Here is a 115,343-nt window from a genome sequence, read left to right on the forward strand (position 1 = left end):
AGCCCGCCTCCTCGTAGTTGCCGGCGGACACGACCACGACGTCGCCGGGGCGGGCGTAGGCGATGGCGGTCTGGAGCATCAGGTTGTCGCGCGGCGCGCACTGGACGGTGAAGGCGGGGCCGCACAGGGACATGGTGTGGTCGACCGGCTTGATGGCCGAGTCCAGCGCCCCGAGGCGGCCCTGCGCCTCATGGATCGTGGCCGAGGAGAAGACGCTCAACTGCTTGACCAGGTCGGGCTCCGGCCGGTCGAACTTGGTGCTGACGCGGATCATGATGGCCTTTCAGGCGGAGGGCTCGGAGGGGGCGTCGGTCAGTGCGGCGCACGCCGTCGCGATGCGCTCGCAGGCCTCGGTGAGGACGTCCGTCGACGTGGCGAAGGAGATACGGAAGTAGCCGGGCGCGCCGTACGCGGCTCCGTGGATCACCGCCACCTGCCGGCTGTCGAGAAGGTGCAGGGCGAAGTCCTCGTCGTTCTCGATGCGGGTGCCGGTGGGCGTGAACTGCCCTATCGCCGCCTGGCAGTTGACCAGGAGGTAGAAGCCGCCGTCCGGGATCGTGCAGCTGAGCTGGGGCACGTCGTTGATGAGCTTCACGGTCTCGTCGCGGCGGGCGCGGTAGACGCGCACGGTGTCCTGGACGAAGTCCTGCGGTCCGGTGAGCGCGGCGGCAGCGGCGGCCTGGCTCACGGAAGAGGGGCACGAAGAGGTCTGCGACTGAAGGGTGTTGATCGCGGTGACCAGGTCCGCCGGACCGACCCCGTACCCGATGCGCCACCCCGTCATCGCGTACGTCTTGGAGACACCGTTGGTGAGGAACACCCGGTCGGCCAGGCCCGGTTCGACGGCCGCGAGGGACGGGGCCTCCTCGTCGCCGTACCAGATCGCGTCGTAGATCTCGTCGGTGAGGACGCCGACGTGCGGGTGGGCCAGCAACACCTGGGCGAGAGCGTGGAGTTCGGCGGTGGTGTAGGCGGATCCGGTGGGGTTGCCCGGGGTGTTGAGGACGACCCAGCGGGTGCGTTCGGTGAGGGCCGAACTCAGCCGCTCCGGGGTCAGCTTGAAACCTTCCGCCTCCGGGCAGTCGACGATGACCGGCGTGCCGTCGTTGGCGCGGACCATGTCCGGGTACGACACCCAGTACGGCGCGGGGACGATCACCTCGTCGCCCTCGTCCAGCGTGGCCATCAGGGCGAGGAAGATGACCTGCTTGGCGCCCCCGCCGACGGTGATCTGACTGTCCGTGAACTCCAGGCCGTGACGCTCGCGGAGTTTGCCGGAGATCGCCGCGCGCAGTACCGAAGTGCCGTTCACCGGCGTGTACTTGGTCTCGCCCGCATCTATGGCCCGGATCGCGGCGGCCTTGACGTGGTCGGGGGTGTCGAAGTCGGGCTCGCCCACGGTGAGGTCGAGGATGGTGAGACCCTGGCTCTTCAGCTCGCGGACGCGCTGGGCCGCCGCCGTGCTCGGGGAGGGCTTGATACGGCGGAGCCGTTCTGCCGTCTTCATGTGATCAGCCCTCCCTGCGCTCGAAGTTGAGGCCGCCGGGCACCTGGAAGGTGGGCAGGATCTCGATGTGACCGATGTTCACGTGCCGGGGCGCGTCGACGGCGAACTCGATGGCGTCGGCGATGTCCTCGGGCTTGAGGGACTCGTAGCCGTCGTAGAACTCGCGCTGGGCGGCCTCCATGTCGCCGAGGAGGCGGCCGAAGATCTCCGTCTCCACGCGGCCGGGGCAGATCTCGCTGACGCGGACGCGGCGGCCGTAGCCGTCGACGCGGAGCTGGCGGGAGAGGGTGTGCACGGCGGCCTTGGTGGCGTGGTAGATCGTGTTGCCGCCGAAGTTGTAGACGCCGGCGATGGAGCTGATGTTGACGATGTGGCCGAGGTCGCGCTCGACCATGCCGGGCATGAGCAGGCGGACCAGGTGCAGGACGGCCTGGATGTTGACGGCGATCTGCTCGTCGACGGCGAACTCGTCGGCGGTGAGGATGTTGCCGGTGCGGGAGACGCCCGCGTTGTTGACGAGGACGTCGATCTCCAGGCCGTCGAGGACGGCGGTGAGCGCCTCGGTGTCGGTGATGTCGACGGCGTGGGGGATGCAACCGGTCTCGTCGGCAAGGGTGTTGAGCCGGTCGGCGTTGCGGGCCACGGCGTGGACCTCCAGGCCGCGCTTGGCGAGCCGTTCGACGACCACGGCTCCGATGCCGGTCGACGCTCCGGTGACGAGGGCCGTCCTGTAGTCGGAGATGGGCATGCTGAGGTGCTCCTTGTTGTGCGGGGTGCGGGGTGGGGGTGCGCGGGCGTGCGGGTGCCGGGATGCCTGGGGCTGTCAGGCGTCGCGCAGGGGCAGGTGGGCGCGGTCCTTCACCTTGGACACGGCGAGGAGCGTGCCCAGGGCCGTGATCACGGCGTAGAAGGCCGGCATGTTGACGTTGCCCGTGCGGTCGATGAGGTAGGTCATCAGGAGCGGGGCGGTGCCGCCGAAGAGGGCGGAGGAGACGTTGTAGCCGAGGCCGTAGGCGGAGTAGCGCACCCGGGTCGGGAAGAGTTCGACGAGCAGGATGTGGATGACGCCTGTGTGGCCGGCGAACACCACCGCCATGATGCAGGCGCCGATCACGGCGAGCGCCACGTTGCCGGTGCCGATCAGCAGGTAACAGGGGATGCCGACGATCGCCATCGCGACGGCGGCTCCGGCGAGGACCTTCTTGCGGCCGACGCGGTCGGAGAGACGGCCCATGTAGGGGATGGCGAAACAGATCGCGACCAGGCTGGAGGCGGTGACGAGGAGGCCCTGCACCTTGCTGAAGTTCAGCTCGCTGCTCATGAAGGTGGGCATGTAGCTGAACAGGACGTAGTAACCGGAGCCGTTCATCAGGGGGATGAACAGGGCCAGCAGCATCGCGCGGCGGTGCTCGGCGGACGCGAAGGCCTCCTTGAGCGGGTTCTTGGAGAGGCCGTCCTCTTCTTTCAGGCGCGTGAAGTTCGGGGTGTCGCTGATGCGCTTGCGGATGTAGATGCCGGCGATGCCGAGCGGGACGGCGAGCAGGAACGGGATGCGCCAGCCCCAGGACTCCATGCGCGCGGAGCCGAGTCCGCTGGTCATCGCGGCGGCGACCAGGGTGCCGGTGAGCAGGGCGAGGAACGAGGCGATCTGCGCGTAGCTGGTGTAGAGCCCGCGCTTGCCCTCCGGGGCGTGCTCGGCGAGGAAGCTCATCGCGCCGGAGGCCTCACCGCCGACGGAGAAGCCCTGCGCCACGCGGAGCAGGATCAGCAGGGCGGGGGCGGCTACGCCGATACTCGCGTAGGTGGGCAGTACGCCGATGGCCGCGGTGGCGGCGCTGATGAGGAGGATGACGAAGACCAGCATGCGCTGGCGTCCGATGCGGTCGCCGAGGTGGCCGCAGATGACGGCGCCGAGGGGGCGGAAGAAGAAGGAGACGGCGTAGCCGAGGAAGACGAACTGGACGGCGGTCGCGTTGTCCGTGTTGGGGAAGAAGACGGCGGCGAGCGATCCGGCCATGAAGCCGAAGATGCCGTTGTCGTAGAGCTCGGCGAAGATGCCGACGCAGCCCGCGAGGGTGACCTTGCGGGCGGTTCTGGGATCGACCGTGTTGGGGACTGGCTGAGCGGCCACGGTACTCATGGCGTCTCCTGTCTGGGCAGCAGGCGTGGGATGAGGGGCGTTACGGGGCTCCGTGCGGGGTGCTTCCAGCGGGTGAGCGGGGAGCGGGTGCGGGTGGGTTTTGTGTGCGGGTGAGTTATGTGCGGGTGGGGGGAGCGGATGTGGGTTTCGTGCGGGCCGGTGGGGGCTGGTCGCGCAGTTCCCCGCGCCCCTTCAGAGCGGGCCCGTGTTGAAGAGGGGCGGGTGGTCAAGCCCCCGCGGGTGCTAGTTCCCCGCGCCCCTTCAGAGCGGGCCTGTGTTGAAGAGGGGCGGGTGGTCAAGCCCCCGCGGGTGCGCGGATGCGCAGTGCCTCGAAGGCTGTGCGGACCCTGGTTCTCAGGGCGTCGATCGCGTGGCGTTGTGCGCGGTGGGCGGTGACCGCCTGGTCGAGGGTGCGGTGGCGGAAGCGGATGGTCTGGCCGGGGCGCACCTGCCCCAGGGCGGACAGACCGGTGGCGGTGACGACGGCGAGGACGGGGTAGCCGGCCGTGACACCGCGACCGCGGTGGAGTACGAGGAGTTCGTCCCCGGCGGGAACTTCTACGGCCCCGATGGGGACGCCCCGGGAGAGCACCTCGCCCTTGGTGACGCGGCGGGGTACTGCGCCCTGGAGGCGCAGGCCGATGTGGTTGCTTCGCGGGGTGACCGTGAAGGGGGCGTCGAACAGGCGCCGGCCCGTGTCGCCGAACTCGGCCCGGTCGGGGCCGTCGGTGACGTCGATGGTCCAGCTGGTGGGGAACGGGGGGACGGGTGCGTTCAGGCGGAACAGCGGGATGCGCGAGAACGGGTGGTCGATGGGCGGGCAGGCCGTGCGCAGGGCGAGTTCGTCGCCGGCGCTCAGGGGCGGGCCGAAGCCCAGGATGGTGTCGGGGGCGCAGCTGCCCTGGAGGTGGTCGGCCTCGAACGAGCCGAGTACCGCGAGGTAGACGCGCAGTCCGCGGCGGATGCCGGTGACGCGGATGGTCTCGCCGGCGCGTACCGGGACGGGTTCCCACTGCGGTCGTACGACACCTTCGACGGTGACGTCCGCGGGGGCGCCCGTCACGGCGATGAGGATGTCGCCGGAGGGGATGCACGCGAAGTCGAGGGCGGTGATCTCCAGCAGCGGGGCGCGGTCGTCGTTGCCGCACAGGACGTTGGCGACGCGCGCCGAGTGCTGGTCGGCGGCACCGTTGGCGGGCAGTCCGTAACGGGAGCGGCCGACGCGGCCGAGGTCCTGCACGGTGACGATGCCGGCGGTGCGGACGGTGAGGGTGTCAGCCATGCCCCACCACCGAGTCCGCCAAGTCCCCCAGGGCCAAGTCGGCGTATTCGTCCCACTGTTGGGGTTCGATGGGCCGGAAGCGGAAGGTGTCTCCGGGCCGGTACGCGGTGATCGGGTCGCTGTGCAGATCGAGGACGCGCACCGGGGTGCGGCCCAGGAGCGGCCAGCCGCCGGGTGAGGGCATCGGGCAGATGACCGCCTGCCGTCCGGCGACGGCGACCGAACCGGCGTCGACGCGGGTGCGGGGCGAGGCGAGGCGAGGCACCGGCTTCGGGAACGGCGGGCCGTCCGTCATCGGGGCGCCGGCGGGTGCGCCGAGGCAGCGGACGGTGAGGTCGGTTCCGGAGTGCAGGGCGATGATCTCGCCCTCGGACAGGCCGAGTTGGGCGGCCACCTCCGGCAGGTCCGGTCCGTACTCGCCGCCGTAGACGACGGGGACGACGAAGCGGCGCGGGGGCGCTGTCGGCGCGGGGTGCGGGCCGAGGCGGGCCGCCTCGTGGGCCAGGACGTGGCGGACGGTGGCGTGGTCGGTGGCGGTGCAGTCGAACTCGACGAGCAGGGCGTCGTAGGTGGGCACCACGTCGTGGACGCCGGTGAGTCGGACGGCGTTCAGGGCGTCGGCGAGGGCGTGGACGAGCCGCCAGGCGGGTTCGGCGTCCAGGCCTACGGCCTTGGCGACGAGGGCGGAGTCGCCGCAGTCCGCGATGGTGACGTTGCCGTTCATGTCAGCTGTCCCTGCCGCTGAGGACTTTGTCGAGGGAGGTGATCTCGATGTCTGCGGTGAGGAGTTGCTCGCGGATGCGACCGGCCAGGGCGATCGCGCCGGGGCTGTCGCCGTGCAACAGGACGGTGTCGCAGGCGACTTGGACGTCCGTGCCGTCGACGCTGCGGATGACGCCCTCGGTGACCATGCGCAGGGTGCGGCGGGCGACCTCGTCCGGGTCGTGGATCACCGCGCCGGGCTCGGAGCGCGGGACGAGGGTTCCGTCGGCGCGGTAGGCGCGGTCGGCGATGCCCACGATGCCGACCCGCAGGCCGCGGGCGCGGGCCGCGTCGGCCAGCTCGCCGTCCTGCGCGAGGACGATCAGTGACTCGTCCAGGGCGGCCACGGCGTCCACGACGGCGCGGGCGTAGTCGGCGCGTACGGCGACCAGGTTGCCGAGGCGGCCGTGCGGGGCGACGTGGTGGACCCGGGTGCCGTGGGCGACGGCGAAGGCCTGGAGGGCGCCGATCTGGTAGAGCACGTCGGTGCGGACCTCCTCCGGGGTGAGGTCCATCGCGCGGCGGCCGAAGCCGACCAGGTCGGGGAAGCTGGGGTGGGCGCCCACGGCGACCTGCTTCTCCACGCAGGTCCGCACGGTCGCGTCCATGATGCGAGGATCGCCCGCGTGGAATCCGCAGGCCACGTTGGCGGAGGTCAGCATCTCCAGAAGGGCCGCGTCGTCGCCCATTGTGTAGGCGCCGAATCCCTCGCCGAGATCGGCGACGAGATCAACCATGGGGGTCATGACGTCCTCCGGGAGAGAATGCGGTAATGGGGAACTCCGGGAAAGGGAATTCTGCGGGGAGATTAATTGAGGGACGGGGATGCCCTGGATGTTCCGCACAACTTATTCGGCCCGTCGCGTGATCGCCAATATCCGTTCGGTCTGGCGTTATCGCGAACGGCTATGACTCCCCTCACACCCTCCACTCGCCGGGGCTGTGCTTCGGGGTGATCCCTCCCTACGATGAGGCTTCGCTCCACCTGGAAGGCCCCGCGCATGGACACCAGACGTCTCTACTCGTTCATCAAGATCATCGACGCGGGGAGCATCACGCGCGCGGCCGACATCCTGCACATCGCCCAGCCGGCGCTGAGCCAGCAACTGTCGGCCCTGGAGGCGCAGTTCGGGCAGCAACTGCTGATCCGCAGCAAACGCGGGGTGGCCCCGACCGAGGCGGGCCGGGCGCTGTACCGGCACGCCCAGCTCATCCTGCGGCAGGTGGACCTCGCGCAGGCGGCTGTGGACGTCTCCGGCCGGGCCCCCGCGGGCAGCGTGTCGGTGGGCCTCGCGCCGTACAGCCTGGGCGCGGCCCTCGCGCTGCCGCTGCTCAAGAGCGTGCGCGAGCGCTACCCGGACATCCTGCTGCACATCAACGAGAACTTCGGTGGGGTGATCAGCGAGGCGATCATGACCGGCCGGATGGACATGGCGTTCATCTACGGCGCCGGGCCGCTGCGGGGTGTGCAGTTCGAGCCGGTCCGTACCGAGGACCTCTTCCTGATCGAGGCGCCAGGTGACGCGGCACCGCAGGGGAAGGGCGAGGTGCGCCTGGAGGAGCTGGCGAGCCTGCCGCTGCTGCTGCCCAGCCGGATCCACACGATCCGGCAGGTGGTGGACGCGGCCTTCCAGCAGGCGTCGCTGCGGCTGAACGTGGTGGGCGAGGTGGAGTCGGCGCTGACCCTCGTCAACGCGGTGGACGCGGGCCTCGGTGCGACGGTCCTGCCGTGGTCGGCCGCGCGGGCCATTCTCGATGTCCGTGCCCTGTCCGTGCGGCGGATCGTGGAACCGGTCATCCAGGTCAAACTGTCCGTGGTCACGTCGGACAATCAGCCGCTCTCGGAGCCGGCCCTGGCGGTGCACGATCTCTTCCTGGAGCTGATCGCCGGCGACAAGAATAACGACGACCAATAGCGTCACAAGAATCCGTTATTTGTTTCCGGTGACCGCCGCGGCTAGCTTTCTTCGAAACCTCCTCGAAATTATTCGCCCGGTCGGCAATACGCGGCTCGTCACTGGAGAAGCACATGAAGAAGCGTGTCCTCGCCACCCGTGAAAACCTGCCCGGCCAAGGTCTGGAACGCCTCTCCGCGAGCGCGGAACTGGTCGCCTGGCCCGGTGCCGGCAAGCCCGGACCGGCCGACCTCGCGGCTCTCGCCCCCGGGGCGAGCGGCGTACTGGCCCTCGGCAACGACCCGGTGGACGCCGCCCTGATGGACGCGGCGGGCCCCTCTCTGCGTGTCGTCGCCCTCGCCAGCATGGGTTTCGACAACGTCGACCGGGCCGCCGCCGCAGAACGCGGCATCGTCGTCACGCACACGCCCCGCGTGCTCGCGGAGACCACCGCCGACCTCACCTTCGCGCTGATCCTCGCCGCCCGCCGCAGGCTCGGCGCGGCCGGGGCGAGCCTCTCGGAGGGCTCCTGGGAACTGTTCCGGATGCACGACTACCTCGGCCTTGACGTCCACGGCGCCACCCTCGGCCTGATCGGCTACGGCCAGATCGGCCGCGCGGTGGCCCGCCGGGCGCACGGTTTCGGCATGCGGGTGATCCACCACGACCCGTACGCCCCCGACGACGACCTCTCGACCTCGGTCGGCCTGGCCGCCCTGCTGGCCGACGCGGACGTGGTGTCGCTGCACGTACCGCTCACCGAGGAGACCCGCCATCTGATCTCGGCCCGCGAGCTGGCCGCGATGAAGCCCACGGCCACGCTGGTCAGCACCTCGCGCGGCGGGGTCGTGGACGAGGAGGCCCTGCTCGACGCCGTCCGCGAGGGACGGCTGCACTCCGCCGGGCTCGACGTCTTCGAACGCGAGCCGATGGGACGGGAGTTGTCCCCGCTGGTCGCCGAGCCGAACGTGATCACGCTCCCCCACATCGGATCGGCCACCGAGGCGACCCGGGCCGCGATGGTCGACCTGGCGGTGGACAACATCCTCGACGTCCTGGCCGAACGGCCCGCCCGTACACCCCTTCCGGGCAGTGCGGCGGTGGCGGGCGCGCCGGTCGGCGGCTGAGCCCCCCGCTCACCCCGCCTGCGTGCTGGTGAGGCCCGCCCACTGCAGCAGGAACCGCAGCGCCTCCCGCGAGGGCGAGTCCGGTGGCGCGGTGTAGGCGACGAGCAGTTGCTCGGGGTGGGTGTCGACGGTGAACTGCTGGACGTCGAGGGTGAGTTCACCGGCGACCGGATGGAGGTAGGTCTTGGTGAGCTGCCGCGGTCCGCGCACCTGGTGGCCGGCCCACCAGGTGCGGAAGTCCGGGTCGCGGACGCCGAGTTCGGCGACCAGGGCGGTCAGCGCGGGGTCGTGCGGGGTGCGGCCCGCCTCCATGCGCAGGACGGCGACGCACTCGCGGGCGGCCCGGGGCCAGTCGGCGTACAGGGCGCGGAAGGGGGCGTCGAGGAAGGTGAGCCGGATCAGGTTGCGCTCGGCCTGGGGCAGGGCGCCGAAGTCGGTGAGGAGTGCCGAGGCCGCGCGGTTCCAGGCGAGTACGTCCATGCCCCGGTGCAGCACCATCGCCGGGACGTCGTACATCGTGTCCAGCAACTGCCGTAGCCGTGGGGCGACTTCGGGCCGTCCGGCCGGTCGGGCGACCGCGCCGGGGGCGACCTCGGCCAGGGTGAGGAGGTAGGCGCGCTCGTCCGGTGCGAGGTGCAGCGCGTCGGCGAGCGCGTCCAGGACGGCGCGGGAGCCCCGGCGGGTGCGGCCCTGTTCCAGGCGGACGACGTAGTCGACGCTCACGTGCGCGAGATGGGCCAGTTCCTCCCTGCGCAGCCCGGGTACGCGGCGCAGCCGGCCGTCGTCGGGGAAGCCCGCCTCGTGCGGGTCGCGTTCCGCGCGGCGGGCGCGCAGGAAGTCGCCCAGTTCGTTGCCGGAGAGGGACGCGTCGGGGTCTGTCATGCCTCCAGTGTCGTCGGGGCCGCGCGTGCGTGCCTGGTACAGAACCGCATAGGCAGAGCCGTCCCTGGTGGCGCGGGGTGGGGTGGCGTGACGGTGGGGGCATGGCCGTACACCGGCTCCCCCACCTCCGACTGGAGTGCATCCCATGCGTACCGACGTCACCTTCCTCAGCGCGGGCCTGAAGCTCGCCGGTCACCTCTACACCCCGGACGAAGAGACGCCGGGGGTGCCGTGTCCCGCGATCGTGGTCGGGCATCCCGGCACCGGGGTGAAGGAACAAGCCTCCGGCCTGTATGCCCGCCTGCTGGCCGAGCGCGGGTTCGTCACGCTCGCCTTCGACGCCGCCTACCAGGGCGAGAGCGAGGGCGAGCCGCGCGATCTGGAGGATCCGGGGCAGCGGGTCGAGGACCTCAAGGCCGCCGTTTCCTTCCTCGGCACCCTCGACGAGGTGGACCCCGGCCGCATCGGGGTGCTGGGCATCTGCGCCTCCGGCGGTTACGCCCTGGCGGCGACCGCGACCGACCCGCGCATCCGGGCCGTGGGCACGGTCAGCGCCGTAGACATGTCACGGCAGTTCCGGCTCGGCGCGGACGGCGCGCAGGACGTGGCCGTCGTGGAGGGCATGCTGGCCGCCGCCTCCGCGGCCCGCACCGCGGAGGCCCGTGGTGCGGACGTCCAGCGTTTCCCGGTCTTCCCCACCACCGAGGAGGAGGCCCGCGCGGGCGGCCCGCACGTCTACGAGGGCTGGGAGTACTACTGCACTCCGCGCGCCCAGCACCCCCGCTCGGCCAAGGCGCTGACCTGGACCAGCGTGGATCGCATCGCCGCCTCCGACACGTTCGCATCCGTCGCCCTGATCGCTCCGCGTCCCCTGCTGCTGATCGTCGGGCGTGCGGCCGTGACGTCCTGGATGAGCGTGGAAGCGTTCGAAAAGGCTTCCGGAACAAAGGAGTTGGCGTGGATCGAGGGCGCTTCGCACGTCGACCTCTATGACAAGGACGAGTACGTCACGCCCGCCGTCGAGAAGCTGGACGGCTTCTTCGCCGCCCACCTGGCGGTGTGATCCAGCCGACAGGGAAAACTGCACAAGTAACTTGGCAAAGTTACTTGTGCAGTTTTACCTTGGGACCATGAACACGAACCCCGCACCGCGGCAGTCCGTCGCGACCGCGCAGCGGCTCAACGACGCGATGACCCGGCTGCGCGCACGGCTGCGCGTGGAATCGGGTCAGCACACGACCGGACTGACCCTCACGCAGCTCGGCGTGCTGGCGAGTGTCGTGCGGGAGGGACCGGTCACCGCGGCGCGACTCGCGACGCTGGAGCGCGTCAGCGCCCAGTCCATCGCGCAGAGCCTGGCGGTGCTCAAGGCCGCCGGGCTGGTCCGCAGCGAGCCGGACGCGCAGGACGGCCGCAAGAAGCTGATGAGCGCCGACCCGTCCGCGACCGAACTGGTCGACAAGCTGCTCGCGGGCCGTGCCTCCTTCCTGGCCCGGGCCATCGACCGGCTCCTCGCCCCGGAGGAGCGCAAGGACCTGGACAAGGCCATCGAGCTGCTGGAGCGCCTGGCCGGGGCCGAGCTGGACGACGGCCGCATATGAGGGCCGACGCCGCCAAAGCCGTCGCCGCGGCACGCGATCTCGCGCGCAAGCCGTTCGCCTGGACCTTCACGACCCCGCTCTACGTGGGCGCGAGCCTGAACCCGGTCAACAGTTCCATCATCGCGACCGCACTGGTGCCGATCGCCACCGAGCTGCATGTCCCGGTCGGCAGCACCGCCGTGCTGGTCTCCTCGCTGTATCTGGCCAGCGCCATAGCGCAGCCCACCGCCGGCAAGCTGGCGGAGGTGCTCGGGGCGCGCCGGATCTTCCTGGCCGGGATCGTCCTGGTGCTGCTCGGCGGTGTCGTCGGCGGTCTCGGCCAGAACCTGGCGACGCTGACCGTCGCGCGTGTCCTGGTCGGCGTCGGCACGTCGGCCGCGTTCCCCTGCGCGATGGTGCTGATCCGGCGCCGCGCCCAGGACGCCGGTCTCGACGCGCCGCCGGGCGGGGTGCTCGGCGGTATCGCGATCGCGGGCATGGCCACCGCCGCCGTCGGTCCGCCGATCGGCGGGCTGCTGGTCGGCGCGGGCGGCTGGCGCTGGGCGTTCCTGATCAACATCCCGGTCACCGCGATGGCGATGGTGATGGCGGTGCGCTGGCTGCCCAAGGACCCGGTGCTCGACCGCGCGGACCGGCGGTTCCACAGGGTCGCCGACCGGATCGACCTGCCCGGCATCCTCGGCTTCGCCGTGACGATGAGCGCGCTGGTCATCTTCCTGATGGGCCTCCCCCGGCTCGACTGGCCCGCCCTCGCCGTCTTCGCGCTGGCCACCGTACCCACCGTCCGATGGGAGCTGCGCAGGACCGCGCCGTTCTTCGACTTCCGCGGCCTCGCCGCCAACGGCGCCCTCACCCGCACCTATCTGCGCCAGGGGCTCACCCTGCTCGGCACCTACTCGGTGATGTACGGCATGACGCAGTGGATGGAGGCCGCGCACGGGCTGTCCACGGTGACGGCGGGACTTCTGCTGCTGCCGATGGGCGCCGTCTCCGCGCTGCTCTCGCGCCCGCTGGCCCGCCGCAATCTGGTGCGCGGCCCGCTGATCGTCTCGGCGGTGACCATGCTGATCGGCTCGGCCGGGATCATGCTGCTCACCTCGGACAGCCCGGCCATCGCGCTCGTGCTGGTGTCCCTTATCTTCGGCGTCACCTCGGCCGCCACGACCGTGGGCAACCAGACCGCCCTGTACCTCGCCGCGCCGCCCGACCAGATCGGCACCGCCTCCGGGCTGTTCCGCACCTTCGGCTACCTCGGCACCATCACGTCCGCCGTGATCGGCGGGATCGTCTTCCGCGACGGCGCGAGCGACCACGGCCTGCACATCCTCGGCCTCGTCCTGGTCGGGGCGGGCGTCGTGGTCCTCCTGCTGACCGTCCTGGACCGGCGCCTGATGGGCCGCGGCACGACCACCTGACCGACCGACCCCCTATGAATAACCCCACCAAGGAGAACCCCTCGTGAGCACCACCCCCCTCCCCACGATCGACCCCGAGCGCACCGCCCTGCTGGTCATGGACTTCCAGAACGGGATCGTCCCCGCCGTACCCGACTCCGACGCCCTCGTCGAGCGGGTCAGGGACTCCATCGCCGACGTCCGCGCGGCCGGCGGCACCATCGGTTACGTCCGCGTCGCCTTCACCGAGGACGACTGGGCGGCCGTCCCCGAGCACAACCCGTCCTTCAGCGCGGTCGCCGGGGCCAAGATGCTGCACCACGAGGACGCCTCGACCCAGATCGACGAGCGCCTCACCCCCGAGGACGGCGACGTCGTCGTCCGCAAGATCCGCTACGGCTCCGGCTCCACCACCGATCTCCACCAGCAGTTGGACGAGCGGGGCATCGACACCCTGGTGCTCGCCGGGATCAGCACCAGCGGTGTCGTCCTGTCCACCGTCATGGACGCCGCCGACCGCGACTACCGCGTCCTCGTCCTGTCCGACGGCGTCGCCGACCCCGACGCCGAGACCCACCGGGTGCTGGTCGAGAAGGTGTTCCCGTCCCGGTCCCAGGTCATCGACACGGCGGCGCTACGAGGGCTGCTGCGCTCCGCCTGACGGGGTCCCCGGGAAGACCACCCGGAGCTTCTGCACCCGCCCGTCGCGCCGGAACATCAGCCAGGCGAGGCTGGGCGGGCAGGGGTTCGAGATGCCGGCGGGGTTGACGGCCTCCATCTCCCAGATGGCGATGTCGCGGCTGGCCACGACATGGCGCAGGTGCTGGGTCACGCCCTTGGTCCTGGTCTCCCGCATGGCCGGGAAGGGATGGACACGGCCGCCCTCCTTGTTGAGGACGCCGACCAGTTCGGTCTCCGCCGGCCACAACTCCAGGATCTCGCCCGGCAGTTGACCGCGCATGGCGCCGTCCAGCGTGACCTCGGCCTCCTGCCGGCTGTCCTCGGTGATCGCGGCGGCGTCCTCGTGGCCCTGCGTCCGGGTGGACAGCAGCACCTTGGCCATCTTCGCCCTGGCCTGGTTGAGCCGGCTGCGCACGGTGCCGACCGGCACCTCGCAGGCCTCGGCGATCTCCTGGTACGAGGTGATCCCGCTGAAGTGCCGCAGCATCAGCACCAGCCGCTGCTGCTGCGGCAGTTCCTCCACCGCGTCCCAGATCCAGTCCCGCATCGCGTGCTGCTCGATCAGCCGCTCGGGGTGCGACGGCCCGTCGTCACGCGACCGCAACTGCTCCAGCCCGTCGAGACCGGGCAACTCCCGGTTGGCCCTGAGCCGCATCCGGGCGGAGTTCCGTACGATCGCCCGCAGCCACGCCCCCACGGCCGCGGGCTCCCGTACGTCACCGATGCGCCGCAGCGCCGTTAGGGCGGCATCCTGTACGGCGTCCTCGGCGTCGGGGCCGTAGCCCAGCAGGCTCAACGCCACGGCCCGCATGGGCGCCTGATGGCGTGTCAGCAGAAGCCCCAGGGCGCCGGAGTCGCCCGCCTGGGCCCTGCGGGTGAGTTCCTCGTCCGTGGGGAGGTTGAGGGGCACCATGAATCCGAAGCCTCCATGACGACGCATCGCGAACGGTGTGCTGCCAGGGACCTCGTGCATCGGGTCGAGGGGCCCTTGCCGAGGAAGATACGCCGGAGCGGCTCCTCGGCAAGGGCGTTCTCAGTCTTCGGACCGGGTGCCGGGCTCGGGCAGCCAGCTGCCGTGGAAGCCGGACGGGACCGGGTACGGCAGTTCCACGACCGCCTGCACGGAGAGGTCCGCGGCGTCGAGGACGAGGAGTTCGCCCGCCGCGCCGTCGTCGTCCGAGAGGAGCGACAGGAGCCAGCCCTCGTCCTCGGCGGTGCCGTCGGCCGCCGGGACGAAGACGGCCTCGCCGGAGTAGCGGCTGCCGGGCGTCTTGTGGACGTCATCGGTCTGGCGCGCGAGGTCGTGCTTGGCGATGCCGTCGCCGTTGACCGTGTAGAGGTAGCGGTTCGGGCGTCCGGTGAGGGTCTCGTTGTGGGTGGGGAACTCGGCCTCGCGGTCGTCGAGTTGGGACTCGAAGACCCGGCCGGCCGCCGGGTCCAGGATCCACCGGTACAGCACGGAGGGCGCCTGGGTGTGCCCCGGTTCCCGCACCCCGACCTGCCCGTTCGGGACGCCGGGGACGCGCTGGCCGGTGGGCCCGCCGATGTCGCCCCAGACCTTCCGGAACCCGGCGTCGTCGTAGCGCACCGCGTCCAGCACCACACGCCCCTGCGCGTCCTCGTAGGCGTTGCCCACGTGGAAGACGTAGCAGGGGTCGACGTCGAACCAGCGCACCTCGGTGACGCCTGGCTCGCGCGACATGATCCCGATCCGGGCGCCGTACGCCTCGGCCCACCGGTAGGGCATGCCGCCGCGCCCGGCCAGGCCGGCGTCGAAGACCACGGGCAGGTCCATCCAGACGATGTGGTGCTCGGTGATGGCGAAGTCGTGCATCATCGTCGGGCCCGGGACATCGATCGGCCGGCTGTCGAGCAGCTCACCCTCCGGGGTGACCCGGTGGTAGGTGAGGTAGGGCGGCGCGAAACCGGTCCCGAACAGGTGGAGTTCACCGGTGACCGGGTCCTCCTTGGGGTGCGCGGTCATCGCGGTGGTGAGCTTCCCGCCGAAGTCGTACGGTCCGATGGTGTCCAGCTCCGGTGTGACCCAGTAGGGCAGGCCGACCTCGCACAGCGCGAGCACGGTGTCGGCGTGCCGGATCACGTGAGTGTTGGCCGGTGTCGCGGCCAGGTCGATGCTGAAGTCCTCGCGGACGAACGGGTGGCCCTCCAACTCCCGTGTGCGGACCCACCTGTTGCGGTACCACTCGGCGCGGCCGTCGCGCAGCCGGATGCCGTGCAGCATGCCGGGGCCGGTGAACCAGTGGCCCTTGTCCTCGCCGGGCAGCGGGTTGGGGCCGTTGCGCAGATAGCGGCCGTCCAGCTCGGGCGGCAGGGTGCCGCGCACGGTGAGCCGCGCGGCGGTGTGCTCCTCGGGGACCGGGGCGAAGCGGCCCCGGAGATACAGCGGAACGGTTGTCTCGTCGGTCATGGGGCTTTCCTTGTCGAGCCGTGCACCCGAACCGCCTTGGTTCGGGCGGGAGTTGGCCGCGGCGGCGGACACCCGCCGGGCGTCCGCCGCCGCGGTTGCGACGGCCGCGCTGAGCACCGCGGCCGCCACGACTGCCTGCGGAGAGGCCTTACGCGGTGGTGCCGGTGGCCGCCTTCCCGATGAACGCGGCGACCTCGGCGGGCTTGGACACGTATACGGCGTGGCTGCCGCCGGTCTCGGCGACCGTGGCACCGGCCCGCTCGGCCATGGCGCGCTGGGCGGGCGGCGGGATCATGCGGTCGTCGGTGGCGACCAGGTAGAAGCTCGGCCTGGTACGCCACGCGGGCTGGGTGACCGCACCGCCCAACGCGTCCAGTCCCCACGGCACTTGGGAGTCGGCGAGGAACTCGGCGTCGGCGGCGGGCAGGTCACCGGCGAAGGACGGGGCGAACTTCTCCCGGTCGAGGAAGAGGAACCCGTCGACGGGCGGCAGGATCGGCGGCACGGGAGCGCCGGGCGGCGGGTCGGCGATGAGGGTGTTCACGGACTCGCCCTTGTCGGGCGCGAAGGCCGCGACGTAGACGAGCGCCGACACGTTCTCGTGGTTCCCGGCCTCGGAGATCACGGCGCCGCCGTAGGAGTGTCCGACGAGTACCGTCGGGCCGTCCTGGGCGTCGAGGACCCGTTTGGTCACGGCGACGTCGCCTTCGAGGGACAGCGTGGGGTTCTGGACGACGCTCACGCGGTAGCCGTCGGCGCGGAGTGCGTCGTAGACGCCCCGCCAGCCGGATCCGTCGACGAATCCGCCGTGCACGAGGACGATGTTCCGCGCTTTGGCGGCTTCCTGTGTGGTGCTCACGATGCGCCAACTCCTTAGTGGGGGTGAGTACTTGGTGCCGAGAGGTCGTGAAGTCGTGAAGTCACCGGACGGGGACGGTGGTTGGCCGTCCGGCCGGTCTACGGGACGGCCCGCACCGGCGGTTGGGCCTGCGCCAGGGCCATGAACCTGGCCTGGACGCGAGCGGGATAGACCTTCGTGAAGACGGCGGGGGCGACCAGGCCGACGACATGGGCGGTGATGCCCACCCAGGCCGGGGCGTCCACCGCGTTGGAGATGGCCAGGCTGACCGCGATGAAGGTGAAGCCGGCTCCCCAGGCGCTGGTGATGAGGTTGTTGACCTGGACGAACTCCGGCATGTCCCAGTACTCGCGGGGGGTCTGGCGCTTGGCGATCCCCAGCGTGAAGGGGCTGCGGAGCAGCAGGCTGCCCCAGGCGGTGCCGCCCAGCCAGACGAAGGAGATGACGTCGGTCTGGCCAGACAGGGAGGAGTCCGGCTTCGCGACGGAGACGGCGCCGATCACCACGAAGTAGGCGAGGGTGCTGATCTCCAGGACCAGGGCGTCGAAGCCGACCCCGCGGCGACGGTCGTTCAGCATCATCAGCAGTCCCGTGACGAGACCGCCGAGCGCGCCCCAGCGCCAGTCGAAGGACGAGAGGACGCCGGCGACGATCCAGGGGGCGAATCCGGGCAGATAAGCCAACATTGATTGTTCCTCGGTGGAATGGAGTGGACGCCGACTAGATGCGCGGCGGCCCTCGAAGTTCGAACCTCGCTTTGTGACGCTCGTCACGTGACCGTCGGCGCTAACCGGATAATTCTATCCACTTAATGTAGGCTGGTGAGCAGGACCTGTCGAGAGGAGTTCTCATGCCACGCAAGGACCGGCTGCCACTGGCAGCGGCCGTCCTGCTGCTGAACGCGGTGCAGTGGGTGGTCTCCGAGGCGGTCGCCGCGGCGGCCTGGACCTCACCGCCGTACAGCTACGCCACGAACTACATCAGCGACCTGGGCGTCCCCGACTGCGGCACGCACTACCAGGGCCGCACCATCTGCTCGCCGGACCACACGCTGATGAACACATCGTTCATCGTCCAGGGAATCCTGTTCGCGACCGGCGTGGTCCTGCTCGCGGCCACCCTGCTCACCGGCCGCGCGCGCCGCGTCGTCGTCGCCCTCGCCGCCGCGCACGCGGTGGGCTTCGTCCTCGTCGGCCTGTTCCACGGCTCGCCGGACGGCCCGGCCTACAGCCTGGCGCTGCACGTCGGGGGCGCGTCGGTCGCCATCCTGTGCGCGAACACCATCGCGATCCTCGCGGGCTCCCTGCGGAGCCTCCAACTGCCGCGCGCCTACCGCGTGTTCTGCATCGGGGTCGGCGCCCTGGGGCTGCTGAGCGAGGCGTTCGTGGGCGCCTCCACGAGCACGGCCGGGATCTTCGAGCGGGGCGGTGTCTACTCGTGGCTGCTGTGGAGCGTCGTCACCGGCGTCTCCCTCCTGGTCGGGCACGTGCGCCGGCCCGTCGGGGCGAGGATGCCGGAGAATGTCCCGGCGTGAGCCCCGAAACACAACGCCCGCTGCGCGCGGACGCGGAACGCAACCGCCGCCTGATCATGACGACGGCCGACCGCCTGTTCGCCGAGCGGGGTGCCACCGTCCCCCTCAACGAGATCGCCCGCGAGGCAGGCCTCGGCGTCGGCACGGTGTACCGGCGCTTCCCGGACCTCCAGGCACTGGTCGACGCCCTGTTCACCGAGCGGTTCACGGTGTTCCTGCACCTCGCGGCCACGGCCACGGAGCAGCCGGACCCGGCCGGGGCGCTACGGCACTATCTGCTGGAGGCGGCGCGGATGCGGGCCGAGGACCGCGCCCTCGAAGTCGTCCTGGCCAACGCCGACTTCACCAAGGAGACGACCGCCCGGACACGTGACCAGCTCGGCCGTCTCGTGGACGGCCTGGTGGCACGGGCGGTGGCGGCGGGCGCGGTCCGCGAGGACTTCGCCAGCGCCGATGTGTACGCCTTCCTGTACATGATCGGCGCCGTCGCCGACCGCACGAACGACGTGGCCCCGGACGCCTGGCGCCGCTACGCGGAGGCCCTGATGGTGGGCTTCGGCCTGGAACCGTCACCGGCACCGCACCCGACCGCCATGACCGACGACCAGCTCCTCGACAGCTGGCCGAAGCCTTCGGGTGGGAAGGACTAGGGCACCGGGTCACCCTTCAGAAGGACAGGTGCGCGGTGGTCTTCGCCCCGCGGCCCCCCTCGGTGAACCTCTCCGTACCCCGGCTACGTGTCCGGTGCAGTGCCCGCGGCGATCCCGTGGGCCCACCGATCGTCGACGGACAGGAACGGATGGACTCGATGATGAGATCTAGGACCGCGACACGACTCCCGCTCGACCGTCCCACCCGCTCGCTCACCAGCCGAGGACGCGCGCTGGGTGTGGCGCTGGCGCTCGGCGCGTTGCTTGCGTCGGGAGCGACAATGACCTTCGCCGCTCCGGCAGTTGCCGCGACGGGTGACATCAAGTGCCCGTCCACTGACTGCCTGCGCATCGCACCGGCGGCCGGTTCCCCGGTCGCCATCGCCCCCGACAACGCAGGCGCGGTGTACCTGGCGTACTCGGGCGGCGACCTGCTCAAGCTGGACCTGGCCACCGGAGCACTCGACGCGGTCACGACCGGTCTGGGCAACCTCCGCGGAGTGGCCGTCGCCGACGGCAACGCGTACATCACCAGCTTCGACGGCACGCTTCAGCAGGTCACCCTCGCCACCGGCAGCCACCGCACCCTGGCCGCCGGCCTGCCCGCGCTCTTCGGGGTGTCCCGCTTCGGCACCACCACCTACGCCACCGACACCAACGGCGAACTCATCGCCGTCCCGGACGGCGGAACAGCACGCGTGGTGGCCACGGGCCTCGGCTTCTCCTACGGCCTCGCCTTCGACAAGGCGGGCCTCGCCTACACGGCGGACATGGGCCAGGGCCGCATCCTCCAGACGAACGTGACCACCGGCACGACCCGAGTACTGGCCGGCGAGAGCTACGAACCCACGTCGATCTCGGTCGGCGGCGACGGCCTCGTCTACTTCCAGGTCGGCGACGAGGTGAAGCGCGTGAACCCCACCACCGGGGCCCAGTCCCACGTCACCAACCTCCTCGGGATCAACGCCTTCAGCTTCTCCCTGGCGGCGTCGGGCGACGCGTACACCGCCGACGACGGCCTGTGGCGGATCAACGGGCTTACGTCGCGATGAGGGGGTAGGCAGGTCGTGATCGGGGGAGGGTGCTCGGGAGGTCTCCGCCCGTACACCCTCCCCCAGACGCAAAACCGCAGGTCAGGAACCCTTCCCCACCGGCTCAAGAATCGCCACGCACTCCACATGATGCGTCATAGGAAAGGTGTCGGCTTCAGCGGGATCCGGAAAGTTGCAGGTCAGAGCCCATTTTGCGGCCCGCTGTACCGTCTGCGGGCGCCCGGAGCGTCAAACGAGCGTCATGGCCAACAGCCCATCCCCTCTTCTGCGCAGACAGGCCATGCTGCCCCAACTCGTTCACGGCGGTCCTCCCGAATGGCCCGGCCGACCTGGACACGGGACGGCTCAGCACCGGCCCCGGAAGCGTCCGGGCGCCGCGCCCTTCCCCTCCAGCTCGCCCTTGCCACCGAAGAGGGCCGGCTGTGCCCAGCCATGCAGGCAGCTCTGTTCGGCTTGGCCGGCAGCGCCCGCGCCGGGATGATGCTGATCAACGGGCCTACCAGCAGCCACGCCACGACCGTCATACGGACGGTGCGCCTGTTGCGGGCAGGCCCCGCGGCGAAGGCGGCCGTGGTTCTCAGGCGAGGACGACTGGCTTGCCGCTCAGCACCACACCGGCTTGGCGTAGCTCATTGATCGCGGTGCCGGGGTCGTGTCGGCGGCAACGCCGGCGGTGTAGTCGAGCAGGACCCAAAGGGTCCAGCTGCGGGCCGAGCCCCTTGCCCAGAGGCGAGGACCTGGCACAGCCCATGCGGTTGTCCGCCGTCCGGTGCATCGGGTCGATCGGCCGGCCTTGGAACCAAGCGGTCGTCAGCCGGACAGCCCGCAGAGTCGACTGCGACTGGACCGCAAGCGCAGAGCTCGCTCGCTCGCTGGGGGCCTGGGTAGCCGAACCCGAACCCTATGGGGCGGGCTGGCCGGCCGGAATTTACCGGGCGTTACGGTAAACGACTACCTGGCCTTGCGCATTGGTGCGGTCGGTGTCCATGCCACTCTCGGCTACGTGCATGCGGTCGAAGGCACCGAGATCACCGCTCAGGAGTGGTCCTCGCCCCTCGTGAAAGCAGCGGTCGAAGCAGGTCTGCTCTCCGTCGTGCGAACGAGAAGAGGCGGCGGCCTCGTGGCCGTGGCTCTTCATGCTGAGCGGGTACACGTCGGATCCCAGGCGAGATCCATGAGCGGAGTGATCGCGCCGCAAGCGTCAATTGCCGCACGTCCGGTCGAGACGTCATTCGGTGGCTGGGGCAGGTCGGTACGGAACCCGGTGAGGGCGATGACTCATCGCCGAAGTCCCTTGCAGCCACCAACTCGCAGCATGCGTCGATTTCGGATACGGGCCCCCCTTGCCCGGCGGGATGTCAGGGTATTCGCCGATTCACCAGATGGTGTAGATCAGTCGCCGTTTGACCGCGTCGCCGTTCCTCTCCGCTGATGCTCGGAGAGCGCCTGTTGCTATCCGCGGAGCGTCGTCCGTGACCTTTGGGATGCCCGGCCGCACGCACCATCCGAACAACAGAGACGAGCCATCGTGCACTTGACTCCGCATGAGCAGGAGCGCTTGCTGATCCACGTCGCGGCCGACGTGGCCGGCAAGCGCCGCGACCGGGGGTTGCGTTTGAACTACCCCGAAACGATGGCCCTGCTGACCGCTCACGTCTTCGAGGCGGCACGCGACGGTAAGACGGTCAGCGACATCATGGACTCGGGCCGACAGGTACTCACCCGTGACGACGTGATGGACGGCGTCCCGGAGATGATCAAGAACGTCCAGGTGGAGGCGACCTTCCCCGACGGCACCAAACTGGTCACCATCCACGACCCCATCCCCGAGGCCACGGAGGAACCCGAGGTCTACCCGGGCAAGGTCGAGCACCCCAAGCCACCCCGCAAGCCAGGCTCCCCGATCGACTGCGGCGACAGCGGCAACCCGTCCGTACGCTCCGACGAGGACGACGACACAATCTCCCGGTACGACGCGATCTACTTCAACGTGCATCTCGACGGGGACACGCAGGGCGTCAGCCTGCAGACGGACGCCACCACGCTGCCGGGGCCGGGCAAGACGAAGATCAAGGTGAAGAACGAGTCGGACCGTCCCATTCAAGTCGGCTCCCACTATCACTTCGCCGAGGTCAACCCGGGTCTGAAGGTCGTCGGCGTCGAGGTCCCCGCCAGTCAGACAGTCCCCCAGGACCGCAGTCTCTGGAACTGCGACGCGGCGAGGGGCCGGCGGCTCAACATCGCCGCGGGCACGTCCGTGCGTTTCGAACCCGGCGACGAGTGCTGCGTGGAACTCGTGCAGATCCAGGGTGATGTCACGGCCGACGGCGGCAACACCAGCGACCTCACCAGGATCCAGGGACTGCGCGAAGGGATCGTCCGATGAGCAATACACAGGAACGAAGCCGCCTCCAGGCACCGAAGCCTGAAAAGGGCCGATCGAAGCCGAGCAACGAGCTGACGCGGACGGATTACACCGCACTGTACGGGCCGACGACGCGGGACAGGGTCCGGCTAGCCGACACCGACCTCACGTTGGAGATCGAGGCCGACTGGAGCGGCGGCCCTTCGTACAGCGGCAACGAGATGCTCTTCGGCGGCGGCAAGGTGATCCGCGAGTCGATGGGGATGTCGCACCTCGCCAGGGACGGGAGGAACAGCAAAGGCGACGCCACGGACCACAGGCCCGTGGACACCGTCATCACCGGCGCACTGATCCTCGACTGGTGGGGCGTGGTCAAGGCCGACATCGGCATCCGCGACGGCAGGATCGCGGCCCTCGGCAAGGCGTACAACCCCGAGACGATGGATCCGATTCCGAGCAACCGGTTCGAGATGCCGAACCGTACGACCAAGGGCAACGCGGTGCCGGTTCCGGTGACGCCGGTGAGTTTCGTGGTCGGGCCGAGCACCGAGGTCATCTCCGGCAACGGGCGGATCCTCACCGCGGGTGGCGTGGACACCCATGTCCACTTCATCTGCCCCGAGGAGATCCACGAGGCTCTGGCGTCGGGCGTGACCACGCTGATCGGCGGCGGCACGGGACCGGCCGAGGGAAGTACGGCCACCACCGTGACACCGGGCGCATGGCACATCAGGCGGCTCTTCGAGTCGCTGGATGAGTTCCCGGTCAACATCGGCCTGCTCGGCAAGGGCAGCACGATGAACAAGCACGAACTCAACGCGCAGGTGGACGCCGGCGTCTGCGGCTTCAAGGTCCACGAGGACTGGGGCGCCACGCCTGCGGTGATCGACCGGGCCCTGGACATCTGCGAAGAGCGCGGCGTCCAGCTTGCCCTGCACGCCGACTCACTGAACGAGTCAGGGTTCCTGGAGAGCACACGGGCAGCGTTCACCGGCGACGCCAGGGACGCAGAGGGGAGGTTCACGGCGAAGAAGGCACGCTCCATCCACATCTTCCATGTCGAGGGCGCCGGCGGCGGTCACGCGCCCGACATGATCGAGCTGGTCAAGGATCCGAACGTCCTGCCCGCCTCGACCAACCCGACGCGTCCCCTGACGGTCAACACCGTCAAGGAGCACGTCGACATGATGATCGTGTGCCATCACCTCAACCCGGAGATCCCGGCAGACATGGCCTTCGCCGACTCCCGGATCCGGCCGTCCACCATGGCCGCGGAGGACCTCCTCCACGACATGGGCGCCATCTCGATGATGTCCTCCGACGCCCAGGCGATGGGCCGCATCGGGGAGATGGTCATGCGTACCTGGCAGACCGCCCACGTCATGAAGAGCCGCTACGGGGCACTGAAGGAAGACCTCGAAGCCGCGAAGGTCCGCACGGTCACCGACGACAGAGACCACTCCTTCAACGACCAGCAACTACAGCCCAACGACAACTTCCGCGCCCGCCGGTACGTCGCCAAGTACACGATCAACCCGGCGATCACCCACGGCATCGACCGCCACGCCGGCTCCGTGGAGACCGGGAAGCTCGCCGACCTGGTGCTGTGGGAGCCGAAGTTCTTCGGCGTCAAACCGCACATGCTCCTTAAGGGCGGCCAGCTCGCGTACGCGCAGGTCGGCGACGCCAACGCGTCGATCACCACGCCGCAGCCCTACCTGCCGCGCCCGGTCTGGGGCTCCACCGGCCGCTCCCCTGGACGCAACTCGGTGATCTTCGTGGCTCCGGGCGTAGCCGGCAACTTGAATGGAGACGGCACCAGCAGTAATCCGGGTCTCGGTCTCGACAAGGGCTTCGTGGACATCACAAGCACCCGGCACGTCACGAAGGCCGACATGAAATTGAACGACACAGTTCCCGACAGCCTCGAAGTCGACCACAACAGTTTCGAGGTCACCATCGGCGGTGCGACGACGAGTGACGCCCGCACCGAACTCAACGGGGCAACCGTGCCACGCTCCTACGTCACCGAAGTCCCCCTGGCACAGCGTTACTTCCTTTTCTGAACGGCCACCTGCCCGGCCCCTCTGGCCGGTGGCCCGGGCGGGCTCGATGTGCCGCCCGGGCCACCGGCTCACCATCCGACCCTGCGAAAGGTCAGCCGCTCACCCATGAGCCGCGCAGCCCTGCTCCTCCTGGCCGACGGCCGCTTCCCGGCCGGCGGGCACGCCCACTCCGGCGGCGTCGAAGCCGCCGTCGCCCACGGAGCCGTACACGACACCCACAGTTTGGAGGCGTTCTGTCGAGGACGTCTGCACACCACCGGTCTGACGGCAGCCGGGCTGGCCGCCGCAGCCGCCGCCGGAGTCGACCCGCTGCTGCTGGACGACGCCGCTGACGCGCGCACTCCCGTCCCAGCGCTGCGTGCCGTCGCCCGTCGGCTCGGCCGGCAGATAATGCGCGCGGCCCGTGCCACCTTCCCGTCCGAAGAGCTGGAACTGCTGGCCGCCGCGCGTCCCCAGGGCGCCCACCAGCCCATCGTGCTGGGCCTGGCCGCCCGGGCCGCCGGGCTCACCCCGCTCGACGCCGCCTATGCCGCCGCGTACGAGAACGCCGGCGGCCCGGCCACCGCGGCAGTGCGCCTGCTCAGCCTCGACCCGCTCGACGCCTCAGGGCTGCTGGCCCGCCTCAGCTCCGACACCGACGCCGTCGCCACAGCTGCCGCCCAGGCCGCAGACCGCGTCACGGCCGAGGGCATTGACGCCCTGCCGTCGGCGTCCTCGCCGCTGCTGGACATCACCGGTGAACAGCACGCCGCCTGGACCGTCCGGCTCTTCGCCTCCTGAAACCGCTTCTTCCCACCTGGAGTTCTTGTGCACCTCGATCACCCCGGGACCATGCCGCAGCGCCACACCCACAGCGCCGAGCCGCTCCGCGCGGACGGAAGCCGCCGCGCGCTGCGCGTCGGCCTGGGCGGCCCGGTCGGCTCCGGCAAGACCGCGACCGTCGCCGCGCTCTGCCGCACCCTGCGCGACCGCTGGCCCATCGCCGTCGTCACCAACGACATCTACACCCGCGAGGACGCCGAGTACCTGCGGCGCGAAGCCGTCCTGCCGCCCGAGCGCATCACCGCCGTCGAGACCGGCGCCTGCCCCCACACCGCGATCCGCGACGACATCTCCGCCAACCTGGAAGCCGTCGAACACCTCGAAGCGACCCTCCACCCCCTCGACCTCGTGCTCATCGAGTCCGGTGGCGACAACCTGACCGCCACCTTCTCCAAGGGCCTCGTCGACGTGCAGATCTTCGTCATCGACGTGGCCAGCGGCGACGACATCCCCCGCAAGGGCGGCCCCGGCATCACCACCGCCGACCTCCTCGTCATCAACAAGACCGACCTCGCCCCGCACGTCGGCGCCGACCTGGACACCATGGCCATCGACGCGAAACGACAGCGCGGCGACCTGCCCGTCATCTTCACCAGCCTCACCTGCGACGACGGCATCCGCGAGGTCGCCGACTGGGTCACCGGCCACCTCACCCAGTGGCGCGCCGGGGCAACCGCATGAACCCCTTCTCCCAACTTGCCACCGCCCGAACCATCTCCGGCCCCGACACCCCCTCACTCGGTGCCCAGGAGCCCGCCGGACACCCGGACGGCGTACGCGCCACGGCCCGGATCCGCGCCGCGTACAACGGACGCGTCACCACTCTCCCGCAACTGCACAGCGACGGCCCCTTCCACCTGCGGCGCCTGCGCACCGCCGGAAACTCCGCCAAGGTAGGGATCATCGGAGCGATGAGCGCCCCATTGGGCGGCGACCGGCTCACCCTCGACATCACCGCCGAGGACCGGGCCGAACTGGAGGTCACCACAGCCGCCGCCACACTCGCCCTGCGTGGTCCCACCAGCTCAGCGGCCACCTACGACGTCCGGCTCACCGTAGGGGAGCACGCCAGCCTGCGCTGGCTGCCGCAGCCGCTGATCAGTGCCACCGGCAGCAACCTGCACCAGACGTACACCGTCGAACTCGCCGCCACCGCACGACTGACACTGCGAGAAGAGCAACTCCTGGGTCGGGCCGGCGAAGAACCAGGCCACCTCGTCAGCCGGATCCTTGTCCACCGCGCCGGACGCCCGCTACTCGACCAGCACACGGCATACGGGGCCCCCGAACCCGGCTGGGACGGCCCGGCCGTCCTCAACGGACACCGCGCCGTCGGCCAACTCCTCATCGTGGCCCCACGCCTCGACCACCGACAAGACCCGATACTGCTCGGCGAAGGCACCAAGGACGGGTGTGCCGTCCTGGCACCGCTGGCAGGCGGTCCGGCACTGCTCGCCACCGCCATCGCACCCACCACCTCCACACTGCGGAAACTGCTCGACGAGGCATACGCACACGCGCTCGCCCACTAATGCGGACAGGCCGCCCATGCGTTCGCAGAAGTGCGGACGAAGGGGACCGACGGCTGGTGGACGCAGGCAAGGCGGAGGTGGCCGGGGTCGGTGTGCCCTTGCGGCCTGCCTGTGGCCTGGTGGGGGTTGAAGAAGGTGGCGGCCGGCCAGTTCGGCCGAGTTCGCCATGAGCGTGTGGGCGCTGATCCCGGGTTCAGTGGAGGCTTCGAGGAGCAGGGCGGCGCCCATGTCGCCTCCGGTCAGGGAGGCGAGGCCGGTGCGTAGTGCTGCGGGGTCGGGCAGTGTCCACCGGCTGAGCCGGCTGAGGGTTTCTCCGCACGCGATGAGGACCCTTCGGTAGCGGCCTGCACAGATGAAGGCGTCGGCTACCTCCAGGGCGTTCAGGACGCTGTTGCAGGCGTTGGAAACGCCGAAGACCGGGCAGGCGTCCCGTTTTGACGGCGACAGGTCGATCTCGCCCGGTGCGAGGGCTGCTTGCTCCAGCGCGCGGTCGACGGCTTGGGAAGCGAGGTCGGTAGGCAGGGCGCCTTCCGTGGCGACGACGCGCTCTGTAAGCCCGTAAAGCCTGCGCAGCAAGCCGGCCGGGACCCGCAGGCCGGGGTTGTGTTCACGCAGTCGGCCTTCGACGGCAGATCAGCTCTCGCGGCGCCTTCGGGCAGGTGGACGGCGACCTGCGTGATGCGGCTGTAGCCGCTCATGGCGTCCTGTCCTGCCCGCCGGAACCCTCGGGGTATCTGGGCAGCCAACGATTGACCATTCCGGCGTAGCCGCCTCCTGGCCTCCTGCCGTGGCGATCCCCTTGCGACCGGGCTGGCCGGCCGCAGCACCGCCGCCGGACCGACGCCCCCGTTCGCGTCTGTGACCACCACGCAGCCCCGATCCTGCTGCTGCCAGGCCCGGTCAATCATCGCCACAGCCACTCACTTCCCAGAATCCGCCATCGGCTCGCGCCCCTGTGCGCGACCGCACGGCGACCAACGACCAGACACGAGCGCAGTTGTGGTTCCCGGCATCGGAGTCGCTACGGTGAGGCCAGAGGATCCGTTCATGGCCACTCGCCGCCGCTTACCGACCAGGTGGTGGAGTATGCGTGCGGGCAGGTGTCCGATTTGGGAGCGACCGCTGCTCTGGGGCAGCGCGGACGGCGCTGTCTTCCATCGGGTGACAGGCCGGGGAATCGGCGTTGGTGCGGTGGCGGACCCGCGAGGCTCGGGGCATGCGTATCGCGGTGCTGGATGTGGACGGGACTTTGATCGCCGGCACGCTGGCCGGCCCACTGCCGGGAATGCTGGCCGAGGCGGGGCTCGTTCCCCGGGACCGGCTGGCGCGGCTGCGCCGTGCGCAGGCGGATTCGGATGCGGAGGATGTGCAGGCGGCGGCGCGGTTGCACGAGTTGTTCGCCGCGATGCTGACCGATGTGCCGTGCCGGGCGGTGTCGGCGGTGATGGCCGATCTGTGGCAGCGGCAACGCGAGCGGCTGTTCGACTTCACCAGGCCGCTGATCACGGCGTTGAAGGAGGCCGGCTGTGTGCCGGTGCTGATCTCGGGCGGCCCGCAGGAGATGGTGGCCCATCTTGCCCGTGAGCTGGGCGTGCCCCTCTTCCGCGGCACCCGGTTCGAGACGGCTGACGGGCTGTACACCGGACGCGTGGCCGCCACGGTCTGCGGCAGGAAGGACGCGGCCGCTCAGGATCTGGTGGGCGAGGAGCGCATCGACTGGCCGGGTTCACTGGCGGTGGGCAACTCGCTGGGGGACGTATCGTCGCTGAGCCAGGTCGGCCGACCAGTGGTCTTCGAGCCGACGCCCGCGCTCAGGCTGCTGGCCCGCCACCGCTCCTGGCCCGTGTGTGACCGCACCAGCCTGCTCACCCACCTGCCCGTGCCCCCGCCGCGCCCGGCCCGCGATCTGCCGTCGACTCGCCCCACAGCGCCGGCGACGTCGGTGGCCAGTGTCGTCCGGCGGCTGACCGAGCGGCTGCTGGACCAGGTAGGCGGACAGGGAGCCGTCACGGGCGAATGCCGCAGCCGGGTCACCGAGTCGGCCCTGATGCTGACCCTGCTGCGCCGGGCGAAGGCCCTGCCCGGGGTGCAGAGCCGGCTGCACACCTATCTGTCGCGCAGCCGCACGACCGCCGACGTCTTCGACACGGCGGTCATCGACGCCACCCTGCACGGCATCGCGCCGGCGGACCGGCACCGGCTGATCGAGGAGACCTTTGCCGGCGCCGCCCAGCACTCCTCCGACCGAAAGAAGCTCGCCCTGGAGGCGATCCTCGCCGTCGTGGGACCCGAACCCTTCCACGTCGACGCCCCCTCCCACGCGTTCGAGCACCACAACGAGGCCACCTGGACCCGCCTGCGGCAGATCGCCCTCCACCACCTGCACGTGCCCGACCCCGTCGCCCCGGAACTCACCACCCGCCTGCTGAAGATGACCGAACGCGGCCAGGCCCGCGGGATCATCGAAGGAAACGTGTTCGCGCACCTGTTCGCGCTGCTGTCGCTGCAGCGGACGGCACCCGGCCACCGGGTCATCGACGACGGCATCACCGCGCTGGCCAAAGCCGTCCGCGACGACGGCGGCATGCCCTTCATCACCAGCGAGGAGATCTTCTCCACCGCCACCGCCGGCCTCGCCCTGGTCCGCGCCGGCGCCGACCGGCACGTGCTGTACGCGATGGGCGACTACCTGACAGCCCAGCAGGCCGGCAACGGCGGCTTCGCCTATGCCCAGGACGTCGTCCAGACCGACACCGACAGCACCGCCCACGTCCTGGCCTTCCTGCACACCCTCGATCCCGAGCGATACCAGGCCCCTCTTCACGCCGCCCGGCAGAACCTGACCACGCACCTGGGTGAGGACGGCGGGGTACCCACCTACCGGCCCGGCCAGCCCTCCGAGCCGACCATGACCGCCAACACCATCACCGCCCTGCAGCCCTACCACTTCGCCCACGCCCACCTGCTGGAACGCGCAACCCGCTACCTCCTCGACACGCAGAAACCCGACGGCACGTTCGAACGCAGCTGGAGCCTGAGCGAAGCCAACGCCATGCTCCGCGCCCTGAACGCCCTCACCCTCGCCCACCAGCACAACCCCGCAGGCCACCGTGGGCGCCTTGCGCCGGCCATCGACTCCATCCACCAGCGCCTGCTCGTCACCCCCAACCCGGACGGCGGCTGGGGCCGGACCCCCGGCGAAGCCAGCGACCCGATGAGCACCGCCTACACCCTCACCGCGCTTGCCCCCACCCACCGCACCCACCCCACCGTTCAGGCGGGCCTGCACTACCTGCTCAGCCGGCAAAACCCCGACGGCGGCTACACCTCCGTCTCCGACCAGGCAGCCCCCCGCCCCCTGCGCTACACCATCCCCGTCCTCACCGACATCTTCGTCCTCCTCGCCCTCACCCACTACGCCTGAGCCGGCACAACGGGGCCTGGACCGACACCAGGGAGAGCGACAACACGGCTCTCCGACAGTCCGCTCCTGAGGGTGGCCATCGGGGAGGGACAGGCACCCCCTTTTCCGCCGTTCCGCCTGGCCTCCAGATTGCAGAGGAACCGTTTCCGCCGCTTTTGCACCACGTGGCAGTCCCGTGCGGTGACACTGGCCCACTGCACAAACGCGTCAACGTGGAATGACGTGTCTGCCTCCCCGTCGCCTACCGCCGCGCGGCGGCCCGCGCTGTCCTGGGGCGGTGCCGAGGGCTTGAACGCCCCATCACGGTCAGCGGGGATTGGTGCCCCGGTGGCCCAGGCGGGACAGGATCTCCAGTAGGTGAAGGGACACACGTGTCGAACGAGCTCAAGTACGGCGACCGGATCCATCTGCAGAACGGCTACAACAACTGGCAGGGCGGCTACCTCGACACCAACAACCACGCCACCACCGACCAGAAGAACGCCGGCGGCAAGTACGACGTGTGCACCAACGGCTGCTACAACCGCAGCAACTCCACCGTCGCCGGCTGGAAGATCCACAAGGCCCCGGCCTGACCAGCCCGACGCCCCGCCCGGGCTGCCACGCACGGGAGGGGCGTCGATGCCGCGGGGACGGAGTGCCCCTGGACCTGGTGCCCCTCGGCGCCGAGCTGCGGGGGCACAGGGATCCGCAAGGGCTGCACCTACGCACCGTACTGGTCGACGTCGAGGCACCGCTCCCTGGACTCCTTCTGCGACTCCCTGCTGGCCCAGGTCCGCCCAAGCGACACCGACGCCGTCGCCGTGATCGCCCTGCGCACACCCCCTGTCGCACAGGAGTAATGACGCGTAGTGCCGCGCGCACATATCGCGGACGAGGGGTGAGCCGCCACCGGCAACCCTGCTCACACCGCTGATGGGACAGTCCTCGGGCCAAGCAGGGTCCCGCAGGACCATCCGCACCGTGATCACCCTGCATGGGCTCTCGTCCTGCGGGACCACGGGGAGCGGGAAGGGCGGTGGGTATGCAGAACGAGCAGGGCCAGGGCGCCGGTCGCTGCGGACCAGGTGAGGGAGAGCAGGCCGTGGGACCAGGGAATGTGCGGGGTCAGGGCTGAGCTCAGCGCCAGCTGGTTCACGCCGTACAGAGGGAGCGCGGACACGCCCGCCACATCCATGAGCGTGTTGAAGACGGGATTCTGCAGGCCGGTGTCGACCAGGCTGAGCATGATGATCAGGAAGAAGCCCTCCAGCTCGCCGCGCACCAGAGAACCGAGCAGCAGGCCGATGCCGCCGTAGGCAAGACCAGCGCCCGCAAGCGCCAGCGCCAGGGGTGCTGCGTGGCGTACGGGCAGAGAGACCCACAGAAGGATCGTGGTGTAGAGGGCCAGCAGGGCGGCGGTGAGGGCGACGGCAGCAAGTTTGGCCAGCAGTATCGGCAGCCGGGGGTACCCGGCCAGCAGCAGACGGCGGTCCGTCTCCCGCGATTGGAAGGTCTCGGTGAAGGTGATGAAGCCGGCGACCATGGTGATGGCGCCCAGCGCGCTGGCCACCTGGCCCACCTGGCTGGCCGGAGCGGAGACGGGGCCGCTGATGGCGTCCAGCCAGATACGCACCACTTGGTCGGAGGTGCACAAGCGCGCCACGAAAATCCAGATGGGGATGAACGCGACCGCCAGAACCAGGGCCAGCCGGTTGCGCAGGTGGCCCCGAAGAGTGCAGCACAGCAGTTCGATGAATGCCATCCAGGAGAGCCTCAACGGTCGGTCTCCTCGAAGTGCAGACGCCCTTGGCGCAGATGAGCGATCGCATCGAAGTGGTGCAGGTCGTGCAGCAGGTGCGAAACCACGATGATCGACCGGCCCTGATCACGCAGATCGGCGGCCAGCGCCCAGAACCGCTGATGAGTGTCCCAGTCGAAACCCTGGTAGGGCTCGTCCAAAACCAGCAACTGCGGATCGTGCATGAGAGCGATCAGCAGGTTCAGCTTCTGTCGCGTTCCACCACTGAGCTCGCCGACCTGCCGTCGTCGGCAACCGGTCAGCGCAAGCAGCTCCATCAGCTCGCCGGCGCGCTCCAGCGTCGGCAACCGATAGGCCATCTGGAACAACCGCAGATGCTGTCCGACGGTGAACGCATCGTTGAGCACCGCCTGTTGTGGGCAGTACCCCACCGCCCCGGCCCGTGTCACCGTTCCGCGATCGGGCACAAGGTGCCCCACGGCGATCTGCAGCAGAGTGCTCTTGCCCGCACCGTTCTCGCCGACGACTCCCACCAGCATCCCGGCAGACACGTCAAGATCCACATCGCGCAGGACCTGCCTGCCGCCGTACGCCTTGCAGACTCCACTGATCCGCAGCCGTGGCCGGTGGCGCGTCGTTGTTGCCTGCACATGAGCCCCTCGAAAGAACGGACAGGTGTAGCGAGCCGACCCGGAGCCCACCGCAGAGGCCGAGGCCGCGCGGGCTCATGTCCCCTGGCCTGCCCGGCTCATGACCCCTCAGCCGCGCCCCACCCGGACGGTCCGGCCCTCGACGGACCGATCCACCGCGCGAGGCGGCGCGCTGCTGCCCGGTGTCCAACGAGTCCATACCGCTGGTGTAACGGCAGCCACCCGCTGTTCCGTTGAGCAGCCGACAACACCACTCCACAGGCTTTGCGCCTCCCCGTCGAGCGTGACCCGCTCCGCGGTCCGCCGTTGTAGGAGGCGATGCCCTCGACACCACAGCAAAACCTCAGCGCTCCCACGGTCGTGATCGGAGCCGGCCCCCACGGCCTGGCGGCCGCCGCGGTACTGAACCGCTCCGGAGAGCCGGCCGTGATCCTGGAACGGTCGGACCGCGTGGGAGCGAGCTGGGCGCAGCGCTATGACCATCTGCGCCTGCATACCACTCCCAGCACGTCGAAACTCCCCGGCCTGTCGGTGCCGCGCCAGGCGGGCCGGTGGGTGAGCCGGGACGACTACGTGCGCTACCTGGAGGGCTACGTCGTCCATCATCGGCTCGACGTCCGGGTGGCCACCCCGGTGCAGCGCATCGAGCGGGCCGAGCCGGGTTCGAAAGCACAGTGGCTGGTCCATACCCCCGACGGTCCGGTGCCCACTGGCGCGGTCGTGGTGGCCACCGGCCGCTGCCACACCCCGAACGTCCCCGACTGGCCCGGACGTTCGACCTTCACCGGCACGCTGCTCCACTCGGCCCACTACCGCTCTCCGGCCCCCTACCGCGGGCGGGACGTCCTGGTGGTCGGCGCCGGTAACAGCGGTACCGAGATCGCGAGCGTCCTCGCCGGGGCGGGAGCCGAACGGGTACGGATCGCGGTCCGTACCCCACCCAACATCCTGCCCCGCTCCAGCGCCCGATGGCACGCGGCCGGCCGGCTGACGGAGGCCATCCCGCTCGCGTGGCGCGACCACGCCTCCCTGCTCATGCAACGTCTCGCGGTGCCCGACCTGACCTCACGGGGACTGCCGCGGCCCCGCACGGGCCTGTACACCCGCAATGCCCGCGAAGGGGTCAACCCGGTGCTCGACCACGGCTTCGTGGACGCCGTCCGGTCCGGGCGGGTCGAGCCGGCCGCAGCCGTCCAGGCGTTCGACGGCCCCGACGTGTTACTGGCCGACGGCACCCGACTGCAACCCGACACAGTCATCGCCGCCACCGGGTACCAGCCCAACCTGCACAACCTGGTCGGGTCCCTGGGCGTACTCGACGAGGACGGGCAACCCCTCGTCGTAGGGGCACAGACCCATCCCGAAGCCTCGCGCCTGTACTTCGCCGGATACACCAATCCCCTCACGGGTGTCCTTCGACAGGCGGGCATCGAAGCGCGCGCCATCGCGCAGGCGTTACGGCGCGAGACGGTGCGGGCCGCCCTTCCCTCGCCCCGCGTTGGCGACCACACGGCCGACACACTCCACAGAGGGCACGCTTCGAGTTGACGGGGCCTCGAAAGCTCGGCCCTTCAGCGGCGTGGCTCGCAGGACGAGTGGATGGCGTCGCGCCTACGGCGACACAGTCCCTGTCCTCCTAGGCCGTCGGCAGGGGGCGGAACAGCAGGTGCGGTGACCCATAAGGCTCCGCCAGGACCTGGCTGCCTCCTTCTCGTCAGCTGACGGCGACGGGCCGCCGCCATGGAGGCGGCCGGTGGATCGCAACCCATGCCCTGCAGCGGGTGACGACCTGCCTCACCCTCGTACCGTTCAATGACGCTCAGATACACGCCCCCTCTTCCCACGCACGGCTGGAGCAGACCCACCCACCTGACGCTCCGTCGGAAACAGTGTCAAATGAGCGTCAGGACGGTACCTCATACGCCCCCATGGACGAGGAGAACGCGTCCATCACCTCGCGAAACGCCCCCACGAAGCCGCAGGTCAAACCCACTCCCCGGCACCAGGACACGTTCCACGCCGTGTATTTCGGGGAACACGTCGAGCGCACCCGGACGCGCCTGAGCAACCTAGGAAAACTGCAGGTCAGCGATCCTTTCCGACTGGCTCCAGAGTCGCCACACACTCCACATGATGAGTCATAGGAAACAGATCGAACGCCCGCAACGTCCGCACCCGATACCCCCCGTCCCGGAAATACCCCAAGTCCCGTGCCAGCGCCGCCGGATCGCACGCCACGTACGCGATCTTCCGCGCCCCCAGTGACGACAGGTGCTCCACGGTCTTCTTGCCGGCCCCGGAGCGCGGCGGGTCGAGGACGATCAGGTCGACCTCCGTGATCCCCGTACGCGGAAGCACACTCTCGACCTTGCCCTGCTCGATCCGCACCCGCTCGAACCCGGCGAGATTGTGCCGCGCGTCCTCGACGGCCCGCTTGCCGGACTCGATGCCGAGGACCGCGCCCTTGTCGCCGAGGCGGTCGGCGAGGGCGCCCGCGAAGAGGCCGACGCCGCAGTACAGGTCGAGGGCCATGTCGCCCTTGCGCGGGAGCAGGCCCTGCATGACCGCCTTGACGAGGGTGTCCGCGGCCATCGGGTGGACCTGCCAGAAACCGCCGCTGCCGACACGGTACGTACGGCCGTCGGCCCGCTCGCGCACGAACGCGCGGCCGTGGACGCGGTGGATGCCGCCGTCGTGCTCCTCGACGCGCATCACCGAGACGGGGCGGTCCAGTTCGACCAGGGGGAGGCGGGCGCCGGGGCGCGGTTCCAGGATGACCATGCGGTCCTGGGAACCCGTCGCCGCGATCGCGTCGACCGAGGCCATGCCGGACCAGTCGCGCTCCTCGATGCCCAGCTCGCTGACGCCCGGCGCCGCGATCATGCAGTGCTCGATGGGCTCGACCTCGTGCGAACGGTGCTTGCGCAGACCGGCGTTGCCGTCGACGTCCACCGCGTACTGGACGCGTGTGCGCCACTGCGGGACCTGGCCGGCGGGCAGCTTGTCGCCCTCGGCCGGCATCACCGTGCCGTCCCAGCCGGCCTCCTCGGGCGTGAGGCCCGCGAGCCGCTGAAGCTGCTCGGCGATGACCTCGCCCTTGAGGCGGCGCTGGGCACCCGGCTTGGCGTGCTGCCAGTCGCAGCCGCCGCAGCGGCCGGGTCCTGCGTAGGGACAGGGCGCCTCGACGCGGTCCTTGGACTCCTCCAGGATCGTCACGGCGTCGGCCCGCAGGAACCGCGCGCCCTCCTCGCCGTCGGTGACCCGCGCGATCACGCGCTCACCGGGCAGCGTGTGCCGGACGAACAGCACCTGGCCCTCGGCGGTACGGGCGATGCAGTGCCCGCCATGGGCGACGGGGCCGACCTCGACCTCGTACTCCTCCCCCACCAGCGATTTCTTCGGTTCTGCCTGCATGGCGGGGTGACTCCACAACGTCAAAGGGGGAACGGCCGGACAACAGCCCACCAGTCTACGTGGGCCCTGCCCGACCGCTCACCACAAAGCGGACCGTCGAAACCGTCGACCGTGACCGTCGGCCCTCAGCCCTTGGTGTCCGAGGACTCCTTGTGCCGCTCCTCAGCCGGCCCTCGCCGCACCGCACCCGGCGCACTCCACTCCTGCCGCTTCCGCGCCCGGATCTTCGCCGCCTCGGAGGACTCCAGCTGGTACGGCACCGACGTCACCATCACGCCCGGCGTGAACAGCAGCCGGCCCTTCAGCCTGAGCGCGCTCTGGTTGTGCAACAGGTGCTCGTACCAGTGGCCTACGACGTACTCGGGGATGATCACGGACACCGCGTCGCGCGGCGACTCCTTCCGCAGCCCCTTCACGTACTCGATGATCGGCCGGGTGATCTCGCGGTACGGCGAGTCGAGCACCTTCAGCGGTACGTCGATCCCGCGCCGTTCCCACTCCTCGCGCAGTGCCTTGGTCTCGGCCGGGTCCACGTTGACGCTGAGCGCCTCCAGGGTGTCCGAGCGCATCAGCTTGGCGTAGGCCAGGGCCCGCAGCGCCGGGCGGTGGATCTTGGAGATCAGGACGACCGAGTGCACGCGGGACGGGCGGAGGCTGTCGTCACTGGGACCCTCGGGGGCCGCGATCTCCTCGGCGACCCGGTCGTAGTGCTTACGGATCGCGGTCATCGTGGCGTAGAAGATGCACATGCCGAGCAGCGCCACCCAGGCGCCGTGGGTGAACTTCGTGACCAGGACGACGACCAGCACCAGGCCGGTGAAGAACGCGCCGAACGCGTTGATCGCGCGCGAGCGGACCATGTGGCGGCGCTTGGCCTGGTCCTTCTCGGTGGCGAGGTGGCGGTTCCAGTGCCGGACCATGCCGGTCTGGCTGAGGGTGAAGGAGACGAACACGCCCACGATGTAGAGCTGGATCAGGCGGGTCGAGTCGGCGCCGTAGATCGCGATCAGCAGGGTGGCGGTGCCGGCGAGCAGCACGATGCCGTTGGAGAAGGCCAGGCGGTCGCCGCGGGTGTGCAGCTGGCGCGGGAGGTAGCGGTCCTGGGCGAGGATCGAGCCGAGGAGGGGGAAGCCGTTGTAGGCGGTGTTGGCGGCCAGGAACAGGACCAGCGCGGTGGCCGCGGCCAGGACGACGAACAGGAAGCTGCCCTTGCCGAACACGGCCTCGGCGACCTGGGAGATCACCGGGTTCTGGACATAGCCGGAGCCGATGGCGACGCCGTTGTGGATCAGGTCGGTGGCCGGGTTCTCGGCCATGCGGACCTTGGTGGTCATGGCCAGCGCGATGATCCCGCAGAACATCGTGACGGCCAGCAGGCCCATCGCCGCGAGGGTGGTCGCCGCGTTCTTCGACTTGGGCTTGCGGAAGGCCGGGACGCCGTTGGAGATCGCCTCGACGCCGGTGAGGGCGGCACAGCCGGAGGAGAAGGCGCGCAGCAGGAGGAAGACCAGCGCGAAGCCCGCCAGGCCCTGGTGCTCGGCCTTGATGTGGTAGTCGGCGGTCGGCGCCCGCATGGTGTCGCCGAGGACGAGTCCGCGGAAGGCGCCCCACGCGATCATGATGAAGACGCCCGCGACGAAGACGTACGTCGGGATCGCGAACAGCGAGCCGGACTCCTTCACCCCGCGCAGGTTCATCAGGGTGAGCAGCACCACGACAACGACCGCGCAGATCACCTTGTGCTCGACCACGAACGGGACCGCCGAGCCGAGGTTCTCGATGCCGGAGGCGATCGAGACGGCGACGGTGAGGACGTAGTCGACGAGCAGGGCGCTGGCGACGGTGAGGCCGGCCTTGGGGCCGAGGTTGGTGGTGGCCACCTCGTAGTCGCCGCCGCCGCTGGGGTAGGCGTGGACGTTCTGCCGGTAGGAGGCGACCACCGTGAACATCAGCACCACGACCGCGAGCGCGATCCAGGGGCTGAAGTGGTACGCCGACACGCCCGCGATGGAGAGGACCAGCAGCACCTCGCCGGGCGCGTAGGCCACGGAGGACAGCGGGTCGGAAGCGAAGACGGGGAGTGCGATGCGCTTCGGCAGGAGCGTTTCGCCCAACCGGTCGCTGCGCAGCGCGCGCCCGATGAGGATGCGCTTGGGCACGTCGGTCAGTTTGGACACAACAGAGGATCGTAGGCCTTCGAACAGGCGATCCTCTACTCGCCACCTGCCTGAGCCCTGTCATCTGCCTCACGGGTGAAATCGGGGACGAGTGGAGTTGCGGATTCCGTCGGGAGTGGCGACTCCGTGTCTATATGACAAAACCCCGCTCCCGCCCGCCCCTTGGAGGTTCCATGCCCTCGACCGCAGAGCTGATCGGCGCCCTCGCCGCCCTGGTCGGCCTCGGAATCCTCACCCTGGCCAGTGTGCGCAGCATCGGGCGCCGCTGACGCACAGGGGTGCCCCGGAAGGGCCGGACGTGTGTACTTTGGCCTCGGTCTGAGACCCTGATGGGGCTGAGCATTGATTTCAGGACACCGGAAGGACGGTCGTGCACATCGTCATCATGGGCTGCGGCAGAGTGGGTTCCGCTCTCGCCCAGACCCTGGAGCAACAGGGGCACACGGTCGCCGTGATCGACCAGGACCCCACCGCCTTCCGTCGGCTGGGCCCGGGATTCGGCGGCCGCCGGGTCACCGGGGTCGGCTTCGACCAGGACACGCTGCGTGAAGCGGGCATCGAGGAGGCGGGCGCGTTCGCGGCCGTCTCCAGCGGTGACAACTCGAACATCATCTCCGCGCGGGTGGCCCGCGAGATGTTCGGCGTCGAGAATGTCGCGGCCCGTATCTACGACCCCCGCCGTGCCGAGGTCTACCAGCGCCTGGGCATCCCCACCGTCGCCACGGTCCGCTGGACCGCCGACCAGATGCTGCGCCGGCTGCTGCCCTCGGGCGCGGAGCCGCTGTGGCGGGACCCCACCGGCGGTGTCCAGCTCGCCGAGGTGCACGCCTCGGCCGCCTGGGTCGGCCAGCGGATCAGCAAGTTGCAGGAGGAGACGGGCGTCCGCGTGGCGTTCCTCACCCGTCTCGGCGAGGCGATGCTGCCCTCTTCGCAGACCGTGTTGCAGGAGGGCGACCTCGTGCACGTGATGATGCGTACGGACGAGGTCGACAAGGTCGAGGCGGCGTTCGCCAAGGGTCCCGAAGAGGAGGGCGGTCACTGATGAGGGTCGCCATTGCCGGAGCCGGCGCGGTCGGACGTTCGATCGCCGGCGAGCTGTTGGAGAACGGTCACGAGATCCTTCTCATCGACAAGACCCCGACCGCGATCTCGGTCGAGCGGGTCCCTCAGGCGGAGTGGCTGCTGGCCGACGCCTGCGAGATCACGTCCCTGGACGAGGCGGCGCTCCAGCGCTGCAACGTGGTGATCGCCGCGACGGGAGACGACAAGGTCAACCTCGTCGTCTCCCTCCTCGCGAAGACGGAGTACGGCGTCCCGCGCGTCGTCGCCCGCGTCAACAACCCCAAGAACGAATGGCTCTTCAACGAGTCCTGGGGCGTCGACGTGGCCGTCTCCACCCCCCGCCTGATGTCGGCCCTGGTCGAGGAAGCGGTCTCGGTCGGCGACCTGGTCCGCCTCCTCCGCTTCAGCCACGGCGACGCGAACCTGGTGGAGCTGACGTTGCCGGAGGAATCGGCCCTGGCCGGCACCCAGGTCGGCGACGTGGAGTGGCCCGAGGACACCTCTCTGGTCACGATCATCCGAGGCACCCGCGTCCTGACCCCGTCCCGGGAGGACTCCCTGGAGGCCGGCGACGAGCTGTTGTTCGTGGCGGCTCAGGCGCGCGAGGAGCAGCTGGAGGACCTGCTGTCGGTGCGCCGGGAGGACGCGGCGAGCTAGCCCGGTTCTACGGCGAAGAGGGCGCTCTGAGATCTCAGGGCGCCCTCTTCGCCGTAGCGGAAACTACGCGTCCCGCCGGTGCCGGCCCTCCGCCGTAGCAGCCGCCGCCTTGCGTTCCTTCTCGGCCTGTTCCTCCGCCTCCATCTCCGCGAACACGTCGATGGGCGCGGGCGCCTTCGCGAGGAAGACCCAGGTGAGCCAGACGGCGAGGAGGAAGGGCGGGATCTTCAACGCGACCAGGACCCAGCCGAGTTGGGCGGTGTTGGCCCACCAGTAGAGCGGGAAGAGGATCGCGCACTTGGCGAGCAGGATCAGGCCCCAGGCCCAACTGGCCTTGGCGTAGGCCTTCTTGCGGCCGGGGTTGCGGGTGCGCCAGGAGAGGTTCTCCTTGAAGACCGGGCCGAGGATCAGGCCGATCAGCGGGACGCCCGCGAGGGTCGTGATGATGTACGCCAGCGCCAGACCCAGTGTGTAGAGCATGCCGGGGAGGTAGAAGTTCTTGGCGTTGCCCGTCATCATCGCGAAGACGACACCGAAGGCCACGCCGAAGACACCGCTGAAGGCATGCTTGACGGTGTCGCGCGTCACCAGGCGGACCACGACCAGGACCAGGGACACGGCGAGGGCGGCGATCGCCGACCAGTGCAGGTCCTTGTTGATCGTGAAGATGGTGACGAAGAGGAGACCGGGCAGGACCGTTTCGATCATGCCGCGCAGCCCGCCGAACGCCTCGAAGAGGGCCGCCTCGGTCACCGCCCGGACATCCTGCTCGCTGTCTTCGGCGTCCACGGTCTCTGTGGTCGGCTTGTCGAGCGACGTCACCGGCTACTCCCGTCCGAGGGGTCTCAGTTCGTATTTCGGGTTGAAGAGCACCCGGCGGCCTCTGCTCATGGAGATCCGGCCGGACGCGATCAGCTTGCGCCCCGGTTCTATGCCCACGATGGAACGCCTGCCGAGCCACACCACGTCCAGGGCGGCGGAGCCGTCGAACAGCTCGGCCTCCAGGGCCGGGACTCCCGCCCGGGGGCGCAGCGTGACCGTGCGCAAGGTACCAGTAACCGTCACGATCTGTCGGTCGTGACAGTCGCCGATCCGGACACAACCCTCGGTCTCGGAGTCCTCACGCAGCTCCTCGGACTCCAGGTCCTCCTGAGAGGAGGACAGCCGGTCGAGCATGCGCCGGAACCGGCCGGCCGGCTTTTCGGAACGGGAGACAGCGCTCATATCTGAAGCGTACCGGGGTCCACCGACAGCAACGTACCCGCGTCGTCAGCGCTCGAACCGGTAGCCCATCCCGGGCTCCGTGATGAAGTGCTTCGGGTGCGCGGGGTCTGTCTCCAGCTTGCGCCGCAGCTGTGCCATGTAGACGCGGAGGTAGTTCGTCTCGGTCCCGTAGGACGGCCCCCACACCTCCTGCAACAGCTGTTTCTGGCTGACCAGCCGCCCGGTGTTGCGCACCAGCACCTCCAGCAGATGCCACTCCGTGGGGGTCAGCCGTACGTCCTTCCCGTCCCGCTGGACCTTCTTCGCGGCCAGGTCGACGGTGAACTCCTCGGTCTCCACCAGGACGTCGTCCTCGCCGCCCCCGGTGGGCTCGGCCCGGCGCACGGCGGCCCGCAGCCGGGCCAGCAGCTCGTCCATGCCGAAGGGCTTGGTGACGTAGTCGTCGGCGCCCGCGTCCAGCGCCTCCACCTTCTCGTCCGAGGAGTGCCGGGCGGACAGCACCAGGATCGGCACCCGGGTCCAGCCCCGCAGCCCCTTGATCACCTCGACGCCGTCCATGTCGGGCAGCCCCAGGTCGAGGACGACCACGTCGGGGTGGCGGGAGGCGGCGAGGTCGAGCGCGGTCTTCCCGTCGGCCGCCGCGTCGACCTCGTACTTCCGCGCCTTGAGGTTGATCACGAGGGCCCGCACGATCTGCGGCTCATCCTCGACCACGAGGACCCTGGTCATGAGACCTGCCTTTCCGGTTGTACGTCTTTCACGTCACGCACGTCTGCTACGGCACTGTCCTCCGGCGCGAGCTCCAGTGGCCTGGCCGCGCGGAGCGTGAGGACCATGGTGAGGCCGCCGCCGGGCGTGTCCTCGGCGTTCAGGGTGCCGTTCATGGCCTCGGTGAAGCCACGCGCCACGGCGAGGCCGAGCCCCACTCCGGCACCGCGCGGGGCGTCGCCGTAGCGCTGGAAGGGCTCGAAGATGCGTTCCTTGGCCTCGTCCGGGACTCCGGGGCCCCGGTCGACCACCCGTACCTCCACCCGGTCTGCGATGGCGCTGGCGGAGACCAGGACGGGTCTGTCCGGCGGGCTGTACTTGACCGCGTTCTCGACGAGGTTGGCGACCGCCCGCTCCAGGAGCCCCGGGTCCACGGCGACCATGGGCAGCGTCTCCGGGATGTCGAGTTCCGCGCTGCCCTCGGGGACCCCGACCAGCGCCATGGGCACCACCTCGTCGAGGTCGATCTCCCGGACGATCGGCGTGACCGTGCCGGTCTGCAGGCGGGACATGTCGAGGAGGTTGCCCACGAGGTGGTCGAGCCGGTCGGCGCCGTCCTCGATGCCCTCCAGCAGCTCGGCCCGGTCCTCCTCGGACCACGCCACGTCGTCGGAGCGCAGGGAGGAGACGGCCGCCTTGATGCCGGCCAGCGGGGTCCGCAGATCGTGGCTCACGGCCGCCAGGAGGGCCGTACGGATGCGGTTGCCCTCGGCGAGCGCGCGGGCCCGGTCGGCCTCCTCGCGCAGGCGTCTGCGGTCCAGTACGACGGCTGCCTGCGCGGCGAAGGCGGCGAGCACCCGGCGGTCGGAGGCGGGCAGCACCCGGCCGGTCAGCGCGAGGGCCATGTGGTCGCCGACCGGCATGTCCACATCGCCGTCCTCGGGCCGCTCCAGCGGCACCCCGACGCCGACCCGGCCCGCGCAGGTCCAGGGGTCGACGTCGCTCTTGCGTTCCAGCAGCGCAACGGACTCCATGCCGAAGGTCTCCCGGACCCGCTCCAGGAGCGCTTCGAGGCTGGTCTCGCCGCGCAGCACGCTGCCCGCGAGGAAGGACAGGATCTCGGACTCGGCGCGCAGTCTGGCGGCCTGCTGGGTGCGCCGTGCGGCGAGGTCGACGACGGAGGCCACGGACACGGCGACCCCGACGAAGATCGCGATGGCGACGATGTTCTTGGGGTCGGCGACGGTCAGCCGGTGCAGCGGGGGCGTGTAGTAGTAGTTCAGCAGGAACGACCCGAGGGCCGCCGAGACCAGCGCCGGCAGCAGCCCGCCGAGCAGCGCCGCCGCGACGGTCAGGGACAGGAAGAGCAGCATGTCGTTGGCGAGCCCGAGATGGATCGCGTTGAGCAGCAGCGCGAGGCCCACCGGCCCGACGACACCGACCACCCACCCCGAGACGATCCGGGCCCGGCCGAGCCGCGCACCCCGGGCCACCGGCAGTCCGCGCCCCTTGGCGACCTCTCCGTGGGTGACGATGTGGACGTCCAGGTCGGGACCGGACTCGCAGGCGACCGTGGCGCCGACGCCGGGCCCGAAGACGTACTGCCAGGTCTTGCGGCGCGAGGAGCCCAGGACGATCTGGGTGGCGTTGACCCCGCGCGCGAAGTCGAGCAGCGCGGCCGGGATGTCGTCGCCGACGACGTGGTGGAAGGTGCCGCCGAGGTCCTCGATCAGGGTGCGCTGCTGGGCCAGTTCCTTCGGGGAGGCGGAGGTCAGGCCGTCGCTGCGGGAGATGTAGACGGCCAGCACCTCGCCGCCGGCCCCCTTCTCGGCGAGCCGCGCGGCCCGCCGTATCAGCGTCCGCCCTTCCGGCCCGCCGGTCAGTCCTACGACGATCCGCTCACGGGAGCCCCAGATCGCCGAGACCTGGTGCTCGCTGCGGTACTCCTGGAGGTACTCGTCGACCCGGTCGGCCACCCACAGCAGGGCCAGCTCCCGCAGGGCGGTGAGGTTGCCGGGGCGGAAGTAGTTGGAGAGGGCCGCGTCGACCTTGTCGGGCTGGTAGATGTTGCCGTGTGCCATCCGCCGCCGCAGCGCCTGTGGCGACATATCGACAAGCTCTATCTGGTCGGCCCGGCGGACGACCTCGTCCGGCACGGTCTCCTGCTGGCGCACCCCGGTGATCGACTCGACGACGTCACCGAGGGACTCCAGGTGCTGGATGTTGACGGTCGACACCACGTCGATGCCGGCCGCGAGCAGCTCCTCGATGTCCTGCCAGCGCTTGGCGTTGCGCGATCCCGGGATGTTGGTGTGGGCGAGTTCGTCCACCAGGGCGACGGCGGGGGCCCGGCGCAGTACGGCGTCGACGTCCATCTCGGTGAAGACGGTGCCCCGGTAGGCCGGCTCCGCGCGCGGGACCTGTTCCAGGCCGTGCAGCATCACCTCGGTGCGGGCCCGGCCGTGGTGCTCCACGAAGGCGACCACGCAGTCGGTGCCCCGCTCCACCCTGCGGTGGGCCTCGGACAGCATGGCGTACGTCTTGCCGACGCCCGGTGCCGCACCGAGGTAGATCCGAAGCTTGCCGCGTCCCATGGCCTCATTGTCTTCCCGTCACACCCGTGTACGCAGCGTCGACTTTACGGCCAATAAGTCCGACAAAAGGGGTGGCGAGCCTGGTCCGGGACGTCTTTGACACAACCCTGATGCCCGCACGGCACCGTACGGGCATCAGGGTTCCGGGCTGTTCAGTTGGGGTTGTCGCCGTGGGTGAGGGTCTCCCAGGCCACGAAGAGGTTGTTGCTGCCGGCCGGGCGGTTGTTGAGGGTGAGCGTCTGGGTGTTCCTCATGGCGATACCCAGGCGGTTGTGCAGCGCGTTGTAGCCGACCTCGGTGACCGGTCCGAGCCCGAGGGTCAGCGACCCGCCGCACAGCCAGCTCGGGACGGCCTCCCCCAGCTGGTACTTGGACTGGAACCCGAGCGCCTGCCGCAGCCGCTCGCCGACGTCGGTGCCGTAGAGATCGGTGCCCTGGATCCGGCTGGTCTCGGCGACGTGCGAGATCGAGGAGAGGCCGTACCCGGTGTGCGTGAAGTCGCGGCACGTCTCCTGGGTGAGCCCGGTGACGAAGGTCGACTGGCCCTGCCAGTAGGCGACGATCTTCGCGGTGGTGTTGAGGTTCTGGCTCGGCACGGTCTTCGGTACGGAACCGTCCGAGGCGAGGTAGATGTACGCGGCCGTGCGCGTCCGGAAGATCGCCATGGCCTTGTCGTACGACGTCCTGTCCTCCAGGAAGACGGAGATGCCGATCGCCGCGTCCATCATCGTCAGCTCCCAGTTCCCGTTGGAATTGGAGCCGTTGATGATCTCGGGCAGGTAGACGTTGCGGAGCATGGTCGCGAAGCGGGCCGAGTTGGTCCAGGTCCCGGTGTACGTGTACTTGATGATCTCGGCGGCCTTGGGCCAGGAGGAGCCGGCCCAGCCGGTCTGCAGGGGCGCGTTGCTGTTGGTGTGGCTGGTGATCGTGGCCGACCAGGCGTCCATGATCTCGATGGCCTTCTGGGCGTAGCGCGCGTCCTTGGTGATGTACCAGGCGAGCGCGTCGGTGTAGGCCGCTATCGCGTCCTCGCGTTCGTCGGTGCAGCCGTAGTTGGGGTTGGAGTACGAGCCGCACTCGACGACGGCTCTGGGCTTCGGGGTCCGGCTCAGACTGGCGTAGGAGCTCGCCATCATCTGGTCGTAGGCGCCCTTCCAGGGCTGGGCGCCGGCGAGGACCTCGGTGCGGGCGAAGTCCAGCTGGCTTTTGGAGACGTCGACTCCGGGATGGACGAAGGTGGCGGGGGCCGCCTCGGCGGTGGGGCCGGGCTGTGCGAAGAAGCCCAGGACGAGTGCGGTGACGACGGAGAGCAGGGCAGCGCGGCGCACGGTGACTCCGTTCTCGTATATGAACAAAGAGCACCCTGATGAACGTGGGCGTTGAGCCGAGACCATAGGTACAGACCAATACGCCGTCAAGAGTGCGCGCACGACGAAGGGCCGCACCCCCGGAGGGGTACGACCCTTTCGTGTCTGTCTGTTCCGGTCAGCGGACCTCGGTGATCTCCGGTCCGCGCTGCAACTGGCCCATGCCGCCGGAGAAGCGGGAACCCGCCTCCTCCTGCTGGACGCCCTCGGGAACCATCTGGGCGTCGTTCGGCAGCTTCAGGACGATCGGGTCGCGGGGCGCCATCGGGCCCTCGCCGCGCACGATCACCGTGTCCCGGAAGATCTGCTCCAGCAGACCGGCCGCCTGCGGCTGCACCGCGCCCTGCCCGGAGATCACCCCGCGCAGGAACCAGCGCGAACCGTCCACACCGACGAACCGCACCACCTGGAAACCGCCCGTGCCGTCCGGCAGCTGCACCGGAACCTGCGCGCGCAGCTCCCAGCCCAGCGGGCCTTCGACCTCGTCGACGATGCCGCCCTGCTGGGTGATGCCGCTGGCGATCTCCTCGCGGACCTCACCCCAGATGCCCTCGCGCTTGGGGGCGGCGAAGGCCTGCAACTGGATGGCACTGTCCTTGAGGACCACGGTGGCGGCGACGATCGCGTCACCCGCGACCTCGACCCGCAGCTCCATGCCGTCGACTCCCGGCACGAACAGACCGCCCAGGTCCACCCGGCCCTCGGCGGGGTCGCCGACCTCCGAGTCGTCCCAGGGTCCGTCGGGGCGGGGCTCCGGTTCGAGCCTCACGCGCTCCACCGCGTCCGCCTCAGTGTCGACGTCGTCGACGACCTGCTCGGCCTCGCTCGCCGCGTCCTCGGCGGCAGTGCCCTTCTTGCGACGTCCGAACACGTCACTGTCCTTCCCGGTCGGATACGACCGAAGCGTATCGATTCCCACCCGTGGTGCCGCCCACGGCGGCATGACCGCCGGTGGACCCGAAGCCCCCCTCGGCCCGCGCCGAATCGGGAAGTTCCGCGACCTCCTGGAAGCGGACCCTCTCGATCTGCTGGACGACCAGCTGGGCGATCCGGTCGAAGCGCTCGAACCGTACTGACTCGTACGGGTCGAGATTCACCACGATCACCTTGATCTCCCCACGGTACCCGGCATCAACCGTCCCCGGGGCATTCACTAGGGCGACACCGCAGCGGGCGGCGAGCCCCGAACGGGGGTGCACGAAGGCCGCGTACCCCTCGGGGAGAGCGATAGACACCCCCGTGGGCAGTACGGCCCGTTCACCCGGCTTCAGTTCCCGGCCCTCGGTGGTCCGCAGATCCGCGCCCGCGTCACCCGGATGCTCGTACGACGGAAGCGGTACGTCGGGGTCGACGCGCCGGATCAGTACGTCCAGGGGACTACGGCCACTGCTCACGGGTTCACCTCGAAGGCACGGGTACGCCGGACCTGGTCCGGGTCGTCCATGGCGGCCCGGATCTCCTGCGGGCGGCCGTTTTCGATGAAGTGGTCGACCTTCACCTCGATGAAGAGGGCGTCGGCGCGCACGGCGACCGGCCCGTCGGGAGCGCCGATGCGTCCCGTGGCGGTCGAGTAGATCTTCCGGCCGGCCACGGCCGTCACCTCGGCCTCCAGGTACAGCACGGTGTCCACGGGCACGGGCCGCACGAAGTCGGTCTCCAGCCGGCCGGTCACCGCGATCGTCCGCAGCAGCCAGTTCAGCGAGCCGAGGGTCTCGTCCAGCGCGCTGGCGAGGGCTCCGCCGTGCGCGAGGCCCGGGGCGCCCTGGTGGGCGGCCCGCACGGTGAACTCGGCGGTGATGGTCACGCCCTCGCCGGCCCGTGCCGCCAGATGCAGCCCGTGCGGCTGGTCGCCGCCACACCCGAAACACTGTTCGTAGTGGGCACCCAGCAACTCACCGGGCGCGGGCGCGTCAGGGTGCCGCACCGGTTTCACGGCGTCGTACGGAGGCCTAAGAGCTGGAGAAGTACCACTCACAGCCGCAGACCTTACCCGCGCGTCGGTGGGTTCCCGACACCGTGCCAAGCTTGGCTTCATGCAGCTTTCCGCCTCCCCCTACGACGAGCGCCTCACCGCCCCCCGTTCGTGGTGGTTCATCTCGTTCCTGGTGGGCGTCTCCTTCGCCCTGATCCTGCTGCCCTTCGGCACCCTGCCGCTGCTCGGCGGCCTGGTCGGCGGCACCGCGTTCGCCGCGGTCACGGCCAGCTCCTACGGCTCGCTCCGCATCCGGATCGTGGGCGACTCGCTGATCGCCGGCGAGGCGAAGATCCCGGTGACGGCCCTGGGCGAGGCGGAGATCCTGGACCCGGAGGAGGCGCGCGCCTGGCGCACCCACAAGGCCGACACCCGCGCCTTCCTGCTGCTGCGCTCCTACATCCCCACGGCACTGCGCGTGGAGGTCACCGACCCGGCCGACCCGACGCCGTACCTGTACCTGTCGACGCGCGAGCCGGAGCGGCTGGCGGAGGCCCTGAAGGCGGCGCAGGCGGCAGCCGCCTAGGGCCGGCCCCTAGCGACCGAGTTCCTTGGGGATCTCGCCCATCCTGAGCGGGTCCGGCGGGGTCTCCAGGGGCGGGAGTTCGGGCAGCGCGTCCCAGGGCACCTGGGCCTTGCGCAGGTCCTTGCGGATGCGCTCGGCGAGCTTCTTGGTGTCCCGGCGGTTCATGGCCGCCCCGACGGCGGCGCCGACCATGAAGGGCATCAGATTCGGCAGGTCGCGGACCATGCGTTTCATGATCTGCTGGCGCAGTTCGCGCTTCATGTGGCCGTTCAGCGCGGCGCTCATGGTCGACGGTTTGGTCACGTCGATACCGCGCTCCCCGGACCAGGAGTTCAGATACGCGGTGCTGCGCTGCCTCAGGTCGCCGGGCGGACGGACGCCGTAGACCTCGTACAGCTCGGCGATCAGCTTCAGCTCGATCGCGGCGACGCCGGTGATCTCGGCGGCCAGTTCGGTGGGCATCGCGGGCGGTACCGGCAGCATCGCCGCGGCACCGATGCCCGCGCCGACGGTCGACGTCGCGTTCGCCGCGCCCGCCACCAGTTTGTCGGCGAGCTGCTCGGGCCCGAGGCCCGGGAACTGCCGCCGGAGCGCCTCAAGGTCCCGTACGGGGATCCGCGGGGCGATGTCGATGATTCGGTCGGCGAGGTACGCCAGGCCCGCCTTGGCCCGGCTGCCGCCCTTACGGACGCCTTCCCTGGTCTTGTCCCGGATCACCGCCGCCCGTCGTCTGGCGACGGGGGCGGCTGCGGGAACGTCCGACGGCACCGGAAGGTCAGCCCGGTCGCCCGCCGGTTCGAGCGAGGCTGATCCCTGTTCGGATGAGCCCCGCTCGTCGTCACGCGCGCCATGAGGGCCGTCGGCCGGCCCTTCGTCCGCCCCCGGCTTGAGGGAGCGGCGCTTCCAGGGTGGGGTCGAGCCAGTCACGGCCGACCCCTCCTCAGTCGCAGTCGCGGCAGATCGGCTGGCCGTTCTTCTCGCGGGCCAGCTGGCTGCGGTGGTGCACCAGGAAGCAGCTCATGCAAGTGAACTCGTCCTGCTGCTTGGGCAGCACCCGGACGGCCAGCTCCTCGTTCGAGAGGTCCGCTCCGGGCAGTTCGAGGCCCTCGGCCGCCTCAAACTCGTCGACGTCCACTGCGGAAGTCGACTTGTCGTTCCTACGCGCCTTGAGCTCTTCAAGGCTGTCCGAGTCGACGTCGTCGTCGGTCTTGCGTGGGGTGTCGTAATCCGTTGCCATGTCGCGCTCTCCCCCTCTGGGTGTCTGCGGTGTCTCCAGCGCACGTAACGCGTGAGAGGCCGGACTTGTGCCCGACCTGAGGCGGAGATTTTGCCTCACATCAAGGTCTGTTACTCAATCGACACCCAACCGGACCCCTCAAGAGTGATCGGCTTGGATGGCGAAGGGGACCGTACACGGTCCCAATGCCGCTCTTCAAAGGCACCTCACCGTGTACTTCCCGTGATCAAGACCCCTGAAAACCCGGATTTTCCCGGCTTTCCGACAGGGTGCATGATCACGGAGAGTAGATGCCCCGAAAATCGTGCTTGTGATCGATCACACACAAGAGTGCCGGAGAAGCGGCCAGAAAATTCCGCGCAAAGCGAACATCCTCGTGTGTCGGCGACATGATCTCAGATGGGCAGGGCGACTCGCATCACGAGCCCACCCCCCTCACGCGGCTGGGCCGAGATATGGCCACCGTGTGCGCGCGCCACGGACCGCGCGATCGACAGACCGAGGCCCACACCCTTGTCGCTGCCCGTTCGCTCCGTACGCAGCCGTCTGAAGGGCTCGAAGAGGTTGTCGATCTCGTACGCCGGGACCACCGGACCCGTGTTCGAGACGATCAGCACCGCATGGCCGTGCTGCACCTCGGTGGTGACCTCGACCCAGCCGTCCTCGGGCACGTTGTACCGCACCGCGTTCTGCACCAGGTTCAGGGCGATCCGCTCCAGGAGCACACCATTGCCCTGGACGATGGAGGGCTTCCGCTCGCCGCGGATGACCACGCCCTTGGCGGCCGCCTCGCCGTGCACCTGGTCGACGGCCTGCTCAGCGACCTCGGCGAGGTCCACGGGCTTGCGCTCGACGATCTGGTTGTCGCTGCGGGCCAGCAGCAGCAGACCCTCGACGAGCTGCTCGCTGCGCTCGTTGGTGGCCAGCAGCGTCTTGCCGAGCTGCTGGAGCTCGACGGGGGCGCCGGGATCGGACAAGTGCACTTCCAGGAGCGTGCGGTTGATCGCCAGCGGGGTGCGCAGCTCGTGCGACGCGTTCCCCACGAAGCGCTGCTGGGCGGTGAAGGCCCGCTGCAGCCGGTCCAGCATCTCGTCGAAGGTGTCCGCGAGTTCCTTGAGCTCGTCGTCCGGGCCGTCCAGTTCGATCCGGCGGGACAGGTCCGAGCCGGCCACCGCGCGGGCGGTCCGGGTGATCCGGCCCAGCGGGGACAGCACCCGGCCCGCCATCGCGTACCCGAAGGCGAAGGCGATGATCGCGAGGCCGAGCAGGGCCAGCAGCGAGCGGCTGAGCAGGTCGTCCAGGGCGTGCTGGCGCTGTTCGTTGACGCACTGGTCCATCGCGTTGTTGAGCGTGGTCGCCGACGGCTCGGACGGGAAGTTGCAGGTGCTGCTGCCGACCGAGCCGGAGATGACCTTGAAGGGCAGCTCACTGCCCACGTTCAGCGCGTGCGCCGCGAGCAGGTAGATGATCGACAGCAGCAGGATGCCGGCGATCAGGAACATGCCGCCGTACAGCAGCGTGAGCCGTATGCGGATGGTGGGACGCAGCCAGGGGAACGGCGGTTCGGGCCTTCTGGGGTCCCACGTGGGCTTCGGGGGCGCCTGGGGCGGCGCGGGGGTCGTCGCCACTGTGGATCAGATCCGGTAGCCGGAGCCGGGGACGGTGACGATGACCGGGGGCTCACCCAGCTTGCGGCGCAGGGTCATCACCGTGACGCGCACGACGTTGGTGAACGGGTCCGTGTTCTCGTCCCAGGCCTTCTCCAGGAGCTGTTCCGCGGAGACGACGGCGCCCTCGCTGCGCAGCAGCACCTCCAGGACGGCGAACTCCTTGGGCGCCAGCTGGACTTCCTTGCCGTCGCGGAACACCTCGCGGCGGTTCGGGTCGAGCTTGATGCCGGCGCGCTCCAGGACGGGCGGCAGCGGCACACTCGTACGGCGGCCGAGGGCACGCACGCGTGCCGTCAGCTCGCTGAACGCGAAGGGCTTGGGCAGATAGTCGTCGGCGCCGATCTCCAGGCCCTCGACGCGGTCGCTGACGTCGCCGGACGCCGTGAGCATCAGCACGCGGGTGGGCATGCCGAGCTCGACGATCTTGCGGCAGACGTCGTCGCCGTGCACGAGCGGGAGGTCGCGGTCGAGGACGACCACGTCGTAGTCGTTGACGCCGATGCGCTCCAGGGCGGCCGCCCCGTCGTACACGACGTCGACGGCCATGGCCTCCCGGCGCAGTCCGGTGGCCACCGCATCGGCGAGCAGCTGCTCGTCCTCGACGACGAGTACGCGCACGTCGCTTGTCCTTCCTCTGTCCACCCGCGTAGCGCGTCTCGGCGCACGCGGGCAGGGTCTTCGTGGCTGTGTGACCTCCATCCTGCCCTTTTCGGCCATAAGTCGGCTGTAAGGCGGCGGGGCGCGAGATGAAGGTCAGGTGTGAGGCCCGGGAATGCGGGATTTTCTCGATGGGTTGAGGTTTCCACCGGAGGGAGTGCGGGGAGGACGGCTTTACACCCCGCGATCACGCTCTGCATGTGGCAAGCCACCTTGTGGTACGTCCAACGCTTCCGCAGAGCGGGCGTGGGTGTCCGGCACCGTCGCCGCCCAGCCAGGGCAGCGCTGGGCACCCGCATCCGCAGACGTGATCGCCCCTTCCGAACGGCACACCCCCGTGCCACCCGACCCACGACCCAGGACGAGGGGGCGCAGCATGGACGCATTCACCGCAGGACTTCTGCAGCGCATAAGGGCGACCGAGACCGACCTGACGCGGGCTCGCGACGAGGGCGACGACTTCCTCGTCGAGGTGGAACAGGCCGAGTTGGACGACCTGCGCCGCCTGGCCGCCGACCACGGTGTGGAGGTCAGCGCGACGAGCGTCTGATCAGCGCAAACAGCAGAAAGGCGGGCCCCCGGCGAATCCAGCGCCGGGGGCCTGCTGCTTTTCGCTCTTTCGCCTTCGGGGCAGCTGGGCCGGGGTTGGGAAGGCGCCGTCGCGCGCGCCTCTTTTGCTCGGTCGCCTGCGGGGCGCCTTGAGCCGGTGTCGAGAGGCCCACCGTGCTCGGCGCTGCGCGCCTCCGCGCGCTGGGCCTCTCGACACCGGCGCGCCCCTTCGGCTCCCTCGGGGCCGGCGCGTGGGGACAGTGCGGCTTGGTGGGCCCTTGCCGTTGGCCTCTGCCTTCGCCGTTGGCCTCTGCCTTCGCCGCTGGTTCGGCCCGGGGGGCTTCAGTCGTGCCAGGCGCCGAAGTCCTCCAGGAGGCGTTGGAGGGGTTCGAAGACTCCCGGGGTGCCCGCGATCGCCAGATCCCGTGCGGGGCGTTCTCCGGGGCGTCCACCCGTCAGGGCGCCCGCCTCTCGGGCGATCAGGTCACCCGCTGCGAGGTCCCACGGGTTCAACCCGCGCTCGTAGAATCCGTCCAGCCGGCCCGCGGCCACGTCGCAAAGGTCGACCGCCGCCGAGCCACCCCGCCGGATGTCCCGCAGCAGTGGGATCAACTTCTGCGCCACAGCGGCCTGGTGGACCCGGACCGCGGTGACGTAGTTGAAGCCGGTCGACACCAACGCCTGCTCCAGGGGCGGCGCGGGCCTGCACGCGAGCCTGCGTTCGCCCTCCCACGCGCCCGTGGCCCACGCCCCGCCGCCGAGCACCGCGTGGAACGTCTCGCCGCGCATCGGGACCGCGACGACCCCGGCGACGGTCTCGCCGTCCAGCTCGGCCGCGATGGATACGGACCAAGTGGGCAGTCCGTAGAGGTAGTTGACCGTGCCGTCGAGCGGGTCGATGACCCAGCGGACGCCGCTGGTGCCCGTGACGGAGGCGCCCTCCTCGCCCAGGAAGCCGTCGTCGGGGCGCTGTTCGGCGATGAGGTCGGTGATCAGCTTCTCGGCCGCGATGTCCATCTCGGTGACGACGTCGATCGGGCTGGACTTGGTGGCGGCGACCGCGAGGTCGGCCGGGCGGCCGTCCCGCAGCAGCGCGCCGGCCTTGTGGGCGGCTTCCTGGGCGAGTGCCAGCAGTTCCTGGTGCAGGGGGTCGGTCACGGCGCTCCTCATGCGTAGGGGCTGTCGGCGCCCGCGGCGGCGGGACGCGGGGCGCGGGCCGGGCAACAGCCCACAGGGCAGAGGTTGTGGCCGGCGCCGAGGGCGCCCAGGGCGCAGGGCGTGACCTGCCCGCCGTTCTCCACGGCGGCGCGTTCCAGGGCGAGTTCGCGGACGGCGGCGGCGAAGCGCGGGTCGGCGCCGACGGTGGCCGAGCGGCGGACCGGTAGACCCAGTTCCTCGGCCTTGGCCTTGGCCTCCGTATCGAGGTCGTAGAGGACCTCCATGTGGTCGGAGACGAAGCCGATGGGGGCCATGACGACTGCGGGGACGCCTGCCGCGTGGCGCTCCTCCAGGTGATCGCAGATGTCGGGCTCCAGCCACGGGATCTGCGGGGCTCCGGAGCGGGACTGGTAGACGAGCTGCCAGGGGTGGTCGACGCCGGTGCGCTCGCGGACCGCGTCGGCGATCAGCCGGGCCACGTCCAGGTGCTGCGCTACGTACGCCCCGCCGTCGCCGTGGTCCTCGACCGGGCCGGAGCTGTCGGCCGCGGCGGTCGGGATGGAGTGGGTCGAGAAGGCGAGGTGGGCCCCGTCACGGACGTCCTCGGGGAGGTCGGCGAGGGATTCGAGCACCCCGTCGATCATCGGCTCCAGGAAGCCGGGGTGGTTGAAGTAGTGGCGCAGTTTGTCGACCTTCGGCACCTCCAACCCCTCAGCCTCCAAGGTCGCCAGGGAGTCGGCGAGGTTCTCGCGGTACTGGCGGCAGCCCGAGTACGAGGCGTAGGCGCTGGTGGCCAGGACGAGGATGCGGCGGCGGCCGTCGGCGACCATCTCGCGCAGGGTGTCCGTGAGGTACGGGGCCCAGTTGCGGTTGCCCCAGTAGACCGGCAGGTCCAGACCGTGGTCCGCGAAATCCTTGTGGAGGGCGTCCAGGAGGGCGCGGTTCTGGTCGTTGATGGGGCTGATCCCGCCGAACAGGAAGTAGTGCCGGCCCACTTCCTTGAGGCGTTCCTTGGGGATGCCTCGCCCGCGTGTCACGTTCTCCAGGAACGGAACCACCTCGTCCGGGCCTTCGGGGCCGCCGAACGAGAGCAGGAGCAGGGCGTCGTAGGGAGTGGCATCGAGCGCGTCTGGCATGTGTCCGATCCTGCCACCCGCCACTGACAGCCGGGAAACGGAGGGGTGCCGGGCCGCGAGCCCGGGGCTTTCGGGGAGGTGAGTCCGGGGGCAGCACGGGCGGGTGCATCGGGCCGGACCTGCTCGTAAGCTGTATCAGCCGCATTCGCACCTTACTGAGCCGTCATCTCCTCATTACCGAGCCGCCCCGCGCCCTTTCCGACCGGAGTCACCCGTGCCCAGCCCCTATCGCGCCCTCTTCGCCGCCCCCGGCTCCAAGGGCTTCTCCGCCGCGGGGTTCCTCGGCCGGATGCCCCTGTCGATGATGGGCATCGGCGTGGTCACGATGGTTTCCCAGATCAACGGGCGCTACGGGCTCGCGGGCGCGCTGTCGGCCACCATCGCGCTGGCCGCCGCCGCGATCGGGCCGCGGATCTCGCGGTGGGTCGACCAATACGGGCAGCGGCGGGTGCTGCGTCCGGCGACGCTCGTCGCGCTGGCCGCGGCGGCCGGGCTGCTGCTGGCCGCCCGCTTCGGGTGGCCGGACTGGGTGCTGTTCGTGTGTGCCGCCGGTATCGGCTCGGTGCCGAGTCTGGGCGCGATGGTCCGCGCGCGCTGGGCGGCCGTCTACCGAGGCACCCCGCAGCTGCACACGGCGTACTCCTTCGAGTCCGTGGTGGACGAGGTGTGCTTCATCTTCGGGCCGATCATCTCCATCGGGCTGTCCACGGTGTGGTTCCCGGAGGCGGGTCCCCTGCTGGCCGCCTGCTTCCTGGCGGTCGGCGTCTTCTGGCTGACCGCGCAGCGCGCCACCGAGCCCGCGCCGCACCCGCGTGTGCGGGGCGCCGAGGGCGGCGGCTCGGCGCTGCGGGCGGCCGGTCTCCAGGTGCTGGTGGCCACCTTCGTGGCGACCGGGGCGATCTTCGGGGCGGTCGACGTGGTCACCGTGGCGTTCGCCGACGAGCGGGGTCACAAGGGCGGCGCCAGTGTGGTGCTCGCCCTGTACGCGGCGGGGTCCTGCGTGGCCGGAGTCGTGTTCGGGCTGCGGCGCTTCCGGGGAGCGCCCGAACGCCGGTGGCTGCTGGGCATATGCACGATGGCCGTGAGTATGATCCCCCTCCTACTGGTCGGAAACTTGCCGCTTCTGGCCGTGGCGCTGTTCCTTGCGGGACTGTCCATCGCACCCACGATGATCACGACGATGTCCCTCATAGAAGAGCACGTACCTCGCGCGAAGCTCACCGAAGGCATGACCTGGGTGAGTACCGGCCTGGCGGTCGGGGTCGCGCTCGGCTCCTCGGTCGCCGGCTGGGTGATCGACGCAGCCGACGCGCGGGCCGGGTACGGGGTTCCGGTGGTCGCCGGAGCCGTCGCGGTCGCGGTCGGTTTCCTCGGGTACCGCCGGCTCAGCAGACCGGCACCGGGTCGGGGAGGCACCGTTGTTGGGCACCACAGCGAGCGCGAAGAACGGCACGTGGCGTAACTGGGGCGGGACGGTCGCGTCCCGGCCCGCGCGGGAGGTCACGCCCGCCTCCGTCGAGGAACTGGCCGCGGCCATCCGCAGGGCCGGTGAGGACGGTCTGACGGTGAAGGCCGTCGGCAGCGGGCACTCCTTCACATCGATCGCCGCCACGGACGGTGTGTTGATCCGGCCTCAACTGTTGACCGGCATCCGCAACATTGATCGCGATGCATTGACGGTCACGGTCGAGGCGGGCACCCCGCTCAAGAGACTCAACATGGCTCTCGCGCGCGAGGGTCTGTCGCTCACGAACATGGGCGACATCATGGAGCAGACGGTCTCCGGGGCGACCAGTACCGGCACCCACGGCACCGGACGCGAATCGGCCTCCATAGCCGCCCAGATCAGGGGACTTGAGCTGGTGACGGCGGACGGCTCGGTGCTCACCTGTTCCGAGAAGGAGAATCCGGACGTCTTCGCGGCGGCCCGGATCGGTCTCGGCGCCCTGGGCGTCGTCACCGCGATCACCTTCGCCGTGGAGCCCGTCTTCCTGCTCACGGCCCGCGAGGAGCCGATGACCTTCGACGAGGTCACCGGACGCTTCGACGAACTCTGGGCAGAGAACGAGCACTTCGAGTTCTACTGGTTCCCGCACACCGGCAGCACCAACACCAAGCGCAACAACCGCAGCGCGGGCCCGGAGCAGCCGGTGGGCAAGGTGGCCGGGTGGATCGAGGACGAGTTCGTCTCCAACGGCCTCTGGCAGGTGGCCAACTGGGTCGGCCGCGCGGCGCCCGCGAGCATTCCGGCCATCGCGCAGATCTCCACCCGGGCCTGGTCCACGCGGACGTACACGGACATCCCCTACAAGGTCTTCACTTCACCCCGCCGGGTGCGGTTCGTCGAGATGGAGTACGCCGTCCCGCGCGCGGCTCTGGTGGACACGCTGCGGGAGCTCAAGGCGATGGTCGACCGTTCCGACTTCAGGGTCAGCTACCCGGTAGAGGTGCGCACCGCTCCCGCGGACGACATCGCCCTGTCCACCGCCTCCGGCCGGGACAGCGCCTACATCGCCGTACACATGTACAAAGGCACGCCGTATCAGGCGTACTTCACCGCCGCCGAGCGCATCCTCACCGCGCACGAGGGCCGGCCGCACTGGGGCAAGGTGCACACCCGGGACGCCGAGTACTTCGCCGGGGTCTATCCGCGCTTCGGCGAGTTCACGGCGCTGCGGGACCGGCTTGATCCTGAACGGCGGTTCCAGAACGACTACTTGCGGAGAGTGCTGGGGCAGTAGCCGACGAACCGTCAGGCGAGTCGGGCGGGGAATCGGCCGGACCCTGTTCCCCGCGACGTGCGGCACGCTTGGACAGTTCCGTTTCGGGCTATTGCGTGAAGTACGCCACTTTCAAGATCGCCCGAACCCCGCTCCGGACCGCCAAGTCCCGCCCCCCACAAGAAGTTGGGTGGCGTGCCAATCCACGCACGTGGTCCAAATGGAGTACTGTTGCGAGCCCTGGGTGCGGTCTCCTGCCAGGGCGTCCGCGGCCTTTTGGACCGCCCAGAGGGGGCCAGTTGCACAGGGTGACGTAGTTGGTCACTTAGCGTTGCGAATAGGTAACCGTGCCATAACGGCGAGTCCGGGCCCGTGCCCGACACGCCGGGCAACTCGGCAAGGTTGTGGCAGGCTGCACCCGGGCAGGCCACACTCGACTAGCGGAAGCAGCGACGCACGTGACGTCGGCAGGCACCACCCGGGAGGTCCCCATGCCCGAACTGCGTGTCGTGGCCGTCTCTAACGACGGCACACGGCTGGTGCTGAAGGCTGCGGACAGCACGGAGTACACGCTTCCGATTGATGAGCGTCTGCGCGCCGCCGTACGCGGCGACCGTCCCCGCCTCGGCCAGATCGAGATCGAGGTGGAGAGCCATCTCCGCCCCCGAGACATCCAGGCACGTATACGTGCCGGCGCCTCCGCGGAGGAAGTCGCGCAACTCGCCGGCATCCCCGTGGACCGGGTGCGCCGCTTCGAGGGTCCCGTGCTCGCCGAGCGTGCCTTCATGGCCGAGCGTGCCCGGAAGACCCCTGTCCGCCGCCCCGGTGAGAACGCCGGACCCCAGCTCGGCGAGGCCGTGCAGGAACGGCTGACGCTGCGCGGTGCCGAGAAGGACACCGTGCAGTGGGACTCCTGGCGCCGCGACGACGGCACCTGGGAGGTCCTGCTGGTCTACCGGGTCGCGGGCGAACCGCACTCGGCGAGCTGGACGTACGACCCGCCCCGGCGGCTCGTCCAGGCCGTCGACGACGAGGCGCGCTCGCTGATCGGCGAGTCCGACGACCTCTCCGCCACCCCCGAGCCCAGCTTCCCGTTCGTCCCGCGGATCGCCCGGCTGCCCCGCGACCGCCCGCTGGACCGTGCCCTGGAGCGCCCGGAGCGTCCCGCGCTGCCGTCGCCCGAGCCGGTCGAGGAGAGCGAGCGCGACTCGCTGACCAGCCTCCTGGAGGCGGTACCGAGCTTCCGTGGCGACATGGTGGTCCCCGAGCGCCCCTCGGAGACCCCGGAGGAGCCCGTCGAGGAACCGGAGGCGGAGGAGCCCCCGGCACCCGCCGCCTCGGCCGGTTCGGCCTACGCGGACGTCCTCATGCCCCGCTCGGTCGGCGCCCACCGTGACCGGCTCATCGGCTCCACCGACCGCCAGGCCGAGGCGGACGGCGTTCGCCCGGGCCGCAGAGCGGCGGTCCCGAGCTGGGACGAGATCGTCTTCGGCACACGAAGGAAGAAGCAGGAGTAGTCAGCCGTACGAGCGGTTCGCCGTAAGGGAGTTCGGCTACGACAGGGAGGGCCCGCGCCGGTTTCGGCGCGGGCCCTCCCTGTCCCTCTACGGCCGCTACTGCGGGTCGGGGCCGACGGCGACCGGGCGCTCCGGGTCCGCGGACCACTCCGACCAGGAGCCGGCGTAGAGTCCGGCCGGAATGCCCGCCACCGCCAGGGCCAGCACCTCGTGGGCGCCCGAGACACCGGAGCCGCAGTAGACGCCGACTCCCGTCCCCTCCGTGGCGCCCAACGACTTGAAGCGGGCCGCCAGTTCCTCCGCCGGGAGGAAGCGGCCGTCGGTGCCCACGTTCTCGTTGGTCGGCGCGGACACGGCGCCGGGGATGTGGCCGCCGACCCGGTCGATCGGCTCCACCTCTCCCCGGTAACGCTCCCCCGCGCGGGCGTCGAACAGGACCCCGCTGCGGGCCAGCGCGGCGGCACCGTCCGCGTCCAGGAGCTGCACGGCCCCCGGCTCCGGCGTGAAGTCGCCCTCGGCCGGCGTCAGCACATCCGTCTCCAGAGGACCCTCCCAAGAGGGAAGGCCGCCGTCGAGGACCCGCACGTCCGGGTGACCCGCCCAGCGCAGCAGCCACCACGCGCGGGCCGCCGCCCAGCCCTGGCCGCCGTCGTACACGACGACCGCGCGGTCGGCCGATACACCCGCGCGGCGCATCGCGGCGCCGAAGCGCGCGGTGTCGGGAAGGGGGTGCCGACCGCGGGCGCCGGGGGCCGAGGCCAGTTCCTGGTCGAGGTCTACGTAGACAGCGCCCGGGATGTGCCCGGCCGCGTACTCGGCACGTCCGTCGAAGGGCGGTTCACCTGCGGTCTTCGCGACGCTGAGCTGCCAGCGGATGTCGAGGAGGACCGGCGGGTTCGTCCCGGCCAGATCGCTCGCCAGTTCGGATGCGGAGATGATGGCGTTCATGGCCACCATCCTCGCGCAAGGGGTGGCCGACACGTCCAGGTCCGACTACTCTGCCCGCCGGACAGCCTCGATCACGAGGCGTACGGGATCGAGCACATGGTGTACAACCGATGGACACCCCACGGCAATCAACGGGAAACGGACGAGGGGCCACAGACCGGGCATCCTCCGTACGTGAGCCGCCCGCCGACGGCGCGGCCGGGGCGCGCGGCGCCGCAGGGGGTGCGAGCATCGGCTCGGGGCGTGACGCGGCTGCGGCACGCGGATCCGCAGTGCGGAAGAAACGGCCACCGCGAGGGGCCGAGGAGAAGGTGACGATGACCGAGGCACGGGGGTCGGCCGGCCTGAACGGCGACACGCACACTCGGCGTACGCAGGGCACACCCTGCTGGGTGAGTCTGATGGTGCACGGCATGACCACGACTCAGGAGTTCTACGGAGAGCTGTTCGGTTGGGAATTCCAACCCGGTCCCCACCAGCTCGGCCCCTACGTGCGGGCCCTGCTCGACGGTCAGGAGGTGGCCGGCATCGGCCAGCTGCCGTCGGACCGGCATCTGCCCATCGCCTGGACGCCGTATCTCGCCTCGGACGACGTGGACCAGACGGCCGAGACGGTACGGATGTGCGGCGGCACCGTCGGAGTGGGCCCCCTGGACGCGGCCGAGGCCGGCCGTCTGGCCATCGGCTCCGACCCGTCGGGGGCGGTGTTCGGCATCTGGCAGGTCGCGGAACACCTCGGTACGTCCATCACGGGCGTCCCCGGCACACCCGCCTGGAACGAGCTGCTGACCTTCGAGACCGCGAGCGTCGCCAAGTTCTACGAGGCGGCGTTCGGCTACGAGGAGGTCCCGGTCGACGCCGCCGACCTCGACTACGTCACGCTGCACCTGGACGGCACCCCGGTCGCCGGCATCCACGGCGTCGGCACCGCCCTCCCCCGCGACCGGGGCCCGCACTGGATGACGTACTTCGAGGTGGCCGACACGGACGAAGCCCTACGCCGCGTCACGGACCTCGGCGGCCACACCCTCGAACCACCCCACGACAGCCCCCACGGCCGCGTGGCCACGGTGGCGGACCCCGAGGGAGCGATGTTCTCGGTGATCCAGGGGCCGCACTAGCCCTTCGGGTCGCTTGCGGGGCACCGCTGTCGACTTGCCTGCTCTCAGTTCCGGCGCCGGTGTCCGACAGCACGAGGGAGGAGACACGTTGAGCCGCTGGCCGTACGACCACCCGCCGCCCGGGGACCGTCGCGTATCCGTGCGGTTCGAACGCAGGAACACGGGCACTGCCGTCTACGACGACTCCCCGTCCAACCGGACGACGGCGATCGACAAAGACGGGCAGCAGCTCTCCGCATCGTTGAACAATTCAACGGCCGGTACGCCGTTCCTGGCACCATCACGATCAGTGCCGGGAAGACAGCCCTCGGGTTCGTCACCTTCCAGGTGACGACGTCGGCGAGTGGCAGGTGCACTGAGCCGGAAGTCGTGAACCCTAGGCCGACGTCATCGGCAGTACATCCGGCGACAGCGCCGCCGCCCGTGCCGTAGCCGACGTCATGCGGCGGCGGTGATGGCGGCGGCACAGGACCTCGTAGCCGATGGCCTCCGCCTGGTTGACGTCGCCGACGACCACCTGGGCGCCCTCGACGACCATCTCGCCGCCTATCGTGCGGGCGTTGTGGGTGGCGCGGGCGCCACACCAGCAGAGGGCCTCTACCTGGAGGACCTCGACGCGGTCGGCGAGTTCGACCAAGCGCTGGGAGCCGGGGAAGAGCTTGGAGCGGAAGTCGGTCGTGATGCCGAAGGCGTAGACGTCGAGGCCCAGGTCGTCGACCACGCGCGCGAGTTGGTCGATCTGCACGGGCGCCAGGAACTGTGCCTCGTCGGCGATGACGTAGTCCGCGCGGCCGCCCTGGGAGAGGTGGTCGACGAGATACGCGTACAGGTCCTGCTCGTCCTCGACCTCCACCGCGTCGGTGACCAGGCCGAGGCGTGAGGAAAGTTTTCCCTCGCCCGCGCGGTCGTCCCGCGTGAAGATCACCCCTGCCAGGCCGCGCGCCGAGCGGTTGTGCTCGATCTGGAGCGCCAGGGTCGACTTCCCGCAGTCCATCGTTCCGGAGAAGAACACCAGCTCGGGCATGGGAAGTTGAGCACCTTTCGGCGAAGAGGAGGACGATGGGGCTTCAGGAGCGTACTTCGAGCAGGGGGACCAGCTGTTCGGCAGGGGTCATGGAACCGTGGTTGCCGACCATCGCCGACTCCTTCGGCTCCCGCTCGGACGCGATGACCAGGACGTCGTCCCGGGCCGCCACGATCACGTCGCCGAGACGGTCGTAGACGCGCTCGTCGACCGTCGGGCCGAACCAGCCCGCCTCGATCGCCTCGTCCCGCGACGCCACCCAGAACTGTTCGCCGAGCACCTCGCGCCAGCAGGTCAGTACGTCGCTCTCGGCGCCCCGGACCGCGTAGACATGGCGTGCGCGGCCCTCGCCGCCGAGGAGGGCGACCCCGGCGCGCAACTCCCAGTCCGCGTCGAAGTCGATGCGGTGCTCCTCGTCGAAGGGAACGTCGATCATGCCGTGGTCGGCGGTGACGTACAGCGCGCTGCGCGGCGGCAGTTGCTCGGCGAGGCGCTGGACGAGCCGGTCGACGTACATGAGTTGACCGCGCCAGGTGTCGGAGGCGACGCCGTAGCGGTGGCCGGCGCCGTCGAGTTCGGCGTAGTACGTGTACACCAGGGAGCGGTCCCCGGCGGCCAGTTGCTCGGCCGCGAGGTCCATGCGTTCCTCGCCGGTCAGCCGCCCGAGGAACGTTCCGCCACTGAGCGCGACCTTCGTCAGCGGGGTGTTCTGGAAGGTCGGGGACGACACCTGGGCGGCGTGCACGCCCGCGTCCTGGGCCAGTTGGAAGATCGTGGGGTACGGCTGCCAGGACTTCGGCTCGCTCCACGGCTGCCAGCGCAGCTGGTTCATCAGCGCGCCGGTGCCCGGGTTGCGCACGGTGTAGCCGGGCAGGCCGTGCGCGCCCGGCGGCAGGCCGGTGCCGACGGAGGCGAGGGAGGTCGCGGTGGTCGCCGGGTAGCCGGCGGTCAGCGGGCGTCCCGTGCCGCCGCGCGAGCTGCCGAGGAGCGCGTGCAGGTACGGCGCCTCGTCGGCGTGGTCCTTGATCTGCTCCCAGCCGAGGCCGTCGACCAGGAAGACGCAGTTGCGGTCGGCCGCGGTCAGTTCCGGGATCGCCGCGGTCGTACCGGGTACGCCCATGCCGGCGGCCAGGGTGGGCAGCAGGTCGGCGAGGGAGCCGGAGCCGTACTCGGGGACGGGTGCGGACTCGACGGCGAGGGGTTCGGGGTGGTCCCAGGTTGCGGGCTGCGCCATCAGCGGGGAACGTCCGCGGTCGCCTCGGAGAGCGACTGCGCGAAGGCGAGGGTCTGCTGCACCGTCTCCGGGCCGTCCCCGGCCTCGCTGACGCGCAGGCTCAGGTCGTCCGCCGTCGAGTTGCCCGTGTAGCCGTGGTCGGCCTCGCAGTTGGGATCGCCGCAGGCGGCCGGCTCCAGATCGATCCGGGAGACGGCACCCCAGCCGATGGTCAGCACGACCTCGCGGGGCGGTGTGCCCGGCTTGTACGACTCCGGGTTGGCGACCACGCGGCTGAGCACCACCGACGAGATCCGGCCGATCTTCACGGACTCCGTGGACGTCGTGGCGTAGGGCGTCGGGGAAGTGCTGTCGGCGGCCTGCTCGTCGGTGTGGCTGACGATGAAGCGGTTGCCGGTGAGGACGAGCACGGTCACGTGCCGGCGTACCTCGTTCTGGTCGAACGTGGTCTCCTGGTGGACCAGGAACGACCGGATCGGCTCGCCGCCCACGGCGGCCTCCACCGCCTCGGCCACGAGGGCCGGGTAGTAGCCGCTGCGCTCGATCGCCGCACGCAGCCCCTGGGTCGTCGTACTGGTCTTGGCCATGACGTCCATCCTACGGTGGCCCACTGACTGCGAGGCACCGCCGAGCACGGTCTTGTCACTGCCGTCTCAGTACACGGGATCAGTACCCGGAAGCGGCCTTCCACGCGCGGGGAGGTCCGTTAGTACACGGGAAGAGTCCTCGGGCCGAGGTCGTCGCGGACCGGCGGTGGCGCCAGGCGGACGGAGGCGCCGAGCACGCTCAGGCCGAGCGCGGCAACGACCACCGGCTCCAGGGTCACCGCGACCACCTCGGGATGGTCGTCGACCAGCCGCGACACCCGCAGCAGCAGCTCCTCCAGGGCGGGCGTGTCGACAGGGGTCGAACCGCGCCAGCCGAACAGGAGAGGTGCCGTCCGGATCGACCGGACCAGCGAGCCGGCCTCCCGGTCCGTGACCGGAATCAGCCGGTGCGCGGTGTCCCCGAGCAGCTGCGAGGCGGCTCCGGCGAGCCCGAACGACAGCACGGCCCCCGCCGCCGGATCGATGACGGCCCGTACGACGGTGTCGACCCCGCGCGGCGCCATCCGCTGCACCACCGGCCGCAGCTCCTCCGGCCGGCCGAACAGTTCGCCCAACTCGGCGTACGCCCGCCGCAGTTGCTCCTCGTCCGCCAGATCCAGGCGTACGCCGCCCAGGTCGGCGCGGTGTCGCAGGTGCGGGGCGGTGGCCTTGAGGGCGACCGGATAGCCGAGGGTGCGGGTGGCCTCGGCGGCGGCATCGGGGGTGGGTGCGGGCAGCGCGCGGTGCACGTCGACGCCGTACATGCCGAGCAGTTCGCAGGTCTCGTCGACGCCGAGTGTGAGGCCTTGCCCGCGCGCGAGCAGCCCGCCGATCAACCCGGCGGCCCCTTTCTCGTCGATGTCCTCGTACTCGGGGACCCGGCCGGGGTCGACGGCCTCGCGCCGCCACTGGGCGTACTTCACGGCTTCGGCGAGGGCGCGGACCGCGCGTTCGGCGGCGGGGTAGGCGGGGATGAGGCCGACGCCTTCGGAGGCCTGTACCGCGCTGGGCGGTCGCTCCTCGGAGCGCTGCGAGTCCTCCCGCCTCGAAACGGCCCGCGGTGCCGTACTGGTCGCGGCCGACAGCGCCGCCGCGAGCCCCCCGAGCTCCACATGCACCACCAGCACGGGCTTCCCGGGGACGGTCTCCGCCGCCGACCGCAACGCCTCGGCCAGCGCCGCGTCCTCCGCCGGCCCTTCCCCGACCGCCGGTATCGCGGTCACCACGACCGCGTCGCACGCCTCGTCGGCCAGCGCGTCCGACAGCGCCCGGTGGAAGTCCGCCGCGGTGGCCGCCGTGGTCAGATCCAGCGGGGCGAGCGGCCGCAGGCCCTCGGAGAGGCACGCGTCGTACGTCAGCAGTCCCAGTGACTCGGAGTTCCCGACGATCGCCACCCGCGCCCCGCCGGGCAGCGGCTGGCGGGCGAGCAGCAGCCCGGTGTCGACGAGTTCGGTGATCGTCTCGACGCGGATCACGCCGGCCTGCCGCAGCAGCGCGGACACCGTGGCGTGCGGCAGGCGTGTCACGCGTACGGCGTGCCCCTGGGGGGCGGATCCGGCGCCCTGGACCACGACCAGCGGTTTCGCCGCCGCGGTGCGCCGGGCGAGGCGGGTGAACTTGCGGGGGTTGCCGATGGACTCCAGGTACATGAGGGCGACGTCGGTGTCGGGATCGTCGTACCAGTACTGAAGGACGTCGTTGCCGGACACGTCCGCGCGGTTGCCGGACGACACGAACGTGGAGACGCCCGTGACTCCGGTGACGCCGCCGCCGCGCCGGTGCAGCCGGGAGAGGAGGGCGATGCCGATGGCGCCGGACTGGGCGAACAGCCCGATGCGTCCGGGGCGCGGCATCTCGGGGGCCAGGGACGCGTTCAGCCGCACGTCTGCGGCGGTGTTGATGACCCCGAAGGCGTTCGGCCCGATGATCCGCATGCCGTACGTGCGCGCGTGCCGGACGAGTTCGCGCTGGCGCTCGCGCCCCTCGGGGCCGCTCTCGGCATAACCGGCGGTGACCACGACGAGCCCCTGCACCCCGTGTTCACCGCATTCGGTGACGACCTGGGGGACGTGTGCGACCGGGACGGCGACGACCGCGAGGTCGACGGGGCCTTCGATGTCGCGCACCGAGCGGTAGGCCGGCACCCCGTCGAGTTCCTTCTGCCCTTCGGGGAAGGCCTTGTTCACGGCGTACAGGCCGCCGGTGAATCCGGCGTCCCTGATGTTGTCGAGAACGCTGCGGCCGACCCCTCCGGGGGTACGTCCGACGCCGACGACGGCGACCGAGCCGGGCACCAGCAGCCGTCGTACGGACCGTGCTTCGGCGCGCTGCTCCCGCGCGCGCTGCACGGCGAGGGACCTGTCAGTGGGTTCGAGATCAAACTCCAGGCGTACGACGCCGTCCTCGAAGCTGCGCTTCTGGGTGTAGCCGGCGTCCGTGAACACCTTGATCATCTTGTTGTTGGCGGGCAGCACCTCGGCGGCGAAGCGGCGGATGCCTCGCTCGCGCGCGACGGCCGCGATGTGTTCGAGGAGGGCGGAGGCGACGCCCCTGCCCTGGTGCGCGTCCTGCACCAGGAAGGCGACCTCGGCCTCGTCGGCGGGGGCGGACGCGGGACGCCCGTCGGCACTAATGCGGTCATAGCGTACGGTGGCGATGAACTCGCCGCCGACCGTGGCCGCGAGTCCCACCCGGTCCACAAAGTCGTGGTGCGTGAAGCGGTGGACATCCTTGGCGGACAGGCGAGGGTACGGCGCGAAGAAGCGGTAGTACTTCGACTCGTCGGAGACCTGCTCGTAGAAGCTGACCAGGCGATCGGCGTCGTCGACGGTGATGGGCCTGACGCGCGCGGTACCTCCGTCGCGCAGCACGACGTCGGCTTCCCAGTGGGCGGGGTACTCGTGCCGGTCCGACGAGGTCTGCATGGGCCCCAGCGTACGGCTCGCGTCCGACAACGGCGCGAGGCAGTCTGTGGGGGAAAGCAGCCAGGGGAAGTGGGGCCGAGGCCGCGGTCCGACACCCTCCTCCGGACGGTCCGCGGGGCCGCTCCGGGCTCGCTTCGCGTGTGGGAAACTGGTCTAGACAACCCTGAGACTCTGAAGGGCAGCATCACATGGCTGAGCGCCGCGTCAACGTCGGCTGGGCGGAGGGCCTTCACGCCCGCCCCGCCTCCATCTTCGTCCGGGCCACCACGGCCGCAGGTATCCCCGTGACGATCGCCAAGGCCGACGGCAACCCCGTCAACGCGGCCTCCATGCTCGCGGTCCTGGGCCTGGGCGCCCAGGGCGGCGAGGAGATCGTCCTCGCGTCGGACGCCGAGGGCGCGGACGCGGCCCTCGACCGGCTGGCGAAGCTGGTCGCGGAGGGTCTCGAGGAACTCCCCGAGACCGTCTGAACAAGCCCCTCTGTGCGCCTGAACCGGCGCCGCTCTCGCGGAGGTGGTTGCGCACCGCCGGGGTTCCTCAATTGATGGTTGCGGTGCTTTCGCCGTAAAAACGATGTACCGCACCCACGAAGGGCTCGCCCGAATTACCGGGCGAGCCCTTCGCAATTCCATTTGCGGGCAGCAGAAATAATCCCCCGCGAATTATCCCCTCTTTGTATACGGCGCCCGTGTTAATGCCGGAGACCCGACATGTTTACGGGAGGTTGCGAAGTCCTCACGCGGTCCGTGCCGTTCGCGCCGCCGGGAAAGCGCAGCCGGTGCGCGGTGCCCGCGCGCTCGGTGTGCAGGGCGGTGATCGCCCGCGCGCGCTCGGCGTCGCCGCGCGCCACGGCGTCCACGATGGCCCCGTGCTCCGCCCAGGACTCCACGGGGTTGGCCGGCGCCTCCACCACGTACATCCAGGCGATCTTGTGCCGCAGCTGGGTCAGCATCGAGGTCAGCGCGGGGCTCCCGGAGGCCTGGGCCAGCGTCTCGTGGAACCAGCTGCCCAGGGAGCGCAGATCCTCGCTGTTGCCCCTCCTGGCGCGCTCCTGGCCCAGCCTGACGAGGCCGCGCAGCACCTTGAGGTGGGCCTCGGTACGCCGCTGGGCGGCGCGCGAGGCACCGAGCGGCTCCAGCAGCATCCGCATCTCCAGCAGGTCGGCGGCCTCCTGCTCGGTCGGTTCCGCGACGCACGCGCCCGCGTGCCGCCGGGTCACCACGAACCCCTCCGCCTCCAGCGTGCGCAGGGCCTCCCGCACGGGGACGCGCGAGACGCCGTACCGGCGCGCGAGGAGTTCCTCCGTGAGCCGGCCGCCGCGCTCGTAGACACCGGCGACGATGTCGTCCCGGATCGCCGTGCATACCGAGTGCGCCGGAATACGCATGTCCGACCTCCGCCTTAATCCCCGTGAAACGTCGACGATTGACGTGTGTTCCGTGACTCTATTGCAATCAGCGGGAATTTCCGATGGCGGACCGGAATCCATGGATATTTTTTGGACAGGAGGGGTCCGGAAACGCCGAAAGCCCCGGCCTGCGGGCCGGGGCTCCGGGAAGTGGGGTGGTGCGTCGTCAGACGTTGACGTCGTGCTTGCGGAGGTAGGCGACGGGGTCGACGTCCGAGCCGTACTCGGCGGTCGTGCGGGCCTCGAAGTGGAGGTGCGGTCCGGTGACGTTGCCGGTCGCCCCGGAGAGGCCGATCTGCTGACCCGGGGTGACCTTCTGGCCGACGGAGACGCCGATGGACGACAGGTGGCCGTACATGGTGTACATGCCGTCGGCCATCTTGATCACGACCTGGTTGCCGTACGAGCCGCCCCAGCCGGCCTCGACGACGGTGCCGGAGCCCACCGCGTGGACGCTGGTGCCGGTCGAGGCGTGGAAGTCGATGCCCGTGTGGGCGCCGGAGGACCACAGGGAGCCACCGGTCTTGTAGCCGGTGGACACATAGGAGTTGGCGACCGGCGCGACGAAGGTGTTGAGCCTCTTGCGCTCGGCCTCACGGGCGGCGCGCGCCTGGGCCTCACGGGCCGCCTCGGCCTGGGCGGCGGCCTTGGCGCGGGCGGTCTCCTCGGCGAGCGTCTCGGCGGCGGCCCGCCGCTGGGCGACGGCCTGGGCGTCGATCTTCTCGGCCACGGAGTCGCCGATGGCGACGACGGGCGTGAGGCCGGTCTGTTCGGGGGCGGGCTCGGCGGCGAACGCGGGGGCGCTGGCCAGGGTGCCGACGACTCCGGTGGTGGCGAACGCGGCGACGCTCGCGGCGCGAACGGTGGTGCGGTGGGTCCGGCTCGGGCGACGGTGCTTCCCGGTGGCGCGGGTGAACGCCATGAAGTGGCTGGTCCTTTCCTTCCTTCTCGCCTACCGGGTTAGCTGACGGGTTCGGAGCAGGAAGGTCTCCTACGGACTCCCCCGCCACGCGCGCGGGCGTCCGATTCACCCCAGGGACTCATGTGGGTCCCCGGCTCCCCTGGCTCGCGCCGTACGGGGACTCGGCGATGACTGTCCGGTGCCGCGAGTGCGGCGCGGTGCCTGACGGACAGCCGGACCGACGCTAAGGGGGGCCACTTTCAATCCCCAAACGGATCACGGTTTTTGTAGCGCATGCCACAGGGCAGACAGGCAACCTCTCCCCCAATTCGGACAATAGGGAGCCCTGATGGCGGTTCAGTCATCAGGGCTCCCCCACGCGCGCGTGCCGCTGTTCCGACTACTCCGCCGGAACGACGGTCACTTCGCCGATACCGAGGGCCTCGACGGGCTCCTTGATCTGCTCCGCGTCGCCGACGAGGATCGTCACCAGACGGTCCACCGGGAAGGCGTTGACAACCGCCGCGGTGGCCTCCACGGTGCCGGTCGCGGCGAGCTGCTGGTACAGCGTCGCCTGGTACTCGTCGGGCAGGTGTTGCTCGACCTGGTCGGCCAGCGTGCTCGCCACGGCCGCGGCGGTCTCGTACTTGAGCGGCGCCACCCCGACGAGGTTCTGTACGGCGATGTCCCGCTCGGCGTCGGTGAGTCCGCCCTCGGCGAGCTTGCGGAGCACCGTCCACAGGTCGTCCAGGGCGGGACCCGTGTTCGGGGTGTCCACGGAGCCGCTGATGGCGAGCATCGAGGCGCCCGTGCCGTCGGGTGCCGAACGCAGCACCTGGCCGAAGGCCCGCACACCGTAGGTGTAGCCCTTCTCCTCGCGCAGGACGCGGTCCAGGCGGGAGGTGAGGGTGCCGCCGAGGCAGTACGTGCCGAGCACCTGCGCCGGCCACACGCGGTCGTGCCGGTCGGCTCCGACGCGGCCGATGAGCAGCTGCGTCTGGACGGCGCCGGGCCGGTGCACGATCACGACCCGCCCGGTGTCGTCGGCGGTCACCGGCGGCACGGGGCGCGGCTGGCCGGCGGGGCCGGTCCACGAGCCCAGGGTGTCGGCGAGCAGCGCGTCCAGGTCGATGCCGGTGAGGTCGCCGACGACCACGACGGTGGCGGTCGCGGGGCGGACGTGCCGGTCGTAGAAGGCGCGTACGGCCCCGGAGTCGATCTTCTGGACGGTCTCCTCGGTACCCTGGCGCGGGCGCGACATGCGCGAGCTCGCCGGGAACAGCTCCTTGGAGAGCTCCTTGGCCGCGCGGCGGGACGGGTTGGCCGTCTCGTGCGGGATCTCGTCGAGGCGGTTGCGGACCAGCCGCTCGACCTCGCTGTCCGCGAAGGCGGGCGCCCTGAGGGCGTCCGACAGCAGGCCGAGGCCCTTGACCAGGCGCGAGGCCGGGACCTCCAGGCTCAGGCGCAGTCCGGGGTGGTCGGCGTGCGCATCGAGAGTGGCGCCGGAGCGCTCCAGCTCGGCGGCGAACTCCTCGGCGGAGTGCTTGTCGGTGCCCTCGGAGAAGGCACGCGCGGTGATCGTGGCGACGCCGTCCAGGCCTGCCGGTTCGGCTTCCAGGGGTGCGTCGAGAAGCACCTCGACGGCGACGACCTGCTGGCCGGGCCGGTGGCAGCGCAGGACCGTCAGGCCGTTGCCGAGCGTCCCGCGCTCGGGCGCCGGGAAGGCCCACGGCCTGGCCTCGCCCGCCTGGGGCTGCGGGTGGAATTCCATCGTGGCGAGCTCGGTCACTTGGCCGCCTCCTCGTTCTCGTCGCCGGCCTCGGCCGCTGCTACTTCGTCGGCGTCATTGTCGGCATCCTCGTCCGCGATCGGCTCGTAAACGAGCACCGCGCGGTTGTCGGGCCGCAGGCGCGTCTTGGCGACCTCCTGGACCTCCTCCGCCGTCACGTCCAGGACGCGCTGTACGGCGGTCAGGGCGAGCTGCGGGTCGCCGAACAGGACGGCGTAGCGGCACAGTTCGTCCGCGCGGCCCGCGACCGTGCCGAGCCGGTCCAGCCACTCGCGCTCCAACTGGGCCTGGGCGCGCTCCATTTCCTCGGCCGTGGGGCCCTCCGCGGCGAACCGGGCGAGCTCCTCGTCGATGGCTGCCTCGATGACGGGCACCTCGACGTCACCGGACGTCTTGACGTCCAGCCACCCCAGGGAGGGCGCTCCGGCCAGCCGCAGCAGACCGAAGCCGGCCGCGACGGCCGTACGGTCGCGCCGTACAAGGCGGTTGTAGAGGAGCGAGGACTCGCCGCCGCCGAGGATGGTGAGGGCCAGGTCGGCCGCGTCGGACGCGCGCGTGCCGTCCTCCGGGAGCCGGTAGGCGCACATCAGGGCGCGGGCCGGGACCTCCTCCTCGACGATCTCGCGCAGTTCGCCGCCCATCGTGTCGGGCAGTGAGCCGTCACGGGGTGTGGGCTTGCCGTCGTGCGAGGCGATGGACCCGAAGTACCTCTCGATCCAGGCGAGCGTCTGCTCGGGGTCGATGTCGCCGACCACGGACAGGACCGCGTTGTTGGGCGCGTAGTAGGTGCGGAAGAACGCGCGGGCGTCCTCCAGGGTGGCCGCGTCCAGGTCCGCCATCGAGCCGATGGGCGTGTGGTGGTAGGGGTGGCCCTCCGGGTAGGCGAGCGCGGTCAGCTTCTCGAACGCCGTCCCGTAGGGCACGTTGTCGTAGCGCTGGCGGCGCTCGTTCTTGACGACGTCCCGCTGGTTCTCCATCGACTCCTCGTCGAGGGCGGCGAGCAGGGAGCCCATGCGGTCGGCCTCCAGCCAGAGGGCGAGCTCCAACTGGTGGGTGGGCATGGTCTCGAAGTAGTTGGTGCGCTCGAAGCTGGTGGTGCCGTTGAGCGAACCGCCCGCGCCCTGCACCAGTTCGAAGTGTCCGTTGCCCTTCACCTGTCCGGAGCCCTGGAACATCAGGTGCTCGAAGAGGTGAGCCAGGCCGGTACGCCCCTTGACCTCGTGGCGGGAACCGACGTCGTACCAGAGGCACACCGCCGCGACCGGGGTCAGGTGGTCCTCGGAGAGCACCACGCGCAGACCGTTGGCCAAACGGTGTTCGGTCGCTGTCAGACCGCCGGACCCTGCCTCGGCGGTGGCCGTGTGACCCATGGGCATGTACGTCCCTTCGATCGCGGATTCTCTGGCTGGAACCGCAGAAATCCTGCTCGTCCCGCCACTGTATGCAAGCGTGCGGACCGTCGGCGAAGTTCCCGGCGGACGTACGCCGAGAGCGAGATCGCGTAGCCTGCGGGCAGTCGCACACGTGGACCCACGCGGCAGCCGTCGGTGACGGAGCCGAGCGGCCAACGCCGGGTCCTGGTCCGCGTTGTCAGTGCCGCGGTCCACAATGGTTCACGTCAAGACCCCGTTCACGCTTCAGCAAGAGTGAGCCGAAGGGGAGCGACCCCCAGGCGAGCGACCAGAAAAGAGGAGCCGGCAGCGATGGCCCGCCGCAGCACGAAGACCCCGCCGCCCGACGACTCGTTCGAGGAGCGGATCCTCGACATCGACGTCGTCGACGAGATGCAGGGCTCCTACCTTGAGTACGCGTACTCGGTCATCTACTCCCGCGCCCTGCCGGACGCCCGGGACGGCCTGAAGCCGGTCCACCGCCGGATCGTCTACCAGATGGACGAGATGGGCCTGCGCCCCGACCGCGGCTATGTGAAGTGCGCGCGTGTCGTCGGCGACGTCATGGGCAAGCTGCACCCGCACGGCGACGCGTCGATCTACGACGCCCTGGTGCGCATGGCGCAGCCCTTCTCCATGCGCGTCCCCCTGGCCGACGGCCACGGCAACTTCGGCTCGCTGGGCAACGACGACCCGCCCGCCGCCATGCGGTACACCGAGTGCCGGCCGTCCGAGGCCGCGAACCTGATGACCGAGTCGATCGACGAGGACACGGTCGACTTCGCCCCGAACTACGACGGCCAGGAGCGGGAGCCGGTGGCCCTGCCCGCAGCCTTCCCGAACCTGCTGGTGAACGGCTCGTCGGGCATCGCCGTCGGCATGGCCACCAACATGCCGCCGCACAACCTGGGCGAAGTCATCGCGGCGGCCCGCCATCTGATCCGCTATCCGAACGCGGACCTCGACACCCTGATGCGGCACGTTCCAGGCCCCGATCTGCCCACGGGCGGCCGGATCGTCGGCCTGAGCGGCATCCGGGACGCCTACGAGACGGGCCGCGGCACCTTCAAGATCCGCGCCACCGTGGCCGTGGACAACGTGACGGCGCGCCGCAAGGGCCTCGTCGTCACCGAACTGCCCTTCTCCGTGGGCCCGGAGAAGGTGATCGCCAAGATCAAGGACCTGGTCGGCGCGAAGAAGCTGCAGGGCATCGCCGACGTCAAGGACCTCACCGACCGCGCGCACGGCCTGCGCCTGGTCATCGAGATCAAGAACGGCTTCGTCCCTGAAGCGGTCCTGGAGCAGCTCTACAAGCTGACGCCGATGGAGGAGTCCTTCGGCATCAACAACGTCGCCCTGGTGGACGGCCAGCCCCTCACGCTGGGCCTCAAGGAACTCCTGGAGGTCTATCTCGACCACCGCTTCGACGTCGTACGGCGGCGCAGCGAGTTCCGCCGCACCAAGCGGCGCGACCGCCTCCACCTCGTGGAGGGTCTGCTCACCGCGCTCGTCGACATCGACGAGGTCATCCGGATCATCCGCTCCAGCGACAACTCCGCGCAGGCGAAGCAGAGTCTGATGGAGCGCTTCTCGCTGTCGGACATCCAGACGCAGTACATCCTGGACACGCCGCTGCGCCGGCTCACCCGGTTCGACCGGATCGAGCTGGAGTCGGAGATGGAGCGCCTCACCGCGGAGATCGCCGAGCTGTCCCGCATCCTGGAGTCGGACACCGAGCTGCGCAAGCTGGTCTCGACCGAACTGGCCGCGGTGGCCAAGAAGTTCGGCACCGACCGGCGTACGGTCCTGCTGGAGTCGGCGGGCGCCCCCGACGCCACGGTGCCGCTCCAGGTGGCCGACGACCCGTGCCGGGTACTGCTCTCCTCGACGGGACTGCTGGCCCGCACGGCGAACGGCGAGCCCTTCCCGGAGGACGCCGAGGCCCGGCGCGTCAAGCACGACGTGATCGTCTCGGCGGTCCCGGCCACGGCACGTGGCGAGCTGGGCGCTGTCACCTCGGCCGGCCGCCTCCTGCGGATCAACGTCGTAGACCTCCCGCAACTCCCGGAGACGGCCGCCGCGCCGAACCTCTCCGGCGGCGCGCCGGTCTCGGAGTTCGTCTCCCTGGACGAGGGCGAGACGGTCATCTGCCTGACGACCCTCGACGAGTCCTCCCCGGGTCTGGCCATCGGCACGGAGCAGGGCGTCGTCAAGCGCGTGGTCCCCGACTACCCCACGAACAAGGAGGAGTTGGAGGTCATCACGCTCAAGGACGGCGACCGGATCGTCGGCGCGATCGAGCTGCGCACCGGCGAGGAGGACCTGGTCTTCATCACGGACGACGCCCAACTCCTGCGCTACCAGGCCTCCCAGGTCCGCCCCCAGGGCCGCCCGGCCGGCGGCATGGCGGGCATCAAGCTCACCGACGGCGCGAAGGTCATCTCGTTCACGGCCGTCGATCCGGCTGTGGACGCGGTCGTCTTCACGGTCGCGGGCTCGCGCGGCACGCTCGACGACTCCGTCCAGACGACGGCCAAGCTGACCCCGATCGACCAGTACCCCCGCAAGGGCCGCGCCACCGGCGGCGTCCGCTGCCAGCGCTTCCTGAAGGGCGAGGACTGCCTGTCCCTGGCCTGGGCGGGCGCCGTACCGGCCAGGGCCGCACAACGGGACGGCACCCCGGCCGAACTCCCGGAGATGGACCCGCGCCGCGACGGCTCGGGCGTGTCCCTGCCGAAGACGGTGTCGGTGGTGGCGGGCCCGGTGTAGCCCGCGCCCGCCCGGCCTACGGCTCCGGGTCCGGGAGGGGGTGCGGGTCCAACTCCGGTTCGGATTCCGGCTCCTGGTCCGGTTCTTGTACGTACCGCAGGACGCCCCACATGCCGTGCTCGTCGGCGTGTGGGGCGTCGCCGTCCTCGCACGCCTCCAACTCCTTGCCGAGCGCGGCCAGATCGAGACCGGTGCCGATCAGCACGAGCTGCGTGAGCCGGGCGTCCCCGCTCGCCCAGGGCTCGGGATAGAACCGCAGGAAGCGTCCTACGGCGTGCACGGCATACCGGTTGCGGGGATCGTGGGCGCCGAAGTCGACGTACCCCTTGATCCGGTAGAGCCCCTCGGGCCTGCTGTCCAGGAACGCCATCAGCCCGCGCGGGTCCATGGGCGCGTCGGAGGCGAAGGAGAGGCTGTCGTAGGCGGCGTGCAGATGGTCTGCATGCTCGTGCTCGTCGCCGGTGTGCTCGTGCAGGTCGTCGAAGGTCAGCTGCCCTACGCGCTCCTCGCTGGGCCGGCAGTCGAAGAGGAACTCCGGGTCGATACGGCCGTAGGTGGCGGGCACGACGGCGGCCCGGTCGGTGAGGGAACTGACGAGTCCGAGGACGCGCGGGGCGTCGACCGCCCGGTCGAGCTTGTTGACGACGACCAGGTCGGCGAGGGCAAGGTGCCGGTCGATCTCGGGGTGCTTGGCGCGGGTGTCGTCGAACTCGGCGGCGTCGACGACCTCGACGAGTCCGCCGTAGACGATCCCCGGGTGTTCGCTGGCGAGCAGCATGCGCACCAGTTCCTCCGGTTCGGCGAGTCCGCTGGCCTCGATGACGATGACGTCGACACCGGTGGAGGGGCGGGCGAGCCGCTCCAGGTAGACGTCGAGTTCGCCGGCGTCGACGGCACAGCACAGGCACCCGTTGCTGAGCGAGACGGTCGAGTCGCCGAGGGCCCCGGCCACGGCGAGCGCGTCGATCTCGATCGCCCCGAAGTCGTTGACGATGGCGCCGATACGGCTGCCTCCGCTGCGGTGCAGGAGGTGGTTGAGCAGGGTCGTCTTGCCGGAGCCGAGGAAACCGGCGAGTACGACGACGGGGATCTGCGGGGGACTTGAAACCGGCGCCCCGCTTTCGCTCGGGCTCGGGTGTGCGCTCGGGTTCTGCGGGCTCAACGTGCGACCTCTTTCACGCCGACGCGTGCACCGGATCGCGGTCGGGTGCACGTACGGAGGTTGAATGCCGCCCCAGGATACGAGCCGGAAGAATCGCCGCGAAGTGAACGATTGTTAGCACTCCTTGCGGGGCACACGTTGGGGAAGGCGCCGGTTCGTGCGACCCTCGCTTCCCTCCGTGCGCCTCCTCTCCGCCTCCCTGCCGATCAGAGCCGCTCGGCACTCTGGGAGACGGCAAGCGCCGCCCATCGCTCGCCGGTCCCCATCAGTCGACCCGCACCCCGACGACCGGCGGACGGCCGCCTGATTCGGGGGTTATTGACATGGCCACACGGAACGTGGGGATACGAGGGCTCGGCTCAGCCGTCAGGGCATGGGTCGCGGCCGTCGCCGCGCCCCTTGCCGGGCCGGTCTCACGCCGTCGGCACAAAGCGGCCCTCGCCGAACAGCACCGACTCCACTTCGCCCTGCTGTGCAAAGCCATGGACGACCCGGCCCTGGCCAGCGTCCTCGACACGTACGAGACCCCGGTGCCACCCGAAAAGCAACGGCAGTACCTCTTCGCGAACGCGCTCTACGTGAACGCCCTGTACTACCACCGAATCGGCGCCCTGACCCTGGCAGAACTGCACGGCCACTTCCGGGTCATGTGCCAGAACCCGGTCTTCCGCGAGTACTGGGCAGCCACCGGGCACCACCGGAAGAGCCTGCCCGACTCCTCCGAAGAAGCCGGCCTCGGCCAAGTCATGGACGAACTGATCCAGGAACTCGACGACTCAGACACCGACGAGTGGTGGGTCGTCGGAGAGACACCGGGCGATTCACCCTGACCTCAGGCGGGCCCAATGCCCGGAAAGCACTCCGTCAAGAGCAGACGGCAGACTTCACCTGATTGCTTGCCCGTATCCGGCCCACCGCGAGTAGCGGAATGGTCTACCTTGTCGTCTGGCCCCCTCCGGGCACTCCGACGAACACCCTTCACGCTCGGAGACCTGCGGTTCCGGCGCCACACCTGCCCGGGGTGCTGCACCGCTCGGAGCCCCCATCCCTCCGAGCCACAAGGAGCCGCACTCGGAGAACACTCCGAGTAAGATTGGTAACCCTACGTGAGAATCGTGCGACGTGTCGGGGCTTCGCCTCGCGAGCGAGGCAGCGCCAGTGGCCAGACTTGCCCCGACATCTTCGAGCTCAGTGACGGCGACTTTGCCGTCATCGGGCGCGAAGCGACTGCGGAACTCGACTCCGAGCTCCCTCCTGACGCCGCACGTGCCGACTACGAGCGCATCGTGGTCATCAGTCGCGAGACCCTGCTTCGCGCGAAACGGGACATCCCTGACGCCTGACACCTCCGACCATCAAGGCACGTCTCTACTACCGTTCACCCACAGGACTTGCACATGGAGAACCCGGCACCCTGCGGTGCCGGGCCTCCGGCCACAGTCCGCACAGCCCTCTTCTTTCATCTGAGCCCAACCCGTCAACTCCCCCCATCCCGCCGGGGTTCACGAGCCGCGTCCCTCACGTGAGGACACAGCCGTGACCTCAGCGGCGCGGGACGTCATCCCGCACGCCCAGGGCCTTTCGGCCGGGAGGGAGCCGGTCTTGAAGCGCAAGCTGACGGACCGGTGGCGGATCCACGTACGGCAGCACGTCTCATCGGAGCGCGTGAGCGCGACCTGCGAGGTCTTCCTCGTGATCGCGTGGTTCATCCAGCACTGCCCGTGGGTCTGAAGCGCGTAGGCCCCGGCTGAGCAATCGGCCGGGGCCCACGTCCACCACCAGGGCCTCGTCCTCAAGGTCCTAGCCGACGCGAGGACGGGGCCTTCGTGTGTCTCTGCATGGATACACGCGGGACGCGACAGGAAGCAACACGGGCCACCGCCACAGAAGACCGGTTCACTCACCTGACCGGCACATTTGACGCTTCCATAGCAGTACGCAGGCCCCTTGCCCCAGCACTCCAAGGGAACCCAGCAGCGAACGCGGGCCGGCCACCCGGACGGGACTCCAACCTTGTCTCAGGTCATCGCAGGCACCGCCACCGGCGCCCCCACCCCCACATACCGCGCGACCGGCCGAATGATCTTCGAGTCCTCCGCCTGCTCCACCAGGTTCGCGCTCCACCCCACCACCCGCGCGGCGGCGAACGTAGGTGTGAACATCTCCCGCGGCAGCCCGCAGAGTTCCATCACCAGCCCCGCGTAGAACTCGACGTTCGTGTGGAGTTCGCGGCCCGGCTTGAGTTCGGCGAGGATCGCCTCCACCTGGCGTTCGACCTCGACCGCGAACTCGACCCGGGGCCCGCCGAACTGCTGGGCGACCTCGCGCAGCATCCGGGAGCGCGGGTCCTCCGTGCGGTAGATCGCGTGGCCGAAGCCCATGATGCGGTCGCCGGCGAGGACGCGTTCACGGATCCAGGGGTCGATACGGTCCGGGGTGCCGATCGCGTCCAGGGTGTCCAGGGCGCGGCTTGGAGCGCCGCCGTGCAACGGGCCCGACAGCGCCCCCACGGCCCCGACGAGGCAAGCCGCCACATCCGCCCCCGTGGACGCGATGACCCGCGCGGTGAAGGTTGACGCGTTGAATCCGTGGTCAATGGTTGAGATCAAGTATTGCTCGATCGCCCTGGCCTGCTGCTTGTCCGGCTCCGAACCCGTCAACATGTAGAGGTAGTTGGCCGCGTAGGAGAGGTCCTCGCGCGGCTCTACGGGGTCGAGGCCCCGGCTCAGCCGGTACAGCGCGGTCAGCAGCGTCGGTACGGCGGCGGAGGCCACGAGGGTGTCCGCGCGCCGCGCGTCGGCGTCGATGTCGTACACCGGCCGGAAACCCTTCGCGGCGCCGAGCAGCGACAGCGCCGTTCGCATGCCGGACAGCGGTCCGGACGTCCCACTCGCCGCCGCCACGGCGGGCAGTGCGGCCCGCACCTCGTCGGGCAGCCGGCGCAGCGCCGCGGTCTCGGCGGCGAAGGCGGCGCCCTGTTCGGCGTCCGGCAGTTCGCCGTGGGCCAGGAGATGCCAGACGTCCTCGAAGCCGCGGGTCTGCGCGAGCTCTACGGCGGAGTACTGGCGGTAGTGGTAGAAGCCCTCGGTCCCCCGGACGTCACCGATTCGGGTGTCGGTGACGACGACGCCCGCGAGTCCCCGCGGAACCTCGATACGAGTGGCTGCGGCCCTGTTGATGGACATGTTTCCTCCCTGGACTCGATTCAAATGTCCATGGTTGACTCAATCTCTGTCAATATTGATTTAATCAATGCATCTTAGGGATGGATACCGTGACCTCCATGCGCGATCAAGAAACCGCTCCCGGTCACCCCGAGCGACGGCTGAGCACCAAGGAGACCGCCGAGTTGCTCGGCGTGAAGCCCGAGACCGTGTACGCGTACGTGAGTCGCGGGCAACTGGGCAGCAGGCGCGAGCCCGGTGGCCGGGGCAGCACCTTCGACGCCAAGGAGGTGGAGGCTCTCGCCCGGCGCAACAGACGGGAGAGCAGCGGGAGTTCGGGCTCCGGGGGCGAGTTGTCCGTACGGACCCGGATCACGCTCATCGAGAAGGACCGGTACTTCTTCAGGGGTGTCGACGCGACCGAGCTGGCCGCGCGCCACTCCTACGAAGAGATCGCCGAGTGGCTGTGGACGGGGGAGTTGCGTCCCGGGATCACGTTCACCGCGCCCAGGGCGAGCGTCGCCGTCGCCCGCCGCGCCGTGGACGCGCTGCCCGAACACACCGGCCCCACCGACCGGTTGCGGGTCGCGGCCATCGCGGCGGCGACGGCGGACCCGCTGCGCTTCGACCTGTCCGAGGACGCCGTGCTCGGCACGGCACGCACCCTCATCCCCACCCTCGTCGCCGCCCTGCCACCGGTGCGACGCGCTCATCGCGACGAGGGTCCGCTCGCCCTCCGGCTGTGGGCACGGCTGAGTGGCCAGACTGCTGACGAGGCGTCACTACGGGCTCTGGACACGGCACTTGGCCTGCTCGTCGACCACGACCTGGCCGCGTCCACCCTCGCGGTGCGGGTCGCCGCCTCGGCCCGCGCGCACGCCTACGCGGCCGTCTCCTCCGGCCTGGGCGTCCTCGAAGGACCGCTGCACGGCGCAGCCAGCGGTCTGGCGCACCGGATGCTGCTCGACGTGCTCGACCAGGGCAGCGCCGCCCCGGTGGTCGCCGACGAACTCCGGGCCGGCCGCCGCATCCCCGGGCTCGGCCACCGGCTCTACCCGGGCGAAGACCCACGCGCGCGTGCCCTGTTCGCCCTCCTGAAGGACGTTCCCGGCGCCGGGCCCGCGCTCGCCGCGGCCCGTGACATCGTCGCCACCACGGCCCGCCACACCCCGCTGCACGCCAACGTCGACCTGGCACTCGCCGTGCTCACCGTCTCCTCCGGGATGCCCTCCACGGCGGGCGAGACGATCTTCGCGGTCGCACGTACGGCGGGCTGGATCGCGCACGCCCTGGAGGAGTACGGCGAGCGCCCGCTCCGCATGCGGCCCAGCGGTCACTACGTCGGCCAGAAACCGCCCCAACCACTACCGGAGTAGGACACCAACGCGGCCGGAAGTCGCCCCGGGCCAAGTCAGGTTAGGCTCACCTCTGTGAGTACGTGCGCGACCGTCTCTCGGGACCTCGACGAGCCCATTTCCGGAACCGCGGCCACGGCGACGACGTGGCTGCTGCTGGAACAGCCCGGTCCTTGGGGTGCCAAAGCGCTCACTATGAGCCACCTGGACCCCGTGCTGGGCCGCGCCCTGGAAGCGGCGGCCGTGAACACGGGCGTACGGATCGCGCTCATCCGGCGTCCCGGGCGGCATGCGGACCCCGCGCCGTCACGGGTACGGCAGGTGTACGCGGCCCACGCCGTTCCCGGAAACGCGTGGCTGCAGAGCGCCACGACGACCGACCCGCGACAGCTGCTCGGCCTCGACTTCGCGGCCCTCGGCGCGGGCGACCCGCACTCGTTCGGCGCGGCGCTCGGCGGGCGGGTCCACACCGGCGATCCGCTCGCGCTCGTCTGCACCAACGGCAAGCGCGACCGCTGCTGCGCGCTCCTGGGCCGTCCGCTCGCCGCCGAACTGGCGGCCTCCGGGGTCGAGGGTGCCTGGGAGGTCACCCATCTCGGCGGCCACCGTTTCTCGCCCACGGTGCTCGTCCTGCCGTACGGCTATGCGTACGGTCGCGTCGGCGCCCACACCGTCAAGGAGATCCTCCAGGGCGTCCAGGAGGGCCGTGTGGTCGTCGAGGGCTGCCGGGGCGGTTCGGCCTGGGAGCGGCCCGGACAGGCGGCGGAGCTGGCCGTGCGGACGGCGGCGCGCGAGTACGCGACGGACGCGCTGAGTGTCGTACGGACGGACGGCGGCGCGCCCCGCTGGGAGGTGACGGTCGCGCACACCGACGGCCGCCACTGGCGCGTGATCGTCGCCCAGGGCGCTTCCCTGCCGCCCCGGCCGCAGAGTTGTGGGGCGTCGGTCCTCGGCGCGCCGGCACGAATGGACGTGGTGGCGGTGCGTGAGCTGACGACAGCCATGGCGGGCTGACTCGCAGGACGCCGGACCACCTGACGGGCTCCCATGGGAAACCGCCCTCTCCTGGAGGCCGCTTTCCCCAAGAATTGGTCAAGAGATCCACGCCACACCCCTGGGGCGGGCCCCGTCCCGGCACGTACCGTCGTGGGTATGAGCCCCACCCCTCTCGCACGCCGTCGTCGCCTCGGGCTGCCGCGGCGGGCGTTCTCGCAGGTGCTGCTGATGCAGCTGGCGATCGCCGCGGGAGTCGCGGTCCTGGCGACCGGGCTGTTCCTCGCGCCGCTGAGCAAGCAGCTGGACCAGGAGGCGATGAACCGCGCCCTGGCCATCGCCCAGACCACCGCGCAGCAGCCGCAGATCATCAAGGACCTCCAGAACACCCCTCCGCGCGCGGACGGGCCCGTGCAGAAGGAGGCCGAGCGGATCCGGAAGGCCACCAAGGCCGAGTACGTGGTGGTGATGGACTGGCGGGGCGTGCGCTGGTCGCACACGACTCCGAGCGAGATCGGCCGGTTCGTCTCGACCTCTCCCGGCCAGCCCCTGGCCGGTCAGGAGGTCAAGGAGATCGACAAGGGCACCCTGGGCCGCTCGGCCCGCGGCAAGGTGCCCATGCGCGACGCCGACGGCACGGTCATCGGAGCCGTCTCCGTGGGCATCAAGTACGACAGCGTCCGCGCACAGTTGATCAGCGCGATCCCCGGGCTGCTGGCGTACGCCGGGGGCGCGCTCGCCGTCGGCGCGCTGGCGGCCTGGCTGGTCTCCCGGAGGGTCCAGCGGCAGACCCGGGACCTTGCCTTCTCGGACATCTCGGCGCTGCTCTCGGAGCGCGAGGCGATGCTGCACGGCATCCGGGAGGGCGTCGTCGCCCTGGACCGCGCGGGCCGCATACGGCTCCTTAACGACGAGGCGCGGCGGCTGCTGGGCATCGGCGACGAGGCGGTCGGCCGGTCCCTGGACGAGGCGCTCGGCGAGGGCCGTACGACCGACGTCCTGGCCGGCCGGGTGACCGGCACCGACCTGCTCGCCGTCCGGGGCCAGCGGGTCCTGGTCACCAACCGGATGCCCACCGACGACGGGGGCGCCGTCGCCACCCTGCGCGACCGCACCGAACTGGAGCAGCTCGGCCGGGAGTTGGACTCGACCCACGGCCTGATCGACGCCCTGCGCGCCCAGGACCACGAGCATGCCAACCGGATGCACACCCTCCTGGGACTGCTCGAACTGGAGATGTACGACGACGCCGTCGACTTCGTCGGCGAGGTGGTCGGCGATCACCGGGCTACCGCCGAACAGGTCACCGAGAAGATCCAGGACCCCCTGCTCGCCGCCCTGTTGGTGGGCAAGGCGACCGTCGCGGCCGAGCGGGGCGTCGCCCTGTGGATCTCCGACCGGACCTGGCTGCCGGACCGGCTGATCGACCCACGGGGGTTGGTCACGGTGGTCGGCAACCTGGTGGACAACGCACTCGACGCCGTCGGAGGCACACCGCACGCGCGCGTGGAGGTCGAATTGCGGACGGAAGGGCGGACGGCGGTGCTCCGGGTGCGGGACACGGGGCCTGGAATCCCGGAGGAACAACGGGAGTTGATCTTCACGGAGGGGTGGTCCACGAAGAAGCCTCCGGCCCACGGCAAACGCGGAATCGGCCTCTCCCTGGTGCGTCGGCTCGCCGAACGGCAGGGCGGCAGCGCGGTGGTGACGGAGGCGTTCGGCGGGGGCGCGGAGTTCGTGGTCGTGCTGCCCGAGGCACTGACCGAACCGGACCTGGAACCCGCGCTCACTGCCCCCGGAGAGACCGTCGCCGAAGAGGACTCACGATGATCGAGGTTCTGGTCGTCGACGACGACACCCGGGTCGCACGAGTCAACGCCGCCTACGTCGAGAAGGTGCCGGGTTTCCACGTGGCCGGCGAGGCCCACAACGCGGCCGATGCGCTGCGCCAGTTGGAGACGTTGCCCCGCCTGGACCTGGTCCTGCTGGACCACTACCTGCCCGACGAGACGGGCTTGGCGGTCGTCCAGGAGATGCGCAGGCGCGGCCACCAGACCGACGTGATCATGGTGACGGCTGCCCGGGACGTGACGACCGTACAGGCGGCGATGCGGCAGGGCGCGCTGCAGTACCTGGTGAAGCCGTTCGCCTTCGCGGGCCTGCGGGCCAAGCTGGAGGCGTACGCCGAACTGCGCCGCACCCTCGACGGCGGCGGCGAGGCCGAACAGGCCGAGGTGGACCGCATCTTCGGCGCCCTGTCCACGCCGTCGGAGCCGGGGCTGCCCAAAGGGCACTCCCCCACCACCGCGGAACTCGTGCGCCAGTCCCTGATGAACGCCGAAGGCCCGCTGTCCGCCCAGGAGATCGCCGACCGTACCGGGCTGAGCCGGCAGACCGCCCAGCGCTATCTGAAGCTCCTGGAGCGCACCGGACGGGCCAGGCTGACGCTCAAATACGGCGACGCGGGCCGCCCGGAACACCGTTACGTGTGGGCGACCCGCGCCTGAGGCACGGCCGGTCAGCCTGTCGCGCTCTTCACGAACTCGGTCGTGTACGTCTTGTCGAGGTCCACGTCGGCGTTCTTGATGGTGGGGTTGAACGCCTTGAGCACCTTCTCGACGGTCTCGGGGCCGTTGGCCGGCATCACGCCGTCCTTGGTGAACATCGGCAGCGTGCTCTTGATCGCGGTGGCGTAGAGGGTCTTGTTGCCCTGGGAGTAGTCGGCGGGCATCTTGTCGGCGATCTCGGTGGCGCTGTGCGTGGACATCCACTTGAGCGTCTTGACGAATGCATTGACCATCTTCTGCACAGTGGACTTGTGGCTGTTCACCCAGTCCGTCTGCATGTACAGACTTGACGAGGGGTACGGCCCGCCGAGCGCGGCTTGCGACCCCTCGGGTGTCCGCATGTCGACGAGGACCTTGCCCGCCTTCTTGTCGAGGATCGTGGCGACGGTCGGGTCGGTCGTCATACCGGCGTCGATGGAACCCTGTTGGAGCGCGGCGACGAAGGTCGGTCCCGCGCCCACCGCGACCGGGGTGAACTCGCTGACATTGATGCCGTTCTTCACGGCGAGGTACTTGGTGAGGAAGTCGGTGGAGGAGCCGAGGCCGGTCACGCCGAGCTTCTTGCCCTTGAAGTCCTTCGGCGACTTGACCTTCCCCGCCGCCTTGGTGGACACGACCTCCACCTCGCCGGGCGCCTGCGAGAACTGCACCACGGACTCGACCGACTTGCCCTTCACCTGGAGGTCGAGCGTGTGGTCGTAGAAGCCGACGGCCCCCTGGACCTGCCCGGAGACGAGCGCGGTCTCGGCCTGGACGCCGGCCGGTTCGCTCAGCAGTTCCACGTCCAGGCCCTCGGCGTCGAAGTAGCCGAGCCGCTGGGTGAGCATCGCGGGCAGGTAGATGACCTTGTCCAGGCCACCGACCATGATCTTGACCTTCACGCCCTTGCCGTCGCCCTTGCTGGTGGAGGCGGTGGACGCCGCGTCGTTGGCGCAGGCGGTGAGCGAGGAGAGGGCGAGCAGGCCCGAGGCGGCCAGGGCGGTGTATCTGGCGGTCTTGCGCATGGCGGTTCACGTCCTTGTGAGGGTGCGGTTCGGAGAGGAAGGGAGGCTCTTCAACGGGCGTGCCACGAGGGCCCGTTCAGCTGTCGGAGCCCGACGGCTTCCAGCGGAAGATGCGGTTCTCGGCGAAGGTGAGGAGTCCCTCCGCGACGAGCGCGACGACCGCGAGGATCACCATCGCGGCGTACACACCGGCCGCGTTGAAGGTGCCCTGGGACTGCGCGACGAGCAGGCCGATGCCCTTGGTCGCGCCGATGTACTCCCCGACGATCGCGCCGATGAGGGCGAAGCCGAAGCTGACGTGGAGGCTGGTGAAGATCCAGGAGGTGGCGGACGGGATGACCACCTGGAGAGTCACCTTGCGGTCGCTCGCGCCCAGGATGCGGGCGTTGGCGACCAGGTTGCGGTCGACCTCGCGGGTGCCCTGGAAGGCGTTGAAGAACACCGGGAAGAAGACGAGCACCACGGCGGAGGCGACCTTGGAGGCCGGTCCGAGTCCGAACCAGATCATGAAGATGGGCGCGAGGACGATCCTCGGTATGGAGTTGAGCACCTTGATGTATGGACCAAGTACATCGGCGAGGAAGGCGATCCGTCCCAACGCGATACCGAACACGACACCGGCGATCACACCGATGATCCAGCCGAGCAGCGCCTCCTGGAGCGTGTACCAGATCTGCTCCCCCAGGGAGCCGAGCGCGGTCCCGTGCATCACCCAGGTCCAGATCTGGTCCCAGATCTTCGACGGCATCGAAAAGTTGAACGGATCGATGACCTTGGCCCGGGAGAGTGCCTCCCACAGGCCGAGAACGGCGACCAGGAGCAGCGCTCTCGCCGCTCCGACACCGAGCTTGCGTTTACGGGCGGCACGCGCGCGTGAATGGGCGCGGTCGGTCTTGCCGCCGGGCTCGGCCGCGGTCGGCACGACCCGGTCCTCGGGCATGACCTCAGGCGACATTGGCCGCACCCCTCTCGCGCGTGATGCGGACCTCTTCGCCCAGGGACTCCCAGATCTCGCGGTAGATCTCGATGAACCGCGGCTCCAGGCGCACGGATTCGACCTTGCGGGGCCGCGGCAGGTCGATGTCGAAGACCTGCTTGACGGTGGCCGGGCCGGCGGTCATCACGACGACCTTGTCGGCCAGCGCGATGGACTCCTCCAGGTCGTGGGTGACGAAGACGACCGAGGCGCCGGTGCCCTCCCACAGCTCCAGGAGTTCGTCCGACATCAGCGCCCTGGTCTGCACGTCGAGCGCCGAGAACGGCTCGTCCATCAGCAGGATCTCGGGGTCGTTCACGAAGGTCGCGGCGAGCGCGACACGCTTGCGCATACCGCCGGAGAGCTGGTGCGGATAGCGGTCCTCGAAGGCGGAGAGCCCGACCCGGGCCAGCCACTCGCGCGCCTTCGCCCTGGCCTCCGCCTTCGGAACGCCGCGGAAGCGCGGACCCGCCATGACGTTGGAGAGGACCGTGCGCCAGGGGAAGGTGGCGTCCTGCTGGAAGACGAAACCGACCTTGTCGCCGACGCCGGAGACGGGCTCCCCGGCCACCAGCACATCGCCCTCGGAGGGCTCTTCGAGTCCGCTGACGAGGGTCAGCGTGGTCGACTTGCCGCAGCCCGTGGGACCGACGACCGCCACGAACTCGCCACGTCCTACGGTGAGATCAAGCCCCCGTACGGCCGTGTGCAGACCCCCCGACGGGGTCCTGAAGGTCTTGCTCGCGCCCCGCAGCTCGATGGCGGGGCTGGTGTCTGCGCTCATGGCCGGGACCGTAGATGTGGCCCGGACCACAACAGGAGTCTTCTGGGCGCAAGCCGTTCTTTTGCTCGCAAGAGCCTGTTGTGCTCGTTTTGCTCGCGCTACAACTGCGGAGCCGAAACACGGGCTTAACGCTCGCCTGGCCTTGAGGAAAGAGGCCCAATGATTGACGTCATGGTCGTGGACGACGACTTCCGCGTCGCCGAGATCAACGCGAAGTACGTGGGAAAGGTTCCCGGTTTCCGGGTCGCCGCCCGCGCACACAGCGCTGCGCAGGCACTGGCCACCGTGGAACGCGGAGCCATCGACCTCGTACTGCTCGACCATTACCTGCCCGACCAGACGGGTCTCGAACTCGTCCACCGCATGCGGCAACAGGGCCACACGACCGACGTCATCATGATCACGGCGGCCAGCGATGTGACGACCGTGCAGCGGGCGATGCGCCTGGGCGCCCTGCACTACCTGGTCAAGCCGTTCACTTTCGCCGCCCTGCGCACCCGCCTGGACTCGTACGCCGCCCTGCGCCGCACCGTCGACCGCGTCGGCGGGCGCGGCATCGCCGGCCAGGAGCAGGTCGACCGCATCTTCGGCGCCCTGCGCACGACCACCGCACCGGCCTCCCCCGGTCTGCCGAGCGGCCACTCGGAACCGACCACGGACCTGATCTGCGGCGTCCTGCACCGCGCCGGCCACCCGCTCTCGGCCCACGAGGTCGCCGCCGAGACCGGCCTGAGCCGCTCCACGGCGCAGCGCTACCTCCGCCACCTGGAACAGGCCGGCCGCCTCCGCCTCTCCCTCAAGTACGGCGACACGGGCCGCCCCGAACACCGTTACGCCTGGGTGGCGCCGTAGCCGCGTGGGGTCGGCAGCGGCTTCCGTACGACGGCGGTGGGCGCCCCCGTTACACGGCCCCCGCCCCCGTCAGTGCCCGTACCTCGGTCTCCGCGTGTTTGGCCTCGTCCGGGATCTCCGGCGAGGTGACCGTGCCGAGCCAGCCGGCCAGGAAGCCCAGCGGGATCGAGACGAGGCCGGGGTTCTGGAGCGGGAAGAACTGGAAGTCGACGCCCGGGAACAGTGAATCGGGGCTGCCCGACACGACCGGCGAGAGCAGCACGAGGGCCAGCGCGGGGATCAGTCCGCCGTATACGGCCCAGACGGCGCCGCGGGTGGTGAAGTCCCGCCAGAACAGGGAGTACAGCAGCACCGGGAGGTTCGCGGAGGCGGCCACGGCGAAGGCGAGGCCCACCAGGAAGGCGACGTTGAGGTCCCTGGCGAGCAGGCCCAGCGCGATCGCGATCACACCGATGCCGACCGCCGCCGTCCGAGCCACCGCCACCTCGCTGTACGGCTTGGCACGGCGGCGTCGCAGCGACGCGTAGAGGTCGTGGGCCACGGATGCCGAGGAGGCCAGCGTGATCCCGGCGACCACCGCGAGGATCGTGGCGAAGGCCACGGCGGCGACGATCGCGAACAGGACTGTGCCGCCCGTGGAGTTGGCGCCGCCGCCCAGGTCGAGCGCCAGCAGCGGGACCGCGGTGTTCCCCGCCGCGTTCGACTTCTTGAGGGCTTCCGGTCCGACGACGGCGGCCGCGGCGAAGCCGAGCACGATCGTCATCAGGTAGAAGCCGCCGACGAGCCCGATCGACCAGACCACCGAACGGCGCGCCGCCCGCGCGGTCGGCACCGTGTAGAAGCGGGACAGGATGTGCGGCAGTCCGGCCGTCCCCAGCACGAGTGCCAGCCCCAGGCTCATGAAGTCGAAGCGCGCGGTCCAGTCCCCGCCGTACTTGAGCCCCGGCGCCAGAAACGACAGGCCGTGGCCGCTGCGGTCGGCCGCGGTGAGCAGCAGCTGGTCGATGTTGCCGTGGAAGCGCAGCAGCACCAGCACCGTCAGCGCGACGGTGGTGCTCAACAACAGGATCGCCTTGACGATCTGGATCCAGGTGGTGGCCCGCATCCCTCCCAACGACACGTAGATCACCATGAGCGCGCCGACGCCGATGACGGTCCACGCCCGCGCGGCCGGGCTCGTCCCGCCCAGCAGCAATGACACCAGACTGCCCGCGCCCACCATCTGTGCCACCAGATACAGAACGGACACGGTGACCGAGGAAGTTCCCGCCGCGATCCGCACGGGCCGCTCGCTCATCCGCGCGGCGACCACGTCGGCGAGCGTGAACCGCCCGCAGTTGCGCACCAGTTCGGCGACCAGGAACAGCACCACGAGCCAGGCAACGAGGAAGCCCACCACGTACAGCATGCCGTCGTAGCCGTACAGCGCGATGAGCCCGGTGACGCCGAGGAAGGAGGCGGCCGACATGTAGTCGCCCGCGATGGCAAAACCATTCTCCATGGGGGAGAAGAGCCGCCCGCCCGCGTAGAACTCCTCCGCGGAACCGTGCCGGTTGCGGCTCACCCAGGTCGTGATCCCCAGGGTGACGGCGACGAACCCGCTGAACAGCAGCAACGCCAGCGTCTGATGGTTGCCGGTCACAGAACACCGCCTCGCACACCACGCGTCAGTTCCTGGGTGTCCCACCGCAGTTCGAGCGCGGCCCGGTCCCTGCGCAGCCGCGCATGGCGGGCGTACGCCCAGGTCAGCAGGAACGTGGTGAGGAACTGCCCGAGCCCCGCGACCATCCCCACGTTCACGGCACCCGCCACGGGCCGGGCCATCAGTCCGGGCGCGGTCGTCGCGGCCACCACGTACGCCACGTACCAGGCGAGGAAGACGATCATGCCCGGCACCACGAACCTCAGATACCGGCTGCGCACCTCCTGGAAGGCCGCACTGCGCTGCACGTCGAGATACACGTCCCCGGCCCGCAGCGCCGGTCCTCCGTCCTCCCTGCGCGCGGCCGGCACCTCGGGAGCGGGCACCCCCGTGCCGTCCAACTCGCCCCAGCCGGACGCGAGTGCGTCGTACCACGGGTCGTGGTATCTCACCTTTCCGGGTGCCTCGGCGGGGGTCAGGTCATGACCTTCGTGGTTCTCGGCCGGACCCTCGTGATCACTCGCGCCACCGCGGGGACGACCGTTGCTTGACTGCATGCCCAAGGATGGACAGAACGGGAAGATCCCCGACCCTTCTTCTCCTGGGTCTTCACCCCATCAGGTGACTCAACCCGCTGGTGGCCGCACCAGTCCCTTCCCGTAGGCGTAACGCACCGCCTGCGCACGGTCCTTGAGCCCCGTCTTGCCGAACAGATTGTTGATGTGGGTCTTCACGGTCGCCGTGGAGACATGCAGTTTGCGGGCGATCTCCTGGTTGGTCAGGCCCTCGGCGATCAGCACCAGCACCTCGGTCTCCCGCACGGTGAGCCCGTCCGGCGGCTCGGCGGGACCCGGCGAGGGCTGCGGCCCGGGGTCCGACAGGCGCTCCAGCAGCCGCCGTTGGATGCTGGGCGACAGGCCCGCGTCCCCGGAAAACACGCTCTCCACGGCCCGTACGATCTCGTCGCCGCCCGCATCCTTGGTGAGATAGCCGCGTGCCCCCGCGCGCAGCGCCGGGAAGAGTGACGCGTCGTCCGCGAAGGTCGTGAGCACCACGACCTGCGTTCCGGGATGCTCCGCACGGATCCGCCGGGTCGCCTCGACACCGTCGCAGCGGGGCATGCGCAGATCCATCAGGACCACGTCCGGGGCGAGTTCGGCAACGAGCCGCACCGCCTCGTCCCCGTCGCCCGCGGCGCCGACGACCTCGATCCCGGGCAGCAGCCCCAGCAGCATCACGATGCCTTCCCGTACGACGGTCTGGTCGTCCGCGACCACGACCCGCGCGGGCTTCTTCACGGCCTCCTCCGTCATGCGGGCACCTTCAGCGTCACCACGAATCCCTCCTCCTCCGGCTCGGCGCGCAGTGAACCGCCCAGCAGCTCGGCGCGTTCCCGCATGCCCAGCAGACCGTACCCACCTCCCGCACCGGTCAGTTCACCGGGCGAACCGCCCGAGTCCCGTACGTCCAGCCTCACTTCGTGCTCGCCGTACTCCAGCCGGAGCAGCACCTTGGCGCCCGGGGCATGCTTGCGGACGTTCGTCAGGGCCTCCTGGGCGACCCTACGCACGGCCTGCGAGGCCTCGGCCGAGAGCTGCCGCCGGTCACCCGTAACGGTGACCTTCGCACCGGCGGTCGTAGCGACGATCTCGGTCAGGAAGTCCTCCAGCGGGGTCATCTCGCCCCGCAGCGCGGACAGGGCCTGCCGGGTCTCGGCGAGGCCGTCGCGGGCCATTCCCCGTGCCGCCACGACCCGTTCGAGAATTGTCTCCAGGTCGGCGCCCCGCTCGATCAGCAGCCTGGCCGCCTCCAAGTGCACGAGCTGGGCCGAGAGGCTGTGTGCCAGCACGTCATGGATCTCCCGGGCTATACGGGCCCGCTCCGCCAGCGCGGCGGACTCCGCCTCTGCCGCGCGGGCCATGCGCTCCTGGGTGAGCAGCCGCTGGGCGTTGCCCCGGGCCTCGGCGTCGAGGCGGAGCGTGTAGCCGGCGAGGGCCAGTCCGGCCGTCGTGACCGCGGTGGTCAGCCATACGTCGTTGTTGACCGCGGCGAAGGTCGCGAGGGACACCGACGTCACGGGCACGGCGACCGCGATGGGCAGCCGCTCCAGCGAGCTGACCGCGCAGCCGCACCAGACGACGAGGGCCGGGACCGTGAAGCCGACAGCCTGTCCCGCGATGGCGATCCCGAGGAGCGCAGCGATGAGGGCCACCGACGGCCAGAGTCGGTGGGCGAGGGTGGTGCGCCAGAAGGCCCAGGCGATGGCGGCGATCACGAGGATTCCGCCGATGCCTCCGGCGAGGGCCCAGCCGTGGATGTGGTCGCCGGTGAAGGCGCCCCAGAGCAGCATGCCGATCACCAGCAGTCGGACGGTCCAGGCGAGCAGGCGCCGGGGCCGTGAGACGCCTGCTCGGCTCAGCGCCTCCCGCGAGGGCCACCGCGTCCACGCGTTCTCCGTCACGCGCGCTCCTTCCGGGCGGGCGGCGCCATGCCGAATCCGTACGCCGCAGCGGATCCGGCCGTCCCGGTGAAGGACTGGGCCCGCCATACCAGGACGCCGGAGCGGACCAGCAGCGTGGCCGCGAGACCGAGCATCAGGGCGGAGCTGTTCTGGTGTACACCGATCAGCGCGCCCAGGGCGATGAGGCCGACGCGCAGGGCTATGCCGACGATCCAGACGCCCCCGCTCGCCTTGGTGCTCTTGCTCCACACGGAACCGTCCGTCTCGACCCACAGGCGTGTGGTCCAGGCCCAGCCGGCTCCGGTGGCCAGCCCGATGAGCAGTTCGACGCCGAGCAGGAGGGCCGATTCGGTGTGGTGGTGAGCGTCGAGTATGCCGGGCTCGCGGAGGGCGACGACCGCGAGGATGGCGGGGAGGAGCCACCAGCGCCGGTCGGTCCCGATCTGGCGAGCGCTGAACTGTCGCACGATCACCAGGGCGGCGACGGCCACCAGCACCAGCGCGTTGACGAGCCCGGACATCAGTGCCTCCGTGAGCGGAAGGGGATGTCGGCGGCGAGCGCTGCCGACGCTTTCGAAGCTACGGAAATTCACAGGTCGGCAGATCGGCGCCAGGGTGGATCGTGGGTGGATCCGCCGACCGCACCGACCTCCACCCACGGGTGGAGCAGACCGACGGCGCCGGGCATCGGCCGGTGCCTCGGTTCCAGGCCCGGGTGGGGCTCGGAACGGGACCGGAGCCGATGCCCGGCGCCGTCGGTCACACGTCGGCGGTCACGCGTCGATGCGCGACCGGTCCAGTGTCGCGGCCGAGCTGGAGATGAACTCCTTGCGCGGTGCCACGTCGTTGCCCATCAGCAGATCGAAGACCTGCTCGGCCGCGTCCAGGTCGGAAAGGTTGATCCGGCGCAGGGTGCGGTGGCGGGGGTCCATCGTGGTCTCGGCCAGCTGGTCGGCGTCCATCTCGCCGAGACCCTTGTAGCGCTGGATGGAGTCCTTGTACCGGACGCCCTTGCTCTGGAACTCCAGGAGCTTCTCGCGCAGCTCGCGGTCCGAGTACGTGTAGACGTACTTGTCCTGACCCTTCTTGGGCTGGACGAGCTCGACGCGGTGCAGCGGCGGCACCGCGGCGAACACCCGGCCGGCCTCGACCATGGGCCGCATGTAGCGCTGGAACAGGGTCAGGAGCAGACAGCGGATGTGGGAGCCGTCCACGTCGGCGTCGGTCATCATGATGATCTTGCCGTAGCGGGCCGCGTCGATGTCGAAGGTGCGGCCCGATCCCGCTCCTATGACCTGGATGATGGCGCCGCACTCGACGTTCTTCAGCATGTCGGTGACGGACGACTTCTGGACGTTGAGGATCTTGCCGCGGATCGGCAGCAGCGCCTGGAACTCGGAGTTCCGGGCGAGCTTGGCGGTACCGAGCGCGGAGTCTCCCTCGACGATGAACAGCTCGCTGCGCTCGACGTCGTCGCTGCGGCAGTCGGCGAGCTTGGCGGGCAGCGAGGAGGACTCCAGGGCCGTCTTGCGGCGCTGCGCGTCCTTGTGCTGCCGGGCCGCGATACGCGTACGGGCCGCCGCGACGGCCTTCTCCATGACCACCCGGGCCTGGGCCGCCGCGTCGCGCTTCGTCGAGGTCAGGAAGTCCTTGAACTCCTTGGTGACCACGTTGGTGACGATGCGGCGGGCCGCCGACGTACCGAGCACCTCCTTGGTCTGCCCCTCGAACTGGGGTTCGGCGAGCCGGACGGTGACGACCGCGGTGAGGCCCTCCAGGGCGTCGTCCTTGACGACGTCGTCCTCGGCGACGCGCAGCAGCTTCTTGGCGCGGGCCACCTCGTTCATCGTCTTGACGATGGCCTGCTCGAAGCCCGCGACGTGGGTGCCGCCCTTGGGGGTGGCGATGATGTTGACGAACGACTTGAGGTTCGTGTCGTAACCGGTCCCCCAGCGCAGCGCGATGTCGACACCGAGTTCGCGCGTGACCTCGGTGGGCGTCATCTGGCCGTGGTCGTCCAGGACGGGCACCGTCTCCTTGAAGGTGCCCTGGCCCGACAGACGGAGGACGTCACAGACCGGCTTGTCGCTCGCCAGGTACTCGCAGAACTCGCTGATGCCGCCGTCGAAGCGGAAGGACTCCTCGCCCTTGCTGCCGCCCTCGCCGAGGCCGTACTCGTCGCGGACGACGATGGTCAGCCCGGGCACCAGGAACGCGGTCTGGCGGGCCCGCTGGTGCAGGTTCTCCAGGGAGAGCTTGGCGTCCTTGAGGAAGATCTGGCGGTCGGCCCAGTAGCGCACGCGCGTGCCGGTGCGGGTCTTGGGGATCCGCTTGGTCTTGCGTAGACCACCGGGCTCGAACGCGGCGTCGGGGCCGGCCGCCGTGAAGGAGCCGGGCACACCGCGCCGGAAGCTGATGGCATGGACGCTGGCATTGCGGTCGACCTCGACGTCGAGCCGCGCGGACAGTGCGTTCACCACGGAGGCACCCACGCCGTGCAGACCACCGGAGGCGGCGTACGAGCCGCCGCCGAACTTGCCGCCGGCGTGCAGCTTGGTCATGACGACCTCGACACCGGAGAGGCCGGTCTTGGGCTCGACGTCGACCGGGATGCCCCGGCCGTTGTCCCGCACCTCCACGGAGGCGTCGTCGTGCAGGATCACCTCGATGTGGTCGCAGTAGCCTCCGAGGGCCTCGTCCACGGAGTTGTCGATGATCTCCCACAGACAGTGCATCAGGCCACGACTGTCGGTCGACCCGATGTACATTCCCGGGCGCTTGCGTACGGCCTCTAGCCCCTCAAGGACGAGCAGGTGCCGCGCGGTGTAGTTGGAACCGTCCCGGTCTGCTCCTGCCAGCAGCGCTGTCGACGGCACGGACATTTCGGCGGTCACGCGGTTCGCTCCTCGCTGAATTTCAGATGAGGCCCTTTTGGGTAAGGGCCCGGCTTCGGTTGCCGCTCAGAGGGTACCGAGGCCTGGTAGAGCCGTTGTAACGCCACCCTCGTCTCCTCCTCACACTAGTCCAGGGTCGTATACCTGTTCGATCCCTCGATGGAGTGAAGTACATATCACGTTCCCTTCGGGGCATGAACCATTTAGGCTCCGGGCACGTCCTCATGAACAACCGGCAACCCAGCCGGGAGGACCGACCCCGACCCACAGCGCGAACCCGTACAGACACATAGACACGCAATACGGCACATTCGCCGCCAACCGGCAGCAGACAGCCGCCCCGGAAGAATTTTTCGAGGAAAAGCCCAGAGCGGGAACGTTTTCGGGCTGGTTGGATGTTGACCCTGGTACGACAGCTCGTCGAGCTAGAGAAGAGGCGACGTGACTACTGTTCTGACCCCCGCGAGCCCGCTGACGGCCGCCGATCGCTGCGACCGCTGCGGCGCCCAGGCATACCTGCGCGTCGTCCTGCTCAGCGGCGGAGAACTGCTCTTCTGCGCCCACCACGGCCGCAAGTTCGAGCCGGAACTCAAGAAGATCGCCGCTGAGATACAGGACGAGTCGGAGCGACTGACCGCCGCTCCCGCAGCAAGCACTCCTGAAGAAGAGCGCTGACACTTCGCGTCCACGACGAGCCAGCACCGGCACAGGCCGGCGACGGGCGGCCCCGCTCCTGAACCACAGGAGCGGGGCCGCCCGTCCTCGTATCCACGGATGCCCCTCAGCGGCCGTCAGGCGCCCTTGTGCGGGCCCGGCGCGCCGCGGTGGCGGCCGAGCGTCCGCAGGACGTCGGACACCCGGGTGTAGACGCCGGGGCTCCCGGCCCGCCCGCAGCCGTTGCCCCACGACACCAGCCCGATCAGCCGGCCCTGGGCGACCAGCGGCCCCCCGCTGTCCCCCTGACAGGCGTCATGGCCCCCCTGGGGCTCCCCGGCACACAGCATGGCCTCAGGGAGGTAGGTGCCGTCCGCTCTGCCCGGATACGCCTCCGCGCAGCGGGCGTCGGGCAGTACGTGGACGCGCGCGGCGTGCAGGCTGCCCGCGTAGTCGCCGCCGCCGCTGAGATCGCCCCAGCCGTAGACCGTGGCGGCCGTACCCGGCCGGTAGGCCGTGTCGCCCGTGGCCGCCATCCCGATCACCGAACTCTGAGGCAGCGGTGCGGCGAGGGTGAGCACGGCGAAGTCACCGGCGTTGCTGACGGTGTCGTAGTCCGGGTTGACCCACACCTCCCGTACGGCGATCGCCTGGCCGCTGCCCGCAAGCAGGTCCGTACGGCCCGCGAGGACCTTGAGGTCGCCCGCGCGGTTGGGTGGCGCACCCAGGACGTCGTCGCCCATGCAGTGGGCCGCGGTCAGCACGGTGGTCCGGGCGACGGCGACACCGCCGCAGAACTGTCCCGCCCGGGTACCCCCGAACCGGTCACTGCTGGACAGCGCCACTGTCCACGGGCTCTCGGAGACATCGACCGGGAACCCGCCGACGACGATGCTGTCGGCGGCCACGGGGACCGCGGAGACCAGCGGTATGGCGGACGCGGCAGCCGCCAGGACCAGCGGCCGGGTCAGCGCCCGGGCAAAGAGACGACGCATGTACGTTCCTCACTCTGGGATGGTCATGAGAGACCCAGAGTGATCCAGCGTGCCGCGCCGCGCACCCGCGGCCGGCACGAAGGCCCGGCTCCCTGACGGGAAACCGGGCCTTCCGTGACGTACGACTACGACCTAGTCGAGGTAGTCGCGCAGCACCTGCGAACGCGACGGGTGGCGCAGCTTCGACATGGTCTTGGACTCGATCTGGCGGATGCGCTCACGGGTGACCCCGTACACCTTGCCGATCTCGTCGAGGGTCTTCGGCTGACCATCGGTGAGACCGAAGCGCATCGAGACCACACCGGCCTCGCGCTCGGACAGGGTGTCCAGGACGGAGTGCAGCTGCTCCTGGAGGAGCGTGAAGCTGACCGCGTCGGCCGGGACAACGGCCTCGGAGTCCTCGATGAGGTCACCGAACTCGCTGTCGCCGTCCTCGCCCAGGGGGGTGTGCAGGGAGATGGGCTCGCGGCCGTACTTCTGGACCTCGATGACCTTCTCCGGGGTCATGTCGAGTTCCTTGGCCAGCTCCTCCGGGGTGGGCTCGCGGCCCAGGTCCTGGAGCATCTGGCGCTGCACGCGCGCGAGCTTGTTGATGACCTCGACCATGTGCACCGGGATACGGATGGTGCGGGCCTGGTCGGCCATAGCGCGGGTGATCGCCTGACGGATCCACCAGGTGGCGTACGTGGAGAACTTGTAGCCCTTGGTGTAGTCGAACTTCTCGACCGCGCGGATCAGACCGAGGTTGCCCTCCTGGATGAGGTCCAGGAAGAGCATGCCGCGGCCGGTGTAGCGCTTGGCCAGGGAGACCACCAGACGGAGGTTGGCCTCCAGGAGGTGGTTCTTGGCGCGGCGGCCGTCCTCGGCGATGATCTCCAGCTCGCGCTTGAGCTTGGGGGCGAGCTTGTCGGCGTTGGCCAGCTTGTCCTCGGCGAACAGGCCCGCCTCGATGCGCTTGGCGAGCTCGACCTCCTGCTCGGCGTTGAGGAGGGGGACCTTGCCGATCTGCTTGAGGTAGTCCTTGACGGGGTCGGCGGTGGCACCGGCAGCGGCAACCTGCTGCGCGGGTGCGTCGTCCTCGTCCTCGTCGGAGAGTACGAAGCCGGCGCTCTCGGCGCCCTCGGGCTCGTCCCCGGTCTTGCCGGGGGTCTCCTCGACGGCCTCGTCGTCGACGAGCTCGGCGTCGTCCTTCTTGGCGCTGGTCTTCTTGGCCGCCGCAGCAGTCGTCTTCTTGGCGGCGGCCTTCTTGGCGACCGCCTTCTTGGCGGGCGCCGCCTTCTTGGCAACGGCCTTCTGGGCGTCGTCCTCGGCGGGAGCGTCGGCGAGGGGCGCCGCCGGAGTCGCGGTGGCGGTGGCCTTCTTGGCGGTCACCGTCTTCGCGGCGACCGTCTTGGTGGCGGTGCGCTTGGCCGGACTCTTCGCTGCGACGCTCTTTCGGGTGCGCTTGGGCTCTGCGGCACTGACCATCAGCGTCACACCCTCTTCCTCGAGGATCTGGTTGAGGCTGCGCAGTACGTTCTTCCACTGAGTGGCCGGAATCTGGTCAGCTTCGAAGGCCCGACGCACGTCATCGCCGGCGATCTGCCCCTCAGCCTTTCCCCGCTCGATGAGCGCCATGACAGAGACGGACTCGGCGATCTCCGGCGGGAGCGTACGGGATGTGCTGGCCGACACGAACAACCTCTCGGAACGATGGAAAACGGCTTCCGGCCCCGTCCGGTACGGACAGGAGCCGACGACCGCCGACTTGGGGATGGGCCGACGGCGCGGGCTGGAGCCGGGAAGAAGCACAGCGCCCTGAACGGCGTCCGTATTCCCTTCCGCGGCTGTCACCTCTTAGGTCATCGCGCAGTTCCCGCGAGCGTTACGCCCAATCTGCGTGGCCCGAGTCACACCCCGTAAGCGCTCAAAAACGGTCAGACACGGGCAGAGGAGGTCACCCAGGGCCGCGAGAGGCGCTTCTCAGCGAGATCCGGCCCCCGTCGCACCGCCGGACCCCGCCGGTTCCCTGGAGGATCCTGCGGGGTCCGGCGGAAGACGGCGACCAGGCCGGGCGGCGCCACGGGAGCGCGGCGCACCTCGACCGCGCCTGCCACCCCGCGCGTCAGTGTTCGCGCGGGGCGGGCACCACGCGCTCCACCTCTGGGTGCACGATGAGCAGCTGCCGCATGGCCGCCTCGGCCGCCGCGCCGTCGCCTGCGGCGAGGGCGTCGACGATTCGGGCGTGGTGCGCCAGGGAGGCGTCGTTCGGGCGGTCACAGCCCGTGACCGGGCCGCCGGAGACCTGGAGGGCCGACGAGACGATCCCGGAAAGGTGCTCCAGCATGCGGTTGCCCGCGACCTGGATGAGCAGCGAGTGGAACTCGGCGTCCGCGCGGGAGAAGGTCAGCGCGTCGCCCTGCGCCATGGCGTGCCCCATGATCTCGACCATGTCGGAGAGGCGCTGCTGGACGTCCTCGCGCCCGTGCCCGGCTGCGAGGCGCGCGGCGAGGGGCTCGATCGTCCAGCGCAGCTCGCTCAGCTCGCGGCGCTGGTTGTCACGCTGCGGGCCGAAGGCGCGCCACTCGATGATGTCCGGGTCGAGGAGGTTCCAGTCGCTGACGGGACGCACGCGCGTGCCGACGTTCGGGCGGGCGCTGACCAGGCCCTTGGCCTCCAGGACGCGCAGCGACTCGCGGACGACGGTGCGGGAGACCTCGAAACGCTGGCCGATCTCCTCGGGCACCAGCGGACGGTCGGCGCCCAGGTCGCCGGAGACGATCATCTGGCCCAGCTGCTGGACGAGTTGGCCGTGCAGTCCGCGTCCGCGGCTGCCCGCGGCACGACGGCCCACGCGGCCCAACTCGGGGTCGGAACCGTCCCAGGAAGGGGCTCCGAGGCGCTCGGTGACGGGCGCCTCGGCATAGGGGTAGCGGTCGAGTTCGCCCGGGCCGGCGAGACCGGAGTCTGCGGAGCGGGCGGCGGTCATCATGGTGTGCGCAAGGGTACTCACGGATCCTTTGTCGGCGTTGGCTCCAACTCCCTTGAGGTCTTTGGTGAAAAGCACACGAAAGGGTGATCGCTCACCCCGTCGCAATTGACGCCTTATCGGAAAGAAATGGGCTTTCTCCGGGGAGTTGTGCGCAGAGCGGGACCCGAAGGGTGCGCACGGTCGTCACCGGACCCTGCTACGCAGGGTCGTGAGCAGATACGCGCAGAGCAGTGCGGTCAGCGACAACGTCAGTGCCCCGCCCACGGGTTGGGCGACCACTCGCGCCGCCGCGGACAGATACCGCTCACCACCGAAGGGCCACTGCAGCAGGAACACCTTCCGCATCCGCAGGGGAAAGCCTGCCGCGGCCCGCACGGCCGGCCCTTCCAGCGCCTTGTGCACGAGGGGCACGACGAGAATCGGTACGGCGACCACAGCGGCGAGCCCGGCCGTGGTGGACCGGAAGATACCGGCGGCCAGCACGCCTGCCCAGGCGCACCCGACGACAAGACCGGTCCAACTCGCGCTCGCCGAAAGCCAGTCGGCGGGAACCTGCGCGAGCTCCCGTCCGTATACGAGATAGAGCACTTCGGCGTCGCAGCCCACCGTGAGGAAGCCCAGCAGCAGCGCGGTGGCCGCGGAGACGAGGAGCTTCGCGAGGAGGAGCCCCATCCGCCGGGGCACGGTGCCGCGGTCCACCGCCAGGGCAGGGTGCCGGAACTCGTCGCCGAAGGCGAACGCCCCGAGCAGTCCCGCGCCGAGCGCCGCGGGCGGCAGCGGCAGCTCCCGTGGCCACGCGGCCAGCAGGCGCGGCTGCGGGGTGTGCCCGATGCGGGCCAACAGCAGTGCGGTGAGGGCGGACACGACGAGTACGGCGGCCCCGGTCAGGAAACCGGTGCCGATACCGGTGGCACGGCGCAGCTCGTAGCGGAGCGGGCGCAGCGGACTGGGGGCGGAGCGGACGGAGATGGGGGGCGGAAGCGGGGACAGGGCGTCGAGGGTGGCGGCTCGCGAAGGGCGCGGGCCACGCGCGGAGGGCACGGTTACCTCTTCGGGGTCGACGAGAGGGACCAGCCGGGAGCGGGCGGGACTCGGCGCGCGGGGGCCGGGTGTCGCAGGGGGGCCTGTGGCGGTCGGCTGAACCACGGGGTCAACGGCGGTTTCTCGCAGGGGGCTGACGGCAGTTGCCTGAGCCTCGTACGGCGGGTGGGCTTGTGCGGCAGGCTCGGGTTCTTCCGAGGCGGGCAGCGTAGGTGAGATCGGGGGCGACGGCTGCTCGGCGAACGGCACGTCCGTGAGAGGCGATGCCGTCACGGTCGGCGACGAGGGGGCCGGCACTCGCGGCTCGTCGCCGGTTTCCGGCTCACCCCGAAGGGACGTTCCGGCCCCGGGCCCCATGTCGCCGATCTCGTCGGCGAGTTGGTGTACGAGGATGTCGTGCCGGAACGCCGTCTCACCGACGTCCGCGCACGTACTGCCGTACACGGAAAGGCGGTTGCCCTCCTCCCGTACGACTTCGACGGAGCGGTGCGCGGTGCGGGCCTCCTTGGTGAGGAGGGCGGCGAGGCGGGCGGCGTGTGGGGTGCGGACGGCGACGCGGGAGCGCAGCCGGGTGCGGGCGAAGTCTCCGGCCTCCTGGTCGGCGACGAGTCTGCCCTGTTCGAGGGTGACGACCCGGTCGGCGCTGCGGGCGGCCTCCTTGGGTTCGGCCGTGCTGAACAGGACCGTGCCACCCTGGGCTGCGTGCGCGCGCAGCATGCCGTACAGCCAGCGGCCTTCGCGGGCGGAGAGCGTGTCCGCGGGTTCGTCCAGCACCAGCGTGTGCGGGTCGGACAGCACGGCGCAGGCGAGGCCCAAGCGGCGGTCCATGCCGCGGGCGAGGCTGCCGAGGCGTTCGTCGCGCAGGCTGACGAGGCCGACCGCTTCGAGGACCTCGTCGGCCCGCCGGGCCGGAACACCCGCAGCGGCACACAGCATCCGCAAGTGGCCGCGGACCGAGCGGGCCGGATGTCCCGGCACGTCGCCCAGGAGCACGCCGACCTCGCGCGACGGGTGGGCGATGCGATGCAGGGGGCGGCCCCTGAAGTAGGTGATTCCACGCCCCTGTTGGAGTTCTAGCATGAGCCTGAGCGCGGTCGTCTTCCCCGCACCCGGTGCTCCGAGGAGTGCGGTGACACTGCCCGCACGGGCCTCGAAGGAGACGTCGTCGACGGCGGGCGGATGCTCCTTGCGGGCGTTGCTGGTCAGTCCGAAGGCCTGGATCACCCACAGCAAGATAGCGCGCTATGTCCGTTTTTTCGGGCACCGAACGGCCCGCACCGCGATGCTTGATCACCCCGTTCGCGGTGCTGCGACGTCACACCTCGGGGCGCAGCATCGGCGGGTTGAGCAGCGTGGCCCCGCCGGCCCGGAACAGCTGTGCCGGACGTCCGCCCTGACGGGTCGTCGTACCGCCGGTCGGGACGAGGAAGCCCGGCGTGCCGGTCACCTTGCGGTGGAAGTTGCGCGGGTCGAGCGCCACTCCCCACACGGCCTCGTAGACGCGGCGCAATTCACCGACGGTGAATTCGGTGGGGCAGAACGCCGTGGCCAGGGACGAGTACTCGATCTTCGAACGGGCGCGCTCCACCCCGTCGGACAGGATCTGCGCGTGATCGAAGGCGAGCGGCGCCACCGGATCGCCGTCGCGTCCGAAGCCGCCCTGTTGCAGCAACTCCTCGACGGGTGCCCAGCGCGCGTTGCTGGCGTCGCCGCCGGCGCGGGGTGCGGGCAGATCGGGGGCGAGTGCGAGGTGGGCGACGCTGACGACGCGCATCCGCGGGTCGCGCTTGGGGTCGCCGTAGGTCGCGAGCTGCTCCAGATGCGCTCCGTTGTCCTGGGCGGGGACCGCCGGGTCGTGGGCACGCAGTCCCGTCTCCTCGGCCAGTTCGCGGGCGGCGGCCTGGGCCAGGTCCTCGTCGGCCCGCACGAAGCCGCCTGGTAGCGCCCAGCGTCCCTGAAAGGGCGGCTCACCCCTACGTACCGCCAGCCCGCACAGAGCATGGCGGCGCACGGTCAGCACGACCAGGTCCACGGTGACGGCGAAGGGCGGATACGCTGACGGGTCGTAGGACATGCGGCGATCATAGTCGTCTGCCTGACGATAAACACTCCCTTCGCCGGTACCGCCGTGACTGATCCACTTCGGTGCGATACGCGGTTCTTCCACCGCTTCCGGCCGTCGACGGACACGGACTCGTACGAGGTCACGCTCCCAACTGCAGTCCGTCGGCCGCCTCCTCGACCATGGCGACACCGAGTCGGCCGACCCGTACGGAGAAGGGGGCGCCCGCGATCCGCAGACCCGTCAGGCCGATCTCGCCCAGGGGCGCGCTGCGGACCGGACAGAGGGTGACCGTCCCGGCGGGGGCGTCGGGGCGGATGCCCGCGAGGGTGGTCAGCAGCAGTACTCCGGCTGCGGCTGCCGTGGCCGCCGGACGGCAGGCGGCCGGGTGGGCAAGGGGAGCGCTCCCCTCCGTACGCTGCTCCCCCGCGTACATCTCGGGGAGCCGGTGTCCGAACGCCTCGGCCGCCGCCAGGACACCCTGCAACAGCGAGGTGGCCTCCTTCTCGAATCCGCCGGCGGCCAGGCCCGCGACGGCGATCGCCGTCTCCTGCACCCGCACGGCCCCGCTCCGGTGGCCGAACGGGCTGAATCCCAGCTCCTTCGTACCCAGGCCGCGCAGTCCCCAGCCCGAGTCCATGTCCGGGCTTCCGAGCAGCCGGGCGAGTTGTTCGGCCCGCGCCTTGTCGAGCAGGCCGGGTGCGTACTCGCCGCCGCCCAGCAGTCCGGTGTCGAGGAGATGGGCCGCGGTCGCGCCGAGGTGCGGCACGAGACGTCCGTCCGTGACCCGGGCCGCTGCCGGGCGACCGCCGCCCAGGTCTCCGATCCAGAAGTCCGCGCGGAAGGCGGTGCGCAACTCCTGGGCCCATTGCCGGAGTCCGGCACCGCCGGGTCTGCCGAACGCGTCCAGCAGATCGGCTCCGAGCAGTGCTGCCCGGTGGGCGTGGGCCTGTGTTTCGCAGCGGACCGGTCCACCGGGCTGCGGGTCGCGCAGATAGGTGCCGTCGCCCACGGTGGTCCGCAACCAGGTCAGACAGCGCTCGGCGGCCGGCACTAACTCCTGCGTCTCCTGCTCCGGAAGCCCCCAGCGGCGGGCCTCCGCGAGCAGCACCGGGAAAAGCAGGGTCGCCTCCGTCCCTGTGCAGCCCGGCGGCAGATGGGCGCCGGCATCGCGGCGTGGTCCCGGGATCATTCCGAACTGTGCTCCGGGGCACGGGAGTTGGGTCCGGGCCAGGGTCCGCAGTGTGCCTGCGGCGAGCCGTGTACCGAGGGGCAGCGTCATGCGGGCCGCCGTGAGCGACTCCGCCGGGGCCAGACCGCACCGCCAGGGCGCCCCCGCCGCGAGGTGTGTGTCGGAGGGGTGCGCGGGGTCGCGCAGCAGCAGGGCCTGGAGATCCTCGACGCTGGTTCGCAGCAGCGCCTGGACCCGGGGGTCGTCACCGGCCGCCCGTGCGGAGGCGAGTGGGCTGGTCGCCCCGTGACCCACGGCCCGGACCGGTCCCGCGCCGTCCGGCCGTACCCTCAGTTCCACGCTCGCCGTACCGCCCGGCGGCAGTTCGAACTCCCAGCGCAGTAGCCCCGCGGAGGCCAGCGCGTCGGCGGGCGGCGGGTCGGCGGTGACCGTCGATTTCCCGGTGGCACCGGACCAGCGCAGCCCGGAGTCGTGCACGCTGGCGGGCAGTTCGGGTCCCGTGCTGCCCGCGGCGATCGCGCCCAGATCCGCCAGGTCGGTGCCGAGCGCGACCTCGACCGGCAGGCGCAGCGGGCGCCAGGACACGCTGCGCAGGGTGATGCGCTCCGTACCGTCGGCGTGCCGGGTCCGCTCGACCACGAGGTCGGGGTCCGGGCCGCAGTCCGGGGACACCCGCACGGTTCCGACGAACCGCGCGCGGTCGGCCGCCGTCATCCTGGCCTGCACCGCCAGCGGTTCACGTCCGGCCACCCGCACCTGACAGCGGGAGAGCACCCGCCGTCCCGCGCGGTAGAAACCCTCCAGTCCCCGGCCGTTCAGCTGGCCCTGCTCGGTGGAGACGGCGAGCCCTGGGAGGGCGACACAGATCAGCGTGTTGTGGGTGGGCGGCAGTTCGACGGAACGGCGGGGCGCCGAGCGTGGAGGGTGTGGCACGGAGCTCGGCGGCGGGAAGAGGGAGGAGGACCGGAGCGGGGAAGGGGGTGACGGGGGACGGCGGATGCGGCCGGGGTCCAAGCCTTCCACCGGCCGCTGCGACGGCTGCGACGGCTGCGACGGCTGCGACGGCTGCGACGGCTGCGACGGCTGCGACAAGCTTGCGCCAGGGCGGTCACCGGCATCGGAGGACGGAGTCGGCTGGTGCATGGGCGGCTTCTTCTGCGCTCTGTGCGCCTCGGACGTTTTCGGGGCCGGATGGAGAGTCCCGGGAGGACAAGGGCTGTACGGCGACACGACCCGATCAGGCGTTCCGCCACTCAGGTGAACGGAACCGGGCTCCTCCTGGTCACGCCCGAGGCCCGGGAAGCCGACCGAATGGCGGCGGGGCGGAGGAGACGGACGCGCGGCATCGGTCCCCCACCTCTTGATCACCCGTCCCCCTCAATGCCGTTGCTCCCCGGCAGAGGCCGCTCCGAGCAGGTGTCACGGCGCCGCGAACCGCTCTTCCCGGGGGTGCGGGCACGCGTGCCGCCAGGACGTGCGGTGCCCTGCGACGGTGTGCGAGGCCGGGAACTGTCGAGTTCCGCAGAACGCGGACGGCCCTCGACTCCGTCGGCGGTACGTGCGCGGCGCCGACGACGGGAAGCCGTGGGCGTTTCCACCGGTGCCGGGACTTCGCCAGGACCGTTCGCACCCAGCGGTGCGGAACCGTCGGCGGCCCCACCGGCATCCACACCCGCACGGTCCTTCCGTTCCGCGCGCAGGCAGCGGCGGATCGACTCCGGGTCCAGGCCCTCGTTGCAGGCCTGGTGCAGGAGGCGGGCGAACAGGTAGTCGGAGTCCGCGCCCAGGGCCATGGCCAGGGCCTCCCGGGCCTCCAGGTCGTCGCCGGTCGACCAGGCGACCCAGCCCGCGAGTGTGAGAGGGGCCGCGGCGTGTTCGCCGTAGGGCCCGACGCAGCGGCGGGCCAGCGCGCGCCAGAGGCGCAGAGCCGGGACCGCCTCGTCGCCCTCCATCCATTCGGCCGCGCGGTCGCGCGTCGTACGGTCCTGAAGGCCCAGGATCAGAGCGGCCGCTTCGTCGTGGGCGAGCAGTGCGTCGTCGCGCAGGTCCGACTGGAGCGCGCCGGACACGGGTGGTGCCGCGGCGAACCGGCTGATGACCAGCTGGGCGAGGTCCAGCGTCTCCTGCGCCACGTCCACTCGGTCGGCGTCGTCGAGGATCCGGGGCACCAGGGCCATACCGGCGGCGTCCAGGGCGGCTTCCTGCTCCAGCGCGGCGGCTGTCTCCCACGGTTGCAGCCTGCTGCGCAACTCGCGTAGTGTGCCGCGCACTTGGAGCCCAGCGTAGGTCGCCGCGGCGGCCAGCACGGAAGTGCCGGGCAGGCCCATCGGGGATCCGTCGACCGGGCAGCATCCCTCGATCGGGCAGCAGTAGGACCAGAAGCGGCCGTCCGAGATGCAAAGCGCCTCGATGACCGTCACATCGAGACGGCCGCACTCGGTGCGCAGCTTCTGCACCAGCGGACGCAGACGCTCCATGACCTGACGCCCCGACTCACCGGGCGCCGGTTCCTGGCAGACGTAGGCGATCATCTGCTCGGGCCGGGTGCCCCTGCGCTCGCTGCCGGTCACCAGGCCGTGGGCCAACTGCCGTGCTACGGACGCCCAGTCGTCCGCGCCGGCGGGAATGCCGAGCCGGGCTCGGCCGCCGAAGCGGCCCCGGCCGCCGCGATCGTGCAGGGCGACGAGGACGATGCTGTCCTCGGGGCGGTATCCGAGGAGGTAGGGCAGGGCGTCGGCGAGTTCGGCCGGGGTGCGCAGGGTGACCTGGTGGTCGGCGCCGTGTCGGTCGTAGGCGGTGGGCTCGATGTCGCCGTTTTCGGATGATCCAGTCGTTTCGCTGTGATTCGTCATGCGTTGACGATCTCGCGAATCGCCCCTTTCCGCTTGAGCCTGTGGATAAGTCCGGTCAGGGGCACGTCACATGAGGTTCGGCGCGGCCAAGTCGGCCCAGGCGACTGGGACATGCGAACCCGACTCGCACGCTCAGCCGCCTGCCCCCACGGATCCCGATACGGAATCTCAGCCCGCCGCAGCAAGGACCAGCGGAAGAACCTGTTCGCTGCCTGCGCGGCGGAGCAGGCGGGCGGCGACCGCCAGGGTCCAGCCTGAGTCGGTGTAGTCGTCCACGAGCAGGACGGGACCGGGATTGGCGGCCAGGGCGGCGGCCAGTTCCTCGGAGACGCCGAAGGCGTCGGACAGTGCCTTGAGGCGTTGGGCGGAGTTGCTGCGGCGGGCCGCGTGCGTGCCGTCCGGGCCGGTGTGCGTCAGGGTGCCCAGGAAGGGGAGGCGGCCGATGGTCGCGATGCCCTGGGCGAGGGAACCGACCAGTTGCGGACGGGCCAGGGACGGTATGGCCACGACCCCCACTGGACGGGCGGAGGCGTCGGCGACATTCGGCGCCCAACCACCCGGAGAACGCGCCCAGTCGGCGAGGACCGCCACCGCGGCCTTCAGGACGTCGTCGGGGACCGGGCCGTCTGGCGCGTTCTCGGCCAGCAGAGGGCGCAGCCGGTTGCCCCAGCCGATGTCCGAGAGCCGCCCCAGGGCACGTCCCGTGGAGCACTGGTCCTTGGCCGGGATACGTCCCTTGAGGTCGACGCCCAGCGCGGCCATCCCGGTCGGCCACATCCGGCGCGGCTCGATCTCCGTGCCCGGGCGGTCCAGTTCCTTCGTCGCCCCTGTCAGCGTCTCCGCCGAGACGGAGGAGTCGATCCAGGCGCCCGCGCAGTTGTCGCAACGGCCGCAGGGCACCGCCCCTTCGTCGTCCAGCTGTTGGCGCAGGAACTCCATCCGGCACTGGGCCGTACTCACGTAGTCACGCATGGCCTGCTGCTCGGCCGCCCGCTGCTTGGCCACCCAGGCGTACCGCTCGGCGTCGTACACCCACTCGGCTCCCGTGGCCGCCCAGCCTCCCTTCACGCGCTTGACCGCTCCGTCGACGTCCAGGACCTTCAGCATCGTCTCCAGGCGGCTGCGCCGGAGATCCACCGCTGTCTCCAGGGCCGGTACGGACAGCGGCCGTCCCGCGTCGGCGAGGGCCGAGAGGGTCTGCCGGACCTGCGTCTCGGGCGGGAAGGCCGTATCGGCGAAGTAGCGCCAGATGGCCTCGTCCTCCCTGCCCGGCAGGAGCAGTACGTCGGCGTGCGCCACACCGCGCCCGGCACGGCCCACTTGCTGGTAGTAGGCGATCGGCGAGGAGGGCGAGCCGAGGTGGACCACGAAGCCCAGGTCCGGCTTGTCGTAGCCCATGCCCAGAGCCGACGTGGCGACCAGTGCCTTGACCCGGTTCTCCTGGAGGTCGATCTCGGCCTGCAGCCGGTCGGCGTTCTCCGTCTTCCCGGTGTACGAGGCGACCTTGAAGCCGCGTTGGCGCAGGAACGCGGTGGCCTCCTCGGCGGCGGCCACGGTGAGGGTGTAGATGATCCCCGAGCCCGGCAACTCGTCCAGATGCTCGGCGAGCCAGGCCAGGCGGTGTGCGGCGTCCGGGAGTTGGACCACCCCGAGCCGCAGGCTCTCCCGCTCCAGCGGGCCGCGCAGCACCAGGGCCTCGCCTGCGCCGGTGCCCAACTGCTCGGCCACATCGGCGGTCACGCGTGCGTTGGCGGTCGCCGTGGTGGCCAGCACCGGTACACCTGCGGGCAGTTCGGTCAGCATCGCCCGCAGCCGGCGGTAGTCCGGGCGGAAGTCGTGTCCCCAGTCGGAGATGCAGTGGGCCTCGTCGACCACCAACAGGCCGGTCGTGGCCGCGAGTCTGGGCAGCACCTGGTCCCGGAAATCCACGGAGTTGAGCCGCTCCGGGCTGACGAGGAGGACGTCGGTCTCGCCCTTTTCGACCTCTCCGTAGATGCTGTCCCACTCCTCCGGGTTGGCCGAGTTGATGGTGTGCGCCCGGATGCCGGCCCGTGCCGCCGACTCGACCTGGTTGCGCATCAGGGCCAGCAGCGGCGAGATGATCACCGTGGGCCCGGAGCCGCGCCGGCGCAGCAGGGCGGTGGCGACGAAGTACACCGCCGACTTGCCCCAGCCGGTGCGCTGCACCACCAGCGCGCGCCGGCGCTCCTCCACGAGGGCGGCCACCGCCTGCCACTGGTCCTCGCGCAGCCGCGCCGTACCGCTCGAATCACCGACCAGCTCGGCGAGGACGGCGTCGGCTTCGGCACGCAGCTCCTGGTTGCTCATGCCCCCATGCAACCTCACGCCACTGACAACGGCCCAATCCCCCGCCGCGGCGAAGAGGCGCTTCCGGCCGTCCTGACCGCCTGTCCCGGGCACCCCACGCACCCTGGCCTGCCTCCTCCCTCTGGACCTTCCGCACCTCAATGGCGTACGAAAGTCTCGTGCTCGAACGTCCCAGGCATCGCCGGACGACGCATTGGGTAGGGATATAAGCCACAGACCATCAGATAAGGGGCTGTGGCCCCATTTGCTCGTTGCCGCATCCCAGTTCGACAGCAAGAATTGGAGTCCGCTCCCCGCACGGCTCGTCCGTGATCCGGTAGGGCTCTGCTGCGGTGTGCGCTCCCCCGAATCCGACCTCGCCCGCAGTGTGGGCGCGTAGCCGAAGGGAGGACCGTGACCTTCGGATTCGCTCCGTCCTCCGCGGCATCCACGTCGACGTCAGCCGACCTGTCCGCCGCTTCCGCCAACCCTCTGGCCCGTATGCTCGAACCCTCCGAGTGGGCCGCCGCCGGAATCCCCTTGCTGCGCAATCCCCGCGAGGTCGTCAGCGGGCTGCACTCCCGGCACCGCCCGAGACCGGCGACCGCGATCGTGGCCGTCCTCGACCCGGAAGAGCGGCTGCTCGCGAGCGCCTCGTTCGTCCGCCGGTCGGCCCCGGCCGACGGCTGGATGTTCCGCAACGCGCTGCTCGCGCAGTTGCGTCGGGTCATCCCGCACGACCTGCGCCGCCGCACCCCGGTGCGCACCGCCGTGCTGCTCTACTGCCGTGAGGGCGACGCGCGTTGGACAGAGGAGGACGGGGCGTGGATGTGGGGGCTGCGTGACGCCTGCACACTGCACGGGCTGCGCTGCGGGGCGTACATCACGCTGACCCGCGACGGCTGGCAGGTGCTCGGTGAGGGGCGTGGTGGCCGACGCCCGAGCGCGGACTCGGCGCCGGAACCCTTTGCCATGTCCGAGGTACCGCCCCTGCTGCCCCGCACCGGCGGCGCCGCCTCGGAGGTCCTGCGCCGCGCCGCGGCCCGCTGAATCCCGGTCCGGGCTCCGCGCCCGGACCGTACGGCGCGGTACGAGACCGCTGCTGGAAGTCCGTACGGCGCCGGGCCGCCCCGGGTGGGGACACCCGCCCAGCCGAGTCACCGCGCACGGGACGGAACGCCGGTGGAAGGCACCCTTCGTCAAACGCGCCGGGTCTTCAGGGCACGGCGAATTGCTCACCGTGCACAGCCGGACGCGAGGGCGCCGGAGCTGGCCACCGTCGGTCTCCGAGAGCCTTCCGGACGTTCCGGAGACGGCTCTCAGACGCCCGCGCCCAGCACCGAGTTGATCTGCTGCGGGTCGCCGCAGACGATCAGCAGGGCGCCGGCCCGGCCGAGGGCCAGCGGCAGCGCGGTGGCGGCAACGGTGTCGAGGCCTCCGTTGACGGCGACCACGACGACGGGTCGGGACGCCGCCCGGCCCGCGACGGCGGCGTCCGCGTAGAAGACGTCGTCGCGCGCGTCGTGCTGCGCCCAGTAGGACGCTTCGCCGAAGGACAGTTCATGGGCAGCCCACGGGTGCGGCTCGCCGGTGGTGATCACCAGCACGTCACCGGGGGTACGGCCCGACTCCAGAAGCAGGTCCACGGCTTCCTCGGCAGCGTCCAGCGCGCCCTCGGCCGAGGCCGGGACGAGCTGGATCTGCGGGGTAGCCACAGCGGTGCCGGAGGCGGCGGGGGCGGCCGGACCGGACGGTCCGGGCTTGGCAGCGGCCACGTCACGCGGCGTGCGTTGCACCGGCGCCGTGGGCCGCAGAGGGCCGGGGCGACCGGGACGCGACGGCGCCGCGGGGCGGGGGCCTGGTACGGGACGGGGGGTCGGCGCGACGCGGCCGCTGGCCGGAGTGGCGCGGGGACCCTGGGCACTCTCGTGAATCTGAGGCTCCTCGGGAATGAGAGGCATGAGCTGATTTTTATCAAACGTTGGCTGGGCTCGCGTCGGCGGGTGGCACATGAGTACGAGCGGAACGGTCAGAAGTCGAAGCCGAGCTGCCCCTCGATCTCCGGAACGTTTCCCTCCGCCCAACTGCGGGCCTTCTTGAGGTGCCGCCACTGGGGCAGCGCATCAAGATACGCCCACGACAACCGGTGGTACGGGGTGGGGCCCCGCTCCTCCAGCGCGGCCTTGTGCACGGGTGACGGGTACCCGGCGTTGGCCGCAAAAGCGAAGTCTGCATGGTCGATGCCCAGTTCGGCCATCATTTTGTCGCGCTGAACCTTGGCGATCACCGAAGCGGCGGCCACCGCCACGCACGACTGGTCGCCCTTGATCACCGTACGAACCCGCCAAGGGGCCCCGAGGTAATCGTGCTTCCCGTCGAGAATGACCGCGTCCGGGCGAACGGGCAAGGCCTCAAGGGCACGCACCGCGGCGAGCCGCAGCGCGGCCGTCATCCCCATGCCGTCGATCTCCTCCGGCGAGGCGTGTCCCAAGGCGTACGCCGTCACCCACTTGCGGAGTTCCTCGGCGAGTTGGGTACGTCGCCTGACCGCGATGAGCTTGGAGTCGGTGAGGCCTTCGGGGGGTCGGCGCAGTCCGGTGACGGCCGCGCAGACGGTGACGGGGCCGGCCCACGCGCCGCGCCCCACCTCGTCGACGCCGGCAATGACCTTGGCTCCGGTCGTGGCGCGAAGTGAGCGCTCGACGGTATGAGTGGGTGCTTCGTACGGCATAGCGACCTCAGACTACGCCGCCCGGGACCCCCTGCGACACCCCGGCTTCCCCGGGCCCCCTCAAGACCTTCCCGGCCCGGCTTCACACACCCCTCGGCCGGAGCAGCGGAAGCATCAACTGATCGAGCATTTCCTCGATCTCCTGGTCGCTCCATTCACTGCCGCGCACCTTCGATCTGTACATCATCATCGCCGGGATGGCGTCGAAGACATAGCCGTTGGACGCGTCGGGGCGAACCTGACCTCGCTCGATTCCCCGGTCGACGGCGTCGCGGATCAGTCGGAGTGTCGGTTCCACGACCCCTTCGACGATCACGCCGTGGAAGCGCTCCGCCTGCGCCATGTCGCATTCGTGAATCACCGCCCGCAGGGCGGATCCGGGGCGCGAGAACATCGCGTCGCGCGCCCGCGTGCACAGCGCCAGCAGATCCGCACGTACGTCGCCGAGGTCGGGCATCTCGTCCAGAGGCGGCAGCGCAGCCTGCAACGCGTCCGCGACGAGGTCTTCCTTCGAGGACCAGCGCCGGTAGACCGCGGCCTTGCCCGTCTGGGCGCCGGCGGCGACGCCTTCCATCGTGAGGGCGTTCCATCCGACCGTACTGAGTTGTTCCAGTGCGGCGTCCAGGATCGCGCGTTCGAGCACGGCGCCGCGACGGCGAAGGGAAGTCACCTGAGCGGGGGCGGCCGTCCAGCCCGAAGTAGCCATCTGAGTCTCTCCAGCGAACAGTGGAATGGGGGATTCCGGGGATTGGGGACACGTCGCGCGGCAGCGACGGGGGACGCGTCATGCGAGGGCGAGTTAAGTGAACGCTTGCGTTCACTGTCGGGGACTCACTACCGTGAGCGCGACAGTGAACGCGGGCGTTCACTAACACACTTGTGGGGGACCCATAGTGACTACCTCTCAGTTGACCCAGAAGCCAAAACCAGGAGCGGCCCGCCGGGAGGGACATCCCGGCATCGCGCTCGCGGTCATCGCGGCCTGCCAACTCATGGTGGTACTCGACGCGACGATTGTGAACATCGCTCTCCCGCACATTCAAGCCGCGCTCAGTTTCAGCACCACCGACCTCACATGGGTCGTCAGCGCCTACACGCTCACCTTCGGTGGCCTGCTGCTTCTCGGCGGCCGGGCCGGCGACATCCTCGGCCGACGCCGGGTGTTCATCACCGGCATCCTGCTCTTCACCTTCGCCTCGCTGCTCGGCGGACTCGCCCAGGAACCCTGGCAGTTGCTGGCCGCACGCGTCCTGCAGGGCGTGGGTGGCGCGATCGCGTCGCCCACCTCGCTGGCGCTCATCACCACCACGTTCCCCGAAGGCCCGGAACGCAACAGGGCGTTCGGCGTCTTCGCCGCGGTCTCGGCGGGCGGCGGCGCGATCGGTCTGCTCGCGGGCGGCATGCTCACCGAGTGGCTCGACTGGCGCTGGGTGCTGTTCGTCAACGCGCCGATCGGCCTGCTGATCGCCGTGCTCACACCGCTGTACATCAACGAGTCCGAACGGCACACCGGCCGGTTCGACATCGCGGGCGCGCTGACCTCGACGGCGGGCATGGCGTCCCTCGTCTACGGCTTCATCCGCGCGGCGGACAAGGGTTGGCGCGACAGCCTGACCATCGGGTCCTTCGGCGCGGCGGCCGTCCTGCTGCTGGCCTTCGTGATCATCGAGTCCAGGGCCAAGGAACCGATCACCCCGCTCAGGATGTTCGCCGACCGCAACCGCTCCGGCACGTACGTGATCATGCTGAGCCTGGCCGCCGCGATGTTCGGCATGTTCTTCTACATCGTGCTCTTCGTACAGAACGTGCTGGGGTACAGCCCGATCCAGGCGGGTCTCGCCTTCTTGCCGGTGACGGTCGTGATCGCGGCCGGCGCGGGACTGTCCCAGCAGTTCCTGCCGCGGTTCGGACCACGGCCGTTCATGCTCGTCGGCTCGACCCTCGCGGTGATCGGGCTGGCCTGGCAGACCCTCATCAGCTCGGACAGTTCGTACGTCGGCGGAGTGCTCGGCCCCATGCTGGTGTTCGGCTTCGGCATGGGCCTGAACTTCGTGACGCTGACGATCACCGCCGTGTCCGGTGTCTCCCCGCACGAGGCGGGCGCGGCGTCCGCGTTGCTCAACGCCATGCAGCAGGTGGGCGGTTCGCTCGGCCTGTCCATCCTGACCACGGTGTTCGGCTCGGCCAGCAGGGACGAGGCGAAGAAGCAGCTGCCGAAGTTCCTGGCCAATGGATCGGCGGAGCAGAAGCAGGAGTTCGCCAAGTCGCACCAGTTGCCCGCGCCCTGGGGGCACGAGGTGCTCGCGCACGGCATCTCGACGGCCTTCATCCCGGCCGCCGCGATGGCCGTACTCGCCCTGGTCACCGCCTGGTTGGTGATCCGGGTCCGCAAGAGCGACCTCGACGCCCTCGCGGGCACGGCGGGTCCGGGGATCGGCTGACCGGTCGGGCCCGGCCAGGGCCCGACCGACCGGCAACAGCACAGGCACCGGCATCGGCATCGGCGAAAACCTCACGACCACCCCGCAGCCCTCGTGTCCTGTCTGTCCTGTGTGGACCCATGTGTCACACAGCAGCTGCCAGGACAACGGCCGTGCGGTCACGCAGAGTTCCCGGCAGGCACAGAGAGCTCCGTCGCGTGCGGGTGGCGCTGCCGGTCGGGAAGTCGGAGCCGTCAGACAGCCGTCGGCCCCCAGCCCGGCAGCGCCTCCGTCCGCTCCACCCACTCGGCGGGTGGAGTCCCGGCCTTCCCGCCCGCGATCACTCCGCCCACGATGGCGCAGGTGGTGTCCACGTCCCCGCCGACCTGCGCGGTGGTCCAGAACGCCTGCGCGTAGTCGCCGAGGCCCCGAACGGCCGACCAGAGCGCGAAGGGGACCGTGTCGTGCGCCGTCGTACGGCGTCCGCAGCCCAGTACCGCGGCGACGGTGTCGGCATCGGCGTAGTCGAGCATGTCGCGGGCGCGCCGCAGTCCCGTGCCGACCGCGCTCTTGGGGACGAGGGCGATGACGCCGTCGAGGAGTGCCTCGGCGCTGGGCGGGCCGCCGGGGGCGGCGACCAGTGCGGCTGCCGCGGCGACGGCCATGGCGCCGACGACGCCCTCACGGTGCTGGTGCGTGGGGTAGGCCGAGATCTCGGCCTGGTGGGTCGCCTGCTCGGGGTCGTCCGCGTACCAGGCGCCCAGGGGCGCGATCCGCATCGCCGCGCCGTTGCCCCATGAGCCCTGTCCGTTGAAGAGCGCGGCGGACAGCTCGCGCCAGTCGCCGCCTTCGCGGAGGAGGCGCAGCAACCGGTTGACGGCGGGGCCGTAGCCGCGATCGAAGTCGTGGTGCTGCGCGAAGGAGTGGGCCAGGGCGTCCTGGTCGACGCGGTGGTGGGCGGCGAGGACCGCGACCACGGAGCAGGCCATCTCCGTGTCGTCCGTCCACTGCCAGGGCGCCGGGGGCAGCTCACGGCGCTTGAGGAGCGGGTAGTTCACGGGGACGAAGAACTGGGAGCCCAGCGCGTCCCCCACGGCGAGTCCGCGCAGGCTGGCCAGGGCGCGGCCCAGGCGCCCGTCGGGAGAGTCAGGAGAATCGGAAGGCTTGGAGGAGTCGGAAGAGTCGGAAGTGGAGTCGGCTGTCATCGGTCCGCCAGCCTACCCACTGATCCCGTACGGCTCCGGATCCCGCCAGCTGTCGAACGGCCGGTCCAGCGCATACCTGCCGTCGTCCCCCAGAACGAGCATCCGCATCTCGGCGTTCCCCGGATTGGACAGCGACTCGAACTCCGCGACCGTCCAGTGGAACCAGCGCATGCAGAAGAGTCGCATCGCCAGGCCGTGCGTCACCAGGAGCACGTTGGGCGGGT

At 70.4% G+C, this 115,343-nt stretch carries 101 protein-coding genes, 2 pseudogenes and 1 riboswitch (2 of these 104 cut by a window edge); of the genes and pseudogenes, 39 read left to right on the forward strand and 64 right to left on the reverse strand.

The annotated features are described in order from the left end of the window. The 7 genes from OH768_RS13985 to OH768_RS14015 form a co-directional block, all read right to left on the reverse strand. Positions 1-274 carry the 5' end (the start) of a 4-carboxy-4-hydroxy-2-oxoadipate aldolase/oxaloacetate decarboxylase gene (locus OH768_RS13985; protein WP_406453532.1) on the reverse strand. It extends 401 nt beyond the left edge of the window, so only the first 274 of its 675 coding nucleotides appear in the window; the start codon lies at positions 272-274; its stop codon lies off the left edge, out of view. A 9-nt stretch (positions 275-283) separates the two neighbouring features. Next, a complete protein-coding gene (locus OH768_RS13990) occupies positions 284-1,507 on the reverse strand; it encodes an aspartate transaminase (RefSeq protein ID WP_406453534.1) in 1,224 nt (407 codons plus the stop codon). Between the two features lie 4 nt (positions 1,508-1,511). Next, on the reverse strand, positions 1,512-2,255 hold the full coding sequence (locus tag OH768_RS13995; protein WP_200713645.1) for an SDR family oxidoreductase: 744 nt from the start codon (positions 2,253-2,255) through the stop codon (positions 1,512-1,514). Positions 2,256-2,330: 75 nt separating this feature from the next. Further along, a complete protein-coding gene (locus OH768_RS14000) occupies positions 2,331-3,647 on the reverse strand; it encodes an MFS transporter (RefSeq protein WP_406453536.1) in 1,317 nt (438 codons plus the stop codon). Positions 3,648-3,942: 295 nt separating this feature from the next. Then, positions 3,943-4,929: a biotin-dependent carboxyltransferase family protein gene (locus OH768_RS14005; RefSeq protein WP_406453538.1), complete on the reverse strand. Its 987-nt coding sequence runs from the start codon at positions 4,927-4,929 to the stop codon at positions 3,943-3,945. Next, a complete protein-coding gene (locus OH768_RS14010; RefSeq protein WP_406453540.1) occupies positions 4,922-5,653 on the reverse strand; it encodes an allophanate hydrolase subunit 1 in 732 nt (243 codons plus the stop codon). The genes OH768_RS14005 and OH768_RS14010 overlap by 8 nt, the downstream gene beginning before the upstream one ends. 1 nt (position 5,654) lies before the next feature. Continuing rightward, positions 5,655-6,437 (reverse strand): LamB/YcsF family protein, encoded by a 783-nt coding sequence (locus tag OH768_RS14015; RefSeq protein WP_406453542.1) that lies wholly within the window; start codon positions 6,435-6,437, stop codon positions 5,655-5,657. 255 nt (positions 6,438-6,692) lie between these two features. Between OH768_RS14015 and nac the strand changes: the two genes are divergently transcribed. Both nac and OH768_RS14025 read left to right on the forward strand, forming a co-directional pair. Continuing rightward, a complete protein-coding gene (nac, locus tag OH768_RS14020) occupies positions 6,693-7,607 on the forward strand; it encodes a nitrogen assimilation transcriptional regulator NAC (RefSeq protein ID WP_406453543.1) in 915 nt (304 codons plus the stop codon). Between the two features lie 113 nt (positions 7,608-7,720). Then, positions 7,721-8,713 (forward strand): 2-hydroxyacid dehydrogenase, encoded by a 993-nt coding sequence (locus tag OH768_RS14025; protein ID WP_406453545.1) that lies wholly within the window; start codon positions 7,721-7,723, stop codon positions 8,711-8,713. A gap of 9 nt (positions 8,714-8,722) precedes the next feature. Here the strand turns inward: OH768_RS14025 and OH768_RS14030 are convergent, their stop codons facing one another. Continuing rightward, a complete protein-coding gene (locus OH768_RS14030) occupies positions 8,723-9,595 on the reverse strand; it encodes a helix-turn-helix transcriptional regulator (RefSeq protein ID WP_406453547.1) in 873 nt (290 codons plus the stop codon). Positions 9,596-9,740: 145 nt separating this feature from the next. On the opposite strand from OH768_RS14030, the gene OH768_RS14035 reads away from it, so the two are divergent. The 4 genes from OH768_RS14035 to OH768_RS14050 all read left to right on the forward strand — a co-directional run bounded on the left by OH768_RS14035 (position 9,741) and on the right by OH768_RS14050 (position 13,251). After that, positions 9,741-10,658: an alpha/beta hydrolase gene (locus tag OH768_RS14035; protein ID WP_406453549.1), complete on the forward strand. Its 918-nt coding sequence runs from the start codon at positions 9,741-9,743 to the stop codon at positions 10,656-10,658. A 67-nt stretch (positions 10,659-10,725) separates the two neighbouring features. Further along, positions 10,726-11,196, forward strand: a complete 471-nt coding sequence (locus OH768_RS14040; RefSeq protein WP_406453551.1) for a MarR family winged helix-turn-helix transcriptional regulator — start codon at positions 10,726-10,728, stop codon at positions 11,194-11,196. Next, a complete protein-coding gene (locus OH768_RS14045) occupies positions 11,193-12,611 on the forward strand; it encodes an MFS transporter (RefSeq protein WP_406453553.1) in 1,419 nt (472 codons plus the stop codon). The genes OH768_RS14040 and OH768_RS14045 overlap by 4 nt, the downstream gene beginning before the upstream one ends. 43 nt (positions 12,612-12,654) lie before the next feature. Beyond that, entirely contained in the window at positions 12,655-13,251 is a 597-nt protein-coding gene (locus OH768_RS14050) for a cysteine hydrolase family protein (protein WP_406453555.1), read from the forward strand. On the opposite strand, the gene OH768_RS14055 is transcribed toward OH768_RS14050, so the two are convergent. The 4 genes from OH768_RS14055 to OH768_RS14070 all read right to left on the reverse strand — a co-directional run bounded on the left by OH768_RS14055 (position 13,225) and on the right by OH768_RS14070 (position 17,244). Further along, on the reverse strand, positions 13,225-14,184 hold the full coding sequence (locus tag OH768_RS14055) for an RNA polymerase sigma factor (RefSeq protein ID WP_406453557.1): 960 nt from the start codon (positions 14,182-14,184) through the stop codon (positions 13,225-13,227). The two genes, OH768_RS14050 and OH768_RS14055, sit on opposite strands and share 27 nt — an antisense overlap. Positions 14,185-14,304: 120 nt before the next feature. Then, positions 14,305-15,699 carry a carotenoid oxygenase family protein gene (locus OH768_RS14060; protein ID WP_406453559.1) on the reverse strand — a complete coding sequence of 465 codons (1,395 nt, stop codon included), beginning with the start codon at positions 15,697-15,699 and terminating at the stop codon, positions 14,305-14,307. Between the two features lie 148 nt (positions 15,700-15,847). Next, a complete protein-coding gene (locus OH768_RS14065) occupies positions 15,848-16,558 on the reverse strand; it encodes an alpha/beta fold hydrolase (protein WP_406453561.1) in 711 nt (236 codons plus the stop codon). Positions 16,559-16,656: 98 nt separating this feature from the next. After that, positions 16,657-17,244, reverse strand: coding sequence for a hypothetical protein (locus OH768_RS14070; RefSeq protein ID WP_406453563.1), 588 nt, complete (start codon positions 17,242-17,244; stop codon positions 16,657-16,659). Between the two features lie 164 nt (positions 17,245-17,408). On the opposite strand from OH768_RS14070, the gene OH768_RS14075 reads away from it, so the two are divergent. The 9 genes and pseudogenes from OH768_RS14075 to OH768_RS14115 all read left to right on the forward strand — a co-directional run bounded on the left by OH768_RS14075 (position 17,409) and on the right by OH768_RS14115 (position 26,579). After that, a complete protein-coding gene (locus OH768_RS14075) occupies positions 17,409-18,092 on the forward strand; it encodes a DUF998 domain-containing protein (RefSeq protein ID WP_406453565.1) in 684 nt (227 codons plus the stop codon). After that, the gene (locus OH768_RS14080) at positions 18,089-18,742 is read left to right on the forward strand and encodes a TetR/AcrR family transcriptional regulator (RefSeq protein WP_406453567.1); all 654 of its coding nucleotides are present in this window, start codon (positions 18,089-18,091) and stop codon (positions 18,740-18,742) included. The genes OH768_RS14075 and OH768_RS14080 overlap by 4 nt, the downstream gene beginning before the upstream one ends. A 161-nt stretch (positions 18,743-18,903) precedes the next feature. Then, positions 18,904-19,794: a hypothetical protein gene (locus OH768_RS14085; protein WP_406453569.1), complete on the forward strand. Its 891-nt coding sequence runs from the start codon at positions 18,904-18,906 to the stop codon at positions 19,792-19,794. A gap of 1,528 nt (positions 19,795-21,322) precedes the next feature. Beyond that, positions 21,323-21,619 (forward strand): annotated as a pseudogene (locus tag OH768_RS14090) (urease subunit gamma); the annotation flags it as partial. 165 nt (positions 21,620-21,784) lie between these two features. Continuing rightward, on the forward strand, positions 21,785-22,180 hold the full coding sequence (locus tag OH768_RS14095; protein ID WP_406465261.1) for an urease subunit beta: 396 nt from the start codon (positions 21,785-21,787) through the stop codon (positions 22,178-22,180). Beyond that, positions 22,177-24,225, forward strand: coding sequence for an urease subunit alpha (locus OH768_RS14100; RefSeq protein WP_406453571.1), 2,049 nt, complete (start codon positions 22,177-22,179; stop codon positions 24,223-24,225). The genes OH768_RS14095 and OH768_RS14100 overlap by 4 nt, the downstream gene beginning before the upstream one ends. Positions 24,226-24,330: 105 nt before the next feature. Further along, positions 24,331-25,005: an urease accessory protein UreF gene (locus tag OH768_RS14105; protein ID WP_406453573.1), complete on the forward strand. Its 675-nt coding sequence runs from the start codon at positions 24,331-24,333 to the stop codon at positions 25,003-25,005. Positions 25,006-25,032: 27 nt separating this feature from the next. Further along, the gene (ureG, locus tag OH768_RS14110; protein ID WP_334529961.1) at positions 25,033-25,728 is read left to right on the forward strand and encodes an urease accessory protein UreG; all 696 of its coding nucleotides are present in this window, start codon (positions 25,033-25,035) and stop codon (positions 25,726-25,728) included. Next, entirely contained in the window at positions 25,725-26,579 is an 855-nt protein-coding gene (locus tag OH768_RS14115; RefSeq protein WP_406453575.1) for an urease accessory protein UreD, read from the forward strand. Before ureG ends, OH768_RS14115 begins: the two co-directional genes overlap by 4 nt. A 177-nt stretch (positions 26,580-26,756) precedes the next feature. Here OH768_RS14115 and OH768_RS14120 read toward each other — a convergent pair. Then, positions 26,757-27,155: pseudogene (locus OH768_RS14120) on the reverse strand (hypothetical protein); the annotation flags it as partial. Between the two features lie 640 nt (positions 27,156-27,795). Here OH768_RS14120 and OH768_RS14125 point away from each other — a divergent pair. Both OH768_RS14125 and OH768_RS14130 read left to right on the forward strand, forming a co-directional pair. Then, positions 27,796-30,003, forward strand: a complete 2,208-nt coding sequence (locus OH768_RS14125) for a haloacid dehalogenase-like hydrolase (protein ID WP_406453577.1) — start codon at positions 27,796-27,798, stop codon at positions 30,001-30,003. A 371-nt stretch (positions 30,004-30,374) separates the two neighbouring features. Continuing rightward, complete coding sequence (locus tag OH768_RS14130; RefSeq protein ID WP_406453579.1) at positions 30,375-30,578, forward strand: hypothetical protein; 204 nt, start codon at positions 30,375-30,377, stop codon at positions 30,576-30,578. A 392-nt stretch (positions 30,579-30,970) separates the two neighbouring features. Here OH768_RS14130 and OH768_RS14135 read toward each other — a convergent pair whose 3' ends face one another. Together OH768_RS14135 and OH768_RS14140 are read right to left on the reverse strand one after the other, a co-directional pair. After that, a complete protein-coding gene (locus OH768_RS14135) occupies positions 30,971-31,747 on the reverse strand; it encodes a hypothetical protein (RefSeq protein WP_406453581.1) in 777 nt (258 codons plus the stop codon). Positions 31,748-31,758: 11 nt separating this feature from the next. Next, positions 31,759-32,394 carry an ABC transporter ATP-binding protein gene (locus OH768_RS14140; protein ID WP_406453583.1) on the reverse strand — a complete coding sequence of 212 codons (636 nt, stop codon included), beginning with the start codon at positions 32,392-32,394 and terminating at the stop codon, positions 31,759-31,761. 318 nt (positions 32,395-32,712) lie between these two features. Here OH768_RS14140 and OH768_RS14145 point away from each other — a divergent pair, with 318 nt between their 5' ends. Further along, on the forward strand, positions 32,713-33,942 hold the full coding sequence (locus OH768_RS14145) for a flavin-containing monooxygenase (RefSeq protein ID WP_406453585.1): 1,230 nt from the start codon (positions 32,713-32,715) through the stop codon (positions 33,940-33,942). Positions 33,943-34,479: 537 nt separating this feature from the next. Here OH768_RS14145 and OH768_RS14150 read toward each other — a convergent pair. Next, positions 34,480-35,808, reverse strand: a complete 1,329-nt coding sequence (locus OH768_RS14150) for a class I SAM-dependent RNA methyltransferase (protein ID WP_406453587.1) — start codon at positions 35,806-35,808, stop codon at positions 34,480-34,482. Positions 35,809-35,933: 125 nt separating this feature from the next. Then, entirely contained in the window at positions 35,934-37,985 is a 2,052-nt protein-coding gene (locus tag OH768_RS14155; protein ID WP_406453589.1) for an APC family permease, read from the reverse strand. A 370-nt stretch (positions 37,986-38,355) separates the two neighbouring features. Here OH768_RS14155 and OH768_RS14160 point away from each other — a divergent pair, with 370 nt between their 5' ends. Together OH768_RS14160 and OH768_RS14165 are read left to right on the forward strand one after the other, a co-directional pair. Next, entirely contained in the window at positions 38,356-39,027 is a 672-nt protein-coding gene (locus tag OH768_RS14160; protein WP_033283949.1) for a TrkA family potassium uptake protein, read from the forward strand. Further along, positions 39,027-39,704 carry a potassium channel family protein gene (locus tag OH768_RS14165; protein WP_406453591.1) on the forward strand — a complete coding sequence of 226 codons (678 nt, stop codon included), beginning with the start codon at positions 39,027-39,029 and terminating at the stop codon, positions 39,702-39,704. Before OH768_RS14160 ends, OH768_RS14165 begins: the two co-directional genes overlap by 1 nt. A 63-nt stretch (positions 39,705-39,767) precedes the next feature. Here the strand turns inward: OH768_RS14165 and OH768_RS14170 are convergent, their stop codons facing one another. From OH768_RS14170 to OH768_RS14205, 8 genes are all read right to left on the reverse strand, one after another. After that, positions 39,768-40,526, reverse strand: a complete 759-nt coding sequence (locus OH768_RS14170) for a DUF3159 domain-containing protein (RefSeq protein ID WP_406453593.1) — start codon at positions 40,524-40,526, stop codon at positions 39,768-39,770. A 3-nt stretch (positions 40,527-40,529) separates the two neighbouring features. Further along, on the reverse strand, positions 40,530-40,928 hold the full coding sequence (locus tag OH768_RS14175) for an OB-fold nucleic acid binding domain-containing protein (RefSeq protein ID WP_019072967.1): 399 nt from the start codon (positions 40,926-40,928) through the stop codon (positions 40,530-40,532). A gap of 45 nt (positions 40,929-40,973) precedes the next feature. Continuing rightward, positions 40,974-41,657: a response regulator gene (locus tag OH768_RS14180; protein ID WP_406453596.1), complete on the reverse strand. Its 684-nt coding sequence runs from the start codon at positions 41,655-41,657 to the stop codon at positions 40,974-40,976. Further along, positions 41,654-44,230: an ATP-binding protein gene (locus OH768_RS14185; RefSeq protein ID WP_406453598.1), complete on the reverse strand. Its 2,577-nt coding sequence runs from the start codon at positions 44,228-44,230 to the stop codon at positions 41,654-41,656. Before OH768_RS14185 ends, OH768_RS14180 begins: the two co-directional genes overlap by 4 nt. A 152-nt stretch (positions 44,231-44,382) precedes the next feature. Then, positions 44,383-45,558 (reverse strand): alginate lyase family protein, encoded by a 1,176-nt coding sequence (locus OH768_RS14190; RefSeq protein WP_406453600.1) that lies wholly within the window; start codon positions 45,556-45,558, stop codon positions 44,383-44,385. Between the two features lie 157 nt (positions 45,559-45,715). Next, positions 45,716-46,468 (reverse strand): DUF3710 domain-containing protein, encoded by a 753-nt coding sequence (locus OH768_RS14195; protein WP_406453602.1) that lies wholly within the window; start codon positions 46,466-46,468, stop codon positions 45,716-45,718. Between the two features lies 1 nt (position 46,469). After that, the gene (dut, locus tag OH768_RS14200) at positions 46,470-46,991 is read right to left on the reverse strand and encodes a dUTP diphosphatase (protein WP_406453604.1); all 522 of its coding nucleotides are present in this window, start codon (positions 46,989-46,991) and stop codon (positions 46,470-46,472) included. Next, positions 46,988-47,572, reverse strand: coding sequence for a PaaI family thioesterase (locus tag OH768_RS14205; protein ID WP_406453606.1), 585 nt, complete (start codon positions 47,570-47,572; stop codon positions 46,988-46,990). The genes dut and OH768_RS14205 overlap by 4 nt, the downstream gene beginning before the upstream one ends. 58 nt (positions 47,573-47,630) lie before the next feature. Between OH768_RS14205 and OH768_RS14210 the strand changes: the two genes are divergently transcribed. Beyond that, complete coding sequence (locus tag OH768_RS14210; RefSeq protein ID WP_406453608.1) at positions 47,631-48,095, forward strand: DUF3093 domain-containing protein; 465 nt, start codon at positions 47,631-47,633, stop codon at positions 48,093-48,095. 9 nt (positions 48,096-48,104) lie between these two features. Here the strand turns inward: OH768_RS14210 and OH768_RS14215 are convergent, their stop codons facing one another. From OH768_RS14215 to OH768_RS14230, 4 genes are all read right to left on the reverse strand, one after another. Continuing rightward, entirely contained in the window at positions 48,105-49,022 is a 918-nt protein-coding gene (locus OH768_RS14215; RefSeq protein WP_406453610.1) for a hypothetical protein, read from the reverse strand. Between the two features lie 13 nt (positions 49,023-49,035). Continuing rightward, positions 49,036-49,332 (reverse strand): DUF4193 domain-containing protein, encoded by a 297-nt coding sequence (locus OH768_RS14220; RefSeq protein WP_005481602.1) that lies wholly within the window; start codon positions 49,330-49,332, stop codon positions 49,036-49,038. Positions 49,333-49,727: 395 nt separating this feature from the next. Next, on the reverse strand, positions 49,728-50,960 hold the full coding sequence (locus OH768_RS14225; protein ID WP_406453612.1) for a sensor histidine kinase: 1,233 nt from the start codon (positions 50,958-50,960) through the stop codon (positions 49,728-49,730). A gap of 6 nt (positions 50,961-50,966) precedes the next feature. Beyond that, a complete protein-coding gene (locus tag OH768_RS14230) occupies positions 50,967-51,620 on the reverse strand; it encodes a response regulator transcription factor (RefSeq protein ID WP_010983842.1) in 654 nt (217 codons plus the stop codon). Positions 51,621-52,035: 415 nt separating this feature from the next. On the opposite strand from OH768_RS14230, the gene OH768_RS14235 reads away from it, so the two are divergent. Next, the gene (locus tag OH768_RS14235) at positions 52,036-52,209 is read left to right on the forward strand and encodes a hypothetical protein (protein WP_019072956.1); all 174 of its coding nucleotides are present in this window, start codon (positions 52,036-52,038) and stop codon (positions 52,207-52,209) included. Between the two features lie 341 nt (positions 52,210-52,550). Here OH768_RS14235 and OH768_RS14240 read toward each other — a convergent pair whose 3' ends face one another. Next, the gene (locus tag OH768_RS14240) at positions 52,551-53,366 is read right to left on the reverse strand and encodes an inositol monophosphatase family protein (protein WP_406453614.1); all 816 of its coding nucleotides are present in this window, start codon (positions 53,364-53,366) and stop codon (positions 52,551-52,553) included. Between the two features lie 8 nt (positions 53,367-53,374). After that, positions 53,375-54,502: a ferrochelatase gene (locus OH768_RS14245; RefSeq protein ID WP_406453616.1), complete on the reverse strand. Its 1,128-nt coding sequence runs from the start codon at positions 54,500-54,502 to the stop codon at positions 53,375-53,377. 214 nt (positions 54,503-54,716) lie between these two features. Here OH768_RS14245 and OH768_RS14250 point away from each other — a divergent pair, with 214 nt between their 5' ends. The 3 genes from OH768_RS14250 to sepH all read left to right on the forward strand — a co-directional run bounded on the left by OH768_RS14250 (position 54,717) and on the right by sepH (position 58,739). Then, positions 54,717-55,964 (forward strand): MFS transporter, encoded by a 1,248-nt coding sequence (locus OH768_RS14250; RefSeq protein ID WP_406453618.1) that lies wholly within the window; start codon positions 54,717-54,719, stop codon positions 55,962-55,964. Further along, positions 55,924-57,243: a D-arabinono-1,4-lactone oxidase gene (locus tag OH768_RS14255; RefSeq protein ID WP_406453620.1), complete on the forward strand. Its 1,320-nt coding sequence runs from the start codon at positions 55,924-55,926 to the stop codon at positions 57,241-57,243. Before OH768_RS14250 ends, OH768_RS14255 begins: the two co-directional genes overlap by 41 nt. A 470-nt stretch (positions 57,244-57,713) precedes the next feature. Beyond that, entirely contained in the window at positions 57,714-58,739 is a 1,026-nt protein-coding gene (gene sepH / locus OH768_RS14260; protein WP_262062482.1) for a septation protein SepH, read from the forward strand. Between the two features lie 96 nt (positions 58,740-58,835). Here the strand turns inward: sepH and OH768_RS14265 are convergent, their stop codons facing one another. Continuing rightward, complete coding sequence (locus OH768_RS14265) at positions 58,836-59,687, reverse strand: sulfurtransferase (RefSeq protein ID WP_406453623.1); 852 nt, start codon at positions 59,685-59,687, stop codon at positions 58,836-58,838. A gap of 317 nt (positions 59,688-60,004) precedes the next feature. On the opposite strand from OH768_RS14265, the gene OH768_RS14270 reads away from it, so the two are divergent. Beyond that, a complete protein-coding gene (locus OH768_RS14270) occupies positions 60,005-60,808 on the forward strand; it encodes a VOC family protein (protein WP_406453625.1) in 804 nt (267 codons plus the stop codon). Positions 60,809-61,184: 376 nt separating this feature from the next. Here the strand turns inward: OH768_RS14270 and OH768_RS14275 are convergent, their stop codons facing one another. From OH768_RS14275 to OH768_RS14290, 4 genes are all read right to left on the reverse strand, one after another. Then, the gene (locus OH768_RS14275; protein WP_200711019.1) at positions 61,185-61,832 is read right to left on the reverse strand and encodes a thymidine kinase; all 648 of its coding nucleotides are present in this window, start codon (positions 61,830-61,832) and stop codon (positions 61,185-61,187) included. 43 nt (positions 61,833-61,875) lie between these two features. Continuing rightward, positions 61,876-63,066: an alkaline phosphatase family protein gene (locus OH768_RS14280; RefSeq protein ID WP_406453627.1), complete on the reverse strand. Its 1,191-nt coding sequence runs from the start codon at positions 63,064-63,066 to the stop codon at positions 61,876-61,878. Next, the gene (locus OH768_RS14285) at positions 63,066-63,653 is read right to left on the reverse strand and encodes a DUF5998 family protein (RefSeq protein WP_019072945.1); all 588 of its coding nucleotides are present in this window, start codon (positions 63,651-63,653) and stop codon (positions 63,066-63,068) included. Before OH768_RS14285 ends, OH768_RS14280 begins: the two co-directional genes overlap by 1 nt. A gap of 119 nt (positions 63,654-63,772) precedes the next feature. Further along, the gene (locus tag OH768_RS14290) at positions 63,773-66,577 is read right to left on the reverse strand and encodes a GNAT family N-acetyltransferase (RefSeq protein ID WP_406453629.1); all 2,805 of its coding nucleotides are present in this window, start codon (positions 66,575-66,577) and stop codon (positions 63,773-63,775) included. Positions 66,578-66,765: 188 nt separating this feature from the next. Here OH768_RS14290 and OH768_RS14295 point away from each other — a divergent pair, with 188 nt between their 5' ends. Further along, positions 66,766-67,047, forward strand: coding sequence for an HPr family phosphocarrier protein (locus OH768_RS14295; RefSeq protein WP_019072943.1), 282 nt, complete (start codon positions 66,766-66,768; stop codon positions 67,045-67,047). 221 nt (positions 67,048-67,268) lie between these two features. Here OH768_RS14295 and OH768_RS14300 read toward each other — a convergent pair whose 3' ends face one another. The 4 genes from OH768_RS14300 to OH768_RS14315 form a co-directional block, all read right to left on the reverse strand. Beyond that, a complete protein-coding gene (locus OH768_RS14300) occupies positions 67,269-67,964 on the reverse strand; it encodes a GntR family transcriptional regulator (protein ID WP_406453632.1) in 696 nt (231 codons plus the stop codon). Positions 67,965-68,151: 187 nt separating this feature from the next. Next, complete coding sequence (locus OH768_RS14305) at positions 68,152-68,907, reverse strand: M23 family metallopeptidase (protein ID WP_406453634.1); 756 nt, start codon at positions 68,905-68,907, stop codon at positions 68,152-68,154. A 13-nt stretch (positions 68,908-68,920) separates the two neighbouring features. After that, positions 68,921-69,084, reverse strand: a riboswitch (cyclic di-AMP (ydaO/yuaA leader). Positions 69,085-69,286: 202 nt separating this feature from the next. Further along, a complete protein-coding gene (locus OH768_RS14310; protein WP_406453636.1) occupies positions 69,287-70,675 on the reverse strand; it encodes a M16 family metallopeptidase in 1,389 nt (462 codons plus the stop codon). Further along, on the reverse strand, positions 70,672-72,045 hold the full coding sequence (locus OH768_RS14315) for a M16 family metallopeptidase (RefSeq protein ID WP_406465262.1): 1,374 nt from the start codon (positions 72,043-72,045) through the stop codon (positions 70,672-70,674). Before OH768_RS14315 ends, OH768_RS14310 begins: the two co-directional genes overlap by 4 nt. Positions 72,046-72,378: 333 nt before the next feature. Between OH768_RS14315 and OH768_RS14320 the strand changes: the two genes are divergently transcribed. Continuing rightward, positions 72,379-74,835 (forward strand): DNA topoisomerase (ATP-hydrolyzing) subunit A, encoded by a 2,457-nt coding sequence (locus tag OH768_RS14320; RefSeq protein WP_406453638.1) that lies wholly within the window; start codon positions 72,379-72,381, stop codon positions 74,833-74,835. A gap of 16 nt (positions 74,836-74,851) precedes the next feature. Here OH768_RS14320 and OH768_RS14325 read toward each other — a convergent pair whose 3' ends face one another. Then, positions 74,852-75,997, reverse strand: coding sequence for a GTP-binding protein (locus OH768_RS14325; RefSeq protein WP_406453640.1), 1,146 nt, complete (start codon positions 75,995-75,997; stop codon positions 74,852-74,854). Between the two features lie 323 nt (positions 75,998-76,320). On the opposite strand from OH768_RS14325, the gene OH768_RS14330 reads away from it, so the two are divergent. From OH768_RS14330 to OH768_RS14340, 3 genes are all read left to right on the forward strand, one after another. After that, positions 76,321-76,827 (forward strand): DUF6082 family protein, encoded by a 507-nt coding sequence (locus OH768_RS14330; protein ID WP_406453642.1) that lies wholly within the window; start codon positions 76,321-76,323, stop codon positions 76,825-76,827. A gap of 276 nt (positions 76,828-77,103) precedes the next feature. Continuing rightward, entirely contained in the window at positions 77,104-77,340 is a 237-nt protein-coding gene (locus tag OH768_RS14335; RefSeq protein ID WP_406453644.1) for a hypothetical protein, read from the forward strand. Positions 77,341-77,533: 193 nt separating this feature from the next. Continuing rightward, positions 77,534-77,728 (forward strand): hypothetical protein, encoded by a 195-nt coding sequence (locus OH768_RS14340; RefSeq protein WP_406453645.1) that lies wholly within the window; start codon positions 77,534-77,536, stop codon positions 77,726-77,728. Positions 77,729-78,015: 287 nt separating this feature from the next. On the opposite strand, the gene OH768_RS14345 is transcribed toward OH768_RS14340, so the two are convergent. Continuing rightward, on the reverse strand, positions 78,016-79,182 hold the full coding sequence (locus OH768_RS14345; RefSeq protein WP_406453647.1) for a citrate synthase/methylcitrate synthase: 1,167 nt from the start codon (positions 79,180-79,182) through the stop codon (positions 78,016-78,018). A 98-nt stretch (positions 79,183-79,280) separates the two neighbouring features. Between OH768_RS14345 and OH768_RS14350 the strand changes: the two genes are divergently transcribed. The 4 genes from OH768_RS14350 to OH768_RS14365 all read left to right on the forward strand — a co-directional run bounded on the left by OH768_RS14350 (position 79,281) and on the right by OH768_RS14365 (position 84,016). Beyond that, positions 79,281-80,537 carry a citrate synthase gene (locus OH768_RS14350; RefSeq protein WP_406453649.1) on the forward strand — a complete coding sequence of 419 codons (1,257 nt, stop codon included), beginning with the start codon at positions 79,281-79,283 and terminating at the stop codon, positions 80,535-80,537. A 54-nt stretch (positions 80,538-80,591) separates the two neighbouring features. Continuing rightward, on the forward strand, positions 80,592-81,530 hold the full coding sequence (locus tag OH768_RS14355) for a sucrase ferredoxin (RefSeq protein WP_406453651.1): 939 nt from the start codon (positions 80,592-80,594) through the stop codon (positions 81,528-81,530). A 138-nt stretch (positions 81,531-81,668) separates the two neighbouring features. Next, positions 81,669-83,339 carry an ATP-binding protein gene (locus OH768_RS14360; protein ID WP_406453653.1) on the forward strand — a complete coding sequence of 557 codons (1,671 nt, stop codon included), beginning with the start codon at positions 81,669-81,671 and terminating at the stop codon, positions 83,337-83,339. Then, positions 83,336-84,016: a response regulator gene (locus OH768_RS14365; protein ID WP_406453655.1), complete on the forward strand. Its 681-nt coding sequence runs from the start codon at positions 83,336-83,338 to the stop codon at positions 84,014-84,016. The genes OH768_RS14360 and OH768_RS14365 overlap by 4 nt, the downstream gene beginning before the upstream one ends. A gap of 11 nt (positions 84,017-84,027) precedes the next feature. On the opposite strand, the gene OH768_RS14370 is transcribed toward OH768_RS14365, so the two are convergent. From OH768_RS14370 to OH768_RS14380, 3 genes are all read right to left on the reverse strand, one after another. Beyond that, positions 84,028-85,080, reverse strand: coding sequence for an ABC transporter substrate-binding protein (locus OH768_RS14370; RefSeq protein ID WP_406453657.1), 1,053 nt, complete (start codon positions 85,078-85,080; stop codon positions 84,028-84,030). Between the two features lie 76 nt (positions 85,081-85,156). Next, on the reverse strand, positions 85,157-86,035 hold the full coding sequence (locus OH768_RS14375; RefSeq protein WP_406453659.1) for an ABC transporter permease: 879 nt from the start codon (positions 86,033-86,035) through the stop codon (positions 85,157-85,159). Next, complete coding sequence (locus OH768_RS14380) at positions 86,025-86,840, reverse strand: ABC transporter ATP-binding protein (protein WP_200709977.1); 816 nt, start codon at positions 86,838-86,840, stop codon at positions 86,025-86,027. Before OH768_RS14380 ends, OH768_RS14375 begins: the two co-directional genes overlap by 11 nt. A gap of 159 nt (positions 86,841-86,999) precedes the next feature. On the opposite strand from OH768_RS14380, the gene OH768_RS14385 reads away from it, so the two are divergent. Next, positions 87,000-87,692, forward strand: coding sequence for a response regulator (locus tag OH768_RS14385; RefSeq protein ID WP_019072926.1), 693 nt, complete (start codon positions 87,000-87,002; stop codon positions 87,690-87,692). 49 nt (positions 87,693-87,741) lie between these two features. On the opposite strand, the gene OH768_RS14390 is transcribed toward OH768_RS14385, so the two are convergent. From OH768_RS14390 to OH768_RS14415, 6 genes are all read right to left on the reverse strand, one after another. Beyond that, on the reverse strand, positions 87,742-89,334 hold the full coding sequence (locus OH768_RS14390; protein WP_406453662.1) for a cation acetate symporter: 1,593 nt from the start codon (positions 89,332-89,334) through the stop codon (positions 87,742-87,744). Continuing rightward, positions 89,331-89,891 (reverse strand): DUF485 domain-containing protein, encoded by a 561-nt coding sequence (locus OH768_RS14395; RefSeq protein ID WP_406453664.1) that lies wholly within the window; start codon positions 89,889-89,891, stop codon positions 89,331-89,333. Before OH768_RS14395 ends, OH768_RS14390 begins: the two co-directional genes overlap by 4 nt. Before the next feature lie 69 nt (positions 89,892-89,960). After that, the gene (locus OH768_RS14400; protein ID WP_406453666.1) at positions 89,961-90,647 is read right to left on the reverse strand and encodes a response regulator; all 687 of its coding nucleotides are present in this window, start codon (positions 90,645-90,647) and stop codon (positions 89,961-89,963) included. Continuing rightward, positions 90,644-91,795, reverse strand: a complete 1,152-nt coding sequence (locus OH768_RS14405) for a sensor histidine kinase (protein ID WP_406453668.1) — start codon at positions 91,793-91,795, stop codon at positions 90,644-90,646. The genes OH768_RS14400 and OH768_RS14405 overlap by 4 nt, the downstream gene beginning before the upstream one ends. Next, positions 91,792-92,316 carry a DUF1453 domain-containing protein gene (locus OH768_RS14410; protein WP_406453670.1) on the reverse strand — a complete coding sequence of 175 codons (525 nt, stop codon included), beginning with the start codon at positions 92,314-92,316 and terminating at the stop codon, positions 91,792-91,794. Before OH768_RS14410 ends, OH768_RS14405 begins: the two co-directional genes overlap by 4 nt. A gap of 252 nt (positions 92,317-92,568) precedes the next feature. Next, positions 92,569-94,689, reverse strand: coding sequence for a type IIA DNA topoisomerase subunit B (locus tag OH768_RS14415; RefSeq protein WP_406453672.1), 2,121 nt, complete (start codon positions 94,687-94,689; stop codon positions 92,569-92,571). A gap of 441 nt (positions 94,690-95,130) precedes the next feature. Here OH768_RS14415 and OH768_RS14420 point away from each other — a divergent pair, with 441 nt between their 5' ends. Then, a complete protein-coding gene (locus OH768_RS14420; RefSeq protein WP_019072919.1) occupies positions 95,131-95,364 on the forward strand; it encodes a hypothetical protein in 234 nt (77 codons plus the stop codon). 116 nt (positions 95,365-95,480) lie between these two features. On the opposite strand, the gene OH768_RS14425 is transcribed toward OH768_RS14420, so the two are convergent. From OH768_RS14425 to OH768_RS14460, 8 genes are all read right to left on the reverse strand, one after another. Then, complete coding sequence (locus OH768_RS14425) at positions 95,481-96,338, reverse strand: S1 family peptidase (RefSeq protein WP_406453674.1); 858 nt, start codon at positions 96,336-96,338, stop codon at positions 95,481-95,483. Between the two features lie 132 nt (positions 96,339-96,470). Next, positions 96,471-98,012, reverse strand: a complete 1,542-nt coding sequence (locus tag OH768_RS14430; RefSeq protein ID WP_406453676.1) for an RNA polymerase sigma factor — start codon at positions 98,010-98,012, stop codon at positions 96,471-96,473. A 430-nt stretch (positions 98,013-98,442) separates the two neighbouring features. Further along, entirely contained in the window at positions 98,443-99,330 is an 888-nt protein-coding gene (locus OH768_RS14435) for a FadR/GntR family transcriptional regulator (protein WP_086022045.1), read from the reverse strand. Between the two features lie 162 nt (positions 99,331-99,492). Next, positions 99,493-101,574 carry an ATP-binding cassette domain-containing protein gene (locus OH768_RS14440; protein ID WP_406453678.1) on the reverse strand — a complete coding sequence of 694 codons (2,082 nt, stop codon included), beginning with the start codon at positions 101,572-101,574 and terminating at the stop codon, positions 99,493-99,495. Between the two features lie 91 nt (positions 101,575-101,665). Then, the gene (locus OH768_RS14445) at positions 101,666-102,424 is read right to left on the reverse strand and encodes an NUDIX domain-containing protein (RefSeq protein WP_019072914.1); all 759 of its coding nucleotides are present in this window, start codon (positions 102,422-102,424) and stop codon (positions 101,666-101,668) included. Positions 102,425-102,554: 130 nt separating this feature from the next. Then, a complete protein-coding gene (locus OH768_RS14450) occupies positions 102,555-104,537 on the reverse strand; it encodes a glycogen debranching N-terminal domain-containing protein (RefSeq protein ID WP_406453680.1) in 1,983 nt (660 codons plus the stop codon). Positions 104,538-104,968: 431 nt separating this feature from the next. Further along, a complete protein-coding gene (locus tag OH768_RS14455; protein WP_406453682.1) occupies positions 104,969-106,456 on the reverse strand; it encodes a DUF4192 domain-containing protein in 1,488 nt (495 codons plus the stop codon). A 168-nt stretch (positions 106,457-106,624) separates the two neighbouring features. After that, on the reverse strand, positions 106,625-108,784 hold the full coding sequence (locus OH768_RS14460; protein ID WP_406453684.1) for a RecQ family ATP-dependent DNA helicase: 2,160 nt from the start codon (positions 108,782-108,784) through the stop codon (positions 106,625-106,627). 393 nt (positions 108,785-109,177) lie between these two features. On the opposite strand from OH768_RS14460, the gene OH768_RS14465 reads away from it, so the two are divergent. Further along, positions 109,178-109,813 carry a hypothetical protein gene (locus OH768_RS14465; protein WP_406453685.1) on the forward strand — a complete coding sequence of 212 codons (636 nt, stop codon included), beginning with the start codon at positions 109,178-109,180 and terminating at the stop codon, positions 109,811-109,813. Between the two features lie 269 nt (positions 109,814-110,082). On the opposite strand, the gene OH768_RS14470 is transcribed toward OH768_RS14465, so the two are convergent. From OH768_RS14470 to OH768_RS14480, 3 genes are all read right to left on the reverse strand, one after another. Further along, entirely contained in the window at positions 110,083-110,724 is a 642-nt protein-coding gene (locus OH768_RS14470) for a hypothetical protein (RefSeq protein WP_406453687.1), read from the reverse strand. Positions 110,725-110,792: 68 nt separating this feature from the next. Continuing rightward, positions 110,793-111,494 carry a ribonuclease HII gene (locus tag OH768_RS14475; RefSeq protein ID WP_406453689.1) on the reverse strand — a complete coding sequence of 234 codons (702 nt, stop codon included), beginning with the start codon at positions 111,492-111,494 and terminating at the stop codon, positions 110,793-110,795. An 82-nt stretch (positions 111,495-111,576) separates the two neighbouring features. Then, positions 111,577-112,200 carry a TetR/AcrR family transcriptional regulator gene (locus OH768_RS14480; RefSeq protein WP_406453691.1) on the reverse strand — a complete coding sequence of 208 codons (624 nt, stop codon included), beginning with the start codon at positions 112,198-112,200 and terminating at the stop codon, positions 111,577-111,579. A 187-nt stretch (positions 112,201-112,387) separates the two neighbouring features. On the opposite strand from OH768_RS14480, the gene OH768_RS14485 reads away from it, so the two are divergent. Next, positions 112,388-113,935, forward strand: a complete 1,548-nt coding sequence (locus tag OH768_RS14485; protein WP_406453693.1) for an MFS transporter — start codon at positions 112,388-112,390, stop codon at positions 113,933-113,935. Positions 113,936-114,168: 233 nt separating this feature from the next. Here OH768_RS14485 and OH768_RS14490 read toward each other — a convergent pair whose 3' ends face one another. Beyond that, positions 114,169-115,119, reverse strand: a complete 951-nt coding sequence (locus OH768_RS14490; protein ID WP_406453695.1) for an ADP-ribosylglycohydrolase family protein — start codon at positions 115,117-115,119, stop codon at positions 114,169-114,171. Between the two features lie 12 nt (positions 115,120-115,131). Beyond that, positions 115,132-115,343 carry the 3' end of a histidine phosphatase family protein gene (locus OH768_RS14495; protein ID WP_406453697.1) on the reverse strand. It continues 448 nt past the right edge of the window, so 212 of the gene's 660 nt are visible here — the last part of the coding sequence; the start codon falls outside the window, past its right edge; it ends in the stop codon at positions 115,132-115,134.

The sequence above is a fragment of the Streptomyces sp. NBC_01622 genome (genome assembly GCF_045209635.1).
Taxonomy (GTDB): Bacteria; Actinomycetota; Actinomycetes; order Streptomycetales; family Streptomycetaceae; genus Streptomyces.

Coding starts and splice junctions, on each gene's coding strand:
- OH768_RS13990 (WP_406453534.1), bottom strand. CDS start 1,507: ATGAAGACGGCAGAACGGCTCCGCCGTATCAAGCCCTCCCCGAGCACG.
- OH768_RS13995 (WP_200713645.1), bottom strand. CDS start 2,255: ATGCCCATCTCCGACTACAGGACGGCCCTCGTCACCGGAGCGTCGACC.
- OH768_RS14000 (WP_406453536.1), bottom strand. CDS start 3,647: ATGAGTACCGTGGCCGCTCAGCCAGTCCCCAACACGGTCGATCCCAGA.
- OH768_RS14005 (WP_406453538.1), bottom strand. CDS start 4,929: ATGGCTGACACCCTCACCGTCCGCACCGCCGGCATCGTCACCGTGCAG.
- OH768_RS14010 (WP_406453540.1), bottom strand. CDS start 5,653: ATGAACGGCAACGTCACCATCGCGGACTGCGGCGACTCCGCCCTCGTC.
- OH768_RS14015 (WP_406453542.1), bottom strand. CDS start 6,437: ATGACCCCCATGGTTGATCTCGTCGCCGATCTCGGCGAGGGATTCGGC.
- nac (WP_406453543.1), top strand. CDS start 6,693: ATGGACACCAGACGTCTCTACTCGTTCATCAAGATCATCGACGCGGGG.
- OH768_RS14025 (WP_406453545.1), top strand. CDS start 7,721: ATGAAGAAGCGTGTCCTCGCCACCCGTGAAAACCTGCCCGGCCAAGGT.
- OH768_RS14030 (WP_406453547.1), bottom strand. CDS start 9,595: ATGACAGACCCCGACGCGTCCCTCTCCGGCAACGAACTGGGCGACTTC.
- OH768_RS14035 (WP_406453549.1), top strand. CDS start 9,741: ATGCGTACCGACGTCACCTTCCTCAGCGCGGGCCTGAAGCTCGCCGGT.
- OH768_RS14040 (WP_406453551.1), top strand. CDS start 10,726: ATGAACACGAACCCCGCACCGCGGCAGTCCGTCGCGACCGCGCAGCGG.
- OH768_RS14045 (WP_406453553.1), top strand. CDS start 11,193: ATGAGGGCCGACGCCGCCAAAGCCGTCGCCGCGGCACGCGATCTCGCG.
- OH768_RS14055 (WP_406453557.1), bottom strand. CDS start 14,184: ATGGTGCCCCTCAACCTCCCCACGGACGAGGAACTCACCCGCAGGGCC.
- OH768_RS14060 (WP_406453559.1), bottom strand. CDS start 15,699: ATGACCGACGAGACAACCGTTCCGCTGTATCTCCGGGGCCGCTTCGCC.
- OH768_RS14070 (WP_406453563.1), bottom strand. CDS start 17,244: ATGTTGGCTTATCTGCCCGGATTCGCCCCCTGGATCGTCGCCGGCGTC.
- OH768_RS14075 (WP_406453565.1), top strand. CDS start 17,409: ATGCCACGCAAGGACCGGCTGCCACTGGCAGCGGCCGTCCTGCTGCTG.
- OH768_RS14085 (WP_406453569.1), top strand. CDS start 18,904: ATGAGATCTAGGACCGCGACACGACTCCCGCTCGACCGTCCCACCCGC.
- OH768_RS14100 (WP_406453571.1), top strand. CDS start 22,177: ATGAGCAATACACAGGAACGAAGCCGCCTCCAGGCACCGAAGCCTGAA.
- OH768_RS14105 (WP_406453573.1), top strand. CDS start 24,331: ATGAGCCGCGCAGCCCTGCTCCTCCTGGCCGACGGCCGCTTCCCGGCC.
- OH768_RS14115 (WP_406453575.1), top strand. CDS start 25,725: ATGAACCCCTTCTCCCAACTTGCCACCGCCCGAACCATCTCCGGCCCC.
- OH768_RS14125 (WP_406453577.1), top strand. CDS start 27,796: ATGCGTATCGCGGTGCTGGATGTGGACGGGACTTTGATCGCCGGCACG.
- OH768_RS14135 (WP_406453581.1), bottom strand. CDS start 31,747: ATGGCATTCATCGAACTGCTGTGCTGCACTCTTCGGGGCCACCTGCGC.
- OH768_RS14145 (WP_406453585.1), top strand. CDS start 32,713: ATGCCCTCGACACCACAGCAAAACCTCAGCGCTCCCACGGTCGTGATC.
- OH768_RS14150 (WP_406453587.1), bottom strand. CDS start 35,808: ATGCAGGCAGAACCGAAGAAATCGCTGGTGGGGGAGGAGTACGAGGTC.
- OH768_RS14165 (WP_406453591.1), top strand. CDS start 39,027: ATGAGGGTCGCCATTGCCGGAGCCGGCGCGGTCGGACGTTCGATCGCC.
- OH768_RS14175 (WP_019072967.1), bottom strand. CDS start 40,928: ATGAGCGCTGTCTCCCGTTCCGAAAAGCCGGCCGGCCGGTTCCGGCGC.
- OH768_RS14180 (WP_406453596.1), bottom strand. CDS start 41,657: ATGACCAGGGTCCTCGTGGTCGAGGATGAGCCGCAGATCGTGCGGGCC.
- OH768_RS14185 (WP_406453598.1), bottom strand. CDS start 44,230: ATGGGACGCGGCAAGCTTCGGATCTACCTCGGTGCGGCACCGGGCGTC.
- OH768_RS14210 (WP_406453608.1), top strand. CDS start 47,631: ATGCAGCTTTCCGCCTCCCCCTACGACGAGCGCCTCACCGCCCCCCGT.
- OH768_RS14220 (WP_005481602.1), bottom strand. CDS start 49,332: ATGGCAACGGATTACGACACCCCACGCAAGACCGACGACGACGTCGAC.
- OH768_RS14235 (WP_019072956.1), top strand. CDS start 52,036: ATGGACGCATTCACCGCAGGACTTCTGCAGCGCATAAGGGCGACCGAG.
- OH768_RS14245 (WP_406453616.1), bottom strand. CDS start 54,502: ATGCCAGACGCGCTCGATGCCACTCCCTACGACGCCCTGCTCCTGCTC.
- sepH (WP_262062482.1), top strand. CDS start 57,714: ATGCCCGAACTGCGTGTCGTGGCCGTCTCTAACGACGGCACACGGCTG.
- OH768_RS14265 (WP_406453623.1), bottom strand. CDS start 59,687: ATGAACGCCATCATCTCCGCATCCGAACTGGCGAGCGATCTGGCCGGG.
- OH768_RS14270 (WP_406453625.1), top strand. CDS start 60,005: ATGACCGAGGCACGGGGGTCGGCCGGCCTGAACGGCGACACGCACACT.
- OH768_RS14275 (WP_200711019.1), bottom strand. CDS start 61,832: ATGCCCGAGCTGGTGTTCTTCTCCGGAACGATGGACTGCGGGAAGTCG.
- OH768_RS14280 (WP_406453627.1), bottom strand. CDS start 63,066: ATGGCGCAGCCCGCAACCTGGGACCACCCCGAACCCCTCGCCGTCGAG.
- OH768_RS14285 (WP_019072945.1), bottom strand. CDS start 63,653: ATGGCCAAGACCAGTACGACGACCCAGGGGCTGCGTGCGGCGATCGAG.
- OH768_RS14290 (WP_406453629.1), bottom strand. CDS start 66,577: ATGCAGACCTCGTCGGACCGGCACGAGTACCCCGCCCACTGGGAAGCC.
- OH768_RS14295 (WP_019072943.1), top strand. CDS start 66,766: ATGGCTGAGCGCCGCGTCAACGTCGGCTGGGCGGAGGGCCTTCACGCC.
- OH768_RS14300 (WP_406453632.1), bottom strand. CDS start 67,964: ATGCGTATTCCGGCGCACTCGGTATGCACGGCGATCCGGGACGACATC.
- OH768_RS14305 (WP_406453634.1), bottom strand. CDS start 68,907: ATGGCGTTCACCCGCGCCACCGGGAAGCACCGTCGCCCGAGCCGGACC.
- OH768_RS14315 (WP_406465262.1), bottom strand. CDS start 72,045: ATGGGTCACACGGCCACCGCCGAGGCAGGGTCCGGCGGTCTGACAGCG.
- OH768_RS14320 (WP_406453638.1), top strand. CDS start 72,379: ATGGCCCGCCGCAGCACGAAGACCCCGCCGCCCGACGACTCGTTCGAG.
- OH768_RS14330 (WP_406453642.1), top strand. CDS start 76,321: ATGGCCACACGGAACGTGGGGATACGAGGGCTCGGCTCAGCCGTCAGG.
- OH768_RS14345 (WP_406453647.1), bottom strand. CDS start 79,182: ATGTCCATCAACAGGGCCGCAGCCACTCGTATCGAGGTTCCGCGGGGA.
- OH768_RS14350 (WP_406453649.1), top strand. CDS start 79,281: ATGCGCGATCAAGAAACCGCTCCCGGTCACCCCGAGCGACGGCTGAGC.
- OH768_RS14360 (WP_406453653.1), top strand. CDS start 81,669: ATGAGCCCCACCCCTCTCGCACGCCGTCGTCGCCTCGGGCTGCCGCGG.
- OH768_RS14365 (WP_406453655.1), top strand. CDS start 83,336: ATGATCGAGGTTCTGGTCGTCGACGACGACACCCGGGTCGCACGAGTC.
- OH768_RS14370 (WP_406453657.1), bottom strand. CDS start 85,080: ATGCGCAAGACCGCCAGATACACCGCCCTGGCCGCCTCGGGCCTGCTC.
- OH768_RS14375 (WP_406453659.1), bottom strand. CDS start 86,035: ATGTCGCCTGAGGTCATGCCCGAGGACCGGGTCGTGCCGACCGCGGCC.
- OH768_RS14380 (WP_200709977.1), bottom strand. CDS start 86,840: ATGAGCGCAGACACCAGCCCCGCCATCGAGCTGCGGGGCGCGAGCAAG.
- OH768_RS14385 (WP_019072926.1), top strand. CDS start 87,000: ATGATTGACGTCATGGTCGTGGACGACGACTTCCGCGTCGCCGAGATC.
- OH768_RS14395 (WP_406453664.1), bottom strand. CDS start 89,891: ATGCAGTCAAGCAACGGTCGTCCCCGCGGTGGCGCGAGTGATCACGAG.
- OH768_RS14400 (WP_406453666.1), bottom strand. CDS start 90,647: ATGACGGAGGAGGCCGTGAAGAAGCCCGCGCGGGTCGTGGTCGCGGAC.
- OH768_RS14410 (WP_406453670.1), bottom strand. CDS start 92,316: ATGTCCGGGCTCGTCAACGCGCTGGTGCTGGTGGCCGTCGCCGCCCTG.
- OH768_RS14425 (WP_406453674.1), bottom strand. CDS start 96,338: ATGCGTCGTCTCTTTGCCCGGGCGCTGACCCGGCCGCTGGTCCTGGCG.
- OH768_RS14445 (WP_019072914.1), bottom strand. CDS start 102,424: ATGTCCTACGACCCGTCAGCGTATCCGCCCTTCGCCGTCACCGTGGAC.
- OH768_RS14455 (WP_406453682.1), bottom strand. CDS start 106,456: ATGACGAATCACAGCGAAACGACTGGATCATCCGAAAACGGCGACATC.
- OH768_RS14460 (WP_406453684.1), bottom strand. CDS start 108,784: ATGAGCAACCAGGAGCTGCGTGCCGAAGCCGACGCCGTCCTCGCCGAG.
- OH768_RS14470 (WP_406453687.1), bottom strand. CDS start 110,724: ATGCCTCTCATTCCCGAGGAGCCTCAGATTCACGAGAGTGCCCAGGGT.
- OH768_RS14475 (WP_406453689.1), bottom strand. CDS start 111,494: ATGCCGTACGAAGCACCCACTCATACCGTCGAGCGCTCACTTCGCGCC.
- OH768_RS14480 (WP_406453691.1), bottom strand. CDS start 112,200: ATGGCTACTTCGGGCTGGACGGCCGCCCCCGCTCAGGTGACTTCCCTT.
- OH768_RS14490 (WP_406453695.1), bottom strand. CDS start 115,119: ATGACAGCCGACTCCACTTCCGACTCTTCCGACTCCTCCAAGCCTTCC.